The sequence below is a fragment of the Ruegeria sp. THAF33 genome, from assembly GCF_009363615.1.
Classification (GTDB): domain Bacteria; phylum Pseudomonadota; class Alphaproteobacteria; order Rhodobacterales; family Rhodobacteraceae; genus Ruegeria.
Genome location: NZ_CP045384.1, coordinates 1,498,480 through 1,610,412 on the forward strand (window position 1 = coordinate 1,498,480; position 111,933 = coordinate 1,610,412).

108 protein-coding genes and 3 tRNA genes (1 of these 111 only partly in view) are annotated in these 111,933 nt (G+C 57.8%); 45 read left to right on the forward strand and 66 right to left on the reverse strand.

What is annotated here, in order from left to right:
- The 6 genes from pstC to FIU92_RS07555 all read right to left on the reverse strand — a co-directional run.
- Positions 1 to 178: the 5' portion of a phosphate ABC transporter permease subunit PstC gene (gene pstC, locus FIU92_RS07530; protein ID WP_152457982.1), read on the reverse strand. 1,295 nt of this gene lie to the left of the window's left edge; the window shows 178 of its 1,473 coding nt (coding positions 1–178); it begins with the start codon at positions 176 to 178; its stop codon lies off the left edge, out of view.
- A gap of 92 nt (positions 179 to 270) precedes the next feature.
- Positions 271 to 1,311 carry a substrate-binding domain-containing protein gene (locus tag FIU92_RS07535; RefSeq protein ID WP_152457983.1) on the reverse strand — a complete coding sequence of 347 codons (1,041 nt, stop codon included), beginning with the start codon at positions 1,309 to 1,311 and terminating at the stop codon, positions 271 to 273.
- Positions 1,312 to 1,505: 194 nt separating this feature from the next.
- The gene (locus FIU92_RS07540; protein ID WP_152457984.1) at positions 1,506 to 2,546 is read right to left on the reverse strand and encodes a cell wall metabolism sensor histidine kinase WalK; all 1,041 of its coding nucleotides are present in this window, start codon (positions 2,544 to 2,546) and stop codon (positions 1,506 to 1,508) included.
- A gap of 27 nt (positions 2,547 to 2,573) precedes the next feature.
- The gene (locus FIU92_RS07545; protein WP_152457985.1) at positions 2,574 to 3,098 is read right to left on the reverse strand and encodes a gamma carbonic anhydrase family protein; all 525 of its coding nucleotides are present in this window, start codon (positions 3,096 to 3,098) and stop codon (positions 2,574 to 2,576) included.
- A complete protein-coding gene (gmk, locus tag FIU92_RS07550) occupies positions 3,095 to 3,736 on the reverse strand; it encodes a guanylate kinase (RefSeq protein ID WP_152457986.1) in 642 nt (213 codons plus the stop codon). Before gmk ends, FIU92_RS07545 begins: the two co-directional genes overlap by 4 nt.
- A 17-nt stretch (positions 3,737 to 3,753) precedes the next feature.
- Positions 3,754 to 4,644 (reverse strand): YicC/YloC family endoribonuclease, encoded by an 891-nt coding sequence (locus tag FIU92_RS07555; RefSeq protein WP_152457987.1) that lies wholly within the window; start codon positions 4,642 to 4,644, stop codon positions 3,754 to 3,756.
- Positions 4,645 to 4,889: 245 nt separating this feature from the next.
- Here FIU92_RS07555 and FIU92_RS07560 point away from each other — a divergent pair, with 245 nt between their 5' ends.
- The gene (locus FIU92_RS07560) at positions 4,890 to 5,564 is read left to right on the forward strand and encodes a PAS domain-containing protein (RefSeq protein WP_152457988.1); all 675 of its coding nucleotides are present in this window, start codon (positions 4,890 to 4,892) and stop codon (positions 5,562 to 5,564) included.
- A 69-nt stretch (positions 5,565 to 5,633) separates the two neighbouring features.
- Here FIU92_RS07560 and FIU92_RS07565 read toward each other — a convergent pair whose 3' ends face one another.
- The gene (locus tag FIU92_RS07565) at positions 5,634 to 7,004 is read right to left on the reverse strand and encodes a class II 3-deoxy-7-phosphoheptulonate synthase (protein ID WP_152457989.1); all 1,371 of its coding nucleotides are present in this window, start codon (positions 7,002 to 7,004) and stop codon (positions 5,634 to 5,636) included.
- A gap of 169 nt (positions 7,005 to 7,173) precedes the next feature.
- Here FIU92_RS07565 and FIU92_RS07570 point away from each other — a divergent pair, with 169 nt between their 5' ends.
- Positions 7,174 to 8,178 carry a GlxA family transcriptional regulator gene (locus tag FIU92_RS07570; RefSeq protein WP_152457990.1) on the forward strand — a complete coding sequence of 335 codons (1,005 nt, stop codon included), beginning with the start codon at positions 7,174 to 7,176 and terminating at the stop codon, positions 8,176 to 8,178.
- Positions 8,179 to 8,187: 9 nt separating this feature from the next.
- On the opposite strand, the gene FIU92_RS07575 is transcribed toward FIU92_RS07570, so the two are convergent.
- Positions 8,188 to 8,715, reverse strand: a complete 528-nt coding sequence (locus tag FIU92_RS07575; RefSeq protein ID WP_152457991.1) for a GNAT family N-acetyltransferase — start codon at positions 8,713 to 8,715, stop codon at positions 8,188 to 8,190.
- 96 nt (positions 8,716 to 8,811) lie between these two features.
- Positions 8,812 to 9,909, reverse strand: a complete 1,098-nt coding sequence (locus FIU92_RS07580) for a PQQ-dependent sugar dehydrogenase (RefSeq protein ID WP_152457992.1) — start codon at positions 9,907 to 9,909, stop codon at positions 8,812 to 8,814.
- Positions 9,910 to 10,062: 153 nt separating this feature from the next.
- Between FIU92_RS07580 and FIU92_RS07585 the strand changes: the two genes are divergently transcribed.
- From FIU92_RS07585 to FIU92_RS07615, 7 genes are all read left to right on the forward strand, one after another.
- Positions 10,063 to 11,244 (forward strand): ABC transporter substrate-binding protein, encoded by a 1,182-nt coding sequence (locus FIU92_RS07585; RefSeq protein ID WP_152457993.1) that lies wholly within the window; start codon positions 10,063 to 10,065, stop codon positions 11,242 to 11,244.
- Between the two features lie 125 nt (positions 11,245 to 11,369).
- On the forward strand, positions 11,370 to 12,158 hold the full coding sequence (locus FIU92_RS07590; protein ID WP_152457994.1) for an ABC transporter ATP-binding protein: 789 nt from the start codon (positions 11,370 to 11,372) through the stop codon (positions 12,156 to 12,158).
- A complete protein-coding gene (locus FIU92_RS07595; RefSeq protein ID WP_152457995.1) occupies positions 12,155 to 12,985 on the forward strand; it encodes an ABC transporter ATP-binding protein in 831 nt (276 codons plus the stop codon). The genes FIU92_RS07590 and FIU92_RS07595 overlap by 4 nt, the downstream gene beginning before the upstream one ends.
- 328 nt (positions 12,986 to 13,313) lie before the next feature.
- Positions 13,314 to 13,643, forward strand: a complete 330-nt coding sequence (locus FIU92_RS07600; protein ID WP_152457996.1) for a hypothetical protein — start codon at positions 13,314 to 13,316, stop codon at positions 13,641 to 13,643.
- Positions 13,644 to 13,852: 209 nt separating this feature from the next.
- Positions 13,853 to 14,863, forward strand: coding sequence for a branched-chain amino acid ABC transporter permease (locus tag FIU92_RS07605; RefSeq protein WP_152457997.1), 1,011 nt, complete (start codon positions 13,853 to 13,855; stop codon positions 14,861 to 14,863).
- The gene (locus FIU92_RS07610) at positions 14,860 to 16,173 is read left to right on the forward strand and encodes a branched-chain amino acid ABC transporter permease (RefSeq protein ID WP_152457998.1); all 1,314 of its coding nucleotides are present in this window, start codon (positions 14,860 to 14,862) and stop codon (positions 16,171 to 16,173) included. Before FIU92_RS07605 ends, FIU92_RS07610 begins: the two co-directional genes overlap by 4 nt.
- A gap of 181 nt (positions 16,174 to 16,354) precedes the next feature.
- Complete coding sequence (locus FIU92_RS07615) at positions 16,355 to 16,609, forward strand: hypothetical protein (RefSeq protein WP_152457999.1); 255 nt, start codon at positions 16,355 to 16,357, stop codon at positions 16,607 to 16,609.
- A 32-nt stretch (positions 16,610 to 16,641) separates the two neighbouring features.
- On the opposite strand, the gene FIU92_RS07620 is transcribed toward FIU92_RS07615, so the two are convergent.
- The gene (locus FIU92_RS07620; protein WP_152458000.1) at positions 16,642 to 18,189 is read right to left on the reverse strand and encodes a helicase HerA-like domain-containing protein; all 1,548 of its coding nucleotides are present in this window, start codon (positions 18,187 to 18,189) and stop codon (positions 16,642 to 16,644) included.
- Between the two features lie 448 nt (positions 18,190 to 18,637).
- Here FIU92_RS07620 and FIU92_RS07625 point away from each other — a divergent pair, with 448 nt between their 5' ends.
- Complete coding sequence (locus FIU92_RS07625) at positions 18,638 to 19,216, forward strand: invasion associated locus B family protein (protein ID WP_152458001.1); 579 nt, start codon at positions 18,638 to 18,640, stop codon at positions 19,214 to 19,216.
- Between the two features lie 51 nt (positions 19,217 to 19,267).
- On the opposite strand, the gene FIU92_RS07630 is transcribed toward FIU92_RS07625, so the two are convergent.
- Genes FIU92_RS07630 through FIU92_RS07645 form a run of 4 tightly spaced genes read right to left on the reverse strand, consistent with a single transcriptional unit; the run spans position 19,268 to position 23,509 of the window.
- The gene (locus FIU92_RS07630) at positions 19,268 to 20,476 is read right to left on the reverse strand and encodes a beta-ketoacyl synthase (protein ID WP_152458002.1); all 1,209 of its coding nucleotides are present in this window, start codon (positions 20,474 to 20,476) and stop codon (positions 19,268 to 19,270) included.
- A 9-nt stretch (positions 20,477 to 20,485) separates the two neighbouring features.
- Positions 20,486 to 20,743, reverse strand: a complete 258-nt coding sequence (locus FIU92_RS07635) for an acyl carrier protein (RefSeq protein ID WP_152458003.1) — start codon at positions 20,741 to 20,743, stop codon at positions 20,486 to 20,488.
- A 32-nt stretch (positions 20,744 to 20,775) separates the two neighbouring features.
- Positions 20,776 to 21,867: a UDP-3-O-(3-hydroxymyristoyl)glucosamine N-acyltransferase gene (lpxD, locus tag FIU92_RS07640; RefSeq protein WP_152458004.1), complete on the reverse strand. Its 1,092-nt coding sequence runs from the start codon at positions 21,865 to 21,867 to the stop codon at positions 20,776 to 20,778.
- 34 nt (positions 21,868 to 21,901) lie between these two features.
- Complete coding sequence (locus tag FIU92_RS07645) at positions 21,902 to 23,509, reverse strand: murein L,D-transpeptidase (protein WP_152458005.1); 1,608 nt, start codon at positions 23,507 to 23,509, stop codon at positions 21,902 to 21,904.
- Positions 23,510 to 23,859: 350 nt separating this feature from the next.
- Between FIU92_RS07645 and FIU92_RS07650 the strand changes: the two genes are divergently transcribed.
- Positions 23,860 to 24,429: a DUF882 domain-containing protein gene (locus tag FIU92_RS07650; protein ID WP_152458006.1), complete on the forward strand. Its 570-nt coding sequence runs from the start codon at positions 23,860 to 23,862 to the stop codon at positions 24,427 to 24,429.
- Between the two features lie 55 nt (positions 24,430 to 24,484).
- Here FIU92_RS07650 and FIU92_RS07655 read toward each other — a convergent pair whose 3' ends face one another.
- The 11 genes from FIU92_RS07655 to FIU92_RS07705 form a co-directional block, all read right to left on the reverse strand.
- Positions 24,485 to 24,817 (reverse strand): hypothetical protein, encoded by a 333-nt coding sequence (locus FIU92_RS07655; RefSeq protein ID WP_152458007.1) that lies wholly within the window; start codon positions 24,815 to 24,817, stop codon positions 24,485 to 24,487.
- 465 nt (positions 24,818 to 25,282) lie between these two features.
- Positions 25,283 to 25,359 (reverse strand) — tRNA-Arg (locus FIU92_RS07660).
- A gap of 77 nt (positions 25,360 to 25,436) precedes the next feature.
- Positions 25,437 to 26,657 carry a cysteine desulfurase gene (locus FIU92_RS07665; RefSeq protein ID WP_152458008.1) on the reverse strand — a complete coding sequence of 407 codons (1,221 nt, stop codon included), beginning with the start codon at positions 26,655 to 26,657 and terminating at the stop codon, positions 25,437 to 25,439.
- Between the two features lie 12 nt (positions 26,658 to 26,669).
- Positions 26,670 to 27,236, reverse strand: coding sequence for a YIP1 family protein (locus FIU92_RS07670; RefSeq protein ID WP_152458009.1), 567 nt, complete (start codon positions 27,234 to 27,236; stop codon positions 26,670 to 26,672).
- Positions 27,233 to 27,718, reverse strand: a complete 486-nt coding sequence (locus FIU92_RS07675) for a YIP1 family protein (protein WP_152458010.1) — start codon at positions 27,716 to 27,718, stop codon at positions 27,233 to 27,235. Before FIU92_RS07675 ends, FIU92_RS07670 begins: the two co-directional genes overlap by 4 nt.
- Positions 27,718 to 28,998 (reverse strand): SufD family Fe-S cluster assembly protein, encoded by a 1,281-nt coding sequence (locus FIU92_RS07680; protein WP_152458011.1) that lies wholly within the window; start codon positions 28,996 to 28,998, stop codon positions 27,718 to 27,720. The genes FIU92_RS07675 and FIU92_RS07680 overlap by 1 nt, the downstream gene beginning before the upstream one ends.
- On the reverse strand, positions 28,998 to 29,753 hold the full coding sequence (gene sufC / locus FIU92_RS07685; protein ID WP_152458012.1) for a Fe-S cluster assembly ATPase SufC: 756 nt from the start codon (positions 29,751 to 29,753) through the stop codon (positions 28,998 to 29,000). Before sufC ends, FIU92_RS07680 begins: the two co-directional genes overlap by 1 nt.
- 49 nt (positions 29,754 to 29,802) lie before the next feature.
- Positions 29,803 to 30,006: a hypothetical protein gene (locus FIU92_RS07690; protein ID WP_152458013.1), complete on the reverse strand. Its 204-nt coding sequence runs from the start codon at positions 30,004 to 30,006 to the stop codon at positions 29,803 to 29,805.
- Positions 30,006 to 31,526, reverse strand: a complete 1,521-nt coding sequence (gene sufB, locus FIU92_RS07695; protein ID WP_152458014.1) for a Fe-S cluster assembly protein SufB — start codon at positions 31,524 to 31,526, stop codon at positions 30,006 to 30,008. The genes FIU92_RS07690 and sufB overlap by 1 nt, the downstream gene beginning before the upstream one ends.
- An 18-nt stretch (positions 31,527 to 31,544) precedes the next feature.
- Positions 31,545 to 32,588 carry a cysteine desulfurase family protein gene (locus FIU92_RS07700; protein WP_152458015.1) on the reverse strand — a complete coding sequence of 348 codons (1,044 nt, stop codon included), beginning with the start codon at positions 32,586 to 32,588 and terminating at the stop codon, positions 31,545 to 31,547.
- A gap of 50 nt (positions 32,589 to 32,638) precedes the next feature.
- Entirely contained in the window at positions 32,639 to 33,097 is a 459-nt protein-coding gene (locus FIU92_RS07705; RefSeq protein WP_152458016.1) for an Rrf2 family transcriptional regulator, read from the reverse strand.
- 181 nt (positions 33,098 to 33,278) lie between these two features.
- Here FIU92_RS07705 and FIU92_RS07710 point away from each other — a divergent pair, with 181 nt between their 5' ends.
- From FIU92_RS07710 to FIU92_RS22750, 6 genes are all read left to right on the forward strand, one after another.
- Entirely contained in the window at positions 33,279 to 33,932 is a 654-nt protein-coding gene (locus tag FIU92_RS07710) for an alpha/beta hydrolase (protein WP_152458017.1), read from the forward strand.
- Positions 33,932 to 34,177, forward strand: coding sequence for a hypothetical protein (locus FIU92_RS07715; RefSeq protein WP_152458018.1), 246 nt, complete (start codon positions 33,932 to 33,934; stop codon positions 34,175 to 34,177). Before FIU92_RS07710 ends, FIU92_RS07715 begins: the two co-directional genes overlap by 1 nt.
- Positions 34,174 to 35,337, forward strand: a complete 1,164-nt coding sequence (locus FIU92_RS07720) for an HD family hydrolase (RefSeq protein WP_152458019.1) — start codon at positions 34,174 to 34,176, stop codon at positions 35,335 to 35,337. Before FIU92_RS07715 ends, FIU92_RS07720 begins: the two co-directional genes overlap by 4 nt.
- A 379-nt stretch (positions 35,338 to 35,716) precedes the next feature.
- Complete coding sequence (locus FIU92_RS07725) at positions 35,717 to 36,052, forward strand: multidrug efflux SMR transporter (RefSeq protein WP_152458020.1); 336 nt, start codon at positions 35,717 to 35,719, stop codon at positions 36,050 to 36,052.
- Between the two features lie 76 nt (positions 36,053 to 36,128).
- A complete protein-coding gene (gene typA / locus FIU92_RS07730) occupies positions 36,129 to 37,946 on the forward strand; it encodes a translational GTPase TypA (protein WP_152458021.1) in 1,818 nt (605 codons plus the stop codon).
- A gap of 298 nt (positions 37,947 to 38,244) precedes the next feature.
- Positions 38,245 to 38,907: a hypothetical protein gene (locus FIU92_RS22750; protein ID WP_172978436.1), complete on the forward strand. Its 663-nt coding sequence runs from the start codon at positions 38,245 to 38,247 to the stop codon at positions 38,905 to 38,907.
- A gap of 74 nt (positions 38,908 to 38,981) precedes the next feature.
- Here the strand turns inward: FIU92_RS22750 and FIU92_RS07740 are convergent, their stop codons facing one another.
- The 4 genes from FIU92_RS07740 to recA all read right to left on the reverse strand — a co-directional run bounded on the left by FIU92_RS07740 (position 38,982) and on the right by recA (position 44,178).
- On the reverse strand, positions 38,982 to 39,605 hold the full coding sequence (locus tag FIU92_RS07740; protein ID WP_254705365.1) for a transglutaminase-like cysteine peptidase: 624 nt from the start codon (positions 39,603 to 39,605) through the stop codon (positions 38,982 to 38,984).
- 369 nt (positions 39,606 to 39,974) lie between these two features.
- Positions 39,975 to 40,262, reverse strand: coding sequence for a DUF1330 domain-containing protein (locus FIU92_RS07745; RefSeq protein WP_152458023.1), 288 nt, complete (start codon positions 40,260 to 40,262; stop codon positions 39,975 to 39,977).
- A gap of 1 nt (position 40,263) precedes the next feature.
- Positions 40,264 to 42,936: an alanine--tRNA ligase gene (alaS, locus tag FIU92_RS07750; RefSeq protein ID WP_152458024.1), complete on the reverse strand. Its 2,673-nt coding sequence runs from the start codon at positions 42,934 to 42,936 to the stop codon at positions 40,264 to 40,266.
- 174 nt (positions 42,937 to 43,110) lie between these two features.
- The gene (gene recA, locus FIU92_RS07755; protein WP_152458025.1) at positions 43,111 to 44,178 is read right to left on the reverse strand and encodes a recombinase RecA; all 1,068 of its coding nucleotides are present in this window, start codon (positions 44,176 to 44,178) and stop codon (positions 43,111 to 43,113) included.
- A 192-nt stretch (positions 44,179 to 44,370) separates the two neighbouring features.
- Here recA and FIU92_RS07760 point away from each other — a divergent pair, with 192 nt between their 5' ends.
- On the forward strand, positions 44,371 to 44,964 hold the full coding sequence (locus tag FIU92_RS07760) for a sulfotransferase family 2 domain-containing protein (protein ID WP_152458026.1): 594 nt from the start codon (positions 44,371 to 44,373) through the stop codon (positions 44,962 to 44,964).
- A gap of 5 nt (positions 44,965 to 44,969) precedes the next feature.
- Here FIU92_RS07760 and FIU92_RS07765 read toward each other — a convergent pair whose 3' ends face one another.
- The 3 genes from FIU92_RS07765 to guaB form a co-directional block, all read right to left on the reverse strand.
- A complete protein-coding gene (locus tag FIU92_RS07765) occupies positions 44,970 to 47,261 on the reverse strand; it encodes an ATP-binding protein (protein ID WP_152458027.1) in 2,292 nt (763 codons plus the stop codon).
- A gap of 109 nt (positions 47,262 to 47,370) precedes the next feature.
- Positions 47,371 to 48,528 (reverse strand): RsmB/NOP family class I SAM-dependent RNA methyltransferase, encoded by a 1,158-nt coding sequence (locus FIU92_RS07770; protein ID WP_152458028.1) that lies wholly within the window; start codon positions 48,526 to 48,528, stop codon positions 47,371 to 47,373.
- 92 nt (positions 48,529 to 48,620) lie between these two features.
- A complete protein-coding gene (gene guaB / locus FIU92_RS07775; RefSeq protein ID WP_152458029.1) occupies positions 48,621 to 50,069 on the reverse strand; it encodes an IMP dehydrogenase in 1,449 nt (482 codons plus the stop codon).
- A 216-nt stretch (positions 50,070 to 50,285) separates the two neighbouring features.
- On the opposite strand from guaB, the gene FIU92_RS07780 reads away from it, so the two are divergent.
- Positions 50,286 to 52,331, forward strand: coding sequence for an ASKHA domain-containing protein (locus tag FIU92_RS07780; protein WP_152459857.1), 2,046 nt, complete (start codon positions 50,286 to 50,288; stop codon positions 52,329 to 52,331).
- 52 nt (positions 52,332 to 52,383) lie between these two features.
- Here FIU92_RS07780 and FIU92_RS07785 read toward each other — a convergent pair whose 3' ends face one another.
- The 11 genes from FIU92_RS07785 to FIU92_RS07835 all read right to left on the reverse strand — a co-directional run bounded on the left by FIU92_RS07785 (position 52,384) and on the right by FIU92_RS07835 (position 61,400).
- The gene (locus FIU92_RS07785) at positions 52,384 to 53,490 is read right to left on the reverse strand and encodes an alpha-hydroxy acid oxidase (protein ID WP_152458030.1); all 1,107 of its coding nucleotides are present in this window, start codon (positions 53,488 to 53,490) and stop codon (positions 52,384 to 52,386) included.
- Positions 53,490 to 54,044, reverse strand: coding sequence for a sulfopyruvate decarboxylase subunit beta (gene comE / locus FIU92_RS07790; protein ID WP_152458031.1), 555 nt, complete (start codon positions 54,042 to 54,044; stop codon positions 53,490 to 53,492). Before comE ends, FIU92_RS07785 begins: the two co-directional genes overlap by 1 nt.
- On the reverse strand, positions 54,041 to 54,547 hold the full coding sequence (gene comD / locus FIU92_RS07795; RefSeq protein WP_152458032.1) for a sulfopyruvate decarboxylase subunit alpha: 507 nt from the start codon (positions 54,545 to 54,547) through the stop codon (positions 54,041 to 54,043). The genes comE and comD overlap by 4 nt, the downstream gene beginning before the upstream one ends.
- 49 nt (positions 54,548 to 54,596) lie before the next feature.
- Positions 54,597 to 55,007, reverse strand: a complete 411-nt coding sequence (locus FIU92_RS07800) for a universal stress protein (protein ID WP_152458033.1) — start codon at positions 55,005 to 55,007, stop codon at positions 54,597 to 54,599.
- Positions 55,008 to 55,030: 23 nt separating this feature from the next.
- A complete protein-coding gene (locus tag FIU92_RS07805) occupies positions 55,031 to 56,011 on the reverse strand; it encodes a zinc-binding dehydrogenase (RefSeq protein ID WP_152458034.1) in 981 nt (326 codons plus the stop codon).
- Positions 56,008 to 56,769 (reverse strand): SDR family NAD(P)-dependent oxidoreductase, encoded by a 762-nt coding sequence (locus FIU92_RS07810; RefSeq protein ID WP_152458035.1) that lies wholly within the window; start codon positions 56,767 to 56,769, stop codon positions 56,008 to 56,010. Before FIU92_RS07810 ends, FIU92_RS07805 begins: the two co-directional genes overlap by 4 nt.
- Positions 56,762 to 58,069 (reverse strand): histidinol dehydrogenase, encoded by a 1,308-nt coding sequence (gene hisD, locus FIU92_RS07815; RefSeq protein WP_152458036.1) that lies wholly within the window; start codon positions 58,067 to 58,069, stop codon positions 56,762 to 56,764. Before hisD ends, FIU92_RS07810 begins: the two co-directional genes overlap by 8 nt.
- A 12-nt stretch (positions 58,070 to 58,081) precedes the next feature.
- Complete coding sequence (locus FIU92_RS07820) at positions 58,082 to 59,410, reverse strand: TRAP transporter large permease (RefSeq protein ID WP_152458037.1); 1,329 nt, start codon at positions 59,408 to 59,410, stop codon at positions 58,082 to 58,084.
- A gap of 11 nt (positions 59,411 to 59,421) precedes the next feature.
- Complete coding sequence (locus FIU92_RS07825; protein WP_152458038.1) at positions 59,422 to 59,934, reverse strand: TRAP transporter small permease; 513 nt, start codon at positions 59,932 to 59,934, stop codon at positions 59,422 to 59,424.
- A gap of 111 nt (positions 59,935 to 60,045) precedes the next feature.
- Positions 60,046 to 61,191, reverse strand: a complete 1,146-nt coding sequence (locus tag FIU92_RS07830; RefSeq protein WP_152458039.1) for a TRAP transporter substrate-binding protein — start codon at positions 61,189 to 61,191, stop codon at positions 60,046 to 60,048.
- 23 nt (positions 61,192 to 61,214) lie between these two features.
- Positions 61,215 to 61,400, reverse strand: a complete 186-nt coding sequence (locus tag FIU92_RS07835; RefSeq protein ID WP_152458040.1) for a hypothetical protein — start codon at positions 61,398 to 61,400, stop codon at positions 61,215 to 61,217.
- Between the two features lie 134 nt (positions 61,401 to 61,534).
- Between FIU92_RS07835 and FIU92_RS07840 the strand changes: the two genes are divergently transcribed.
- The gene (locus tag FIU92_RS07840) at positions 61,535 to 62,557 is read left to right on the forward strand and encodes a LacI family DNA-binding transcriptional regulator (protein WP_152458041.1); all 1,023 of its coding nucleotides are present in this window, start codon (positions 61,535 to 61,537) and stop codon (positions 62,555 to 62,557) included.
- A gap of 126 nt (positions 62,558 to 62,683) precedes the next feature.
- Here FIU92_RS07840 and FIU92_RS07845 read toward each other — a convergent pair.
- From FIU92_RS07845 to FIU92_RS07870, 6 genes are all read right to left on the reverse strand, one after another.
- Positions 62,684 to 62,757: transfer RNA gene (locus tag FIU92_RS07845), tRNA-Gly, on the reverse strand.
- 70 nt (positions 62,758 to 62,827) lie between these two features.
- Positions 62,828 to 63,655 carry a polyphosphate kinase 2 family protein gene (locus FIU92_RS07850; RefSeq protein ID WP_152458042.1) on the reverse strand — a complete coding sequence of 276 codons (828 nt, stop codon included), beginning with the start codon at positions 63,653 to 63,655 and terminating at the stop codon, positions 62,828 to 62,830.
- A gap of 126 nt (positions 63,656 to 63,781) precedes the next feature.
- Positions 63,782 to 64,843 (reverse strand): methyltetrahydrofolate cobalamin methyltransferase, encoded by a 1,062-nt coding sequence (locus FIU92_RS07855; protein WP_152458043.1) that lies wholly within the window; start codon positions 64,841 to 64,843, stop codon positions 63,782 to 63,784.
- 9 nt (positions 64,844 to 64,852) lie between these two features.
- Positions 64,853 to 65,779: a methylenetetrahydrofolate reductase gene (locus tag FIU92_RS07860; RefSeq protein WP_152458044.1), complete on the reverse strand. Its 927-nt coding sequence runs from the start codon at positions 65,777 to 65,779 to the stop codon at positions 64,853 to 64,855.
- Between the two features lie 25 nt (positions 65,780 to 65,804).
- Complete coding sequence (locus tag FIU92_RS07865) at positions 65,805 to 66,101, reverse strand: virulence factor (RefSeq protein ID WP_117868895.1); 297 nt, start codon at positions 66,099 to 66,101, stop codon at positions 65,805 to 65,807.
- A gap of 247 nt (positions 66,102 to 66,348) precedes the next feature.
- A complete protein-coding gene (locus FIU92_RS07870) occupies positions 66,349 to 68,235 on the reverse strand; it encodes a PhoX family phosphatase (RefSeq protein ID WP_152458045.1) in 1,887 nt (628 codons plus the stop codon).
- A gap of 180 nt (positions 68,236 to 68,415) precedes the next feature.
- Here FIU92_RS07870 and FIU92_RS07875 point away from each other — a divergent pair, with 180 nt between their 5' ends.
- Both FIU92_RS07875 and FIU92_RS07880 read left to right on the forward strand, forming a co-directional pair.
- On the forward strand, positions 68,416 to 69,528 hold the full coding sequence (locus tag FIU92_RS07875) for a Ppx/GppA phosphatase family protein (RefSeq protein WP_152458046.1): 1,113 nt from the start codon (positions 68,416 to 68,418) through the stop codon (positions 69,526 to 69,528).
- The gene (locus tag FIU92_RS07880) at positions 69,528 to 70,250 is read left to right on the forward strand and encodes an RlmE family RNA methyltransferase (RefSeq protein ID WP_152458047.1); all 723 of its coding nucleotides are present in this window, start codon (positions 69,528 to 69,530) and stop codon (positions 70,248 to 70,250) included. Before FIU92_RS07875 ends, FIU92_RS07880 begins: the two co-directional genes overlap by 1 nt.
- Here FIU92_RS07880 and FIU92_RS07885 read toward each other — a convergent pair.
- The 3 genes from FIU92_RS07885 to FIU92_RS07895 form a co-directional block, all read right to left on the reverse strand.
- Entirely contained in the window at positions 70,247 to 70,438 is a 192-nt protein-coding gene (locus tag FIU92_RS07885) for a hypothetical protein (protein WP_152458048.1), read from the reverse strand. The genes FIU92_RS07880 and FIU92_RS07885 overlap by 4 nt on opposite strands.
- A gap of 87 nt (positions 70,439 to 70,525) precedes the next feature.
- Entirely contained in the window at positions 70,526 to 72,427 is a 1,902-nt protein-coding gene (locus tag FIU92_RS07890) for a multiheme c-type cytochrome (RefSeq protein ID WP_152458049.1), read from the reverse strand.
- Positions 72,424 to 73,290, reverse strand: coding sequence for a YihY/virulence factor BrkB family protein (locus FIU92_RS07895; RefSeq protein WP_152458050.1), 867 nt, complete (start codon positions 73,288 to 73,290; stop codon positions 72,424 to 72,426). Before FIU92_RS07895 ends, FIU92_RS07890 begins: the two co-directional genes overlap by 4 nt.
- A gap of 170 nt (positions 73,291 to 73,460) precedes the next feature.
- Here FIU92_RS07895 and FIU92_RS07900 point away from each other — a divergent pair, with 170 nt between their 5' ends.
- The 8 genes from FIU92_RS07900 to FIU92_RS07935 all read left to right on the forward strand — a co-directional run bounded on the left by FIU92_RS07900 (position 73,461) and on the right by FIU92_RS07935 (position 81,899).
- Positions 73,461 to 74,546 carry an AI-2E family transporter gene (locus FIU92_RS07900; RefSeq protein ID WP_152458051.1) on the forward strand — a complete coding sequence of 362 codons (1,086 nt, stop codon included), beginning with the start codon at positions 73,461 to 73,463 and terminating at the stop codon, positions 74,544 to 74,546.
- A 3-nt stretch (positions 74,547 to 74,549) separates the two neighbouring features.
- Positions 74,550 to 75,662, forward strand: a complete 1,113-nt coding sequence (locus tag FIU92_RS07905) for an acetoin utilization protein AcuC (protein ID WP_152458052.1) — start codon at positions 74,550 to 74,552, stop codon at positions 75,660 to 75,662.
- Between the two features lie 116 nt (positions 75,663 to 75,778).
- Positions 75,779 to 76,756 carry a MoxR family ATPase gene (locus tag FIU92_RS07910; RefSeq protein ID WP_152458053.1) on the forward strand — a complete coding sequence of 326 codons (978 nt, stop codon included), beginning with the start codon at positions 75,779 to 75,781 and terminating at the stop codon, positions 76,754 to 76,756.
- Between the two features lie 17 nt (positions 76,757 to 76,773).
- Complete coding sequence (locus FIU92_RS07915) at positions 76,774 to 77,721, forward strand: DUF58 domain-containing protein (protein WP_152458054.1); 948 nt, start codon at positions 76,774 to 76,776, stop codon at positions 77,719 to 77,721.
- On the forward strand, positions 77,718 to 78,191 hold the full coding sequence (locus tag FIU92_RS07920) for a DUF4381 domain-containing protein (RefSeq protein WP_152458055.1): 474 nt from the start codon (positions 77,718 to 77,720) through the stop codon (positions 78,189 to 78,191). Before FIU92_RS07915 ends, FIU92_RS07920 begins: the two co-directional genes overlap by 4 nt.
- Positions 78,191 to 79,174, forward strand: a complete 984-nt coding sequence (locus FIU92_RS07925) for a VWA domain-containing protein (protein ID WP_152458056.1) — start codon at positions 78,191 to 78,193, stop codon at positions 79,172 to 79,174. Before FIU92_RS07920 ends, FIU92_RS07925 begins: the two co-directional genes overlap by 1 nt.
- A 2-nt stretch (positions 79,175 to 79,176) precedes the next feature.
- A complete protein-coding gene (locus FIU92_RS07930; protein WP_152458057.1) occupies positions 79,177 to 80,673 on the forward strand; it encodes a VWA domain-containing protein in 1,497 nt (498 codons plus the stop codon).
- On the forward strand, positions 80,670 to 81,899 hold the full coding sequence (locus tag FIU92_RS07935; RefSeq protein WP_152458058.1) for a BatD family protein: 1,230 nt from the start codon (positions 80,670 to 80,672) through the stop codon (positions 81,897 to 81,899). The genes FIU92_RS07930 and FIU92_RS07935 overlap by 4 nt, the downstream gene beginning before the upstream one ends.
- 3 nt (positions 81,900 to 81,902) lie before the next feature.
- Here FIU92_RS07935 and FIU92_RS07940 read toward each other — a convergent pair whose 3' ends face one another.
- Complete coding sequence (locus FIU92_RS07940) at positions 81,903 to 82,583, reverse strand: Crp/Fnr family transcriptional regulator (RefSeq protein ID WP_152458059.1); 681 nt, start codon at positions 82,581 to 82,583, stop codon at positions 81,903 to 81,905.
- A gap of 198 nt (positions 82,584 to 82,781) precedes the next feature.
- Here FIU92_RS07940 and FIU92_RS07945 point away from each other — a divergent pair, with 198 nt between their 5' ends.
- From FIU92_RS07945 to cls, 3 genes are all read left to right on the forward strand, one after another.
- The gene (locus tag FIU92_RS07945; RefSeq protein ID WP_152458060.1) at positions 82,782 to 84,392 is read left to right on the forward strand and encodes an arylsulfatase; all 1,611 of its coding nucleotides are present in this window, start codon (positions 82,782 to 82,784) and stop codon (positions 84,390 to 84,392) included.
- A gap of 74 nt (positions 84,393 to 84,466) precedes the next feature.
- A complete protein-coding gene (locus FIU92_RS07950; RefSeq protein WP_152458061.1) occupies positions 84,467 to 85,441 on the forward strand; it encodes an HAD family phosphatase in 975 nt (324 codons plus the stop codon).
- Positions 85,442 to 85,464: 23 nt separating this feature from the next.
- Complete coding sequence (gene cls, locus FIU92_RS07955) at positions 85,465 to 86,877, forward strand: cardiolipin synthase (RefSeq protein WP_152458062.1); 1,413 nt, start codon at positions 85,465 to 85,467, stop codon at positions 86,875 to 86,877.
- On the opposite strand, the gene FIU92_RS07960 is transcribed toward cls, so the two are convergent.
- Positions 86,874 to 87,308 carry an ion channel gene (locus FIU92_RS07960; RefSeq protein ID WP_152458063.1) on the reverse strand — a complete coding sequence of 145 codons (435 nt, stop codon included), beginning with the start codon at positions 87,306 to 87,308 and terminating at the stop codon, positions 86,874 to 86,876. The two genes, cls and FIU92_RS07960, sit on opposite strands and share 4 nt — an antisense overlap.
- 173 nt (positions 87,309 to 87,481) lie before the next feature.
- Here FIU92_RS07960 and FIU92_RS07965 point away from each other — a divergent pair, with 173 nt between their 5' ends.
- From FIU92_RS07965 to FIU92_RS07975, 3 genes are read left to right on the forward strand one after another with little or no spacing between them, the layout of a single operon-like run.
- Positions 87,482 to 88,129 (forward strand): ABC transporter ATP-binding protein, encoded by a 648-nt coding sequence (locus FIU92_RS07965; RefSeq protein ID WP_152458064.1) that lies wholly within the window; start codon positions 87,482 to 87,484, stop codon positions 88,127 to 88,129.
- Positions 88,126 to 90,540 carry an FtsX-like permease family protein gene (locus tag FIU92_RS07970; protein ID WP_152458065.1) on the forward strand — a complete coding sequence of 805 codons (2,415 nt, stop codon included), beginning with the start codon at positions 88,126 to 88,128 and terminating at the stop codon, positions 90,538 to 90,540. The genes FIU92_RS07965 and FIU92_RS07970 overlap by 4 nt, the downstream gene beginning before the upstream one ends.
- Positions 90,530 to 91,570, forward strand: a complete 1,041-nt coding sequence (locus FIU92_RS07975; protein WP_152458066.1) for a lipocalin-like domain-containing protein — start codon at positions 90,530 to 90,532, stop codon at positions 91,568 to 91,570. The genes FIU92_RS07970 and FIU92_RS07975 overlap by 11 nt, the downstream gene beginning before the upstream one ends.
- A 78-nt stretch (positions 91,571 to 91,648) precedes the next feature.
- Here FIU92_RS07975 and FIU92_RS07980 read toward each other — a convergent pair whose 3' ends face one another.
- The 3 genes from FIU92_RS07980 to FIU92_RS07990 all read right to left on the reverse strand — a co-directional run bounded on the left by FIU92_RS07980 (position 91,649) and on the right by FIU92_RS07990 (position 95,754).
- Positions 91,649 to 92,080 (reverse strand): universal stress protein, encoded by a 432-nt coding sequence (locus tag FIU92_RS07980; protein ID WP_152458067.1) that lies wholly within the window; start codon positions 92,078 to 92,080, stop codon positions 91,649 to 91,651.
- Positions 92,077 to 94,686, reverse strand: a complete 2,610-nt coding sequence (locus FIU92_RS07985; RefSeq protein ID WP_152458068.1) for a TRAP transporter permease — start codon at positions 94,684 to 94,686, stop codon at positions 92,077 to 92,079. Before FIU92_RS07985 ends, FIU92_RS07980 begins: the two co-directional genes overlap by 4 nt.
- Positions 94,687 to 94,785: 99 nt before the next feature.
- The gene (locus FIU92_RS07990) at positions 94,786 to 95,754 is read right to left on the reverse strand and encodes a TAXI family TRAP transporter solute-binding subunit (protein ID WP_152458069.1); all 969 of its coding nucleotides are present in this window, start codon (positions 95,752 to 95,754) and stop codon (positions 94,786 to 94,788) included.
- A gap of 426 nt (positions 95,755 to 96,180) precedes the next feature.
- Between FIU92_RS07990 and FIU92_RS07995 the strand changes: the two genes are divergently transcribed.
- Positions 96,181 to 96,798: a hypothetical protein gene (locus FIU92_RS07995; RefSeq protein ID WP_152458070.1), complete on the forward strand. Its 618-nt coding sequence runs from the start codon at positions 96,181 to 96,183 to the stop codon at positions 96,796 to 96,798.
- A gap of 586 nt (positions 96,799 to 97,384) precedes the next feature.
- Here FIU92_RS07995 and FIU92_RS08000 read toward each other — a convergent pair.
- A tRNA-Leu gene (locus FIU92_RS08000) sits at positions 97,385 to 97,470 on the reverse strand.
- Positions 97,471 to 97,617: 147 nt separating this feature from the next.
- Here FIU92_RS08000 and FIU92_RS08005 point away from each other — a divergent pair.
- Both FIU92_RS08005 and FIU92_RS08010 read left to right on the forward strand, forming a co-directional pair.
- Positions 97,618 to 98,196 carry a YqaA family protein gene (locus FIU92_RS08005; protein ID WP_152458071.1) on the forward strand — a complete coding sequence of 193 codons (579 nt, stop codon included), beginning with the start codon at positions 97,618 to 97,620 and terminating at the stop codon, positions 98,194 to 98,196.
- Complete coding sequence (locus FIU92_RS08010) at positions 98,193 to 98,663, forward strand: disulfide bond formation protein B (protein ID WP_152458072.1); 471 nt, start codon at positions 98,193 to 98,195, stop codon at positions 98,661 to 98,663. The genes FIU92_RS08005 and FIU92_RS08010 overlap by 4 nt, the downstream gene beginning before the upstream one ends.
- Here FIU92_RS08010 and FIU92_RS08015 read toward each other — a convergent pair.
- Positions 98,660 to 99,247, reverse strand: coding sequence for an HNH endonuclease (locus tag FIU92_RS08015; protein ID WP_152458073.1), 588 nt, complete (start codon positions 99,245 to 99,247; stop codon positions 98,660 to 98,662). The two genes, FIU92_RS08010 and FIU92_RS08015, sit on opposite strands and share 4 nt — an antisense overlap.
- 213 nt (positions 99,248 to 99,460) lie before the next feature.
- Between FIU92_RS08015 and FIU92_RS08020 the strand changes: the two genes are divergently transcribed.
- Together FIU92_RS08020 and FIU92_RS08025 are read left to right on the forward strand one after the other, a co-directional pair.
- Positions 99,461 to 100,066, forward strand: a complete 606-nt coding sequence (locus FIU92_RS08020; protein WP_152458074.1) for an rRNA large subunit pseudouridine synthase E — start codon at positions 99,461 to 99,463, stop codon at positions 100,064 to 100,066.
- Positions 100,067 to 100,098: 32 nt separating this feature from the next.
- Positions 100,099 to 100,524, forward strand: coding sequence for a VOC family protein (locus tag FIU92_RS08025; RefSeq protein ID WP_152458075.1), 426 nt, complete (start codon positions 100,099 to 100,101; stop codon positions 100,522 to 100,524).
- Between the two features lie 45 nt (positions 100,525 to 100,569).
- Here FIU92_RS08025 and FIU92_RS08030 read toward each other — a convergent pair whose 3' ends face one another.
- Positions 100,570 to 101,235 carry an alpha/beta hydrolase gene (locus tag FIU92_RS08030; protein WP_152458076.1) on the reverse strand — a complete coding sequence of 222 codons (666 nt, stop codon included), beginning with the start codon at positions 101,233 to 101,235 and terminating at the stop codon, positions 100,570 to 100,572.
- The gene (locus tag FIU92_RS08035) at positions 101,232 to 101,864 is read right to left on the reverse strand and encodes a DNA-3-methyladenine glycosylase (RefSeq protein WP_152458077.1); all 633 of its coding nucleotides are present in this window, start codon (positions 101,862 to 101,864) and stop codon (positions 101,232 to 101,234) included. Before FIU92_RS08035 ends, FIU92_RS08030 begins: the two co-directional genes overlap by 4 nt.
- A 97-nt stretch (positions 101,865 to 101,961) precedes the next feature.
- On the opposite strand from FIU92_RS08035, the gene FIU92_RS08040 reads away from it, so the two are divergent.
- Positions 101,962 to 103,188 (forward strand): MFS transporter, encoded by a 1,227-nt coding sequence (locus FIU92_RS08040; RefSeq protein ID WP_152458078.1) that lies wholly within the window; start codon positions 101,962 to 101,964, stop codon positions 103,186 to 103,188.
- On the opposite strand, the gene FIU92_RS08045 is transcribed toward FIU92_RS08040, so the two are convergent.
- The 3 genes from FIU92_RS08045 to cysS are packed head-to-tail and all read right to left on the reverse strand — an operon-like array spanning position 103,189 to position 106,999.
- Entirely contained in the window at positions 103,189 to 103,965 is a 777-nt protein-coding gene (locus tag FIU92_RS08045; protein ID WP_152459858.1) for a squalene/phytoene synthase family protein, read from the reverse strand.
- A gap of 2 nt (positions 103,966 to 103,967) precedes the next feature.
- Positions 103,968 to 105,602 (reverse strand): citramalate synthase, encoded by a 1,635-nt coding sequence (gene cimA, locus FIU92_RS08050; protein ID WP_152458079.1) that lies wholly within the window; start codon positions 105,600 to 105,602, stop codon positions 103,968 to 103,970.
- Positions 105,602 to 106,999, reverse strand: coding sequence for a cysteine--tRNA ligase (cysS, locus tag FIU92_RS08055; protein ID WP_152458080.1), 1,398 nt, complete (start codon positions 106,997 to 106,999; stop codon positions 105,602 to 105,604). The genes cimA and cysS overlap by 1 nt, the downstream gene beginning before the upstream one ends.
- Positions 107,000 to 107,217: 218 nt before the next feature.
- Here cysS and FIU92_RS08060 point away from each other — a divergent pair, with 218 nt between their 5' ends.
- A complete protein-coding gene (locus FIU92_RS08060; protein ID WP_152458081.1) occupies positions 107,218 to 107,562 on the forward strand; it encodes an MmcQ/YjbR family DNA-binding protein in 345 nt (114 codons plus the stop codon).
- Between the two features lie 56 nt (positions 107,563 to 107,618).
- Entirely contained in the window at positions 107,619 to 108,806 is a 1,188-nt protein-coding gene (locus FIU92_RS08065; protein WP_152458082.1) for a pyridoxal phosphate-dependent aminotransferase, read from the forward strand.
- Between the two features lie 8 nt (positions 108,807 to 108,814).
- Here FIU92_RS08065 and FIU92_RS08070 read toward each other — a convergent pair whose 3' ends face one another.
- Complete coding sequence (locus FIU92_RS08070) at positions 108,815 to 109,345, reverse strand: outer membrane protein (RefSeq protein ID WP_254705366.1); 531 nt, start codon at positions 109,343 to 109,345, stop codon at positions 108,815 to 108,817.
- Positions 109,346 to 109,746: 401 nt separating this feature from the next.
- On the opposite strand from FIU92_RS08070, the gene FIU92_RS08075 reads away from it, so the two are divergent.
- Positions 109,747 to 111,291 carry a trimethylamine methyltransferase family protein gene (locus tag FIU92_RS08075; RefSeq protein ID WP_152458083.1) on the forward strand — a complete coding sequence of 515 codons (1,545 nt, stop codon included), beginning with the start codon at positions 109,747 to 109,749 and terminating at the stop codon, positions 111,289 to 111,291.
- A gap of 46 nt (positions 111,292 to 111,337) precedes the next feature.
- On the opposite strand, the gene FIU92_RS08080 is transcribed toward FIU92_RS08075, so the two are convergent.
- On the reverse strand, positions 111,338 to 111,583 hold the full coding sequence (locus FIU92_RS08080; protein ID WP_117868858.1) for a hypothetical protein: 246 nt from the start codon (positions 111,581 to 111,583) through the stop codon (positions 111,338 to 111,340).
- Positions 111,584 to 111,933: the final 350 nt, after the last annotated feature.

Here is a 111,933-nt window from a genome sequence, read left to right on the forward strand (position 1 = left end):
TCAAGAGACCGAAGGCCGGCACAAGTGTCTTCAGTGCAACGTTTGCACCGTAAAAAGATGGCAGGGAATGCAGGTTCCGACTGTCACCCCCTGCGTTTTGCAGTGCGCGCGTACGTCCCAACAGATAGCCGACAGCCGCGATCGCCGAAACGATCAGAAAGAGCCAAAGTATCGGCATGACACCCCCATTGCCTTCGATTGCGAGTAGTAAAAAGACAGTGAAGGGGCGACTGATCCGTCGCCCCCATTTGCGTTAAACTGACGTCAGGCTCAGCTGCCCGAACCCATGGTGACTTCGTTGGCGATTGCGTCCTGAGTTTTTGCCAGCTCAGGATCGGCGACCAGGCCATAGTTGGCAAGCGGGCCCGACGGACCGGCGATTTCGTCATGGGTGAAGAACTGCGCGTATTCCTTCAGGCCCGGGATCACGCCGATATGAGCTTTCTTCACGTAGAAGAACAGCGGGCGAGAAACCGGATATTCGCCGGTCGAGATGGTTTCGGTCGACGGTGCGACGCCCGACATGGTGGCAACCTTCAACTTGTCGGTGTTGTTCTCGTAGAACGCCAGACCAAACACGCCGATACCGTTGGGGTTGGTGTCGATACGCGCCAGGGTTTCGGTGTAGTCACCGTCGATATCAACCGATTTGCCATCGGTGCGAACCGCCAGACAGGCATCTTCAGCGTCGTCTTCGCTCATGCCGCCCGCGATCATGGCTTCCATGGCGCCGGTTTCTTCACAACCGATCAGCAGAACTTTTTCTTCGAACACTTCGCGGGTGCCGTGCTTGGTGCCTGGGATGAAGCTTGCGATTTCAACATCGGGCAGTTCTGGGTTGAACTCGGCCCAGGTGTTGTACGGGTTGTCAACGATCTCACCGTCTTTCAGAACTTTTGCACCCAGAGCATTGAAAATGTCGGACGGTTCGAACGCGGTGAAGGCAGGCCCGGTCTGCTGGCTAGCGAATACGATGCCGTCATAACCGATGCGGACTTCCATGATGTCGGTCACACCGTTTTCGGCGCAGGCTTTGATCTCTTTTTCACGGATCGCGCGCGACGCGTTTGCAACGTCGATGGTGTTTTCGCCAACGCCTTCGCAGAAACGCTTCAGACCAGCCGACGAACCGCCGGATTCAACAACCGGAGTTGGAAAGTCTGTGTTTTCACCGAACAGTTCGGCTACGATCGAGGCATAAGGCAGAACGGTCGACGAACCGGCGATCTGAACGTTGTCACGCGCCGCAGCAGTGGTCGCCGAGACGGCAGCGATAGCCAGCGCAGATGCCGACAGTTTTACAAAGGACATTTCAGTCTCCCTGAAAAGGTGTACTTGATCACCACCATGATGATCCTGCGGGGACCCCTATGGCGCGTGCGTAAGCCTTTTGTGACACATGCGTAACGGTTTTATGACAGCAGGGCATTTTTCTGCGTTTGACTCCTGGAACAGCCAATGCCCCAAAGGGTCAGGATAAAAGCAGACTTGCATTCCAGGCTGTTTCAACTGGGCAAAATGACCGTAAAAACAGAACCTTTTCCCAATTCGCTTTCGACACGAAGTCTTCCACGATGGCGATTGACGATATGCTTCACGATCGCAAGGCCAAGCCCGGTTCCGCCCAGTTGCCGCGACCTGTGGCTGTCGGCGCGATAGAATCGCTCTGTCAGGCGCGGCAGGTGAACGGCATCTATGCCGGGGCCTTTGTCTATGAACTGGATTCGGACTGCCGGGCCGCGCATCGCCGGATCCCTGTCCGCTGGCAGGACACGTACCGTGACACTGCCGCCACTGGCGCCATACTTGATCCCGTTCTCGATCAGATTGGTGAAAACCTGCCGCAACTGGTCGCCGTCACCGGTGACTGAAAGCGGGCCGTTTTTCACGTCCAGCGACAGAACCACGCCAGCATCCTCCGCAAGGGGCCGCAGCGAGTTTATCGTGGATTGAAGTAGACCGGTAAGTTCCAGCTGTTGCTTGGGTCGAACACGTTCTTCGCTTTCGACCCGGTTCAACGACAACAGATCCCCGACCAGACGGTTCATCCGGTTGGCCTCATCGGCCATGATCTTGAGGAACCGGTCACGCGCGGCGGGATCGTCCCGTGCCGGACCGCGCAGGGTTTCGATAAACCCCATCAAGGCGGTCAACGGCGTGCGCAATTCATGGCTGACATTGGCCACGAAATCCCGTCGCATCTGGCTGGCGTGCTCCAGATGGGTGGTATCCTGAAACGTGACCATGACGGCCCCTTCGGAAGCGACCCCGTTCATGTATCTGCATTCAACTGTGTATGTTGTGTCCTGCGCACCGTCATTGGACAGATGACGTGCTTTCTTTGCGCTTCTGCTTGTCAGGCTTTGCTCAATCGCGTCCAGAACCTGCGGCTGTCGCAATATGGTCGCAAAATGACGTCCAACGATATTCTGGCCCAGAAGAGACGTTGCATCCGTGTTCGCGGCAATGATCCGTTCGGTCTGATCCACCATCAGCGCCGGCAGCGGGATCGCAAGAACAATGTCCTCAAGAACGTCTTCGGTCATGCGTCAAAACCCACTCATTCCGTGGCGTCAAAGCGCAGGTTTCAGGGTTTCGCGGAAATTGCGCATGTTTTCCTGATAGTGCAGCGCACTGAACGTGATCCTTTGGGCTGCGGCCTCATCCAGCTGGCGTACGACCTTGCCCGGCGATCCCATGACAAGCGAATTGTCGGGGATTTCCTTGCCCTCGGTGATCAAGGTCCCTGCTCCGATCAGACAGTTCCGGCCGATCTTTGCGCCGTTCAAAACGATTGCGCCCATTCCGACCAACGTGTTTTCGCCTATGGTGCAGCCATGCAGCATCACCTTGTGCCCAATGGTGCAATTTCGACCAATCGTCAGGGGAAACCCGGCGTCGATATGCATCACGCAGTTTTCCTGAACGTTGCTGCCCTCGCCGATCCGGATTTCTTCGTGATCCGCGCGAATCGTGCAGCCGAACCAGACCGAGGCCCCCTGCTCCAGCACAACCTTGCCAATCAGATTGGCATCGGGCGCGACCCAGGTGTCCTCGTGAATGTGCGGAGCGTGCTCGCCCAAAGCGTAAATGGTCATGACAGTCCCTCGAATTCTCTCTGCAACTTGCGGACGTGCTGTTGCAACCTGGGTTGCTGAATGCGACGCATCCGTTCCGCGCTGACGATGGTTTTCAGCTTTTCTTCGGTTGCCTCGAGGTCATCGTTGATCAGGACGTAGTCGTAATAGCCCCAGTGGCTGATTTCATCCCAGCTTTTGAGCATTCGACGGGCGATGACGTCATCACTGTCCTGCCCGCGTGTTTCCAGCCGGCGGCGCAGCTCGGGGATGGACGGCGGCAAAATGAAGATCGACAACGCGTGTTTCCCCAGATCCGAATTTCGGATCTGCACTTCACCCTGCCAGTCGACGTCGAACAATACGTCCTTACCGGCATTGATCGAATTTTTGACCGGCTCGGCAGGCGAACCATAGAAGTTTCCGAATACATGGGCGTGTTCCAGCATCTGCCCATCAGCGACCTGCTGTTTGAACTCGTCCTCGGACAGAAAGAAATACTCGCGCCCATGCTCTTCTCCGGGGCGCGGGGCACGGGTCGTCGCCGAGATCGAGAATTCCAGATCCGTATCCCAGGCCATCAGCCGTCTGGCCAGGGTCGATTTGCCCGCTCCGGACGGAGAAGACAGGATGATTAGTAGGCCTCGGCGGTCCGCCATGTCAGTCGTTCCCATTCTTATTCCACATTCTGCACTTGCTCGCGCATCTGATCGATCACCGCTTTCAGTTCCAGCCCGACCGATGTCAGGTCCGAGCTTTGCGCCTTGGAACACAGCGTGTTGGCTTCGCGATTGAACTCTTGCATCAGGAAGTCCAGCTTGCGGCCCACGGCCCCGTCCTGTGCCAACAACTCACGAGCGGCCGCCACATGCGCGGTCAGGCGGTCGATTTCTTCGGTGATATCCGCCTTGACCGCGATCATCGCAAGCTCTTGCGCGACACGATCGGGATCCGCGCCCTGCGTATTCTCCAGCACCCGCGCGAGATTCTCGCGCAGCCCCTCGGTCATCTTGTCCTTGCGTTGCTCGGCAATCTCTGCGGCCTGCGCCGTCAGCTCCGCGACCTGATCCAGTTGCGTGTTCAAGACAGCGGCCAAAGCTGCCCCTTCGGCTTTGCGCATATCTATGAACGCCGCCAGAAGATCTTTGAATTCGGACGTTAGATGAGCAACAAGCGGAGCCGGATCGTCGGCCTCGGTTCCTGCATCCATCATCCCCTTGAGCGCCAAAAGATCTGACGCACGCGACGGCGCCAGCGTGATGCCGCGCGCAGTCGCCAGCGCTTCCGTTCGCTCGAGAGCTGTCAGGGCCGCAGCCATCGCGGTTTCGTTCAAGGCCAGTTCCGGGGCAGAATCCTCGCGGTTCAAGCGCATCGACAGGGTCACGTTTCCCCGGCTCAGGGATTTGGACAGGGACGCCCGTAACGCGACTTCGAGGCCGGTCAACCAGTCGGGCACGCGCAGACGCATGTCCAGCCCCTTGCCATTTACGCTGCGAAGTTCCCACGACCAACTGTGCGGGCCGAAAGTTCCCTTCCCCGAGGCAAACCCGGTCATGGATCTGATCATGATGGCCCTTTCCTGTTCCCCTGCTGTTTCGAGCATGTGCCGCACCTAATGCCATTGACTGGTGCAGAGCAAGAGTTTGCTGACGACGCAATTGTTTGGCGCAAGTTAACCATTCGTTAAAGAATTGCTCCAAAATTGAAATAACCCGAGTCAAAATGCCCATAGCAATGGTTTGCGGGCCGCAGATGCTTCCAATGTGTTGCATTTTATGAAAAAGGCGGACAATTGACGGTAGGGTGATGAAAATGAAAACCTTTTTCGGGATAGGTTCCGGGTCAGAATTTGGAAAGATCGTCGCAATGGATCGCTTTGACAGTGGGCGCAGCCTATCGCCGATCCGCCAGGCCGAGGCGTATTGGACCGCATTGTTGAGCGGCGACAGCGTGCCCATGCGGTCTCAAATCGACCCGCGCGGTCTTGAGAATGTTCTTGAATATACGTTCATCCTGGAACGCATCGCACCCGGCCTGGCCCGATTTCGTCTGGCAGGCAGCCATCTGAACGCGCTTGCAGGGATGGAAGTGCGAGGGATGCCGTTGACCGCGTTCTTTCAACCGGATGCCCGTGCGCAAACCAAGGATGTTCTGGAACAGGTATTTGCATCCCCCGCTGTTGCCGAATTGAGTCTGAACTCGGGCGGGGTGTTGGGACGTACCCGGATGCAGGCCCGGATGATCCTTTTGCCACTGAAAAGCGACCTTGGGGATGTCAGTCGTGTTTTGGGGGTCATGATCGCCGATGGCGCAATCGGCAAGACACCGCGCCGGTTTTCACTGGCCGATACGCGGATCAAACCGGTTTCTGAAATTAAGGTGCCCGCGCCCACTCTGCGCCGTCCTGTGGAAGGTTTTGCCGAGGAACAACGCGAATTCAAACGCTCTGCCGGCCATCTTCATCTGGTGGTGTCACGCGACGATTGAAACACGCAAGATAGCCGTGATCAGAAACAGCGGGCCGATGGCCCGCTGTTGTCTGTGTTACAGATGCGCTCAGCTTACCGCGCGTTTCGAACCGTTGCGGCGCAGGTTGGTCAACTCTTCCGCCACCAGGAACGCAAGTTCCAGCGACTGCGACGCGTTCAAGCGCGGATCGCAAGCGGTGTGGTAGCGGTCCGACAGGTCCTCTTCGGTCACGGCACGTACACCGCCGGTGCATTCGGTCACATCCAGCCCGGTCATTTCGAAATGCACGCCACCGGGGATGGTTCCCTCGGCCTGATGCACTCCGAAAAAGTCACGCACCTCGCGCAGAACAGAATCGAACGGGCGGGTTTTATAGCCCGTGGCCGATTTGATCGTGTTTCCGTGCATCGGGTCGCAGACCCAAGTGACCTTGGCACCCTCTTCCTTGACCGCCTTGATCAGACGCGGCAGATGCTCGCCCGCCTTGCCCGCACCGAAGCGCGCGATCAGGGTCAGACGCCCCTCTTCGTTGTCGGGGTTCAGCTTGGACATCAGAACTTTGAGGTCCTCGGCCGTGGTGGTCGGGCCGCATTTCAGACCGATCGGATTCAGAACCCCGCGGCAGAACTCGACATGCGCGCCGTCGGGCTGACGGGTGCGGTCGCCGATCCAGATCATGTGACCAGAGCCAGCCAGCCAGTTGCCCGAGGTGGAATCCAGACGCGTTAGTGCCTCTTCGTATTCAAGCAGCAGCCCTTCGTGGCTGGTGTAGAATTCGACGGTCGAGAATTCATGGGTTGTTTCCGCAGTGATTCCAGCGGCTTCCATGAAGTCGATGGTGTCCTGAATGCGATCGGCAACCTCGGAATATTTCTGAACGTCCTGTTCATCCGCGAAACCCAAAGTCCAGGCATGAACGCGGCTCATATCCGCGAATCCACCGGTCGAGAATGCGCGCAGCAAGTTCAGTGTCGCCGCCGCTTGCGTATAGGCCTGCAACATCTTGTTGGGATTCGGAATCCTGGCTTCGGGTGTGAAGGCCAATTCGTTGATGATGTCGCCGCGGTAGCTGGGCAGTTCCACACCATCCACAACTTCGGTCGGGGCACTGCGTGGCTTGGCAAATTGTCCGGCCATACGACCGACTTTGACCACCGGCACCTTGGCGCCATAAGTCAGAACCATCGCCATTTGCAGCATCACCTTGAACGTGTCACGGATCGCATCAGCGCTGAATTGTTCAAAGCTTTCAGCGCAATCCCCGCCTTGCAGAAGGAAGGCCTCGCCGCGACCGGCGGCACCCAGATGCTGTTTGAGACGCCGCGCCTCGCCGGCAAAGACCAGCGGGGGATACTTTGAAAGCTGAGCCTCGACCTTGGCCAGCGCGGCCGCGTCGGTATAATCTGGCATCTGAACCCGGGGCTTGTTGCGCCAGTTCGATTTTTGCCATTCGGTCATAGCTTTGGTCTCCGCTGAAGTTTTCAGGTGGTCTCTATACAAAATGCAATGAAGAGTGACCATATCCCATTTGCGCCTCTTGACGACGTAAACAAGCTTTGATCATGGTGGCTGTCAAATCTGCCGCTGGATAATAAACTGACCAGCAGCGAAGCAAGGACATCTCGCCATGCAAGAGCAACGCCAAGTTGTCACGGTGGAAGACACTGCGGCCCCACCCCGGAATTTCGTTTTTGTCCTTTTGGACAAATTCTCGCTTCTGTCCTTTGCTTCGGCGCTTGACAGTCTGCGCATCGCCAACCGCATGGCGAACAGACAGCTTTACACCTGGAATCTGATGGGAGAAGGCGGGGAAACGGTAACCTGCTCGGCCGGGACCGAGTTCAAGCTGGACAGTGATCTGGTAGAGCTACAGCGCGACGACGTCGTTTTGATCTGCGGTGGTGTGGACGTTCAGGCGGCCACCAGCAAGCGCGTGCTGAACTGGCTGCGGCGCGAAGCCCGAAGGGGCTTGCGGATCGGTGGCCTCTGCACTGCGGCCTATACTCTGGCAAAGGCCGGGTTGCTGGACAACAAGAAGGCGACGATCCATTGGGAGAACTCTGACAGCTTCATCGAGGAATTCGATGAGGTCGAACTGACCAAAGCCGTCTTTCAGATCGATGGCAGCCGCATGACGACTGCGGGCGGCACCTCGTCGATTGACCTGATGCTCAAGCTGATTGCAGATGACTATGGCGAGGATCTGGCCAACGCGGTGGCGGATCAGATGATCTATTCCTCGATTCGAACCGACCAGGACACGCAGCGCCTGTCAACTCCGACCCGAATCGGTGTGCGGCATCCGAAGTTGAGCCAGGTTATCCTGATGATGGAAAAAAACATCGAAGAGCCGATCTCGCCATCGATCCTTGCCAAGGACGTGGGTATGTCGACCCGCCAGTTGGAGCGTCTGTTCCGCCGGTATCTCAGCCGTTCCCCCAAGCGCTATTACATGGAACTGCGCCTGCACAAGGCCCGCAACCTGCTGATGCAGACAGACATGAGCGTCATCAACGTGGCGCTGGCCTGTGGTTTCGCCTCGCCCAGCCATTTCTCGAAATGCTACCGGGCGCATTACAACACCACGCCCTATCGCGAACGTGGTGCGCAAAGTGGAAGATTGTCAGTCTAAGGTCCAGCGTCAAAGCTCTTTGACGAAATAGTGCAAGTGCGGTCGGAGCATGGGCTGATCTTTGTAGGTTGTTGTCTCGATCGGAGAGGCCAGTTCCACAAACCCGAGCTTGGGATACAAAGACCTCATTTCCACATTTGGGGTGAGTGTATCTGCGATCAATCGCTTCAGCCCCATAGCTCTGGCGGCTTGTTCTCGTGCTTCAATCAATGCGCGCCCGACTCCGGTACCCCGAGCGTCTTCGGTTACAAATACACGTTTCAACTCGCCGGTAGACTGATCAAACCGTTTCATCATTCCACACCCCACGATTTTGCCACCTCGGTTTCTTACGACGATTAGGCATCCGTTCGGAGGCATGTAGTCATCCGTGTTCGCCCAGAATTCCTCAAGTGCGCTTTGCGGTGCGGAAGGATCCAATACAAACCCCATACCCTGCATTCTTTGAGCGATAAGAGCATAATATTGCTCCAAAATAATATTCAGCTCGGTTCTTGGCGGGATACTTGTGCACAATTCAATGTCGAAATCACTCATTGATATCCCCTTAACCGTGTAACCTGTTGGACAGAGTGACTGCGACGATGGAAACGCGCAAATAGAATTGTAAAGTCTGCCGGCACGCTTCGTATGTCACTGTTTGACAGACATCCTGTAAACCGCGCCCTGCCCGACTGAAATGAACCAGATCGCCCCATCCGGGGCCTGCACGATGTCACGGACCCGTTCGGTCTCGGGGCCCTTGATCTGCTCGACCTCGCGCAGCGGGTCTCCGGACAGGCGCGCGATATAGTCGAATTTCAGCGAGCCGACGAATATGTCGCCCCGCCATTCTGGAAACATGTCGCCGGAATAGACCATCAACCCCGACGGCGCGATCGACGGGTCCCAGTACAGGCGCGGCTGTTCCATACCGGGCTTGCTGGTGCCCTCGCCGATCTTCTCTCCGGAATAATGCGTGCCGTACGAGATGACCGGCCAGCCGTAATTGGCGCCGGGTTTGACAAGGTTCACCTCGTCGCCGCCGCGCGCCCCGTGTTCCGACACCCACAATCGGCCGCGCGCATCCAGATCGGCCCCCTGTGGGTTGCGGTGCCCATAGGTCCAGATTTCAGGTCGGATATCTGCCTGCCCGATGAAAGGATTGTCCGACGGTACCGAGCCATCGCGGTTGATACGGATCACGGAACCCAGGGCGTTCGAGCGATCCTGCGCCTGCGGCGCATCCCCTCGATCTCCGATGGTTACAAAAAGCGTGCCGTCATTGGCTTCTACAACACGTGAGCCGAAATGCCGCCCGCCTGATCCGCCGGGGTAAGCCTCGAAAATGACCCGCAGATTCGTCAGACGCGTGCCGTTCTTAGACAGGCGCGCCACCGCGACAGCCGTGCCTGCGCCACCCTTTTGCGGTTTTGAAAAGGTTAGAAAGACCTCGCGGCTTTGATTGAAATCGCGCGAGACCGTAACGTCCAGCAATCCGCCCTGCCCCGAAGCTGCAACCTTGGGAACACCGGATATGGCTTTCGCCTCTCCGTCCTTGACATACAGCAGGTTTCCGTCCCGTTCGGTGACAAGAAAACTGCCGTCAGGCAGGATGCCGACGGCCCAAGGCGTATCCAGCCCGCCTGCCATTTCGATAAGTTCAATTTTCCCGACCGAGGTCGACAACGCCTGTGCCAAGGCGCTTTGAGTGCAAAAAGTGAAGAACAGAATCGCGGCAGCTCTGAGCATGTTGACCCTTCTCCGGACAATCTTAGGCAAACCCTAACAAAACAGATAGATTTCCGATCGATAAAGGCACGATTGCGTTAGGACTTTTCTTTTCCGGGCAGCTTGCCTAGGTTCGTGGCCAGAACGAATACGTTCACAATAGGGAGTAACCATATGAAAAAGCTGCTTACAGCAACTGCAGCATCCGCTTTGCTGGCCGGACCTGCGCTGGCCGAAGACATTACGCTTGGTGTTTTGTTCGGATTCACCGGCCCAATTGAATCGCTGGCACCCGCAATGGGTTCGGGCGCTGAATTGGCGATGGCGGAAGTCACCGAATCCGGAAAACTGCTGGATGGGTCCAAAGTGACCGCATCGCGCGCCGACACCGGCTGCATTGATAACGGTTTGGCCACTTCGAACGGCGAACGCATGATTGCGGACGGTGTTGCCGGAATCATCGGCGGCGATTGCTCGGGCGTGACCGGTGCGATCCTTCAGAACGTCGCGATTCCGAATGGCATGGTCATGATCTCGCCCTCGGCGACCTCGCCGGGCCTGTCGACCATGGAAGACAACGGCCTGTTCTTCCGCACCGCGCCGTCAGATGCGCGCGAAGGCCAGGTGATGGCGGATATCCTGAAGGATCGCGGCATCAACTCGATCGCTCTGACCTATACCAACAACGACTACGGCAAGGGTCTGGCGGACGCGATCCAAACCTCTTTCGAGGCAGCAGGTGGTGAAGTGACCATCGTTGCAGCGCATGAGGATGGCAAGGCCGACTATTCGGCCGAAGTTGGTGCTCTGGCGTCGGCAGGTGGCGACATTCTGGTTGTTGCGGGCTATCTGGATCAGGGCGGTCTGGGCATCATCCAGTCGGCGCTGGACAGCGGTGCGTTTGACACCTTTGGCCTGCCCGGCGGCATGATCGGTGACTCGCTGCCGGCCAATGTCGGCCCCGACCTGAACGGTTCGTTCGGTCAGATCGCCGGTTCGGGCGGTGAAGGCGCCGAGAAGTATTTTGCCATGGCCGAGGCAGCAGGCTTCGACGGTTCGTCGCCCTATTCGCCCGAATCCTATGACGCTGCGGCTTTGTTCATGCTGGCCATGCAGGCTGCTGGATCGACTAATCCGGCCGACTATGGCGGCAAGATCATGGACGTTGCCAACGCTCCGGGCGAAAAGATCTATCCCGGCGAACTGGCCAAGGGTCTGGAATTGCTGGCAAACGGTCAGGACATCGACTATGTCGGTGCGTCCGGTGTTGAGCTGATCGGCCCCGGCGAAAGCGCGGGTTCCTATCGTGAGATCGAAGTGACCGACGGTGAAAACAAGACTGTCAACTTCCGTTGATTGATCGCCAAAGGCTATGAATGAAAGCAGCCCGGGCCTTGTGTCCGGGCTGTTTCAATGAAAAAAGACCGCACCCGGCAAACGGGGTCGAGACAACAGCGCCGGACAGGCGGCAAGGGGAAAAGATGATCGTCGTCGAGGACGTGCACAAGCATTTCGGCGGATTTCATGCGGTGGACGGGGCATCGCTGGAAATCCAGAAAGGGTCGATCACCGGCCTGATCGGGCCCAACGGGGCAGGAAAAACCACTCTGTTCAATGTGATCGCAGGTGTTCTGCCGCCGACCAGCGGCAAGGTGGTGATGGACGGCGAGGATATCACCGGTCTGCCCCCGCATGAATTGTTCCACAAGGGTCTGTTGCGCACGTTTCAGATTGCACATGAATTCCCGTCGATGACCTGCCGCGAAAACCTGATGATGGTGCCCGGCGCGCAATCAGGCGAGTCGCTGTGGAACACGTGGTTTGGCCGCAAGCGCATCGCTGATGAAGAACGCGCGCTGAAGGCCAAGGCCGATGAGGTGCTGGAGTTTCTGACGATTGAACATCTGGCCGATCACAAGGCGGGTCAGGTCTCGGGTGGTCAGAAAAAGCTGCTGGAGCTGGGCCGCACGATGATGGTGGATGCCAAGATCGTGTTTCTGGACGAGGTCGGCGCGGGTGTGAACCGCACCCTGTTGATGACCATCGCCGACACGATCCTGCGGCTGAACAAGGAACGCGGCTATACCTTCGTTGTCATCGAACATGACATGGATTTCATCGGCAAGATCTGTGATCCGGTCATCTGCATGGCTGAAGGCAAGGTTCTGGCCGAGGGTACCTTGGACGAGATCAAGGCGAACGAGCACGTGATCGAAGCCTATCTGGGCACCGGCCTGAAGAACAAAGACAAACTGGAGGCAGGCGCGTGAGCGACAACCCCTATCAGGATGACAAGGGCAACAAGGACGCCTCGATCACCAATCCGCACGGTGTCGGCACCATGACTCCGGCCCATAGAAAAAGTGGTGCAACGCATAAGGTCGGGGGCGGCCCGTTCCTGATCGGCGACACCATGACGGGTGGCTACGGCAAAGGGCCCGACATCCTGCATGATTGCACCATCGCGGTGGACAAGGGTGAAATCGCAGTCATCGTCGGCCCCAACGGTGCGGGAAAGTCTACGGCGATGAAAGCCGTGTTCGGGATGCTGGATGTCCGTTCAGGGTCTGTGCGTCTGGATGGCGAGGATATTACAAACCTCACCCCGCAGGATCGGGTCATGCGTGGCATGGGCTTTGTGCCGCAGACACAGAACATCTTTACCTCGATGACGGTGGAGGAAAACCTGGAAATGGGCGCCTTCATCCGTCGCGACGACATCAGCCAGACGATGGAGCAGGTCTATGACCTGTTCCCCATCCTCCGCGACAAGCGCAATCAGGCCGCCGGAGAACTGTCGGGCGGACAACGCCAACAGGTCGCCGTGGGCCGCGCCCTGATGACCCAGCCCAAGGTGCTGATGCTCGACGAGCCTACGGCAGGTGTTTCGCCGATCGTGATGGATGAGTTGTTCGACCGGATCATCGAAGTGTCCCGCACCGGCCTGCCGATCCTGATGGTCGAGCAAAACGCCCGCCAGGCCTTGGAGATTGCCGACAAGGGATACGTTCTGGTTCAGGGGCGCAACGCCTATACCGGAACGGGCAAGGAACTGCTGGCCGACCCCGAGGTGCGAAAGTCGTTTTTGGGCGGCTGATCGGCGCTTTTCAATGGCAGATTTTCATGTGGGGCCAGTCGAGAAACTCGGCTGGTCCTTTTGCTTGATCGCAATGCGCAAAATTGAAGGCCAGAACATGGCAACCGGTGCTTCAAACCGAGGCTCAGGACATGAGAGCCTTTATTAGGTATCTGAAAAATATCAATTAATCTCCTGCGGGCCGTTGCGGAAAAAAGACTTTGAAAACGCGCCGAATGCCAATCTGCTGCTTTAATCAGGCCCAATTTCAAAAATATCGCTGCGCACGAACACCTAAACCAATCCCCGAAACGCGCCCCGGTTGGGGACACAAGAATTGGAAGTCAAAATGAAAAAATGGATGATCGCCGCCCTGGTCGCACAACTGGCAACCGGTGCCGTCGCTCAGCAGCGCGAATTTGTGTGTACATCGGAAATTGATGGAACCGAGTATCGGCTGACACGGTTCGAAGGTGCGCAAAAGGGATCGGTCAAATTCGGTGACACGACCGGGGACGCGCAGGTGTTTCCGGGGCTGAACAACTTGACGTTCATTCTGACGACCGAGCAGCATGTCATGACGTTCTTCGTCAAAAGCCCGGATCTGTCCTACAACCTGTCTATCCGCCGCCCGGTTCTGCAAAATGATCGCGGCCAATGCACGGAAACCGGTGCCTAGACCCGCGATCTTTCATGATTTCGGACCGCGCCCCTCAGTGTGGCGCGGTCTTTTTCTTTGGGGAAGAACCAAGGGGCCTCTGCCAACGTGTCCGAAGCCTGCCAAGCGGCATAAAAACATGCATCAAGCCCTAAAAATCATGTTCCAAATTGTTGTGTCTTTCGTCGGCGTCGTGCCATAAAGCCGCACCCGGACAGTGAGAAGAAATAATGGATCTACTCAACGCGCTTGTTGCGCTTGCGAATTTTGTGTTGGTGCCAGCGGTCGCTTATGGCAGCCAACTGGCATTGGGCGCGCTTGGCGTGACCCTGATCTACGGCATCCTGCGGTTTTCGAACTTTGCCCATGGTGACACCATGGCCTTTGGCGCGATGGTCGCTGTACTGGTCACATGGGGGTTGCAGGCCGCCGGAATCAGCTTTGGACCGTTGCCAACCGCCCTGCTCGCCCTGCCCTTTGCCATCCTGGGCTGTATCGTGCTGGTGCTGATCACCGACAGGCTGGTCTACAAATTCTACCGTGAACAAAAGGCAAAGCCCGTTATTCTGGTGATCGTCTCCATGGGCGTGATGTTCATCATGAACGGCCTTGTCCGGTTTATCATCGGGCCGGATGACCAACGGTTCTCGGATGGGGCTCGGTTCATTGTTTCGGCACGCGATTTCAAGGCGATGACCGGTCTGCGTGAGGGTCTGGCCATCAAGACGTCGCAAGGCATCACGGTGATCGTGGCCGTTGTTGCCGTGGCGCTGCTGTTCTGGTTTCTGAACAAGACGCGCACGGGCAAGTCGATGCGGGCCTATTCGGACAATGAGGATCTGGCGCTGCTGTCAGGCATCAACCCGGAACGTGTGGTGATGATCACATGGATCATCGTTGCGGCGCTGGCCACAACTGCTGGCGTACTTTACGGGCTGGACAAAAGCTTCAAACCCTTCGTCTACTTCCAGCTTCTGCTGCCGATCTTTGCCTCGGCCATCGTGGGTGGTTTGGGCAATCCTCTGGGCGCCATCGCAGGCGGGTTTATCATCGCGTTTTCCGAAGTGACGATAACATACGCTTGGAAGAAGGTGCTGACCTATGTGTCGCCTGAAAGTCTGGCGCCGTCAGGTTTGGTGCAACTTCTCTCGACCGATTACAAATTCGCGGTCAGCTTTGTCATCCTGCTGATCGTGCTTCTGTTCAAGCCCACGGGACTTTTCAAGGGAAAGGCCGTATGACCGACTCTGTCAAAAACACGCTGCTGTTCACAATTGTCGGCGGCCTGATCCTGTTGACCGGTTTCACGCAAAGCTGGAACACCGCGATCCTGATCCTGAATATGGGGCTGATTTCCGCCATCATGGCGATCGGAGTAAACCTGCAATGGGGTTTTGCCGGTCTGTTCAATGTGGGCGTGATGGGCTTTGTCGCACTGGGCGGTCTGGCCGTCGTACTGGTTTCAACGCCGCCCACGCCCGGTGCTTGGGCCGCCGGAGGTTATGGCATCGTTCTGTCTTTGCTGCTGGGCGCCGTGACAGTGGTTGCCGCCGTTCTGGTGGCAACAAAGCTGCCGAAGGGCCGTGTGCAAACCCTGACGATCATCGCCGTTCTTGTCGTGGGCTTTTTTGTCTATCGCGCGGTGTTCGATCCCAGCATTGCGGCGGTCGAGGCCATCGACCCGGCAATTGCCGGCAATATCGGAGGTTTGAATCTGCCGGTTCTGCTGGCCTGGCCGGCGGGTGGTTTGCTGGCGGCGGGTGCTGCGTGGCTGATCGGTAAAACGGCGCTGGGCCTTCGTTCGGATTATCTGGCGATTGCCACATTGGGTATCGCCGAAATCATCATTGCAGTCATGAAAAACGAAGACTGGCTGGCCCGGGGCGTCAAGAACGTCTACGGCATTCCACGCCCGTCCCCTGTTGTGGGCTACGAAGTGGATTTGCAGAACGACCCGGCCTTTCTGGCGCGGGCTGAATGGTTGGGATTGGATCCCGTCACCGCGTCCACCCTTTCGGTCAAACTCGGTTATTCGCTGCTGTTCATGATAGTGCTTCTGGTTCTGCTCTGGATGGCACAGATGGCGCTGAAAAGCCCGTGGGGCCGGATGATGCGCGCAATCCGTGACAATGAAGTGGCGGCTGAGGCCATGGGCAAGGATGTCACCCGTCGTCATCTGCAAATATTCGTACTGGGTTCGGCCGTTTGCGGTATCGCGGGTGCGATGATGACAACGCTGGACGGCCAGTTGACGCCAAGCGCGTATCAACCGCTGCGCTTTACCTTTCTGGTCTGGGTGATGGTGATCGTGGGTGGTTCGGGCAACAACTTCGGGGCCGTTCTGGGCGCATTCCTGATCTGGTTCCTGTGGGTTCAGGTTGAACCGATCGGCTTGTGGCTGATGAATGTCATTACCGCCGGCTTGCCGGACGGAAGTGCATTGAAAGCCCACCTGCTGGACAGCGCCGCACATATGCGCCTGTTCACGATGGGTCTGATCTTGTTGATTGTTCTCAGATTCAGCCCAAGAGGGCTGATCCCAGAGAAATAGATCACTTCCACCTTCAATAAGCGAAACCGCGCCTCTTATCCGGCGCGGTTTCTTGATTCTTAACGATTTTTTGAATAAACGGACACACCGCAGTGTTTTCTTTTTGCGGTATGTCGCCGGCACTCACATCCGTCTACGCCGATCTGTAACGATCATTTACACGTTTTGAAAAGAGTCAAAAATGAAAGCACCACGGTTCAAGACACTGCTTCTGTTGCCGGTTGTTGCCATCGTAACAACCGCCTGCATTCCCACTCCGGAAGAACTTGAAACAACTCCCGTCAAGGTTCAAACGCCCAAAGGTGTCGTAACCTGTCAGCTATACCGTCACGACCGGGTGACCTGGGACCGGGCGATTGACTTCCCGGCTTCGAAAATGTCCGTGCCGGAGGCTGACGCCTACTGCCGTCAGGAAGGCCAGCGTCGTTTGAAGTAAACATTGCGGCGCCCGTGATGGGCGCCGTTCCGTCATCTGTTGCGGAACAATCCACCCAGAATACCACGAACGATCCGGCGTCCGGTCGTTCCTTTCAGTTCTTTGATAACCGCGTCGGTCATCGCCGATGCAAACGTGTCTTTCCTCCGTTGCACCCGGGACGAGGATCTGCCAACCCGGCTTCCTGAATATCTGCGAGCTGAAGAATACTCTCGTTCCATCGGTGATTGTGCCTCCAGCACTGCATCGGCCTCTGCCTGTTCAGCGGCCTTGGCGGCGGCCTCAGCCCGAGCCTGGAGGATTTCAAAGGCCGATTTTCGATCAATTTCATGATCATATTTCGACGCCATTGGCGAGGCATCGAGAATGGTCCGCCGCTGGGCATCAGAAATGGGCCCCAACTGGGAACCCGGCGGACGAACCAATGTGCGCTCGACAATTCCGGGAACACCTTTTTTCTGCAGCATCGACGTGACAGCCTCACCAACGCCCACCTCACGAATTGCGGCTTCGGTGTCGAAGGCGGGGTTTTCGCGATAGGTTTCCGCCGCCAGACGCAGGTTCTTTCGGTCACGCGCCGTGAAGGCTCGCAAAGCGTGCTGGACGCGATTGCCCAACTGCCCCAGAATATCCTCGGGAATATCGGCGGGATTCTGGGTGATGAAATAGACTCCCACGCCTTTGGACCGGATCAGGCGCGCAACCTGTTCGACCTTGTCCACCAGCACTTTCGGAGCACCGTCAAACAACAGATGCGCTTCGTCGAAGAAGAACACCAACTTGGGTTTGTCAGGATCACCGACTTCGGGAAGTTCCTCAAACAATTCGCTCAGCAGCCACAGCAGGAATGTCGCATAAAGCCGTGGCGCGGCCATCAGTTTGTCCGAAGCAAGGATGTTCACCATCCCCTGCCCGTTTTCATCGGTGCACATCAAATCGGACAGATCCAGCGCGGGTTCGCCAAACAGCTTTGTTCCACCCTGGTTTTCCAATACCAGCAATCGCCGCTGGATCGCACCGATCGAAGATGTCGATACATTGCCATATCGCAATGAAAGCTGGGCCCGGTTCTCGCCGATCCAGACCAGCAGCGCCTGAAGGTCCTTGAGATCCAGAAGAGGCATTCCCTCTTCATCGGCCACGCGGAACGCGATGTTCAGGATGCCTTCCTGCGCTTCGCTCAGTTCCATCAACCGGGACAGCAGCAAAGGGCCCATTTCAGTGACCGTCGTCCGCACCGGATGGCCTTGTTCGCCAAAAAGATCCCAGAACGTAACCGGGCAGGCGGAATAGGCAAAATCGTCGAACCCAATGCGTTTGGCACGATCCATAAATGCCTGATGCAGTTTATGCGCGTCGCTTCCGGGCAAAGCCAGGCCCGACAGATCGCCTTTGACATCGGACAAAAACACCGGAACTCCGGCTTGGGAAAAGCCTTCCGCGAGGATTTGCAACGTTACGGTCTTACCGGTCCCGGTGGCGCCGGCAATCAGCCCATGACGGTTCGCATATCTAAGCGCCAGTTCCTGCGGCTGGCCATAGCCTTCGCCTCCGCCACCCAAAAATATATTCTTGCCCATTAACATTGCCTTATGTTTCACCGATCCGTGACCAGCATACAAAGTTAACCTTTGACTGCGATAGTCAATTTGCCCCGCGTTTGCTTCCTTCACGTGGGGCAGAGTTCCTCCCTGTCGACTGGCCGTGCCTTCGGGCACGGCTTTTTTGCAGGCTCGAATTTGGTTTCAAAGTTCTGACCGTAATATTAAAATTTGAGGATAGCTGTTGACCCGTCTGCGCCCCTTTCGTAGGGTTTGCGCATAAATAAGTCGGCCAGTCCGACGGGGAGAACCTTTTGGAAAAGAGAGCTGGCTTATACAGCTCTCTTTTTCTGTCTCAGGGCAGTTGGTTTCTGGTGTTCTGGCAAGAATCCGTTCACGTTCAGACATGGCGTTCTGTTAGTGCCTGACACCAGTTCAGAAGAGTGTTAAACGAAGCAAAAAGCTCAAGCATCAAGTCGAGGCATTCATGATCAAGAAAATCCTCTCGCTAAGTACAGTGGCGGCAATTCTTCTATGTGGCGCAGCTTATGCGCAGGATACAACGACATCCGAACCGGACAACGGTCTCGATTTGGGTCAGGAAGGCCCGCGCCCCGGAGAACAGTTCGTCAAGGAAAAGTTCGGCGACTGGGACTTGTCCTGCATCAAGGCGCAGCAAGGCGAAGACCCGTGCGCCATCGTCCAGATTCTGAAGGGCAACCAGGGTGATCCGATAGCTGAGGTGTCGATTGGAAGACTGCCCGAGGGCGGCGCGGCAGTTGCATGGGCGAATGTGATCGTTCCTTTGGAAACACTGCTGCAAGCTCAGCTCGCCCTGTCCGTCGATGGTGCGCCCCGCAAGTTGTACAACTATCATCATTGCCTGCCTGTTGGCTGCGTCGCGCAGCTGGGCCTGAGCCAGGGCGATATCGATGCAATGAAAGCTGGCACCAAGGCGATCTTCTCGCTGGTTCCGGCCCGCTTCCCTGATCAGGTACTGGAGATGGAGATGTCGTTGTCCGGCTTTACGTCCGGCTATGACACTCTGACCGTCAACGCGAACTGAGGGTGCGTTTACGATTGCGCCGCCGCACCGACTGCGGCGGCGCTTCGCGGATTAAATCCGCTTTAAAGCAAGAACCGCATTCAGCCCGCCGAAAGCAAACGCATTGCTGAGCGCGACGTCAACTTTGGCTTCCCGAGCCTCGTTTGGCACAACATCAAGCGCGCATTCCGGATCGGGTTCCTCGTATCCGATGGTGGGTGCAATCACACCGTCCCGCAGCGCCATGATACATGCCAAGAGTTCCACCGCACCGGTTCCACCAATCAGGTGACCATGCATGGATTTGGTCGACGATATCATCAGGTCGTCAGCATGGGGCCCAAAAACATCCGCAACGGCGGCGCATTCGGTTTTGTCATTCGCGGCCGTCCCGGTGCCGTGTGCGTTGATATAGCCCACATCGCTTGCATTCAATCTGGCGTCGGCCAAGGCACCTGACATGGCCCTTGAAGCCCCTTGCTTGCTGGGCATCACGATATCGGCCGCATCCGACGACATGGCAAAACCAACGACTTCGCACATGATCTCGGCGCCACGGGCGCGGGCGTGCTCGTATTCCTCGAAAACAAAGATACCGGCCCCTTCGCCCTGTACCATTCCGTTTCGGTTGGCGCTGAACGGTCGACACGCATCCTTGGACATGACGCGCAACCCTTCCCAGGCCTTGACGCCTCCAAAGCACAACATGGATTCGGATCCGCCAGTGATCATGACCGGGGCCATACCGCTTCGGACCATCTGAAAGGCCTGAGCCATGGCATGGTTCGACGACGCGCAGGCGGTCGACACGGTGAAGCTGGGGCCTTTGAGATTGTGTTCCATAGAAACATGGCTGGCCGCCGCATTGTTCATGAGTTTGGGAACAACAAACGGGTGTACCCGGTTCTTTCCGTCCTCATAAACCGAGCGATAATTGTCATCCCAGGTCGATACGCCACCGCCGGCGGTCCCCAAAACAACACCTGATTTTGCGGCCAACTCTCCGTGAAACTCGATGCCGGACTGATCGATGGCCTCTTTGGCGGCGGTCAAAGTGAACTGAGTGAACCGGTCATACAACGACATCTGCTGACGGTTGAACCTACCTTCAGCCTCAAAGCCGCGAACCTGCCCGCCGATTTTGATGGCCAACCGATCAACATCCCGAAATTCCAGTTCCGAGATGCCGCAACGGCCTTCGCGCATGGCTTCCAGGGTGTCAGGAACCGAATGGCCCAGTGAATTGATCGTACCTGCGCCGGTAATGACAACACGTTTCATGAGCGTCAGTCAGACCTTTTCCGACACGAGCTTTTCGATCCCGGCAATGATCGCAGCGACATTGGATATGTCAAAATCGTTGGCCTCGGGTTCGTTGGCGTTGAACGGAATTGAAATGTCGAACTCTTCCTCGATGGCGAAAATACTTTCGACCAGACCAAGGCTGTCGATTCCCAGATCTTCCAGCGTGCTTTCGGGCGTCACATCCGATGGCTCCAGCACGGCCTGCTCTGCAATGATTGCGATGACGCGGTCGCTGATGCTCATGTCGATCCCCTGATTTTCAGTTTGACGATGATTTAATCGCTTGGGGTCTGTTTGAAAACAGCCTTTTTTAATGCCTCAACGTCGCGCGCCATTCGGGGCAGTCGCCGCTGCGCCTTGTAGACATCGGTATGGGTCTCCATTTTGATGCCCGGATACCCCATGATGACGCGCCCGGCGGGCACATTTGACAGAATCTTCGTGCCCCCACCCGAAATGACGCCGTCCCCTATGAAAATATTGTCGACCACTCCGGTCTGGCCACCCAGAACAACGTTGTTGCCGATCTCGACCGAGCCGGACACACCCGTCTGACCGCACAGCAGACAATCCCGCCCGACGCGGGTGTTGTGTCCGACATGGACAAGATTATCCAGCTTGGTGCCGTTACCGATCCGCGTGTTGCGGATGGTTCCATTGTCGACGGTGCAATTGGCGCCAACCTCGACATCGTCACCGATCTCAACCGCGCCCAAAGAATGAATACGAAGCCAGCTTTGGGCCTTGGCGTCCCCCTGATCACCCAACGTTTCGCGGGCGCGCTCAGCGCCAGAGACCTCGGGCGTTACGAAACTGAACCCGTCGGCGCCAATCCTTGCACCGGGTTGCGCGATGAACCGATCCCCGATTTGTGCGCGCGCGCCAATACTAACCATTTCGCGCAACAGGGCCTGTTCGCCAAGAATGGCGTCCATTCCCACCACGCAGTGTGCACCGATGACCGAGCCCGAACCTATTCGCGCCCGAGCACCCACAACGGTCAGAGGTCCTATCGCCACATCTGGTCCAATTTCGGCCGTTGGATCGATCACTGCGGAAGGGTGAATGCCCGGTTCAATCCCTTGCCCGCGATCCAGCATTGCGGTGATCCCCGCCATCGCCATGCGCGGACGCTTCACGAAAATGGCCGCTCGCAACCCCATTGCCTGCCAATCCGCGCCTTCCCACAGAACGGCGGCGCGAGCTTCCCCTTTCGAAAGCGCTTCGGCGTATTTCGGGGACATGGCCATGGCCAGATCTGTTGGTCCGGCATCGCCCGGCTCGGCCGCCCGCACGATCGTCAGTCCACCATCGCCTTGGCATTCGGCACCCAAAGCGTCGGCGATTTGCTGAATGGTAAACTGCATCTCGGGCTTCCTTTTGGCAGGATTTGCCCTGTGCTTAACCCTGAACGTCCGGCAGGGCCACCCCTGCCTTTTGCAGGGCTTCCCAAATCTTGCGGTCCCGGCCATAGACATCGCGGCGATACTGCACCTCGCCTTTTGGACCGACATATGCCGTTCGATAAATCAGGTGGACCGGAACTTTTTGTTCCAAATCAACCTTGGTTTCCTTTCCCGTGTTCAGAACACGATGAAAGAATGCCTTGGGGTCCTCTTCCTGTTTGGCCAACAATGCATAGGCAAATTCGAAAGGCTGTGCCAGTCGGATGCAGCCGTGCGAGAACGCCCGAACCTCACGCGCGAACAGGCTTTTCTGAGGCGTATCATGCAGATAGATATTGTACTTGTTGGGGAACATGAACTTGACCAGCCCCAAAGCATTGCTTTTGCTGGGCGGCTGGCGCATCGCAAAAGGAAAGCTTCGCGCGGAGAACTGATTGAAATCAACCGCCCCGCGATTGACCTGCCGCCCCCTGCTGTCCGTGATCTGGATATGACTGACCGCGTTGGGGTTCGCTTTCAACTTTGGCAGGTATTCCTTGGTGATGATCGAGCGCGGAACATACCAACTGGGGTTTATCACCATATGTTCCATCACATCCGAGAACTCTGGGCTGCGGCGATCATGCGTGTTTTTGCCGATCACCGCACGGGTCTCGAACGTGACTTGCCCGTCATCCACGATCTTTGCCGAAAAATCTGTCTGGTTGACAAGAATATGACGCGCGCCGCGTTCCCGAGGCAACCAGCGTTCCCGTTCCAGAGCGACATAAACAGCCTTGAGCCGGTCCACGGCCGGGCGATTCAACTCGGCAATCGTGCCCTTACCTGCAACGCCATCGGGTTCCAATCCATGCGCGATTTGAAAGGCCCTGACACCTTCCAGCAGCGCGGCGTCGAAAGACGGGCTGGCCGATGGTTTCATGTAGCCCATCAACGCCAGCCGATTGCGAAGCTTCACGACATTGGGCCCGGTATCACCGTATTCCAGCTTGGTTTCCGGGACAGTCGCCCCCCAACCGCCTTGATCTACCAAATCCTGTAGCGCCAGTTTCTGCTTCATCAGAGCCCGGTACTGACGGGTTTGAGGAGCCAATTGCGCAAGATACGCGGCGCCATGTGTGTTCAGGACGTTCAGATGCTCGGCCGCGCTGCGACGATCCACCGACCGAACAAGTCCGTCGTCGATGTTTCCGGGCCGAAGAAAACCCGAGTACAATGCGTCGGCAAACTCTACGAAAACCCGGCTCAGTTCCGCTTCAACGGCGCCAAGGTCGCGTGTCGAGCGTGCATCCTGCATTTTCTGCATCAAGGATGAAACTGTCGCATCGGCCCGCGGCAGACCGTGCAGATGCGCATGTGACAGTGCCTGGATCAATGCGGCCCGGCGTTGCATATGCTCATCGGATTCACCCACCCAAATCGGCGAAAACCCGTTTGTCCGGTAAAACTCTGCGATCTGCGATTCCCGTGGGGTATGTTCTGCAACGGCCATCTGAAACGCCGTGTTGTGCGCAGGTTCAGAAGTGGTGTTTGCCATACTCGCGGTGGCCGCAAAACAGGCGGCAAGCAGGATACTGGTACGGGTTCGGAAAACAGAAAGCATTGGATGGCCTTGGAATCAATGGCTTGGTTGGTGATACGTGCGTCGAACAACTATGAGTTTGACTGCGCAGACTTGTCTATTCACAAATTCCTTACCGAATTGCTTCTATTGTCGCCTGATGCGCGTTTGCATCGGCCCGGTGATGCGCAGCCCACACTTGCAAATATTCTGCGCTCGGCTGTGACATTTGCGCAAAAATCTGCCGAAAATTCCCCCTTGAAAAGGTGACTATGAAACACTTCTTGGCCGTCGAATCCGATTGTGTCATAAATTCCGCATCTGGGATGGGAAAAATTAAGACAGCGCGCGTAACATCGTGCGCAGGCAGGAACAGTACGGGACGAACAAAAATGACCAAGAGCAGTTCCTCGGGCTTGACCCGACGTGCCCTATTGGGTGCGTTTGCAGCAACAGCAGTCGCAGCAGCACCCACCTACTCCAAAGCAGCAGGCTTTTTGCGCGGCGGCGGCGATATCCGTCGCATTCGCATGTATTCCGGTCGCACGGGCGAACGGTTGGACATGATTTATTGGGTCGATGGTAAATATATCAAGGACGCTGTCAAAGAAGTGAACCATTTCATGCGCGATTGGCGCACGGATCACGTAAAATCCATCGATTTACGTACGATTGATATCATGGCGGCATCACACAACCTTCTGGATGTCAACGAACCTTACATGTTGCTGTCGGGCTATCGCTCCCCCCAGACCAACGCCATGCTCCGCGCCCGCTCTCGCGGCGTCGCCCGGAAGTCGCTTCATATGAAGGGACAAGCGGCAGACCTGCGCCTGTCTTCCCGCTCCGTCTCGCAGATGGCTAAGGCTGCTATGTCATGCCGGGCCGGCGGTGTCGGTCAATATTACGGATCCAATTTCGTGCATATGGACTGCGGTGTCGTCCGCACCTGGCGCGGCTAAGACAGCGACTTTACGATCTCGGCTTATATGACAGGGGTTTGACTGGGGCGGCCAGTTACATCCCCGCGTCTCCCCCTCCGCCGCCGGCATCACCGCCTCCGGTGTCATTGCTGGATGCTGTCGCCGTAGTGGAATTGCTGGTCTCACGAGACTTTTCATCACCGACGTCAGTGGGAACACTGGAACCGGAAGCATTGTCGCTTTCTGAATCATCATCGCTTTCGGGTTCTTCATCATCGGACAGCTTTCCAAGGATAAACGCCAGAATTACGGCGACCACGATCCATCCTAAAACGCTTGAAGCTGAAACCCCGGTAATCGCGCTACCCAATAGTGCTACAATCACGACAACGATTATCAGCTTCTTATTTGAAGAGATGACTTTCACATTCCTTCCTCCATTTGAGCTGACGCGCGCCAGCCTCGTTCGGAAAGTGTACATCAAAAAAACCACTGCTTGAGGGGTTAAGCCTCAAAATGATTGTCAGGATTAATAGGGTGGTGGCAAGCGGGCGAAAAACGGAGGCGTGCAGACACTATCCATGGCCCGAAGGGGTATTCGCGTTGAAAATTTCCCGAGAGGGGATCAGCCAGGACACCTTTCGTAGTTTCAACAGCAGATGCGGGTTGGAACTGTCGGAAGCCAAGATGCTTCGGGCGCTGGAAACCGAAAACGCGAAAGCAAAAGAATTCCTGGCCGGTCAGATGTTGAATGACGCTATTCTGCGGCATATCCTCGGACCAGCGCAGGACGCTTGTCCTTCATTAGCGACGGCCATGTGGCCCGCGAACTTCTGCCAATTCGGCGCAGAAGTTCCTGTTTTGCCAAAAAGCCTTAGAAATTTGGCGATGGTGGCGCACCTGAGAGGATTCGAACCTCTGGCCTCTGCCTTCGGAGGGCAGCGCTCTATCCAGCTGAGCTACAGGTGCCTTGGCCGTTAGCTAACCTTGTTCCAATCCGGGTGCAACTGAAAATCGTGATTGTTGCACCCTCTTTGAAACCAAAATCAGGCGAAAAGATCATGCGCCAATTCAAGCGCTTCGATCAGTGTGTCGACCTCATCCGTCGTGTTATATAGACCAAAGCTGGCACGGCAGGTCGCCGTGACGCCCAGGTGATCCATAAGCGGGCCCGCACAGTGATGCCCGGCGCGGACGGCAACCCCCTTTTTGTCCAGAATCGTGGATACATCATGGGCATGGCCGGCCCCGTCCAGCGTAAAGCTGAAGATGGCAGCCTTGTCTGGCCGCGTGCCCTGAACCTGAAGCCAGTTGAGACCGTTCAGGCGCTGCATGGCATAGTCCCGCAGGCCGGATTCATGGGCGGCAATGTTGTCCATTCCCAAATCCATCATGTATTCCAGCGCAACGCCCAGGCCGATGGTTTGGACAATGCCGGGTGTTCCGGCCTCGAACTTCATCGGCGGGTCGTTGTAGATCACCTGATCCTTGCTGACCTCTTTGATCATGTCACCGCCACCGACAAAGGGGCGCATCTCGGCCATGCGTTCGGACTTGATGTAGATCGCACCCGACCCCGACGGACCATACAGCTTGTGGCCGGTGATGGCGTAAAAGTCGCAACCGATGTCCTGCACGTTCACCGGCATATGCACCGCGCCCTGACTGCCATCGACCAGCACCGGGACGCCCCTTGCATGTGCACCTTCGGTGATGGCTTTGACATCCACGACGGTGCCCAGAACATTGGAACATTGCGTCACGGCCACAAGTTTGGTTTTCGGGCCGATCGCATCGATCACCGCCTGCGGATCCAGCCCTCCGTCGGCGTCCACATCCACCCACTTCAGAACAACGCCCTGCCGTTCCCGCAGGAAATGCCAGGGCACGATGTTGGCGTGATGCTCCATGACGCTCAGGACGATCTCATCCCCGGCTTCCAGGCGCGGCATGGCCCAGCCATAGGCAACAAGATTGATCCCTTCGGTCGTTCCGGAATTCAGAACGATCTCATCCTCGTTCGATGCCCCCAGAAAACGGGCGATGATGCCGCGGACAGCTTCGTATTTCTCGGTCGACAGATTGGACAGATAGTGCAATCCACGGTGAACATTCGAATACTCTTCGGAATAGGCACGGGTCACCGCATCGATGACGACCTGAGGCTTTTGAGCAGACGCACCGTTGTCCAGATAGGTCAACGGCTTGCCATTCACCTGACGTGACAGGATCGGAAAGTCAGAGCGAATTTTCTGCACATCATACATGATACGGTTTTCCTAGACAGGCGCGGCCGGTGTTAAATACAGGACGAAGGGAACCGCAATCAGGGCTGACAACAGAATTACGGCGAAAGACTTCCAAAGGGATCCGAATTGATGCGCTTCGTTCAGGAAATGAAGCGTGATGTAAAGGCTCAGGATCGCCGTTGCGAACAGCATCATCATCATCAGAAACGGCATCGTCAGGCTTAGAACAAGGGTCATGACCAGGGCGACGATTTGCAGGAACTGCAACCACACCGTCAGGACCATCAGATCTTCAAAGCTTGCTTTGCCGCCTATCGCTTTTCCAACGACGAAGAACGCGAGGATGCTCAGCAGCATTGCTCCGGCGGAACGCAGCAAAACAACGGGGATGCTTTCGGGAGGCGGTGCGATTTGACCTTGCGGCACGGGCACCGACAAATCGATTCCCAACTGCACGAGACAGTTCAAAACCACTGCCAGCGCAAAGGCCAGCCACAACCCTTCCCGCCCCGGTTTCAGGGACAACAGCTGGCGGGCGGCTTGGTCGGGGCTTCTGATCGTCAGAACCGCCAGAGCGCCGAGGGAATTGATAGTCATGCAGCGGACCTTTGTACTTGTCTCAGACCGGATAACCAGAACCAGACAAAAACAGCAACCCAAGCGACACCCACAATTGTCAAAGCGGGCCCGGGCCCGATGAACCCGGCAACCAGACCATTCAGCAAGACCAGGGGGGCAGATGCCAACAACGCCCAGAACAGGGCAAGTCGTGCGCCATAAGCAGTGCCCTGCCCGCCCGTCATCCGCGCCGCCCAATACGAAATCAGCGCCAGCGTGTAGAAAAACAACGGCAGTATGAACAGCGACCCCAGCAAAGCGCCGCCCAAAAGCATGTTCAGCTCGACGCCTTCAAGATGCGCTTTGCGGGCAAGGCTGGGCATTTGCGCGACAAAAGCCACCAAGCAAAACGCCATGACAAACACCAGCGCCCTGTCTTCCCGCTGACCCATTTCAAGAAGCCGGCGCACCACGCGCCCCGGCCCTCGGTATGTGGCCAATATGTCAGACGAGACGGCCATCAGCTACGACGCGCCAGCCACCCTTCCAGACGGCTTACGATCTCTTCCGCCAGGGCGCTGTCTTCGATCTCATCCACCGCTTCGGCAAGAAAGGCCAAAGTCAGCATGTTGGTTGCGTCCTTGACCGGCACGCCACGGGACCGCAGATAGAACAGAGCGGTTTCGTCGATCGCACCCGAGGTCGAGCCGTGCGAACACGCCACGTCATCGGCATAGATCTCAAGCTCGGGCTTGGCGAGGAATTGGCTGTCATCATCCAGAAGCAGCGATTGGCTTATTTGGTAACCGTCGGTCTTTTGGGCGCCTTCCTTCACGAGGATCTTGCCCTGAAACACGCCCGTCGCCCCGTTGCGCAGCACTTTCTTGAACACCTGACGGCTTTCGCAGTTTACCGCATCATGGGTGATAAAAACCGTGTCGTCATGATGGAAGTCGCCATCGCCAACACAGGCTCCGGCCACATGGGCGACCGCGTCATCGCCCGTCAACTCGACGACCTGCTCATTGCGGGTCAGCACGCCATTCACGGTCAAAGTGAAGGATTTATAGACCGATTCCGTGCCCAGACGGGTGAACATATGGGTCGCGGCCCGGCGTTCATGGTCCCTGCCCTGGGCGCGCACATGGTGCAGCGTGCCCTTGTCGGCGATGTCAATCTCCATGCATTTGTTGAAGCGTGACGCAGCCGGACCGGTTTCCAGAATGGTGGCCTCGGCCCCGCTTTCGACGCGAATAACGTGGTGCAGGATCGCATCCGAGGTCGGCGACGCATGACGATAGATCAGGTTGATCGGTTTGGACGGTTTGCCGGTGACATGAATGGCCACACCATCCGACGCAAAAGCCGTGTTCAGCGCCGCCAGCGGGCGCTGGACCGGAGACTGACCGCGCGTCTCAAGCACGCCATACAGGTCTTTCGCCCAATGAATGTCCTTGCAGCAGATATCCTCGAGCCGGTCGATGGTCACGCCTTCCAGCGTCAGGTCGTCCGACTCTTCGGCGCTGAATTCACCGTCCACGAAGACGATGTTCAGCCGGTCGAGTCCGCTGAACATCAACGGCTCATCATCGGCAAACACCGCAGCCGGAGGCGCGTCTGGCGAGACCAGAGTGTCCGGTTGAGTGTATTTCCAATATTCGTCACGCCGTCCGGGCAGACCGGTTTCCAGAACACGGGCCAGCGCGTCTTCGCGCGCGGCGCGGGTGCATCCCGCGTCGGGCATGGTCAAGGCAGACAGCCGGGCCTCGGTCGCGGTTTGTTTGACTTCGGGCAAGGCCATCAGTTCACCTCGGCAAGAATGTCGGCATAACCGTTGTTTTCAACCTCAAGCGCCAGATCTGGGCCTCCGGTTTTGACAATGCGGCCATCGGCCATGATATGCACGACGTCGGGTTTGATGTGATCCAGCAGACGCTGGTAATGGGTGATGACCAGGAACCCGCGACCTTCATCGCGCAGCGCATTCACACCTTCGGCGACCAGCTTCATCGCATCCACATCCAGACCCGAGTCGGTTTCGTCCATGATGCACATCTTGGGTTCCAGCATGGCCATTTGCAGGATCTCATTGCGCTTTTTCTCACCGCCCGAGAAGCCCACATTGACCGGACGCTTGAGCATATCCGCGTCGATCTTCAGCGTCTTTGCCTTGGCACGCACTTCCTTGAGGAAATCCGCGGCGGACAGCTCGTCCTCACCCCGCGCCTTGCGCTGTGCATTCACGGCGGTGCGCAGGAAGGTCATGTTGCCCACGCCCGGAATTTCGACCGGGTATTGGAAGGCCAGAAACACGCCGGCAGCGGCGCGCTCTTCCGGTTCCATCTCCAGCAGATCCTCGCCATCCAGCGTGGCGGACCCCTCGGTCACTTCGTACCCGTCGCGGCCCGACAGCACGTAGCTGAGTGTTGACTTGCCTGACCCGTTCGGCCCCATGATCGCGTGTACCTTGCCGGCTTCAACCGTCAGGTCCACACCCTTTAGGATCTGCTTGTCTTCTTCTTCAAGCTTCACGTGCAGATTCTTGATTTCCAGCATTTTTTATCCTTTTGCGTATCGCAGGGGGCACCGTGGCCCCGAAACCTTCTTATCCCAGCAACTTGCGGATCAGACGCGCGACGATCCAGCCCAGGATCGCCCCTCCGCCAACCGCCCAAACCGGGTTGATGAATTCCATGTGGTTGATGTTGACGTAAGCCATACCCAGCAGACCGCCAAGAACCGGCAACGCGTAACCCAGCCAGGTCAGCACGTCTTCTTTCCGGATGCCGCTTCGTGACGCCCGCGTCATCAGCCAACCGACCCTTCCAGCGAGATTGCCACCAGTTGCTGCGCTTCCATGGCGAACTCCATCGGCAGTGCTTGCAGAACGTCCTTGCAGAACCCGTTGACCACCAAAGCCACGGCCTCTTCTTCATCCATGCCGCGCTGACGGCAATAGAACAGCTGATCGTCATCCACCTTGGATGTCGTCGCCTCATGCTCAACGCGGGACGAGTTGTTCTTGACCTCGATATACGGAACCGTATGCGCGCCGCATTTGTCGCCGATCAGCAAGCTGTCGCACTGGGTATAGTTGCGGCTGTCCTTGGCCTTCGGGTGCATCGAGACCAGACCGCGATAGGTGTTCTGCGCCTTGCCCGCACTGATGCCCTTGGACACGATGCGCGACTTGGTGTTCTTGCCCAGATGAACCATCTTGGTGCCGGTATCGGCCTGCTGATAGTTGTTGGCAATCGCGATCGAATAGAACTCACCCTGACTTTCGTTGCCGCGCAGGATGCAGGACGGGTATTTCCACGTCACGGCCGAGCCGGTTTCGACCTGCGTCCACATCACCTTGGACCGGTCGCCCCGGCAATCGGCGCGCTTGGTCACGAAGTTGTAGATCCCGCCCTTGCCGTTCTCATCGCCCGGGAACCAGTTCTGAACGGTCGAGTATTTCACTTCGGCGTCTTCTTCGACAATGATCTCGACCACGGCCGCGTGCAGCTGCGCGGTGTCGCGCTGGGGCGCGGTGCAGCCTTCCAGATAGGACACGTACGAGCCTTTGTCAGCGATGATCAGAGTGCGCTCGAACTGGCCCGTGTTTTCGGCGTTGATTCGGAAATAGGTGCTCAGCTCCATCGGGCAGCGGACACCGGGCGGAATGTAGACGAAGGACCCATCCGAAAACACCGCCGAGTTCAATGTCGCGTAAAAGTTGTCCGACACCGGAACCACAGTGCCCAGATACTTTTTGACCAGCTCAGGGTGTTCCTTGATCGCTTCGGAAATCGAACAGAAAATCACACCGGCCTTTTTCAGCTCGGCCTGAAAGGTCGTGCCGACGGACACCGAGTCAAACACCGCGTCCACAGCAACCTTGCGACCCTCGGCCGGAGCATCCTCAGCACCTTCGACGCCGGCCAGAATCATCTGTTCTTTCAGAGGGATACCAAGCTTTTCGTAAGTGGCCAGCAGCTTGGGGTCGACATCGTCCAGCGATTTGGGTTTCTCTTCCATCGATTTCGGACGCGCATAGTAATACTGGTCCTGAAAATCGATCTCGGGATACGTGACCATGGCCCATTTCGGTTCTTCCATCTTGGTCCAGCGCTCAAACGCGGCCAGACGCCACTCGGTCATCCATTCTGGTTCTTCATTCTTTTCCGAGATCAGACGAACGATGTCCGGGTTCACACCTTTCGGCGCGTACTCCATTTCGATGTCCGTGTCCCAGCCGTATTTATAGGTTCCGACCTCACGCACCGCATCCACGGTTTCCTGATCGACACCCTCTTTCACCTGGGTCTGGTCCAAAGCGGCCATAACTTACCCTCCGTCAGATCACGCGGCGCGCGCGCGATGCTTTTTCTCTTTCTCAAGCCACGTTTCGGCGAAACGCAGCACATCTTCTTCCGTTGTCCGAGGTCCCAGCGATACGCGGATTGCGCTGCTGGCCGTTTCCTCGTCAAATCCCATGGCGGTAAGCACCGCGCTGGAACGAACCTTGCCGCTGGAACAGGCAGAGCCCGCACTGACCGCAAATCCCGACAGGTCCATTTGCATGACCTGGGTTTCGCCCTTCCACCCGGGCGCAGCAAAACACAGGGTGTTCGGCAGGCGTTGCCGCCCTTTCCCGACAAAAATAGGTGATTTTACAGCGGCCTCAAGAGCGTTTTCTAGAATATTTCTAAATTCTTCAATCTGTTCCCAAACGCCATTGGCCAGATCCCGCATCGCAGCTTCAGCCGCGGCCCCGAACCCCGCGATACCAATGACATTTTCGGTTCCTGACCTGCGGCCCATTTCCTGGCCGCCCCCCTTGATCTGCGCCGCCAGATCGGTTCCGCGTTGCATCACAACGGCACCGACACCTTTTGGACCGCCCAGTTTATGCGCCGAGACCAAGGCCATCTGTGCATTCATCCAGTTGAACGCGACGGGCAGCTTGCCAAAAGCCTGTGTGGCGTCTGTCACGGCCAGGCCGGACGGCAGTGTTTGAACAACCCCCGTCTCTGAGTTTGCCAGTTGCAATGTCGACATTTCAGGCGCGGTTACCTGCACGTCTCCGGCCTCGGAAGCCGTAAGATCCTCTTTGATCCAGGCTCTTACCGCGTCATGTTCAATCGCCGCGCCGTGCAATTGGCGCCCCGACAATGCCAGCGCGGCACCTTCGGTTGACCCAGATGTAAAGACGATATCCGCCCCATCCGCCCCAAAGGCCGATGCAACCTGGGCCCGGGCGCGCTCGATCAGAGCTTTGGCGGCCCGACCTTCCGCATGAACCGACGAGGGATTGCCGCAGATATCCATCGCCGCAATCATCGCGTCCCTCGCTTCGGGGCGCAGCGTCGTTGTTGCATTGTGATCCAGGTAAACACGTCTCATGGATACATCTTTTTGCCGACAGACTTCATTTCATATCCCGCCCGTTAAGATCATTCATCTACAACGGAAAACAGGCTCGGAACGGCCGGGCACGGGGCGAGGTCGTTCTTGATCACATCTGACAAACGGGTTTGATGCAGGAACACATAGACATGCGCGCTGAGACTTTCCCAAAGCCGATTGGTCAATGATTGAGCGCGGCTGCCGGACGAGGCCCCGGACGCTCCGGCCCCTTTTTGCAGCGCATCAACGGTTTCGTCCACGGCCGCCAGAATTTCGACGACACGAATTTCGGATGCCGGGCGTGCCAGTCGATACCCGCCGCCGGGCCCCCGCACGGAAGACACCAAGTCCGCCCGGCGGAGTTTGACGAAGAGCTGCTCGAGATATGGCAACGAAATGTCCTGCCTCTCGGAGATTTCCCCAAGCGTCACCAGTCGTTCCGTCGGCTGGAGCGCAATATCCGCCAGGGCGACCATTGCGTAACGCCCTTTGGTCGACAGCTTCATTCCATGTCCCCTTTCAGCAGGATTTGCGCGAAATCATTGACGCCGACGTTGCCAGTGCGTATCTCCGACTGACAGCGCTGGTATGCGCCAAGCAACATAATTAGAATCGTTCTAAGGTGCCCGACGATTATCGTCAAGTATGTCCGGGCATCGGCACGAAAAAGACAGGACCAAAGCACACATGCCCGAGGTGATTTTTCCCGGACCCGAAGGCCGCCTGGAAGGCCGCTACCACCCGCAAAAGGAAAAAGACGCACCGATCGCCATCGTGCTTCACCCGCACCCTCAGTTCGGCGGGACCATGAACAACAAGGTGGTCTACAATCTGCACTATGCCTTCTACAACATGGGGTTCACCGTGTTGCGTTTTAACTTCCGCGGCGTCGGTCGCAGCCAGGGCGAGTATGATCAGGGCGTGGGCGAGCTGAGCGATGCGGCGTCGGCGCTGGACTACCTGCAATCGATGAACAACAATTCGAAACACTGCTGGGTCGCAGGTTTCTCGTTCGGTGCGTGGATCGGTATGCAATTGCTGATGCGCCGCCCTGAAATCACGGGGTTCATCAGTGTATCGCCCCCTGCAAACATGTATGACTTTTCGTTCCTTGCTCCCTGCCCGTCTTCCGGCCTGATCATCAACGGCACGGCTGACAGGGTGGCGCCACCGGCTGACACGACTTCGCTGGTGAACAAGCTGCACGAGCAGAAAGGAATCACCATCACGCACACCGAAGTGGAAGGTGCAGATCACTTCTTTCAGGATCGTCACATGGACACGCTGATCACCAATGTCAGCGACTATGTGAAACGCCGCCTGACCGAGAACACCCGCTGATGTCCGACACCATCACATCTCTTGCCGCCAAACTGGCCGAAGATACGATGAAGGTTATGGATGAGACAGGCGAAGACAGGTTCTTTGTCGAAGTTGGTGAAGTGCTCGGGGCCGCGTCTCAGTCTCTGGAAGAGGCGTTTCTGACGGAAATTCGTGTTCGGTTGGCTGAACGGAAAGCCAGGCAGTTCGTGATCAAACGCTTGTCTGCGCATCGTGCAAAGCAGAAGGCGATCGAAAAGCAATGACCGACCGTATGTCGGCGCAAATCGCGTTTCTGAAACGGGCCGACGAACTGAAAATGGTCGAGCGGGCAAATGTCCTGCTTGACCGGTCCAGACCCGAAAATTCGGCAGAACACAGCTGGCATCTGGCCTTGTGGGCCCTTGTCATGGCCCCGTTGGCAGGGCCGGATGTCTCGATTGATCGGGTCATACGCATGCTGTTGCTGCATGACCTGGTTGAAATCGTTGTCGGCGACCATCCAATCCACCTTGAGACTGACTGGAACTTGGTTGCCAAAGCTGAGCAAGCTGCAGCAAAAGAACTGTTTGGGCTTTTGCCAAAGGATCAGGCCGATGCGTTTCACGCTGTCTGGCGTGAATTTGAAGAGGATCAGACCGCCGACGCCCGGTTTGCAAAGGTTCTGGATCGTTGTCAGCCACTGTTTCAGGTTCTGTGTGCCCCGAACCCCGATCCGGATCACGTGGGCATAGCGCGTTCAAACCTCGAAGGCGGTCGCGCCGCCTATCTGGAAAAGGTTTTTCCACTGGCCTACGAGCACGCCGCCAACCTGCTGGCTGGCGCAGATACGCAGGCCAACGCGTTTACGACACGGCTGGCGTTTCTGACCGAAGCTGACCAGCTGAAGTCCGTTCTCCGCGCTTCACGGCTGATGGCGGGTGATCGTTTCGAAAACTCGGCAGAACACTCGTGGCACATCATGCTCTACGCTTGGGTCCTGGCTGAAAATGCGCCCACAGGAATCAGTGTTGATCGGGTCCTTCAAATGCTGTTGCTGCACGATATCGTTGAAATCGACGCTGGCGACAATCCGATCCACGGGCAGGTCGATCACGCAGCGCAAGCAGCCAAGGAACAAGCGGCGGCCAAGCGCTTGTTCGGGTTGCTGCCCGACACGCAATGCAACACCTTCACGACATTGTGGCACGAGTTTGAAGCGGCAGACAGCCCCGACGCCAGGTTCGCCAAAGCTGTTGATCGTTTTCAGACACCTATCGCGAATTTGGAAACCGGTGGCGGATCGTGGGTCGATTACAAGGTAACATATGCCCAGCTTGAGGCGCGCGTTCAGCCTGCGATTGCAGCAGGTTCTCCTGGCCTGTGGGATTGGCTGCAACCGCAACTGGCAGCACACTTCCAAAGCGTCGAGGCTGTACACCACTAGGCAGAAAAGAAAAAAGGAGCCCGACGGCTCCTTTTTCCCTGCTAAGCTCTACGTGGCGCTTAAAAAACACTACTACCATCAAACTGTTGAACCATGTTGGCTGCTTCAACTTCGACGGACCCCCCGTCAGCAAGCCACCCAATCGCCACTATCAGACCCGCAGCAAATATTACGGATTTCGAAAATGTCGTCATAACTCAAAACTCAATAACAAATCATAAAATACGTTGAGAAGACTACACCAATTCGATTCTCTGAATAGTCAGGTATACCTGACCTCAGACGGTATTCTCATATCCTCAGACCCAAAAAATCGCCTTGCCCACCCCTTCGGTTTCATGCTCAACGCGAGGGTATCTTTCCTGTTTCGAGGATCAAAATGCCCCAAGCGTATCTGTATCTAATGCTGGCTGTTGTTGCGGAAACCATTGGCACCACGGCCTTGCAGGCCAGTCAACAATTCACCCGGTTCTGGCCGTCCGTCCTTGTGGTCGTGGGGTACGGACTCGCATTTTACCTCATGGCGCTGACGCTGAAATACATGCCTGTCGGTATCGTTTATGCGATCTGGTCCGGTCTGGGCATCTTTCTGATCGCCGTGATCGGATTCATCGTGTTCGGCCAAAGGCTGGATTGGCCTGCGATCCTGGGGTTGACGTTGATCTTGTCCGGAATCCTGATCATTCACCTCTTTTCCAAGACTGCCGGTCACTGATCATCGGTTAGGGCTGGTATATTTTGTCGCGCCGCGCTATGCGCGCGGCAACTTCCCGTTCAAAGGCTGACCTCTCATGGACCTGCGCAACATCGCAATCATCGCTCACGTGGACCACGGCAAGACGACCCTGGTGGATGAGCTGCTCAAACAATCCGGCGCGTTCCGGGAAAACCAGGCCGTGGCGGAACGCGCCATGGACAGCAACGATCTGGAGCGCGAGCGTGGCATCACCATTCTGGCCAAGGCAACTTCGGTCGAATGGAAAGACACACGCATCAACATCGTCGACACCCCCGGCCACGCCGATTTCGGTGGTGAGGTAGAGCGTATCCTCAGCATGGTCGATGGCGTTGTCCTGCTGGTTGACGCCGCCGAAGGCCCGATGCCGCAGACCAAATTCGTGACGTCGAAAGCGTTGGCGCTGGGCCTGCGCCCGATCGTGGTTCTAAACAAGGTCGACAAACCGGATGCGGAACCTGATCGCGCACTGGACGAATGCTTTGACCTGTTCGCAAACCTCGGTGCCGATGATGATCAGTTGGACTTCCCGGCCATGTATGCCTCAGGCCGTTCCGGCTGGGCGGATATGGAGCTGGACGGCCCGCGCAAGGACCTGAGCGCACTGTTTGATCTGATCGTCGATCACGTTCCTGCCCCGAAACAGATCGCGCATAAGGGCGAGCCGTTCCGGATGCTGGCCACCACTTTGGGCAGCGATCCATTCATCGGCCGCATTCTGACGGGTCGTGTGGAAAGCGGCACATTGAAAGCTGGCGACAGCCTGAAAGCCCTGAGCCGTGACGGATCGTTGATCGAAAACTTTCGCGCCTCAAAAATATTGGCATTCCGCGGGCTGGCTCAGCAACCTATCGATGTGGCCGAAGCCGGTGACATCGTCACCATCGCCGGCATGAGCAAAGCCACCGTGGCGGATTCTCTGGTTGCTCCGCAGGTCGAAGAAGCCCTGCCTGCACAGCCCATCGACCCGCCGACGATTACCGTAACTTTTGGCATCAATGATTCTCCGTTGGCCGGTCGTGACGGCAAGAAAGTTCAGTCGCGCGTCATCCGTGATCGCCTGATGAAAGAAGCCGAATCCAATGTCGCGATTCGCGTCACCGACACACCCGGCGGCGAGGCTTTCGAGGTCGCGGGCCGCGGCGAGTTGCAGATGGGTGTTCTGATCGAGAACATGCGCCGTGAAGGGTTCGAACTCAGCATCTCGCGCCCTCAGGTTCTGTTCCGTGAAGAAAACGGCCAGCGGCTGGAACCGATCGAGGAAGTCACCATTGACGTTGACGATGAATACTCGGGCGCCGTGATCGAAAAGATCACCGGGGCCCGCAAAGGTGAGTTGGTCGAGATGCGCCCCGCAGGTGCCGGCAAGACCCGCATCATTGCCCATGTACCGTCCCGTGGCCTGATCGGCTATCACGGCGAATTCCTGACCGACACCCGCGGCACAGGCGTTCTGAACCGCGTGTTCCATGGCTGGGCGCCGCACAAAGGCCCGATCCCGGGCCGCCGAGCGGGTGTTCTGATCTCGATGGAGAATGGCCAAGCCGTGGCCTATGCCCTGTGGAACCTGGAAGAGCGTGGCCGGATGTTTGTCGGTCCTCAAACGGATGTCTATCAAGGCATGGTGATTGGCGAGCATTCTCGTGACAATGATCTGGAAGTGAACCCGCTGAAAGGCAAGAAGCTGACAAACGTACGCGCCAGTGGCTCGGACGATGCGGTTCGTCTAACGCCGCATATTCAGTTCTCGTTGGAAGAGGCAATTGCCTATATTGACGACGATGAACTGGTCGAAGTCACCCCGAATGCGGTGCGCTTGCGCAAGCGTTATCTTGACCCGCACGAGCGCAAGCGGATGGCCAAGTCGGCCTGATTTACCCGGCGGACCGCTGCCGCAATCGGAAACAATTGCCCAAGTGTGGCAATTTTGCGTCCAAACGGACAAAAGATAAAAAACGGACAACCGGGCACTACGCCCGGTTTTTAATTGAAAAGAGAAGCTTTTCTTCTTTGGGTTGCACTAATTCTCTATCACTCACCCAATCCACATATTGTGATTGAGACCCGTTTAAGGTGAAAATGTGCCAGTTGTGTGACGTCGTTCATAAACACACTCGCTTCGGTGGTTCATATGAACACGTAGTAAAGTATCGAGTTTCGAGGAGTTCCAAATGGGTATCCGGTCCCGCAATATCCCGCTGTATTTTGTTGCTACGACGTTTTTGTTTTCGCCCGCGGGCGAAGCCTTCGCAGCCGGAACATGTACCGTTCAAACAGCCAGACAATCCGCAGCATCCGCACAGGTGTTATGTGAGTGTGACGCTGTGACATCGGGTATGATCCGATACATTCAACGCCGGCACGATTTCGATCAAATTCTGGCGCGTGTAGGTGCTGAATGTGCGCCACTTGCAGACTTGCTTTCAGATTTGCCGACGGCGTCGATCGGCCCAAGCGATCAGCGGTCAGGAGATGGTCCGTCCGATGAGACTGTCGATAGTAGCCCGGATTTCGGAGGAGGCGGCGGTTCAAGCGGCGGATCTGGCGGCACAAGCGGTGAAAACGGCGGCACCGGCGGCGGTGGCACTAGCCGAGGGGGCGAAGGCAGCGGCTCTGGCGGCGGTGAAAACGAAGGTGGCGGAGAAAACGAAGGCGGCGGCGAAAACGAAGGTGGCGGCGAAAACGAAGGTGGCGGTGAAAACGAAGGCGGCGGCGAAAACGAAGGCGGCGGCGAAAACGAAGGTGGCGGTGAAAACGAAGGCGGCGGTGAAAACGAAGGCGGCGGTGAAAACGAAGGCGGCGGTGAAAACGAAGGCGGCGGCGAAACGTTCTAATTCGGAAGCAAAAATACCGGTGCAAGATACGATTGCACCGGTATTCAGTTTCTCAAAAAGACTTTCAGGTTTCCTCAGCTATGGCCGTACACACCAACCCAACGTCCGGGGCGGTTAGGGTCTTGCATACGAAGAAACAGATACCGCGTTGCTGTCCAGGGCTTGATACGGTTTGTGAGGTTGTCCAAAACCAAATCACCGTTTGAAGAGCGGTACACCAGCACCGCGTGAGGCACCCGACGCGTGTCCAGAACCGTAGCGATCAACAGTTTACTTGGATCGACGCCTGCATGGATCAAATCCCTTTTCTTCAACAGCGCGAAGTCTTCGCAATCGCCACCCCTGGCTGTCGGAAGCGCCCAACGTTCAGTCATCTTGTACTGAGATTGATCAGTGACTTCTCGTGTCGATCTGTTCACGCGCCGATTTACCTGTTCGACAACCTTCAGTTCTTGCTGGCTGGACATGGATACGGATCGTTTTCCTGCGCAGGCCCATTTGTACTGAGCACACAGGTTGATGGCTCCTGACGGTGGCGGCGAGGACGCGACACTTGGGATAAACCCGTTCCCGGACGCATGTGCGACAGGGGCCATGGCGATGGTGCAAACGCCCAAAAAACTAATGCTGAAAGCCCGCACTGAAACCGGCAGAAGTCTTGCACCAAACCGCTTGGCCAGATTTGTGAAGTGTTTCATGCCTGTACCCCAATCCGATGTTCTTCGCACGATTGCACGTCAAACAGGGTCGCATTCCGATTCGTGAAACTATCCGCGAACAACCCCGCCCAGGCAATCACCTAAAATGTTGAAGGGGAAAAAGGGCGGAAATTCGTCCGTCAATCTGACCTTTTTGCGCAAGAATTTGGGTGAAGCAGCCACAATTCAGGCGCTAAACGCGCAAATCCGCGACGGCGTGGCCTGACAAGTAATTGAAATAATGAAAAAATAAACTCAGCCCATATTTGCGAGCTGAGTTTCCAAGGTCGATCGTGGCATAAGCCAATGATTGCCTATTGGCTGCCCGTTTACCGGGCAAACCGCGCTACACTTCGTGAACGCAGACGTTCACTCCGTGATTTCAACCACAACCAATTCACGTTCACTGGCGTCGCGCGCATGACTCAATGCTTCTTGATAGTCATCCGAGTTGTAGCATTCCACAGCCGCTTCAAGCGACGGGAAACGGGCAACAACGTTGCGTGGCCGTTCCTTGCCTTCCAACTGAACGTAACGCGCCGCACGGGCGATGAAAGTGCCCCCGTGCTTGGCAATGGCCGGCCCGGCCAATTCGGCATATTTTCCATACGCCTCGGCATCGGTCACCGTCACATGTGCAATCCAGAGTGCGGCCATCTTACCCTCCCAAAACCTGTTCTGCGGCCTTGATCGCCGAATCCGCGTTTGACGCATCCCGTCCACCGCCCTGGGCCATATCCGGGCGGCCGCCGCCGCCCTTGCCGCCCAATTCCACCACGGCGGCCTTGACCAGATCGACCGCCGAAACGGTTCCTGTCAGGTCTTCGGTGACGCCAGCCGCAACCGCGGCCTTGCCGCCCGTATCCGCGATGAGCAACACCGCCCCCGATCCAAGACGCGCCTTGTGTTCGTCGATCAATGCCGGAAGATCCTTGCCGGACACCCCGCTGAGGGCCTGCGCTATGAACTTCACGCCGTTCACATCACGCGCTTCGGCACCACCGCCCTGCCCGTTCCCGCCGGCCATCGCCAGATCTCGACGCAGTTGCGCCACTTCGTTCTGCAATGACTTGCGTTCCTCCAGCAGGCTTTTCACGCGGGCCACCACATCATCCGGCTGCGCCTTTAGCTCCGACGCCACCTGCGCAAGGCGATGATCCTGTGCCGAAAGGTAACGGAACGCTTCATCCCCGGTCAGTGCCTCGATGCGGCGCACGCCGGCACTGCTTGCGCTGTCGCCCAGGATGACAAAGGTGCCGATGTCACCCGTCTGACGCACATGGGTGCCGCCGCACAGTTCGATCGACCAGGTTTCGCCATCATGGCCCTTGCCCGTAGGTGCCTTGCCCATCGAAACAACACGCACCTCGTCACCGTATTTCTCGCCGAACAATGCCTGCGCGCCCAGTTTGCGTGCGTTATCCGGTGTCATGATCCGTGTCTCGACAGCCGAGTTCTGGCGGATGAAACCGTTCACCTCACGTTCGATCTTCTGGATTTCCTCCAGGCTCAGCGCTTTGGAATGGCTGAAGTCGAACCGCAGACGATCCGCCGCATTCAGCGAGCCGCGCTGCGCCACATGGTCGCCCAGCGTTTCCCGCAGCGCTTCATGCAGCAAGTGCGTGGCCGAATGGTTGGCCCGGATTGCCGTGCGGCGCGCATGATCGACTTCCAGCTCGACAGAATCGCCTTTTGACACGGCACCGCTGAAGACCGTCACCTTATGTGCATAGACCTTCCCATCGGCGAATTTTCTGGTGTCCTCCACCCGGCTGAGGTGATCGCGATCTTCAAGACGCCGCAACTCGCCGGTGTCGCCCACCTGACCACCAGCTTCGCCATAGAACGGCGTCTGGTTCACCACGACCCAGCCGCTGTCGCCCGCTTCGATCTTTTCAACCAAAGCACCGTCGACAACCAATGCCGCAACCTGAGCTTCGGCTTTCTCGGTGTCATAGCCAAGGAAGTCGGTCGCCCCGGCGCTGTCCAGAACATCGAACCATACCGCCTGATCCGCGGCTTCACCTGACCCGGCCCAGGCAGCCCGCGCCTTGGCCTTTTGTTCGGCCATCGCTGTTTCAAAGCCTTCGGTGTCAACTGTCCGGCCTTTTTCACGCAGCGCATCCTGTGTCAGATCCAGTGGGAAACCGTAGGTGTCATACAGTTTGAATGCCGCTTCACCGGACAAAGGCGCCCCCTCGGAAAGGCCGGACACCTCATCGTCCAGCAGCCTCAACCCCCGGTCCAGCGTCTGCTTGAAACGCGTTTCTTCAAGCAACAAGGTCTCTTCGATCAATGGCTGTGCCTGGGTCAACTCGGCATAGTGACCGCCCATCTGTTGTACCAATGACGGGACGAGCCGGTGCATGACCGGATCCTTGGCACCCAACAGATGCGCATGACGCATGGCACGACGCATGATGCGGCGAAGAACATAGCCGCGGCCATCATTGCTGGGCATCACGCCATCAGCAATCAGGAACGAAGTCGAACGCAGGTGGTCCGCGATCACGCGGTGGTGCACGTTCTGATCCCCGTAAGGATCCACGCCAGTTGCATCGGCCGATGCCTCGATCAGTGCCTTGAACAGATCGGTGTCATAATTGTCATGGCTGCCCTGCAACAATGCACCGATCCGCTCGAGCCCCATGCCCGTATCAATCGACTGCATGTCGAGCTCGACCATCGAGCCGTCTTCGAACTGCTCGTTTTGCATGAAGACGACGTTCCAGATTTCAATGAACCGATCGCCGTCCTCTTCGGCAGAGCCCGGAGGACCACCCCAGATGTGGTCTCCGTGGTCGTAGAAGATCTCGGTACACGGGCCGCAGGGGCCGGTCGGGCCCATCTGCCAGAAATTGTCGCTGGTGGCGATGCGGATGATCCGGTCTTCGGGTACACCGACCTTTTTCCAGATTTCAAACGCTTCGTCATCGGTATGATAGACCGTTGTCAGCAGGCGGTTCTTGTCGATCCCAAATTCCTTGGTGATCAGCTCCCACGCGAATGGGATCGCTTCGTGTTTGAAGTAATCACCAAACGAGAAGTTCCCCAACATCTCGAAGAATGTATGGTGGCGCGCCGTGTAACCCACATTGTCGAGATCGTTGTGCTTGCCGCCGGCACGCACGCATTTCTGCGCCGTGGTGGCGCGCTTGTAGTCACGTGTTTCCAATCCGGTGAACAGGTTCTTGAACTGCACCATGCCCGAATTGACGAACATCAGCGTCGGGTCGTTGCGCGGCACCAGCGGGCTGGACGCCACGACCTCATGCCCCTGTTTTTCAAAGTAGTTCAGAAAGGTCGATCGGATGTCGTTCAGGGTTGGCATAGGGCTCTCTCGGCGCACAAAAAATTGGTCCCCGCAGGTTTATCCCCCTGTCAAACGAGTGTCCACAGCAGAGGCGCGTCCGAACGAAACAAGGCGGCCCGGGGACCGCCTTGTTCATGGTATTTTCAACATAACATGTTGGGTCGGGAACGTACCGAGCCCCGTCAGCGATCGTCAGGCTTCAAGGATGTCATCATCCTCGGCTGCGCCCGGAGGCATGTCGAAATCCAGCCCGTGAGCCGCCCGAATCTTGTCTTCGATCTCAAAGGCAATACGGCTGTTGTCGCGCAGATATTGTTTGGCATTCTCACGCCCCTGCCCGATCCGTTCGTCGCCATAGCTGAACCATGACCCTGACTTTTCGACCACACCGGCTTTGACACCCAGATCCAGCAGCTCGCCCATCTTGCTGATGCCTTCGCCGTACATGATGTCGAATTCTACCTGCTTGAAGGGGGGTGCAACCTTGTTCTTGACGACCTTGACGCGCGTCTGGTTGCCGACAACTTCGTCCCGGTCCTTGATCGCGCCGATGCGGCGGATATCCAGACGGACCGAGCTGTAGAATTTCAGTGCATTGCCGCCGGTGGTGGTTTCGGGGCTGCCGAACATCACGCCGATTTTCATCCTGATCTGGTTGATGAAGATCACCATACAGTTCGAACGGCTGATCGAGCCCGTCAGTTTCCGCATCGCCTGGCTCATCAGTCGGGCCTGAACGCCGACATTGCTATCACCCATGTCGCCTTCCAGTTCGGATTTCGGCGTCAGCGCCGCAACCGAATCGACCACGACCATGTTGACCGCGCCCGAGCGCACCAGCGTATCGGTGATCTCCAGCGCCTGCTCTCCGGTATCGGGCTGCGAGATCAGAAGCTCATCCAGATCAACGCCCAGCTTTCGCGCATATTGCGGGTCCAGCGCGTGCTCGGCGTCAACAAAGGCGCAGACGCCGCCGCGTTTCTGCTGTTCTGCAATGCAATGCAGCGTCAGCGTCGTCTTCCCCGAGCTTTCGGGGCCGTAAATCTCAACAATGCGCCCCATGGGCAGACCGCCGATTCCCAACGCAATATCCAGCCCGAGCGAGCCTGTCGAACTTGCGTCGATGTCCTGTTTGGCGCCTTCGCCAAGCTTCATGATGGAGCCTTTGCCGAACTGCCGTTCGATCTGGGCCAGCGCGCTGTCGAGCGCCTTTTGCTTGTCTGCGTTTTTCTTGTCGCTCATTGTCAGAAGATCCGCCATTGTCCTGTCGCCTTCCCTTTTGTCACACCCTTGATCGGGCGGCAATCGCTGCTTTGTTCGCCTCTTGTTCCTTATGGGACCAAAAGAAGAACATTTCAATAAAAACTTACGGGATTTAGTCTTCAGCAATTGTATTAAGAAGTCCTTTACGACAATCTGCGCGCATAGCCGGATGACAATTGGAGCAATTAAATGCTTGTTTTCTATGAGGAACGCCTTGCCTTCCTTGCCGTTCCGAAAACCGGCAGCACGGCTTATCACATGGCGTTGCGGGATCGCGCTGATATCGTTGTCACTCATCCGCCCGAGCTCAAACATGCTCCGGTGCGCAGGTATGATCGGTTTTTCCAGAACGTTTTTCGGAAGATGTACGATACCGAGATGGAGATCCTGGCAATTGTTCGCGAACCCGTTGACTGGCTGGGCAGCTGGTATCGATTTCGCAGCCGCGCCGATCTGGTCGGCCACGTACATTCGACCCGAGACATGAGTTTCGACACGTTTGTGCAGGCCTATATGACAAACCCGCGCCCGGATTTTGCCGATGTTGGCAGCCAAAGCCAGTTTTTCCGTACCCGCAGCAATGGTCGCGGCGCCACGCATATCTTCAAATACGAAAACCAGGGCAAAATTCTCGACTTCCTGGAAGCGCGACTGAATATGCAGATCGACCTGCCGCAAGAGAATGTATCACCACCGGGTGATCTGACGCTGACGCCCGAGACACGGCAGAAATTTTGCAAAAGACACGCAGAGGAATTCGCGCTCCACGATGCAGCCTTGTAGGGTGCTCAGTTCAGTTGTTGGAAAACCGCCTCGGTCAACTGGGTGAGTGAAAACGGCTTGGGCAGGAAGGTCGAATTGGCGATTTCGGGCTCTGAATCGCCAAAGGCACCTTCCGTGTAACCCGATACGAAGACCACGCGGGCGTCCGGGCGTGTTTCCCGAGCTTTGCGCACCCACGTCGGCCCATCCATGCCGGGCATGACCACATCCGTTACGAATACGTCCACGTTCAAAGACGGATCCTCCAGAAGCCGCAGGGCTTCCTCGGCCGAATCCGCTTCCAGCACGGTATAGCCCTTGAGCCGCAGGGCCCGGGTTGCAAAGGCGCGGACCGGCGCTTCGTCTTCAACCAAAAGCACGACGCCCTCTCCTTGCCGGGCGCTTTGGGCTTCGGGCTGGGCCGGAGTGTCCTGTTCAGCCTCTGCCACCGTGGCGCAAACCGGTAGAAAGACGGTGAATTCGGTGCCTCGACCCACCGTACTGTCGACAAAGATGAAACCGCCCGTCTGCTTGACGATACCATACGCTGTTGAAAGCCCAAGCCCTGTCCCCTCGCCCGTACGCTTTGTCGTATAGAACGGCTCGAAGACCTTTTGCAGTTTGTCGGCAGGTATTCCCACGCCGCTGTCCATGACCCTGACCGTAACGTATTCGCCGGGCTGGACGGTCGCCCTGTCCCTGCTGAGCGGTTGCGACAGGTTCAATACCTCGGTCTCGATGCGGATCTCGCCCCCGTCTGGCATGGCATCGCGCGCGTTGACGACCAGATTCATCAACACCTGTTCCAACTGCCGTTTGTCCGCGCGAACCGGCTTTAACACCGGATCATGGCTGAGGGTCAGCAGAACTTTCTCGCCCACCAACCGGTTCAACAAGTGAATGAGGTCCGAGATCGTGTCGCGCAAATCCAGAACTTCGGGCCTGAGAGTCTGTTTGCGCGAGAATGCCAGAAGCTGGCTGACCAGCGCAGCTGCCCGGTTGGCGTTCTGATTGATCTGAACCAGATCCCCATAATCCGGGTCATTCTGATCGTGACGCAACAACAGCAGATCGCAGTGCCCGGAAATGGCCGTCAGCAGGTTGTTGAAATCATGTGCGACCCCGCCGGCCAATTGACCCACAGCCTGCATTTTCTGCCCTTGGACGAATTGAGCCTCCAAAGTCTTCAACTCGGTCGCGTCATTCAGAACCGCGATCAGACAGATCTTGCCATCGACAACGACACGGCTCAGCGTGACCTGAACGAAGACTTCCTTGTCTTTTCGGGTCAACTGAAGAAACTCGGATCGTTGCGCGTCTTCTTGCGCGGCCGTCCGCGCCAGCCAATCCAGAATGGGGTGCCCCATACCCCGCATGATGTCGGCTATGTTCGCGCCTTCCAGGTTTTCATTTCCCAGCAGCTTATTCGCCAGCCTGTTGGCATTCAGAATGGCCCCCGCCGGAGACAGGGTGAGGACCGGAACTGGAAGATCTGCAAAAGACGTGCTGGCCCCGGGCGCCGGAGTTTCAATGAGCGGCACCAAACCAAGGCTTCGTTCCTTGCTGGATCGGGAAAGTTCCGTCACAGCGACCGAAATCATTCCGTCCTGTGACTTGATGATGTTTGAGGCTCCGATCCGGGGGTCAGCATCACCGAAGATGTCGCGAACCCGACCAGAACGCGGCCCAAGCAACTTTTTCGCCGCCGGATTCGGGCGCACCACGTCATCCGCGCATCCGATGGTCAGAACCGGCAGGTTGAGAGACTGCCAGCTTTCCTGTTCTGACTGTTGAAACCGCCAGCAAAAAATGTCGGGAGCCAATAGAAACACGGTTACACTGCTTGTGTTTCCCCTGATCACACAGTCTTCCCGGGCCCGACCGAATGATCGGGCCTGAGATTGCAACCTCAACAAAACCACCTGAGGGGTCGAGAACGTCGAACTGAGGCAGTTTTCAAGGCTGGCTCCTTTCGCCGCGCCGAACTGTTCCCGCGCTGGTGCGTTGGACGCCAGAATGTCGCCATAGGCATTTGCGATCAGGAAAGGTGACTCTTCCTGTTCTGCAAACGCGGCCATGACAGCAGTGGTTTGCTGCGCATGTCTGGCGTCGACCTGGCCTTTGATCACGACGCATAGTGCCACGATCAAAAGCGAAGTTCCCGCGACCATCATGCCCATGGTCCAATCCGGTGGCAGCAACCCGACCATGGGGGCAATGCTGATCAACAATGCCACCGCCACCAACGACCATAGACGAGATGCCGAAGGCGTGTGGACAAGAGATGGGTCGCTGAAAAATTCTGCTGTGTCAGACATAAACGGCTCGGGCGCAAAGTTATCGGCTATAACGGCCAAAATTGGTTAATTCCCGCTTAACGGCGTTCGGAAAGCAGCGATCTACCCAAGGTTGTTATTTGCCAAAAGCTCAGCGCGTCAAGTGCGACGTAAAGAACCCGTCAGATTCGTGTGTAACGTGCCACGTTTTCCGGAAGGTTTCCCGCCACTGGGAAAAATGATCCAGAAAATCGTCTATGATCGCGCCGTTTTCATCGTTCAGAACCGAACAGGTTGCGTAAGCCAGCAGGCCGCCCGGATGCACCAAAGGCACAATGTCAGATAGAATACGGGCCTGAATGGTGGTGAGGTCCCGCAAGCGATCCTCGGACAAGGCCCATTTCCCGGCCGGCGCCCTTCGCCACGATCCGCTGCCAGAGCACGGCGCATCAACCAAAACCACATCAAACGGATCAACACCTGTAAGGTCATCGGAGTTGAGGATGGTTATCTTTGCACCTGCTCGTTCCGCCCGGGTCGGAATATCCTTCATGCGACCGGCATTCACATCATGTGCAAACACTTCGACGCCCTCGTGCGCTGCAAGCGCCAGCGCCTTGCCGCCACCACCCGCGCAATAATCCAGAACGCGCATCCCCGGCCGCAGATCCAGCGCGGCCACGACCGCCTGGCTTGCAGCGTCCTGAAGCTCGACCAGACCCTGGGCATAGGCCCGGCTCTGGGCAATGCGCCGGGCCCCCTCTGTCACCTCGAGCGCGGTTTGGCATACCTGAACCGGATGGGCGATCACGCCCTCGGACTTCAAGGCGTCGATGGCCCCGCCCAGATCGGTTTTTCGCAAGTTGACCCGCAGGTGAACGGGCGCCCGGTTCTGCAATGACATCGCGCAAGGAACCAAGGCATCCTTCAGAGAGTCAACGAACCGAGGCCACAGCCACTCCGGAATGTCATATCTTTCGGCCTCGGACGCGAATTCCCGCGCCGTTTCCGTTTCCTCAACCGGCGGCGGAGCGTGACGGTCGCCGGTGAACAGGTCGGCCAGATCCCAGCCTGACGCACGGGTCGCACCGATCATCAAACCGCGCCCGGTGTCGGACCCTCCCAACACCGCATACGAGCGCTTGCGTCGCAGCGCGTCGAATACGTGATCGCGAATGGCTGCCCGATCCTTGGATCCGGCGAAGCGACTGCGCCGCGCCCAGCCGGTGAGGGCTTTTTCGACCGGCGCGCCAGCCAGAATATCATCCAGAATTTCGATCGAGGCCTGAACACGGGCGGCGGGTGTCATTGTGGAATACCTCGGCGGAAATGGGCCCGGCTGGCCGATCCAAGTGGCAAATAGGCACCCGTTCCCGGGTGCCTTGTGTCTTGCTGGATGGCTTACATGACCCGGTAGTTCGGGCTTTCGCGAGTGATTTGAACATCGTGGACGTGGCTTTCCTTCAAACCGGCGCCCGTAATTTTCACGAAATTGCAGTTCTTGCGCATCTCTTCGATGGTGGCGCAGCCGGTATACCCCATCGCCGCACGCAAGCCGCCAACCAACTGGTGGATCACGGCACTGGCCGAGCCTTTGTAGGGTACCTGCCCTTCGATGCCTTCGGGCACCAGTTTGTCATTGGCTGCGTCTTTCTGGAAATAGCGGTCGGCTGATCCGCGCGCCATTGCACCCAAGCTGCCCATACCGCGATAGGATTTGAACGAACGGCCCTGATACAGGATCACCTCGCCCGGGCTTTCGTCGGTGCCCGCAATCATCGACCCGACCATGGCACAGGATGCCCCGGCCGCGATCGCCTTTGCAAAGTCACCCGAGAACTTGATGCCCCCATCCGCGATGACCGGAACGTCGCCCGCTGCCGCCGCACAATCGCTGATCGCGGTCAACTGAGGCACACCAACCCCCGCTACCATCCGTGTGGTACAGATCGATCCCGGGCCGATGCCCACCTTGATCGCGTCGGCACCAGCATCGATCAGGGCTTTGGTCGCTTCTCCTGTTGCAACATTTCCGGCAATGATCTGAACCTCGTTCGACAGGGTCTTGACCCGCTTTACAGCGTCCAGCACGCCCTGCGAATGACCATGCGCCGTATCGACGACGATGATGTCGACACCCGAATCCACCAATTGCTCGGACCGTTCGAACCCGGCATCCCCGACCGACGTCGCCGCAGCGACCCGCAGGCGACCCAGGCGGTCCTTGCAAGCGGTTGGGTTCAAAACGGCCTGCTCTGTATCCTTCAGCGTCAGAAGACCGGTCAGCTTGCCTTCACCATCCACGACCAGCAGCTTTTCGATACGGCGCGCCCGCATCAGGCTTTTGGCTTCTTCCAGATCGGCCGGTTCCTTAAGCATCGCCAGGTTGTCCGAAGTCATCATCGCGTGTACCGGCGTATCGTCCGAGTTCGCAAAGCGCATGTCGCGGTTGGTCAGGATACCCACCACGCGGCCCTGCTCGTCGACGACCGGAAAACCGGTGAAGTTGTAGCGCTGTACCAGCGCATTGGCGTCGGCCAATGTCTGATCCACCCGCAATGTCACCGGGTTATAGACAATACCGGATTCAAACCGCTTGACCCGGCGGACTTCGCGGGCCTGTTCTTCCACCGAAAGGTTCTTGTGAACCACACCGATGCCGCCCGCCTGAGCCATGGCAATGGCCATGCGCGCCTCGGTCACGGTGTCCATGGCCGAACTCAACAATGGGATGTTCATGGTGATTTCGCGCGTCACACGCGTGGTCGTATCCGCCGTTGCCGGCAGCACGGAAGATGCGCCCGGAACCAGGAGAACGTCGTCAAAGGTAAGTGCCTCACGAATCTGCATCTGAATACCCCATGCAAAAGCCCGTTTGGCGGTGACCCTATTACATGGATTGAACCAAAGGAAAAGCCCTTGGGGGCAACTCTTTGGCTCTGGTTGTCGATGCAGTGGAAGAAAACGACGCTCGTTGTGCAGATCGTGCCGCTGATGGCCTTTCCCTTTTCGCGCAAACCCATATCTTGCCCGGCATACGCGCGAATATGAAAAGGTATGTCACTGATGACCACCGACCCTCTTGTCGTCTTTACCCCGTCCGGCAAACGCGGGCACTTCCCCGTCGGCACCCCAATTCTGACGGCGGCCCGTCAATTGGGAGTGGATCTGGATTCTGTCTGCGGGGGCCGCGGCATCTGTTCAAAGTGCCAGATCACACCCAGCTATGGCGAATTTCCCAAGCACGGCGTCACGGTGTCAGAGGACGCGTTGAGCGAATGGAACGCCGTCGAACAGCGTTATCACGACAAGCGCGGTCTGAAACCGGGCCGCCGTCTGGGCTGTCAGGCCTCGGTTCAGGGCGATGTCGTGATCGACGTACCGCCCGAAAGCCAGGTGCACCGGCAGGTCGTGCGCAAGGCGGCAGCCGCGCGTGCCATCACGATGGACCCGGCCACGCGCCTTTATTTCGTTGTGGTGGAAGAACCCGACATGCATTCGCCCACCGGTGATCTGGAACGGCTCGAGCGCGCGTTGCGCGAACAGTGGGACATCGAAGCCGTCACGGCGGACCTGACGCTGATGTCCAAACTTCAACCGGTTCTGCGCAAGGGTAAATGGGAAGTCACCGTGGCGGTCCACAAAGGTCACAAGGACAGCGTGGCGCGTATCGTCGAAATCTGGCCCGGCCTGCATGAAGGCGGGCTGTATGGTCTGGCCATCGACCTCGGCTCGACCACCATCGCCGCGCATCTGACCGATCTGGAAACCGGCGAGGTCAAGGCATCCTCTGGCCTCATGAATCCCCAGATCCGGTTCGGCGAAGACCTTATGAGCCGTGTTTCGTATTCCATGATGAACCCCGGCGGCGATCAGGAGATGACCAAGGCAGTGCGCGAGGCAATCAATGACCTGGCCACGTCGATTGCCGAAGAGGCAGGCATCGATGTCTCTCTGATCGTGGAAACTGTGTTCGTCTGCAACCCGGTCATGCATCACTTGCTGCTGGGGCTGGACCCGGTGGAACTGGGTCAGGCCCCGTTTGCGCTGGCAACGTCGGAAAGCATGTCCCTGCCCGCCCGCGACATGGATCTGACAACCATGAACCCACGCGCGCAGGTCTATATCCTGCCCTGTATCGCAGGCCATGTGGGCGCGGACTGCGCGGCGGTGGCCCTGTCCGAAGAACCCGGAAAGTCGCAGGATCTGGTTCTGATCGTCGACGTGGGCACCAACGCTGAAATCCTGCTTGGCAATACCAGCCGCGTGCTCGCCTGCTCCTCGCCCACCGGGCCTGCCTTTGAAGGCGCTCAAATCAGTTCCGGCCAGCGCGCCGCACCCGGGGCGATCGAGAGAATCGAGATTGACCCTGTTACCAAGGAACCCCGGTTCCGCGTCATCGGGTCCGATAAATGGTCCGACGAAGACGGCTTTGATCAGGAGATTGCTACGACTGGGATCACAGGCATCTGCGGATCCGGTATCATCGAGGCAGTGGCCGAGATGCGTATCGCAGGCCTGCTGGACGAAGGCGGCCTGATCGGATCGGCGGAACAGACCGGCACTGCCCGCTGCGTGCCCGAAGGTCGCACACATGCCTATCTGATCCACGATGCCAGCGCCGAGGGTGGCCCCCGCATCACGGTCACGCAGGGTGACATCCGTGCCATCCAGCTTGCGAAATCAGCATTGTACGCAGGTGCACGCCTGCTGATGGACGAAATGAATGTCGAAAAGGTGGATCGCGTGGTTCTGGCCGGTGCGTTCGGCGCGCATATCTCGACCAAACACGCCATGGTGCTGGGAATGATACCCGACGCGCCACTGGAGAAAGTCTCCAGCGCGGGCAACGCCGCAGGCACCGGCGCACGTATCGCGCTGTGCAATATCGGATCGCGCGCCGAGATCGAGCGCGTCGTGCGCGAGATCACCAAGATCGAAACCGCCATTGAGCCGAAGTTTCAGGATCACTTCGTGGCCGCCAATGCGATCCCGCACAAGACGGATCCGTTCCCGGAACTGGCCCAGGTTGTCACTTTGCCCAACCCAAGCTTCAACACCGGCGGCGAAACCGAAGCAGGTGGCGGACGTCGTCGCAGGCGCCGCGGTTAAACCGACAGTTCAGTGACCCGTGGGAAACCCCGGGTCATTGTCCTCACCCATATCAGGCGTTGCGTCGGACCTCGTCCAGCGACGTGACGCCTAGTTGGGCCATGGCGATGCTGATTTCTTCGCTGAGTACCGACCATAGCTGCGCCAGACCCTTTTCGCCTTCGGCCGCTATTGCAAATTGAAGGATGCGACCGAAAAAGGCAAAGTCCGCCCCGTTCGCAAGTGCCTTGAGGACGTCTTCACCAGAACGCAGCCCGCTGTCGTAGAAAAGCGGAAAATCCGGACCGACGGCCTTGCGTATCTCGGGCAGCACCGTGATTGGCGCGGGCGCACTTTCCAACTGGCGTGCACCATGGCTTGAGACCTGAATTGCGTCCACGCCCGCTGACTTGAGCCTTTGCGCGTCGTCTGCGTCCAATACGCCTTTGACCACCAGATTTCCGGCCCACTGGTCGCGCAGACGGGCCAATGTCTCCCACGTGGCCTTGGCGCGGCTTTCGGTGCGGTCGAAATCGTAGCCATCCATCCGGAAATTCGCCATTTCCGGCTTGCCTTTCAGCAGGACCGGCAAGGACCACCGGGGGTGCAGGGCAAAATCCATCACCTGCTTTGGCCCCATTTTGAAGGGCATTTTGAACCCATGACGCAACTCGCGCGGGCGTCGGCCAACCTCGGGCACATCCACGGTCAGCACCAGTGTCTCGTACCCCGCTGCCTTGGCGCGATCGACCAGCTTGAATGTGCCGCTGCCGTCGCCGCTGAAATACAGCTGGAACCAGGCATAGCCTTCCGCTTCGACGATCAGATCCTCCATCGCGGTCGAGGCCACAGTCGAAACCCCAAGCGGCACCTCGTGGCGTGCCGCGATGCGGGCCAGCATCAAGTCGGCCCCCGGCGCGGACAAATTGCACATGCCCATCGGCGCGATACCAAACGGGCGTTTCGCGGGCCGGTCGAACAGCGAACTTGCCAGAGACCTTTCACTGACGTCGCGCAGGATACGCGGGCGCAAGGTCATTGCATCCAAAGCGGACCGATTGCGACCGGCACCCCTCTCGGCCCCGGCTGCACCATCAATATAGTCGAACACCATCCACGGAAGACGCCGCCGCGCCAGGCGGCGGGCGTCCTCGGCGCTGTGGATGGCGCTTGCGCCCATCAGGCCTGAACGGCCTTCATGAAGCGGTCGCGAATGACGACCGGATCCATCGTGATCGGCGGCATCTTGGCATTGCCGCTTTCGCATTTGCTGACGATGATGGTCATCTGTTTGGCATCCAGTGCCTCTTGCAGTACGCGCCCGGTGTCTTCGGCGGCACATTCGATCACGCGCTCACACCCGGCGGCCTCGGCCATTTTGGCCAGCGAGGTCTTTTGCCCCGCATAGGTCGGCTGATCGCCGGTCGAGCCGTACGAGCCATTGTCCACGATCAGCAGGATGTAATTGTCCGCCACATTGTTGGCGATCGTTGGCAGGGTGCCCAGATTGGTAAGGATCGAGCCGTCGCCGTCGATGACGATCACCGGCTTCGGCTGTGACAGCGCCAGCCCCAGACCGATCGAGGACGCAAGCCCCATGGTGCCAAGCATGTAGAAGTTGGTGGGCTGGTCGTCGATGGCATGCAGCTCCTGGCTAGGAATGCCGATGTTGCAGACAACCAGTTGATTACGCAGGATCGGGGCGATTTCCTTCAGAATTTCAGAACGGATCATTGGTCGCCATAGCCTCCCCAGAAATTGGCGTCGGTCAGGATGGCGACCGGCTTGTTGCACATGAATGTGTATTTCAGGATCGCGTCGAGCTCTTCGACGTCGGCCTGATGGTGGAAGTGGTAGGTGGGGATGTTCAGCTGAGCCAGCAGCGCCTTGGTGTGAACCGCCATTTCAACCTGGCAGGCAATGGGTTCGCGCAATTCCCCCCGGTACGATATCAGCATCGGCAGCGGCATCCGGTAATACTGGATCAGCGTCGCCAGCGTATTGATCGTCACGCCAATGGCCGTGTTCTGCATGATGATCGCGGGTCGCTTGCCGCCCATCCACGCCCCTGCACACAGGCCCATTCCTTCGTCTTCCTTGTTGGACGGGATGTGATAGATGCCTTCGCGCTCGTCGATTTCCGCGATGACACCTGCCAATTGCTTGCACGGGACAGTGGTGACAAACGAGATATCGTTGGCCACCAGATCGTCGGTGATCTTTTTGTCTATGTTCATGATCCAGCTTTTGGTCCTGTTTGGGGCGCTAGATGCGCGATTGAGGAATTCAGGCCCTTCGGTGCACGTGCACGGCACAGGGGGCATGGCGGACGACGCGCGAAGCGGTCGATCCAAGGAAGTAGTCGCTCAGGTCCGGCTTGTGCGAGCCGATAACGATACAGTCGACATTCTTGCTGCTGGCATAGTCGATGATGGACCGCGCGGTATGGCCTTTGACGATTTCGGCCGTCACCCCTTCAAGCCCTTCGACTTTTTGCAACAGTTGCAAACGGGCCCGTTCAAACCCTTCGGCGACAACCGATTTGTCCAGATAGGCGCTGACCGATCCCTGAGGCATCTCGTAAACATGCAGCGCAATTATTTCTGCGCCCTCTCCTGACAAGGCCCGTGCGATTTCCAGCGTGTGTTGCGATATGCCGTGATCCAAAGCTAACGGGACCAGTATTTTTGTGTACATGAAGGTCTCCAGTTCTGTCAGTTCTATCCCCAGGGTCTCAGGATAATCTTCGGTGCGGCCACGGCGCCAGACCGGATATCGCAAAACGCTTGCGCGCCGTCGGCCAGAGTGCGTTCTTCTATCCAGTCCAGAGCCCCCAGCCGCCCGTCAAAGATCGCCTGAGCCGTCTGGCGAAAGTCTTTGGCGGTGTATGTGTAAGTCCCTATGAATGTGATTTCCTGCAAGGTCATCCGGCGAACATCCAGACCACCGGTATCCTCACCCAAACCCACATGCGCGATCACGCCGCCCGGTTCGGCCATGGCCGAGGCAACCGACCGCGTCGCAGCGTACCCCACGGCATCTATGACCAACGGGTAAGCCCCTTTGGCTGACTCCACCAGCGCAAAGCTTTCGATTTTCGCCAGGTAGTTCCGACGCAGCTCATTTGGTTCCGCGATGGTCACATCGTCGACGCCCATTGCCCGCAAAGCCAATGCCGCTGCAAGGCCGATGGCCCCGCCGCCGATCACCAATGCGCGACGGTCCATCGCAGGATGCAGAGCCTCGATCCCCAACCGGACCGTATGCCAGCTGACGGCCAGCGGTTCCGCCAGCGCGGCTTTGGCAAACGAAACATCCTCAGGTACTTCAACAAGATTGCTGGCAGGCATGGTGACGTATTGAGCAAACGCCCCTTCGCGCGGAGGCATCGAGATGATCTGGCGATCCGGGCACAGGTTTTCCCGGCCGGCAAGGCAGGCCGCGCATTGACCGCAGCTTACCAGCGGATTGATCGTGACACGATCACCGGCTCGTATCCCGTCAACAATCACACCGGCCGCTTCGTGCCCCAGGATCAGCGGAGCCGGACGGCGGGCATCATGGCCCAGATAGGCGTGCATGTCCGACCCGCAGATGCCAACCGCCTCGATCCGGATCAAATGCTCGTACGGACCGGCCTCGGCATCCGGCACATCACCGAACACCATCTGTTCCACACCTTGGTAAACCAGTGCCTTCATTTGGCTGTGAACCCTCCATCAACCATAAGAACCTGCCCCGTGACATAGCCGGACGCGTTCGAGCACAAAAACAGGATCGGCCCGTCGATATCCTGCATCCGCCCATTGCGCCCTATGCAGGTTTGAGCGGCGTTGCGTTCCGCGCGCTGGGGGTCGTCAAACACGGCCTGAGTCAGCTCGGTGGGAAAGAACCCCGGACCGATTGCGTTGGCGGTAATGCCAAAGGGCGACCAGGCTTCGGCCATGGCACGGGTCAATTGCGCGATCCCGGCCTTGGTGGCCCCATAGGCAATTCCGCCCGGAAAGGCCCGCGTCGTTTGCAGAGAGGCGAAATTGACGATGCGCCCCCACCCCTTTTTTTTCATTTCGGGCACCATCGCCTGACTCAGGAAAAACGGCGCGCTGAGGTTCAGGGCAAGCGTGGCATCCCAGCCATCAGGTGTCACCTCGTCGGCGGCCTCACGCGTGTTGACCCCGGCCGCGTGCACCAGAATATCCGGTGCGCCGAACTTGGAATTGATCACCTGCACCAGCCCGCCGATTCCGGCACGATCCGCAACATCCGCAACGACGGCTTCTGCGCGTTCGCCGATTTCGGCCTGCATCTGCGCCAACGCGTCGCCGCGCCGTGCCACGCCGACAACGCGCGCGCCGGCTGCGGCAAGCGTTCGCGCCACCTGCCGCCCCAGCCCCGAACTGGCGCCGGTGATACAGGCCACCCGGCCCGTCAGGTCAAACAATGTGCGCGGGTCATCCATCAGCGGTCAGATCGAATTGCTCATCCGGGAAATACTTGGCCAGACGCACATCGGCTGCACGGGCGTGACCTTCCATACCTTCCAGTCGGGAAATCCGCGCGGTGGCTTCGGCGATCGATTTCGATCCTTCACGTGTCGCACGCTGCCAGGTGACGATCTTCATGTATTTGTGAACACTCAAACCACCAGTGTAACTGGCCGCACCTGACGTCGGCAGAACATGGTTCGTTCCGGTTGCCTTGTCCCCGTAGGACACGGTGGTTTCCTCACCCAGGAACAGCGAACCATAGCAGGTCAAGCGATCCAGCCACCAATCCAGATCCTCGGCCTGAACCGTCAGGTGCTCGGGCGCATATTCATCGGAACAGGCGGCCATCTCTTCGCGGTCGGAACAGACAATGACTTCGGCATAGTCGCGCCACGCGGCCGAGGCGTTTTCCCGGTTCAGCTCTGGCAGATCGTCGATCAAAACCGGAACCAGCTCCATGACTTTCTGCGCAAGGTCGCGATCATCCGTAACCAGCCAGACGGGCGAATTGTACCCGTGCTCGGCCTGACTGACCAGATCGGTTGCCACCACGTGGGCGTCCGCGGAACTGTCGGCAAGGATCAGGCTGTCGGTCGGGCCCGCGATCATGTCGATACCAACCTTGCCGTACAGGATGCGTTTGGCCTCGGCCACGAACTGGTTGCCCGGCCCCACAAGGATATTGGCGCGCGGCAAACCGAACAAACCATAGGTCATGGCGGCCACGCCTTGCACACCGCCCATGGCCAGAATGCTGTCGGCTCCGCAGATATGCGCGGCATAGACAATCGCTGGCGCCACGCCCTCGCCCGGACGGGGCGGAGAACAGGCCGTGATATGACGGCACCCGGCGACCTTGGCCGTTGTCACCGTCATGATCGCGCTGGCGATATGGCTGTAGCGCCCACCGGGAACATAGCATCCTGCCGCATCCACCGGGATCGCCTTTTGCCCCGCAACAAAACCGGGAACGATCTCCATCTGTACGTCCGACACGGTGGCCTTCTGCGTCTCGGCAAAGCGACGGACGTTGTCATGGGCAAAGCGGATATCGGCCTTCAGTTTTTCCGGCACCCGTGCGATGGCCGCATCAATCTCGTCCTGCGTCATCAGGACATTTCCTTCGAACTTGTCGAACTTGAGGGCATATTCCAGCGCCTTGTCGTCGCCACCTGCCTCGATGTCGGCAAGGATTGTCTTGACCGTATCATGCACCTCAGAGGCATGCGATTGAGCGGTGAGAGTCGCCTTTTTCAAATATTCACGAGGCATGTTCAGCAGGTCCTATTGGTAGATTTCAGGAAGCAGGGTGGTCGATACAGCAGGCACGTAGGCGATCAGGATCACCACGATAAGCATGGTCAGTACGAAAGGAACGGCCCGGGCGGCAATCTTCAGAATGGACTCACCGGTAATGCCAGATACGACGAACAGGTTCAGTCCCAGCGGCGGCGTGATAAAGCCCACACCCAACGCTGTGATCATCATGATGCAGAATTGAATCTCGTTCATGCCGATATTGTCGGCCAGCGGTTTCAGGATTGGTGCCAGGATTACGATGTTCGGCGTTGTCTCCATCACGCAGCCCGCTGCGATCAGGATGCCGATCATCAGCAAGATCAACAGATAGGGATCATCGGTCAGCGACGTGACCGAGGCCACGAACCCCTGCGGGACCCCCATGATCGCCAGTGCTTCGGCCAAGGGTGCCGAGAATGCGATGATCGGCAGGATAACTCCGTTCACCTTGGCCGAGCTGACCAACATCGATGGAAAGTCTGCCAGCGTCAGTGTGCGCAGGATGAAACCCATGATTATGGTGACGACAACGGCCGTTGCGCCGGCTTCGGTCGGGGTCAGGCGACCTGAGAAGATGCCGTAGAAGATGATCCCCGGCACAATGAACGCGTACCAGCCCGATTTCAGCGCCTTGCCCAGATTGGCCAGCCATTCCCCCATGGTCATCATGCCGCCACCCTCATAGGCATAAAGGCGGTTCATGATGATGTTTGTGATCAGGATCGACACCAGGATGGCCAGACCCGGGATCAAGGCTGCAAGAAACAGGGTCGAGGCGGAAATACCCAGCACGAGGCCGATGATGATATAGGCGATCGAGGGCGGGATCAGGATGCCGGTACAGGCACCAGCCGCAACCAGAGCACAGGCATAGGGGCGCGGATAGCCGCTTTCCACCAGGCGGTTGATAGTCATGCGACCCACCGCAGCCGCCCCGGCGGCATCCGAACCTGAAATCGCGGCAAACATGCCGCAGACCAGAACCGTGGCCGACCCGAACCCGCCCTTGGCAAAGCATGTCAGCGCCTCGGCTACGTCCAGGAATTTGCGCGACAGACCGGTCCGCACCAGAACGTCTCCGGTCAGAATGAACAACGGAACAGCGGTCAGGGCAAATGCGTCGATACCTGTGAACAGGCTTTCTCCGACCAGGCTGAGTGGCAGATCACCGGACATGATCAGCATCACGATCGCCGCTGTGCCAATGGCGGCCCAAACGGGCACGGCCAAGGCGATCAGGCCTACGAACAGGATCACCGGCAGGTAAAAATCCCAGCCCAGTTCAACGGTTTGATTGAGGGAATTCCAAAGCATCCGTGTTCTCCTCAGTCAAACAGCTTGTCGCCTTCGAAGACGGGGGTGCCGTCACGAAGTGATTTCACGTCACGCAGGAAGGATTGGATCAGCCGCCATATCATCAGGGCGAATCCTGCGGGCACCGCCATAAGAAACCAGACTTTCGAGACCCGAAGCCCATCCGTGACCGAGCCGAACTTGGCCGAGACATGAACCGCCTCATACGACCAGTAGAGCGCGATGATCGCCACGCCGAACATCACGAGATCGCCGAAAATATAAAGCACCGCCTTGGGGCGTGGTCCGATGTAATGCATGATCACATCGATCCGGATATGGGCCCGTTCTTTCACCGCAGCCGCGGCACCAATCCACGCGAGGTAGATGAAGGAATACCGAACGATTTCCTCGCCCCAGATCGACGAATAGGCAAAAATCTCGCGCCGCAGCACCTCGATGGCCATAGTGATAACCAGCATCACGTAGAACACCAGCAGCAACCAGCGCTCTGCGTTTCGGTTTATGTTTTGAAGAATGGTCATCTGATCCTCCGGCGCAGGGACAGCCTGACCCGCGCCTGATGTGGCGGGTTGTTGTCGGGCTGACTGAAAGTAAGGTTCGTGGACGCCCGTCAGGCGTCCACGGCTTGGGCCTTAGGCGTCGTGGACGTAATATTTGCCCTGAGTACCGGCGGCTTCGACCAGCTTTTCGAAGTTTTCCATCGATCCAGCCAGTTCCGTCTTGAACGGATCCCAATCGGCGTTCTGATACCCGCCGGCATCCTGCCACTCCGCCAGTTGGTCGTCACTGAGCGAGTGGAACTGCACCCCGGCCTTGTTCAGCTCGGCCATGGCATAGGCGCGGGCCGACGGAACCTTGGACAGGTTCTGATGGCTGGTCATTTCCGACCCCCACATGATGCCTTCCTGCACATCAGCCGGCATCGAGTTGAACCATTCCAGATTACAGGAATACACTTGGCTGTCCGGCACCGCCTGCGTGAAGGTCACATGGCTGAGGATGTCCTTGAAACCGAAGACATAGAGCGCGCCAACCGAAGGATCGAGCGCATCCGCAACGCCCTGCTTGATGGCCGAGGGGGTCTCGCCCCAGGCAACGGGCGTCGGGTTGGCGCCGACCATCCGGTAGTATTGTTGCAGCATCTTGGATCCCGGCACGCGGAACTTGATCCCGCTCATATCACCGGGTGTGAGCACGGCATTGCCGCCCTGACGAACTGCAACGACGCGCGGGTCGATGTTCACATAGAACAAAGCCTTGAACCCTGCCGCTTCGACCTTGGGGTGAACCTCACTTTTCCATGTGTCCGAATTGACGAGGTTGGTGAAACGCTGGTTCGAGCCGCACAGGTACGGCATGTTGATCAGGTCGACTGTCGACGCGAACGGCGCGAAATTCGACAGCGAATGCTGCGCGGCCTGAATGGTGCCGCCCTGCACTTTCTGCACCAGCGCGCCGCCTGCACCAAGCTGACCGCCAGGAGCCAGTTTGACATAGACCTTGCCGTTGGTGGCGTTCTGAATGTTTTCTTTCAGGTCCAGCTGCATGATCGGATAGCTGCGCGACGCGCCAAGCACATAGGCCGTGGCCACGGTCATCACGTGATCTGCGGCCTTTTCACGCTCGCTTTCTTCCTTCGCGGTCTGCGCAGCGGCCTCGGAAGACCACAAAACGCCCCCTGCCCCAGCGACCAATGCGGCCGTAAACGCGCCACTGGCGCTCAGTTTCAGAAAATTGCGGCGCTCGGCCGATGCCAGTTCGGTCTTGTCGGTTTTCATCAATTGCCCTCCCAAGCAAAAGTTCAGCTGCCGTCTTGTGCGTCCCGGTCAGCTTCCTTTTTCAGAATTGCGACCACGAACAGGATCGAAGCCGCGAACAGAACCAACATCTCTCCAACGTCACCAAGAAACGCGCTGCTCGCAAAAGCACCCAAAGCGACATTTGCGAAATAGATCACAAAAACGATGACTGATGCAGCGAGATACATTTCCGGGACTCCCTTCAGAATCGGCTCAAATACCTTTGTAAGCGCTTACATCATAAATGCAAGCGCTTACATAAACGCTTTCATCCTTGGAAAAATGCGACTAACTTAGGCGAACCGGAATTGAGAGTTCGAGAATGTCAAAACATCGGTCCGCACCGACGCTGGATGACGTTGCCAAGGCAGCAGGCGTTTCAACTGCCACCGTGTCACGGTGCCTGAACACCCCGCAACAGGTGGTCGAGTCAACGCGGAAACGTGTTCTGTCTGCCGTAGACACTCTTGGCTACACGCCGAACTTTGCAGCCCGAGTGATGGCTGCACGGCGTTCTTTCACGATAGGCGCGATAATTCCGACGATGGAAAATGCAATCTTTGCAAGGGGGTTGCAGGCGTTCCAAGAAGCGATCCACAAACAGGGCTACACCTTGCTGGTCTCCAGCTCGGCCTATCAACCGGCCGCAGAAGAAGAACAGATCCGAACGCTGGTTGCGCGGGGCGCCGACGGGCTGTTGCTGATCGGGCATGACCGTGACGCGCAAATCTACGACTATCTCGAAAGGCGTAAAGTGCCGGCCCTTGTCGCGTGGTCCTTCCTGCCAGACGAACCAATACCGTCCGTCGGGTTTGACAACAGACGGGCGATGGAGGCTTTGACAAGCAAGATCATCGAATTGGGCCACACGCGGTTGGCAACGATTTCAGGCATCAGCAAGGGCAACGACCGTGCGCGTCTGAGGATCCAGGGGATAAAAGACGCGATGTCCCGACATGGACTGTCGCAAGACGACCTTTCGGTGATCGAAACCTCGTACGAGATTGAAAACGGCGCCGATGCGTTCAAACATCTCATGTCGAGTGACAACCCGCCGACCGCGGTGTTGTGCGGCAACGACGTTCTGGCCGTCGGTGCGGTAAGGCAAGCTCAGCAGATGGGACTGCGGGTGCCCGAAGATGTATCGATCACCGGCTTTGATGATATCGAGCTTGCGCGCATAGTCGCCCCTGCGCTGACAACTGTCCATGTTCCTCATCGTGACATGGGACGCAAGGCTGCTCAGGCGTTGATTCAGATGATCGAATCCAACGCACCGGGCAAATCTGTTGAACTGCCGACGCACATCGTTGGCAGAGAGTCCTTGCTTGGCCTCAACAGCTAGAACCGGCTTTCCAAGCCCGTTGAGCAGATCCGTGGAAACACGTGCCAGTCAGGCCCGTGAAGGTGGTGGCAAAGCCACGCAGCGCCACCTTTTTTGATGAAATAACAGCGCCTTACAGTCCGTTTTTGGAGCGGGTAGCGGGAATCGAACCCGCGCGTTCAGCTTGGGAAGCTGACAGGCTACCATTACATCATACCCGCCTTGTCAGATGAAATAACACCAGAACATCCAGACGTTCAACCCGGATCGCAACCAACCTTTTTCGGGTTCTTACTCGGTTCGGGCTCGCAGGCTGTCGATCAGGGACTGGTCGACTGCCAAGGTCTTGCCTGCCGCTTCCAAAGTACGGCGATCCAGATGCTGGGGGTTCAGATCAACCCCTTCCGAAAACGCCTCGACAATGGCCTTCATGGCCGTGATCCTCGCATATTTCTTGTTGTTGGACGGGATCACGTGCCAAGGGGCAACTTCTGTAGACGTCCGTGCCAGCATTTCATCCACGGCCACCTCTGCGACATCCCATTTTTCGCGGTTTCTGAAATCTTCATAAGTCAGCTTCCAGCGTTTCATCGGGTTGGTCAGCCGCTCAGTAAATCGGCGCATCTGCTCTTCCTGTGAAATGTGGAAGAACAGTTTCACGATTCGAGTCCCGTCATCGACCAGCATTCGTTCGAAATCATTGATTTCCTGATACGCGGCCCGCCAGCGTGTTTCCGGGGTCAGCTTTTCGATCCGCTCAACCAAAACCCGGCCGTACCAGCTGCGGTCGAAGGCGGAGATCGCACCCGAAGGCGGCAGGCGTTCCCAGAAACGCAACAGATAATGCCGGTTGAGATAGTAGTTCCGGGGCGCACCGATCGGCCAGACCTTGAAGCTGCGCGGGTCCAGGGCCTGACTGATCCGGCGAATGGTCCCCCCTTTTCCGGCAGCGTCCCACCCTTCGAAAACCAACACGCCCTTGAGCCCGTGAAACAGATAAGCTTGCTGAATTCTGGCCAATCGTGTCTGCAATTCGATCAGCTGATCGAAGTAGACCTTTTTGTTCAGTTTCCTGGTCAGATCCGCATCCGAGAGTTTTGGGGGGTGATGTTTACTCATGCTGCCACCTGATCAATGCATCCTGGATCAGGGTATTCTGAAACCTTCTGCAAATTCGACATTGATCAGGGTCAAATGCAAAAGGCCGGGCGCTGAGCCCGGCCTTTGCAGTATGTGTCGTTCAGATCAGGCGCGGCGCCGACGGCCACCACCGCGACGTCCACCTACGGGTCCTGCGGCACCCGCTTCGTCCGGTGCTTTGTTGAACCGGATCCACTCACCGCCATGTGGGTCGTTGTTGGTAAGCAGGTTTGCCGCGCGGATGGCTTCCATTTCCTTGCCGGCGCGCGGCTTCGTCGATCCCAGACCGAACATCTGCACGAAGGTTTCATCGTCCATGCCTTCAGGCAGGATGATACCGGCTGCCGCCACGGCCTCTTTTTTCTCGGCGATCTTCTTCTGCGTCACGGGCAACGCCACCGGGTTCATGATGGCCGAGGTCATGCCCGCACCCATCGCCATCGGCAGGAACGCGTTGTTGATGCCGTGACGGTTCGGCAGACCGAACGAGATGTTGGACGCACCGCAGGTGGTGTTCACACCCAGTTCTTCGCGCAGACGACGGACCAGCGCGAACACTTGCTGACCGGCGGTCGCCATCGCACCGATGGGCATGACCAGCGGGTCAACCACGATGTCATGTGCAGGGATGCCGAAATCGGCAGCGCGCTCGACGATCTTCTTGGCGACGTCAAAGCGCACATCGGGGTCTTCCGAAATGCCAGTGTCATCGTTCGAGATAGCCACGACCGGTACGTTGTACTTTTTGACCAGCGGCAGAACCAGTTCCAGACGTTCTTCTTCGCCGGTGACCGAGTTCAGCAGTGGGCGGCCTTCTGCGGCCTCAAGGCCGGCTTCCAGCGCGCCCGGAACCGACGAGTCGATACACAGCGGCACGTCAACCAGACCCTGCACCAGCTCGACGATCTTTCGCATCAGCGGTGGTTCGGTCTCGTTCGGGTTGGGGTTCGAGTTGTAGACAACGCCCGCATTGATATCCAGAACGGTCGCGCCAGCCGCCACCTGAGCCAAGGCGTCCTTTTCAACGGTCGAAAAGTCGCCCGCTTCCAGCTCGGCGGCCAGTTTCTTACGGCCGGTCGGGTTGATCCGCTCACCGATCACGCAGAACGGTTCGTCAAAGCCCAGGACGGCTGTTTTTGTTTTTGATTCTACGACTGTTCGGGTCATGTCCGTTCCTTAGGAGTTTGCAGGCTTTGCCGAAGCGCCGCCGTTATTGATCGCCCAGTTGGCGTTGGTCTTGATCCCGCCCAGCGGGAAGAAGTGCACGTTGGTGATGTTGAAATCCGGGTTGGCCGCCTTGTGGTTGGCCAGTTCGGTCACGACATCGGTCGGCTCGTAGGGCAGCAACAGCTTGGAGACATCCATGGCGCGCTTTTGCAGAACCTTCAGAGACGGCCCAACGCCACACGCGATGGCGAATTTGATCAGGGTTTGCAGCTTGGCCGGACCCGCGATTCCGATATGGATCGGCAGATCGATGCCCGCTTCCTTCAGGCTGTCGGCCCAGGCGATGATCGGCTTGGCGTCAAAGGCGAACTGTGTTGCCAGCGCCATTTCGGCATCCGTGGTCTCGTTGAACTTCTGCTTCCAGCGCAACGCGTCATCGACGTTCTTGGTCGAACCGTCGGGGTCGATGTCCTTGTTGCCTTCGGGGTGGCCCGCCACGTGCAGGCGCTTGAAGCCCGCCTTGTCAAACAGACCGGTTTCGAGCAACTGCATCGAGCTGTCGAACTCGCCGTGCGGGTTGGCGACACCGCCCGCCAGCAACAACGCCTGTTCAACACCCGCTTCGCCCTGATACATGGAAATCCAGTTTTCCAACGTCGCCGCATCCTTGATGATGCGTGCCGGAAAATGCGGCATGACAGGGTAACCTTCCGCCGTAATTCGCTTGGCCGTCTTGACCATGTCTTCGATGGGCGTGCCCTCGATATGGGCGATGTAAACGCGTGTCCCCTCGGGCAGCAGCGCGCGGAAATCGTCGACCTTTTCGGCGGTACGCGGCATGACCTCGATCGAATAGCCTTGCAAAAAGGCTTCGACGGTCGGATTTACTGGGCCACTTTCGACCGCATCACGTTTCTTGAAGTTCAGCAAAGCCATTTCGGCCTCCCATAAAGTCTGGGGCTCATGCCCAACCGTCATTTGCGATCAGCGCTTTGACGCGGTCCTGATCGTATTCCGTTTCCAGACGCACAGCCTCGGCTTCGGCAATCTCGGCAGGATCGCCTTCGACCGCGAAAGGTTCGGCTTTGCGCCATTCGGCCAGATAGGCATCACTGTCCTTGGCGTTCACCTTCATTGCGGCACGGTCGATTGCTTGTTCAAACCGTTCTTCCAACTGCCGCTTTGCGCCACGACGGCCTTTGCCGACGATGACCTGAGCGGGAATGTCGCGCCAATACACGATGGTGACGTCAGGCATTGCTGTGATTCCTCCTAACCCGATGGGCCGGTTCTAAACTTCAATGTAGGCCTGGGTCGGTCGATTTTCGACACACGACGCTTTCCAAACGACGTTTTGCGCCCACTGCCGTGTAGTGGCTTTTACCCAGTTTCCGGGAAAACGCGCATATCAAAATTCTCATTGTCTCTATGAAAGCGCTGCATGAAAAAGAAAAACCCCGGACGGGAAAAACCGTCCGAGGCAAGAATTGATGGGGCAAATGGCCTTAGCCGACCAAACCGCCATCTTCGCGCGTAATGGCGATAATGGCCGAGCGTGGCACCGAGTCCCCGCCTTCAGGCCAATGGCTGTTGCCATCTTCGCCCGGGTGCTGAATGCCGACAAACATCGTACGACGGTCCGGCGACCAGCTGAGACCGGTGACCTCGCATTCGTTGGGGCCAACCAGAAAACGGCGGATTTCGCCGGTGACAGGGTCGCCTGCCAGCATCTGGTTGTTGCCCTGCCCGGCGAAGTCACCTTCGTTGCCATAATTGCCATCGGTCTGGATCCACAGCAAGCCGTTGCTGTCGAACTTCAATCCATCGGGTGAGTTGAACATATTGTCGGCGTTCACGTTCTCGGATCCGGCATAGGCGTCTTGGTGGACAGTGGGATTGCCTGCCAGAACGTACAGATCCCAGCCAAAGCCAGCCGCAGCATGATCGCCGCCATCCGGGCGCCAGCGAACGATCTGACCGTAGTTGTTCTTGTCCCTCGGGTTCGGGCCGTTGGCCGAGGTATCGTCGCCCCCTGCATTCGGCTTCACGCCACGGTTCTTGTTGTTGGTCAAGCAACAGTAAACCTCGGGCGCGTTTGGATTAGCCGCAACCCACTCGGGACGATCCATGGTGGTTGCTCCAACCGCCGAACCAGCCTGACGGGTGTGGATGCAAACCTCGGCCTGCGATGCAAGCCCGGTGGTTTCAGGTGTCAGATCGAGCCACTCACCGGTTCCGTCGTCGTTGAACTTGGCAACCGAAAGTGTGCCTTTCTCCAACAGCGCGTTGGTATCCACACCAGCGGCATAAACCCCTTCCGAGACAAAGCGGTAAAGAAACTCGCCGCGTTCATCATCGCCCATGTAAACGATGACACGACCGTCGTTGTTCACTATGACTTCGGCGTTTTCGTGCTTGAAGCGTCCCAGTGCTGTCAGCTTGCGCGGTGTCGATGCCGGATCGGTCGGATCGATCTCGACGACATAACCGGCACGGTTCGGTTCGTTTGGGTTTTTCGAGACGTCGAAACGGTCGTCGATCTTGGCCCAGCCATAGCCCCAATCGCTGGCCGATACGCCATAACGTTTCAGATCAGCATTGACCTCGTGATTTTCGTCTTCGGCCGAGAAGTAGCCATTGAAGTTTTCTTCACAAGCCAGGTAAGTGCCCCACGGCGTCACGCCATTTCCGCAATTGTTCCATGTTCCCTTGCACGTCGTTCCGGACGGATCGGCGGCCGTTTTCATCAAGTCATGACCGGCGGCCGGACCCGTAATGGACATTTCGGTCTGCGGTGTAACGCGGCGGTTATAGGGGCTGTCCTTCACGATGCCCCACTTGCCATCGGTGCTCGCGATTTCCACGATCGTGACACCATGCGCCATCATGCCCTTTGCGATGTCGTCATCGGATGCTGGCTTGGCGTCCGGATTGTTGCCCCACAGGATGTCACGATTGGTATATTCGTTGTTTACAACCAGCAGAACGTGACCGTCATGTAAGAAAATGTCCTGACCATCGGTATTGTCACCAAAGGCGCGTTCCTGGCTGGCAGCCGTACCACGGGTCGCGTGATCGAACTCTGGCGCGTCCGACCAAAGCGGATCGCCCCAGCGCACCATAACATCCGCCTTGTATCCAGCCGGAACAATGACCTCGTCCGCAGTCGACACGGGAATCGCCTCAAACGCGAAGCGGTTGGAAACCGCGTGAGCCCCTGAAGGAATCAGCGAACCACCAACAGCTGTGAAACTACCCATCGCCAAAACGCCGCCCAGAAAACCGCGTCGGGACAATGCGCGTTCGACAACGCGATCAAATTCACATTCTTCTGGGCGCGGATTTACGACTTCATCGAATTCGTCGAAGGAAAGGATGCGCTCATCTTTCATTGCGGTCTCCGTATCTGGCTGAGAGCTAATAGATAAACCCGAACGTGGGTTCGCCCATGGAGATCGCATCATTTTGTGAACGGCATGTGACACGCGCGTTAATTTCAAAATTGAAATCACTTGCACGTCAGCAATCCCCCGCCTAGGGTCGGGGTAACTCGAAAATCGGAGGGCGTAAAGATGGCGCCCAAGCGTCCCAAAGGTGCGGGCGCGTTCCCGAAAGCGGTCGAAAGCCCCGCGCCGGCAAGACCCGATCCGGATGCTCTTTATGCGGCACTGGATCTGGGGACAAATAGTTGCCGCATGTTGATAGCCCAGCCCAAGGGAAGTGGGTTCCATGTGGTCGACAGTTTCTCCAAATCCGTGCAGTTGGGCGCGGGTCTGGAACGCACCGGACGACTGTCGCGGGCGTCGATGTCGCGTACCGTTCAGGCATTGCGAATCTGTCAGCAAAAGCTGAAACGCAACAAGGTCAAACGGATGCGTCTGATCGCGACCGAGGCGTGCCGCCGCGCCAAGAACTCGCGCGATTTCATCCGGCAGGTGAAGCGCGAAACCGGCCTTACGCTCGAGATCATTCAGCCCGAGGAAGAAGCCCGTCTGGCGGTGATTTCCTGTGCCCCGCTGGTTTCGACCAAGACCGAGCAGTTGCTGGTCGTCGATATCGGAGGCGGCTCGACCGAATTGGTCTGGATCGACATCTCGTCCGTTCCACGGCGCGACCGACCCGCGGCCATCATGCGGCTGCATCACGGGTTTCACACTGTCGACAGCCCTTTTCCAGCGGCCAAGGTGGTTGACTGGATCAGCGTGCCGCTGGGCGTCGCAACGCTGCGGGACCAATTCAATGATGTCGAGGATGACGCGGCCCGTTTTGCGTTGATGAGTTGGTTTTTCGAGGAAAACCTTGCCGATTTTGCCCCCTACAAGGACGAACAGGCGCGCGAAGGGTTTCAGATCGTCGGCACCAGCGGCACGGTCACCACTGTTGCGGCCTCGCACCTGGGCCTCAAGCGCTATGACCGGACCAAAGTGGACGGGCTGCGCATGACCAGCGATCAGATTGACAAAGTCATACGCGGGTATTTAGAACTCGGCCCTCATGGGCGGCGCCGGGACCCTCGCATTGGTGAAGACCGGCAAGCCCTCATCATGTCCGGCTCGGCCATATTGCAGGCATTGCTCCGTTGCTGGCCCACTGACCGCCTTTCGGTGGCGGACCGGGGGCTGCGCGAAGGTCTGCTTTACGCACAGATGAGCGCGGACGGTGTATTGGAAGACGGACCGTTCTGATGGCGAAGACACCAAGTGGAAAAAACAATTCGGGCCGCGGGCAGCGCGACCTGAAGGTCAAGGTCAAGACAGCACGCGGGCGCAAGCTCAGCTCGACCCGCTGGCTCGAGCGGCAACTGAACGATCCCTATGTCAAGCGTGCGCAATCCGAAGGCTATCGGGGGCGCGCAGCTTACAAGATTTTGGAACTGGACGACAAATTCCGCTTTCTCGTGCCCGGGGCGCGGGTTGTGGATCTGGGCTGTGCGCCCGGCGGCTGGTGTCAGGTGGCGGTCAAACGCGTGAACGCGCTGGGCGAAAAGTCAGGCAAACGGATCGGAACCGTGCTGGGCATCGACCTGCAAGAGGTCGAACCAATTGCCGGAGCCGAAATCCACGTACTGGATTTCATGGAAGATGACGCCGATCAGAAGGTCAAAAGCTGGCTGGGCGGCAAGGCAGACGTCGTGATGTCGGATATGGCGGCGGCATCTTCGGGGCACAAGCAGACCGATCACCTGCGCATCATGGCACTGTGCGAAACTGCCGCCTATTTCGCCTTTGACGTTCTGGAAGAAGGCGGCACTTTTGTTGCCAAGGTTCTGGCTGGGGGGGCTGAGGGCGATCTGCAAAAGTTGCTCAAGCAGAAATTCCAGAAAGTCGCCAATGTCAAACCGCCGGCGTCTCGCTCGGACAGTTCGGAAAAATTCGTTGTGGCAACCGGGTTTCGAGGCGGCTCTTAATCATCTAGCCGGATAAGATTTCCGCTCAGACGCTGTTCACGCAAGGACGTGGCAGCCATTCCCTGCAACATCAGCGTATCTCCGTGCGTCACGTATGATGGTTCCCGGTTACGCAGGTCTTCGATCCGCTGGGCTAGTGAAACCGAGCTTGAACCCGGCATCTTCCGCATTGTTGCTTCGTTGGACATGGCTCACCTCGGATCAGCACTTTGTTCTTGGCTGTAACAAGGAATTCTGCCGTCAAAATGAAAGAATTCGGGCACGGATGTGCCGGATCAACGCCCGAACTGTTGCGACAATTGCAGCAGGTTCGGATCATCAGGCAACCTGTCCAGCGCCTCTTGCAGCACTACGCGCGCAGCTTCCGGGCCACGATTGATCTGCGCCAATTGCACCAGCATCGGCCACGCCTCTGCCCTCTGCGGGTCCAGCGTCACGACCTCTCTGAACGCCTGTTCCGCCGCCTGCGCGTTGCGAAGCGTCAAAGCCATGCCCCCCAGAACAAGATGGGTTTCCGGGGCGTCCAACCTGTTCGAAATGACCTGCTGCCATTCCGACATGCCCTGCCCAAGCTTGGCCCGCTGCTCAGCCGTCAAGCCCTGCGGCGGTATGCTCAGGAACTCTTTGGCGGCGGCGATGCGCACGTTTCGCAGAGGATCAGATAACAACGGCTCGAGCCTGCGCACCTGATCTGCCGGGCTGGCCTGACGTTGCAGCGCCGCTGCATTTGCTCGTATCAGCGGGTCAACGTCCTGCAAAAGCGGCGCTGTGTCAGCGGCGATCTGTGGCGACCCAAACGGTTGCAACAGATACGCGGCGGTCGCTCTGACGATGCCCGGCTGCGACGCATCCATTGCGACCGCAAGCAAACCTTCGGGCGTGTCGAGCTGCCCTTCGGCCGCGGCTTTGAAAACTGTCCCATAATGCGGGCGTCGATTTGGCGATCCCGGAAACCAGCCCTCTATCTGGCTTGCGGCCCAGGCCTGATCCTGGTCTTGATGGCAGTCCGTGCAGGCATCAACGCCCAGCCCAAGATCCGGTCGCGGTATGCGAAAACTGTGATCGCGTCGACCGTCGACACCCATGTAGGTCCGCTCGATCATGTGGCAGCTTTTGCACTGGGCGCCTTCGCTGTCTTCCGGGTGATTGTGATGCGCAGGCGTGTCATAGTCCTTTGCGGAAAGGGTCGCGAAATCCGGATTTCCGGCAGGCGAGTGGCACTGTGTGCAAACCCCGTTTCCGTCGGCTTTCAAGTCTGCGCTGTGTGGTTCGTGGCAGTTCATGCATCCGACGCCCTGCGCGTACATCCGGGATTGCAGGAACGAGCCGTAGACGTAGACCTCATCCAGAATTTGCCCGTCGGGATGATAGGAACCGGGGCGCAGCACGGCCAGATTATAAGCATCATGATACGGGGTTCCCGGAGCCGGGTTTCCGTTGCCATGCGCCTCGCGCCGGGAATGACATCCGGCGCATTGCTGTATTTCTTCTTCGGTCCGCCCCTTGCCCCAACTCAACAGAAAGCCGGCATTGGCCAGGCCATCTGAAGAACGCTTTTCCCGGACCCAGTCGATGTGTGCGGACCCCGGCCCATGGCAGGCCTCGCACCCGACCCCAATTTCGACCTGCTGTGACGTGTAGCTTCTGGTTTGAGGGTCGTAGTTCTTCTCAAAACCCGTGGCATGACATTCGGCGCAGCGCGCGTTCCAGTTTTTGTAAGGGCCGGTCCAATGCAACCCGTCATCGGGCGGCAGGTCCTGATCAGGGTACAGGTGATACCAGCGCTTTTGTTCTGTGTCCCAAACAACGTCGAAACTTTGCAACCGTCCCGGTTCGGTCTCGAAAAGGTATTGCTGCAAGGGTTCGATTCCAACGACGGAATGTACGTCATATTCCGTCGTTGCACCGTCTTTTTCCGTTACGCGGGCGGTGAACCTACCCGCCTCATTTTTGAATTGGACGGACATGCCGTCATGATCGAACCGGGTACCGTTGAAATCCGCCACAACAGCGCCGTCAGCGGGGTCTGTCCAGGCCAGCGCATGGTGTGACGCGGCCCAGGCTTCGGCTTCTTGCTGATGACAGTCGGTACACTGGTCTGAACCCACATACTCTGCCGTCTGCGCCTGAACTTCACCAGCAATTGCAAGGCAGGCCAGTATCAGGGCAAATCTCATGCCGTATCTCCTTGGGCGGCTTTTTGCAGATCAATCAATGCACCGTTGTATTCGGCGCCCAAGATCAGGATCGCCGAATAGAGATACAGGAAAATCAATGCCGCCATGGCCCCCGCCAATCCAGCATAGGTAGCGCTGTAGGTGGCGAACTGGCTGATATAAATTGAAAACGCCCACCCACCAGCCGCCCACAAGACCAAAGTCAACAAGACGCCAGGCAAAATCTGCATCAGGCTGTGCCTGCGAGTCGGCAGCACAAGATGCGCCAGAAGAACGGTGCCCGCAGGAACCGCCACGGTGAACGTCCAGCGCAGGCGATCCACGGAAAACCAGTTGGCCACGGCAACTTCCGTGTGTTCAGCCACCAGTTTCGTATAGACCGGCAAAACCACCTCGACCGCTGCAATGATCAGAATGGCCGACCCGCCCAGAATGACCAGCACCAGACAAAGCAGTCGGGTTTTCCAGAAAGGCCAACTGTCTTCGTCGTGGTAGGCCTGGTTCATGGCTGCACGTACGGCAGCCACGCCGTTGGAGGCAAAGTAAATCGCCAGCAGCCCCCCCAAGGTGATGACACCCGAGCCGGATCCGGCCAGAACGGCCCGCAGTTCGGCCACGATCGGATCTGCGACGTCCTTGGGCCACGCTCCGAAAATCAGGTCAATTAACTCATCGGTGACATAGCCTTGAGATAACGCCCCTGCCAGCGCCACGGTGAACAGCACAAAGGGAAACAGCGCCATCATCAGCGACATGGCCACGTGGCTGCTCATGACGAAACCGTTCTTTCTGCTGAACCGGCGGATCGACAGCCAAAGTGCCTGAACAGGTCGGCCAAACAGGGGATTCGCGGCATTGGACATGCTGCAACCCTAACCTGCCGAAATAGAACACAGAACCCGTCGTGGAAATCTATTTGTAGATTGAGGGCCAACAAACGCCTGAACGCATTGCATAAACAAGACCTCGCGTGCAGGATTGGGTCACGCAGGATGGGAAATGGGCACTGCTTGTGCCGGACACAGGATACCGAATGACCCCGGATCAAAAAGACATCACGGTTAGACCCAAGCTTCGATTGTCCGTTGTCCGGGATACATGCATCATCGCGACCCTGATCGTACTGGGTCTCTATGCCGGTGCGAACTTCCTGATCCCGCTGGCCATGGCGCTGCTGGTCAATGTTCTGATCATCGCACTGAGCGATCGCGTCGTAGCCCTGACCCGCGCTCCGGTCTGGCTGGCAAATATTGCCGGTGTGACCGTCGTTCTGGCGGGTTTGTTCATGATCATGTACGTGCTGGGCAGTCAGGCGACGCAGTTTGCACGCTCCATCAGCACCTATGAAAACCAGTTTGACGGTGCGGTCGAGCGTGTAACGGGGCTGGTCGGCAACGACGTGACCACCTTCATTCGTGACAATCTGGTCAGTATCGACATGTCCTATGTCGCACGCGTGTTGCTGGGCAGCGCCACTTCATTGTTGAACCAGTTCTTCCTGATCAGCCTTTATGTCGCCTTTCTGATGGCCGAACGGCTTGCCTTTCGGAAAAAGATCCAACTGGCCGCCGGAAATCCTGTCGCCGCAGCGGAGTTTTCCACCATGCTCGATGCGATTTCGGTCAGCTTGCAGCGCTATGTCGGCGTCAAAACCCTGATCAGCCTGATAACGGCAACCATCAGCTATACGGTTTTCCGCTCGCTTGGTCTGGAATACGCGGAAACCTGGGCCGTATTGACCTTTGCCCTGAATTTCATCCCCTCGATCGGTTCGATCATAGCGGTGTTTTTTCCGGCGATGATCGCGCTTGTTCAATTCGAAACGATCCTTCCCTTCCTGGTGATCGTGCTGGGATGTGGAACGATCCAATTCCTGATCGGCAATTTCCTGGATCCGGCCATGCTTGGCCGATCCCTGAACATGTCGACCTTTCTTGTCATTCTGGCCCTGACCTTCTGGACAACGGTCTGGGGTCTGATCGGCGCGTTTCTGAGCGTTCCTCTGACCGTATGCATCCTGATCGTGTTCAGCCACATCCCGGCCCTTCGACCGGTCGCCATACTGATGTCATTGGATGGCAGGTTGGGCGAGGATAACAGTCAGGCCGCAGCAAGCTAGGTCATGAAGCGCCCCCTGTTCATCGGATCCGATATCTACCGCAACTCGACCTACGGTTCAAAACACCCGCTGGCCATCCCGCGGGTTTCAACCGTCATCGATCTGTGTCGCGAACTGGGTTGGTTGACACCCGAGAACTACCGCGTCAGCCCCTGCGCAAAACCCGGTGTATTGGAAGGGTTTCATACGCCGGACTATATCGCCGCCCTGCAAAAGGCAGAAGCGGATCAGCATGTCACGGACGAAACACGGGATAAATACGGTTTGGGGACTCTGTCGAACCCGGTCTTCGCCGAGATGTACCGCCGGCCGGCAACCGCCGCCGGTGGTTCCATGCTGGCCGCCGAGCTGATCCGGGATGGAGGGATCGTTTTCAACCCTGCGGGCGGCACCCACCATGGCCTTGCGGACCGGGCGAACGGGTTTTGTTATCTGAACGATCCGGTTCTGGCGATACAAACCCTTTTGAACGCCGGCCTGGATCGCGTGGTCTATGTCGACATCGACGCCCATCATTGCGACGGGGTTGAACTTGCGTTTCACGGGTCGGACAAAGTTCGGATGATCTCGGTCCATGAAGCGCGGCGATGGCCATTTACGGGCCAACTTGAGGAAGACGCCGGTGGCGCGGCCTTCAACCTGCCTGTTCCAAGGCATCTGAACGACGACGAATTCACCGCCATTCTGGATCAATTGATCCTGCCAGCGACCGAGGCGTTCAAACCGCAAGCGATTGTCCTGCAATGCGGGGCAGACGCCGTGGCCGAGGACCCGCTTTCGCGTTTGACCCTGTCCAACAACGCGCATTGGCGAACAGTCGCGGCGCTGAAGCCTCTTTCGCCTCGTTTTCTGGTTCTGGGTGGCGGCGGATACAATCCCTGGTCCGTAGGGCGCTTGTGGAGCGGCGTCTGGGCCACCCTGAATGATTTCGAAATTCCTGACACACTTGACGTCGGTGCCCAGAAAATCCTGCGGGATCTGACTTGGAGCAGGGCCGAAGGACAGGCGCCTCACCCTCACTGGCTGGACAGTTTGCGCGACGCGCCAAACACTGGGCCCATACGACAGGAACTGAGGAACGATTTACGCCACCTCACCGCCAGGCATTCACGGTAGATCGGTCCGCCAAAGCCTGTTAGCATTCCGATATTTCGGGATATTCCTGACCGGCTTACCCCCTGTTCCGTTATCAATTCGTTTCTTCCAGCTTGGCACCGATTGGACCACCACCCATGAATGCACTTAATCAGATACTTGATCTCAAAACCCGCATGGGCCAGTCCATCATCGGGCAAACCGAGGTCATCGACCGACTGCTGATCGGCATGCTGGCCAACGGAAACCTTCTGATCGAAGGTCTGCCCGGATTGGCCAAAACACGTGCAGTCAAGGCGATGGCGCGCAATCTGGATGCAGAGTTCAGCCGGATCCAGTTCACGCCTGATCTGCTGCCTTCAGACGTGACGGGAACCGAGGTGTTTCAACAAACTGACGAAGGCGGCACCTTTCGGTTCGAACCCGGTCCGATCTTTGCCAATATCGTCCTCGCTGACGAAATCAACAGGGCACCGGCCAAGGTTCAGGCCGCTTTGCTGGAGGCGATGGAAGAACGCCAGGTCACGGTTTCCGGGACCACCCACAAGATGGAACCGCTGTTCATCGTGATGGCAACCCAGAACCCCATTGAACAAGAAGGCACCTATCCCCTGCCCGAAGCGCAGATGGACCGGTTCCTGATGCATGTTCAGATCACCTATCCGCCGGTCGAGGACGAGGTTGAAGTGATCCGGCTGGTTCGGGGCGAAGAGATCGCCGCCGGGAAACGCGCGTCAAGCGAGCAACCACCGACAATCCCGCAGGACGCCGTTTTTGCAGCGCGTTCGGAAATCGGGCAGATCCATGTTTCGGACGCAATGGATCGCTATATGGCCGATCTGGTTCAGGCGACCCGGACGCCTGCGGCGCTCAGCGAAGAACTGGCCAGCTGGATCGAAATCGGCGCCAGCCCGCGTGCCTCATTGGCATTGGACAAATGCGGTCGGGCGCATGCGTGGATGAACCAGCGTGACTATGTGGACCCTGCGGATATTCGAGCCATTGCACATGACGTGTTCCGTCACCGCATCACGCTGAGCTTCGAGGCGCAGGGTAACGCCAAAACGGCAGATGACGTGATCGCGGAAATCCTGCGTCTCGTCGCGCTGCCCTGACGGTTCGGGTTGGCCGGGTGCAGCGATCCTCAGCATATCCCGATGATCCCCGCATTCACGTCGATGCGGATCACCTGTTGCGTCTGGAACTGCATTCCCGTGCCCTGAGCTTTTTACCACGTCAGCCTGCCCGCTCGATCCTGAATGGCAGACACGCATCACGCCTGCGCGGACGCGGCCTGAATTTCGAGGAATTGCGCAACTACCAACCGGGCGACGACATCCGAACAATTGACTGGAAAGTCACGGCGCGAACCGGTGAGCCCTATGTTAGGGTCTATACCGAGGAACGAGACCGCCCTGCCCTGTTGCTGGTCGATCAGCGCGTTTCGATGTTTTTCGGAACCGAAGTCTACATGAAATCGGTCATCGCAGCCGAAGCTGCCGCAATCACCGCGCATCGCGTTCTTGGTCAGGGCGATCGTGTCGGTGGTCTGGTATTCAACGACACAAGCGTTGCTGAACACAGGCCGCAGCGCCGCGCGGCGGCGCTCATGCGGTTTCTGTCTTCCATCGGGGCTGCCAATTCGGCCTTGCATGCTGCCTTGAACCCGCAACCAACCGTGACTTTGAATGACATGTTGTCGGAAGCCGCGCGTATGCCCCAAACCAACGGGCTGGTTTGCCTGTTTTCCGACTGCGACGGGCTTGACGAAAAATCGGAATCCGTGCTGCGCCGCATTGCGGTCTCAAACGATCTGATCGTGTTCAATATTGCTGACAAGACAGCCAAGGTGCTGGCGCCCGATCTGAAACTCACGGTCTCGGACGGGCGCGACCAGATCGAAATCGACAGCGCCGACCCCAAATTGTCCGGCAAAATTCGCAAATCCATGGAAGACAGGTTGGACCACCTGCACACATGGTCCCGTCGATACGGTTTTCCGGTTGTTCCATTGACGACCGCGGAACCTGCCCTGGATCAGTTGCTGTATCTGTTCGGACATCGCAGGGGGCAGAAATGAGCATCGACACGACAGGGAAATCTCTGGTTGATCTGCTGAATATGCTCGAGCCGGCACCGGAACCCACGCCTGTTTCGATGTTTCCGCAGACATGGGGGTTGCTGGCGCTGGCCGTCATACTGCTTGGTCTTGTCGTACTGGTCAGTGTTCTTTTGGTCCGGCGAAGGCGGGAGAACGCGTATCGCCGCCATGCGCTGGCCGAGCTGGCAGACCCGGATATAGCGTCGGCAAAAGTTGCCGAAATCCTTCGCCGCACCGCGTTGGTCGCATATCCGCGCAGGCAGGTTGCAGGGATTCACGGGGATGACTGGTTGAATTTCCTTTCGCAAACCTCTGATGAAAATCCCTTTTTATCAGAGGCCGGGCAAACACTGATCGACGCGCCGTACAAGGACCTGCCGCCAAACCGCGCCTTGACCCAGCTTGCGCGGCATTGGGTCAAGTCCCACAAACGGTATCGGGGAACGTGATGTTTTCCTTCTCTGCACCCTGGGTGTTTCTGCTTTTGCCGCTGCCGCTGCTGGTTTACGCCATTGCTCCGCCGCGGCGGGAAACAACCGTGTCCATTCGCATTCCGTTTTTTCGCCGCGTGGCCCAGGCGGCGGGCGTCGAGCCGCAATCCGGGTCAATGATCCGAACCCGAGCCCGGCTGCAAACGGCCAGCGCCGCCTTGATCTGGGTGCTTCTGGTTCTGGCGCTGGCGCGTCCGGAACGTCTGGGCGACCCCGTCGTGATGGAAAAATCTGCCCGCGATGTGGTTTTGGCGCTGGATATCTCTGGCTCGATGGATCAGCGCGACTTCCAGACCGGATCCGGTGCCCCGATGCAAAGGTTGGAGGCGGTCAAGGAGGTTCTCAGGCAGTTCATCTCTGAAAGAGATGGTGACAGGATGGCGCTGATCATCTTTGGAACACGCGCGTTCATTCAAGCGCCCTTCACGGAAGATCTGAACAGTTTGAATGGGTTCCTGGACCAAACTCAAGTTGGCATGGCGGGTCCGAACACGGCTTTGGGCGATGCGATCGGGCTTGGCATTCGAACTTTTGAATCCAGCGAGGTTGACCAGCGCATGATGATTGTTCTCAGCGATGGCGCCGATACGTCCAGTCGCATGACACCCGTCAATGCCTCGGCCATTGCTGCGGAAAAGAACGTGGTTGTGTATACGATTGGTGTCGGAGACCCGAATGCCACGGGCGAAGACCGTGTCGATCTTCAGGCACTGAAGGACATAGCCGATCGCACGGGCGGAGAATATTTCTTTGCCGACGATGCAACGGCCCTTGAACAGACCTATGCACGCATTGATTCACTGAACCCCAGAATGGTGGAAACGCAAAGCTATCGCCCCAAGCAAAGCCTTGCCCATATTCCGTTACTCATCGCGTTGATCGTCATTTTGGTCAGCATGACCTGGTTCCATTTTTCACAGCGACACCAGGGGGCCGTCTGACAATGGATCTGGCTGATTTCCATTTTATCCGAGGCTATTACCTGCTGCTTCTCATACCCATCCTTGTGTTGTGGTGGCGGATCAGACCCAGACCGATGGCAGACACCAAACTGCCATCAGGGATCGCCCCGCACCTTGCAGAGGCCTTGCTGCTGGGCAAGGAAGAAAACAGGCGCATCCAGCCCATTGATGTTGCGCTGATCATTGCGGCGCTTGTCACATTGGCGGCCTCGGGTCCGACATGGTCGCGCGCGCCCAACCCGTTGATCGCGGACACGGCCCCGTTGGTGATCGCTCTCAAAGTCACCGACAGTATGGAAAGCTCGGATCTTGCGCCATCGCGGCTGGATCGGGCTCGGTTCAAGATTTCCGACCTGATCACAGAACGTGCCGGCGCACGAACCGCTTTGATCGCCTATGCAGGAACGCCGCACCGGGTTGCGCCTTTGACCGAAGATGCGAACATACTTCGTCCGTTGCTTGAGGGGTTGACGCCTGCGGTGATGCCGAAGGATGGCGATGCGGCAGCCGATGCGCTTGCGTTGGCTCAGTCCATACTGGAAGACAGCGACAGCCCTGGGGCGGTGCTGTTTGTATTGGACGACCTTGATCCATCTCAGGTAACGGGGCTAAGCTTCTCTTCTTCTGATATTTTCTTTCTCACCATGTTGCCGGATGGTGGTCGTATCGCGCAGCTGGACAACATCCCCAACGCCTCAGTGGTCACGTTTTCGGACGACGATCGGGACATCAATCAACTGATGCGCCGCATTCAATCGGCCTATAGTGCTGCGCTGGATGACGATGATCGTCTGGACTGGCAGGACAAGGGCTGGATCCTGGCTTGGCCTGCTGCGGTGTTGTCTCTGCTGTGGTTCCGCAAGGGCTGGGTAATTCGTTGGGCGTTTCTGGCTTTGATTGCGTTGCCTTCATCCGGCGCGCGGGCAGAAGGATGGCGAGACTGGTTTTTCACCCCCGACCAACAAGGCCAGATCGCGTTGAACCAAAAACGATTTGGCGACGCGGCCGAGATGTTCGAAGACCCATATCACAAGGGATATGCCTATCTCAGGGATGGTCAATATGAAAAGGCGTCGTCCGTGTTTTCCACACTGGACACACCGGAAGCTGCGTTTGCCGAAGGTATGGCCCGCATAAAAAACCGCGAGTATCGCCCAGCCATATCGGCGTTCGAGACCGCCTTGGAACGTCGCCCCGACTGGCCCGAAGCCCAGCATAATCTCGACCTGTCCAAGGCCATCCTGGACTATGTCGAAACGACGCGTGAACAGTCTGACACAGGGGAAGAGGCTGGCATCGGCGCAGATGATACGGTGTTTGACAACGATGCAGCACGTGGCAGTGACACCACGGTTCTAGCCCCCAAGGACGGGCCACAGTCACTGTCCGCCGACCAGTGGATTAGTATGATCGACACCGACATGCAGGATTTTCTGAGAAACCGTTTCCTTTTGGAAATTCAGGTGCAAACAGAATGAGATACCTTGCCGTCTTCATCCTGTTGTTGCCGCTATCCGTGTCCGCACAGGAAAACTCAGCCTATCAACCTCGGGTGTCAGTGGACGTCCCGAACGAGGCCGTCATCGTCGGCCAACCCGCCATCGTCCGCATCAAGGTTCTGGTACCGACCTTCATGCCGCAGCCGCCCGTATTCCCATCATTGGAGCAACAAAATGTCCTTGTTCGCCTGCCTGAGAGGGCTTCTGGCCCGATAAGCGAAACGGTAGACGGAGAAACGTGGTCCGGAGTACAGCGCAGTTATCGCCTGTATCCGCTGACATCAGGGCCGGTCGCGTATGATGCGCAAGAGGTTGTCGTGACATTTGCCGATCCGCAGTCCAATGACCCGGTTCAGGTTTCGGTGGCGCTTCCTTCCATACAGCTGAACGCTGAGATCCCCGAGGGCGCTCAAGGTCTTGACCCGCTGATCATCGCAAGTGGTTTCTCTCTTGATCAGAAGCTGGACGGTCCGACCGATATGCAGGCCGGTGATTCCATCACGCGCGAGATAAGCGCGCAAATCTCTGGCACCACGGCCCTGACAATCCCGGCGCTGACGCCGCAGGATCAAAGCCAACTGCTTCGCGCCTATCCCAAGGAACCCCGCTTTTCGGAAACAGAGAACCGGGGCATCCTGTCCGGGCAGCGGGTCGAAGAAACCGTGTACATCGCCCAAGATGGTGGCGAAACACAGTTGTCGGCCGTTTCCATCGACTGGTTCAATCTGGACACCGGTCAGATCGAAACGGCATCACTTCCCTCGACCAAGCTGACACTGGCACCACCCAGGCGACAGCCGCCTGACGCGCAAACCATCATCAAATCAGTTCTTTACCTTGTCATTGTTGTATTCGCATTGTGGACATTGGGAAGATTTCTGCGCCCGCGCTATGCAACCTGGAAAACGGAACGGCGCCGCAGATATCTGGCATCGGAGAAGTATGCCGTCGATGCCTTGCGATCCGCTTTAATATCACGGGATTTGCCTGCGGTTTATCAGGCATTGGATCTTTGGAAATCACGCAGCGCGCATCCCAAGCGTTCTTTGGATCTTGAGAGAAGTCTGATGAAGATCAGTGCGGCGCGGTATTCAGCGACGGCTGGCAACGGCCAGGAAAACTGGGAAGCGACCATGCAACACCTAGACGCACTGAAAAGCGCAACAGAACGAAAGAGCGGGTCTTTGCCCCCGCTCAACCCTTAGACTTCAACTTTGACAGTTGCTGATCAGCTTGCGCCGGTCGATCAACCGCAGCCGGCCATACCCCAATTCCACAAGCCCCAGATCTGCCAGATGATGCAGATGCCGATGCAAGGTAGGCTGAGATACCGCAACCATTTCAGCAAGTTCTTCCTGAGACACAACAATCCATCCGTCCGAACTCAAAGCACCTTCGTCAAGATGCAACAGGCGCAACACAAGGCGCTTTTCAGACCCCGTAACCGCAAGATTGGCCATGATGCGCAGTGCAGTCTTCATGTTTTCATGCGTCAACGCATAGAAATCACGGATGTATTCCGGGTTCTTCTGAACCAGCCTTTCCACCCGCGAGCCGGGAAAATACAAGGTGCGGGTCTTTTGCGTTGCCACGACGCTGACCAGGCGTTTGGCTTCGGCAAACAGCGCAAGATCCCCGATCCAGAATCCTGATCCATCCTGATGCAATACGAATTCCTGTCCATCATCGGCAGGTGCCGTGATCTGAAGCGCGCCTGCGAGCACCGCATGAATACCGTTGGCGCGGTCGCCGTGGCGGTACAGGGTTTCTCCGGAATCGAAGGTTCTTTGAATTGCGCACGTCATAAGATCGCTCTGAAACTTTGAATCGCGCGTGCCAAACCAGTCGGTCTTGGCCAGAATCCGCATATCGTCATCAGAATCAAACATTTGTATCTTTCAAAGTGATCATATGATAAGTTTTCGATACGTTTCATCGCATAAAATAGCTGTGTTCACTGCCCGAACAAGAAATTGTTTTTATTCGGGCAATCAAGAACTTGCTTGCAGCTTCAAGTTATAAGCTAGCGGCTTCAATTAAATTTCAATTTTCCGGGTCATTAAGGCTCGACTGATCAGGAGCACTTCATGTCTTCTCCACGAATGATTGCAGATAATTGGCGTAGAACACTGCGCCGGTTCGCAGTGGCGACCGTAACTGTCGCCCTTGCCGTGCCCGCCTGGGCGCAGGATCAAAAGCCCAATATTCTTGTGATATGGGGCGACGATATCGGTCAATCCAACATCTCGGCCTATACCATGGGTCTGATGGGATATCAGACGCCCAATATCGACAGGGTTGCCAAAGAAGGCATGATCTTTACCGATTATTACGGTGAACAATCCTGTACCGCCGGCCGTTCGTCATACATCATGGGGCAATCCGTGTTCCGCACCGGTCTTTCCAAAGTCGGCCTGCCTGGGGCAGATCTCGGAATGCAGGTTGAAGACCCAACTATCCCGGGGCTTCTTAAAGACCACGGCTATGTGACCGGTCAATTCGGCAAAAACCACCTTGGTGACAAAGACGAACATCTTCCGACAAACCACGGTTTTGATGAGTTTTTTGGCAATCTTTACCACCTGAATGCCGAAGAAGAGCCGGAAAACGAAGACTATCCGGGTGATCGCGTTCTGGCGGATGGGCGTACCTTCCGCGAGGCCTATGGCCCGCGCGGCGTCATCAAATCCAAAGCGGATGGCACGATCGAAGACACCGGACCGTTGACCCGCAAGCGCATGGAAACGGTAGATGACGAAACCGTGGCCGCAGCCATCGACTTCATCAAGCGGGCGCATGAGCAAGGTCAGCCCTTCTATGTCTGGTGGAACGGCACCCGCATGCACTTCCGCACCCACGTCAAAGACGAGATGCGCGCCAAGGCCAATGAGTTGTCGGGGCGGGTCGCTGATGAATACACCGCCGGTATGATCGAACACGACATGCATGTAGGTCAGCTGCTGGATCTGCTGGACGAGCTTGGCATCGCCGACAACACGATCGTCCACTATTCCACTGACAATGGTCCCCACATGAACACCTGGCCGGATGCGGCTGCCACGCCGTTCTGGGGCGAGAAGAATACCAACTGGGAAGGTGGTTGGCGTGTTCCGTCGATGGTACGCTGGCCGGGCAAGATCGAGGCCGGATCAGTCACCAACGAGATCGTGCATCACATGGACTGGCTGCCCACTTACCTCGCCGTGGCCGGCGATCCGGACATCAAGGAAAAGCTGAAGGCTGGCTACAGCTCATCGGGCATGGGTCGCGACTATAAGGTGCACCTTGATGGCTACAATATTCTGCCGCTGCTGACTGGTGAGACTGCGGCAAGCCCCCGGAAAGAAATCTTCTATTTCTCGGATGATGGTGACCTCACGGCGCTGCGCTTCGAAGACTGGAAGCTCATCTTCCTGGAGCAGAAAGCCTGGGCCACGTTGCGTGCCTGGATCGAGCCATGGACCGAACTGCGCATCCCGCTGATCGTCAACCTGCGCCGCGATCCGTATGAACGCGCGTACCGCACGTCCAACACCTATTACGATTGGCTGTTGGACCGGGCCTATTTCCTTGTGCCCGCCCAGCAATACGTTGGCAATTTCCTCAGCACGTTCCAGGAGTTCCCGCCACGTCAGAAAGCAGCCAGCTTCAACCTAGATCAGGTCATGGAGAAGCTTACAACGCCGACCAACAACTAGGCCCGGCGGCCCCACGCTGTAGGCCGCCCTGCGCAGGGCGGCCTTTCTTCAATACAACAGATATCGAGAGCTTCATGAAACACGTTCTTTTGGGTGCCTTTCTGACCTGTGTTCCCGTATCCCTGCTCGCTGATCCGCTGCCCAGTTGGAACGCCACAGCGGCAAAAGAGGCGATCCTTGAATTCGTGTCCAGTGTTACCGACGCGGAAGGACCTGACTATGTGACGCCTTCAGATCGGATCGCGGTATTTGACAATGACGGCACACTCTGGGCCGAACAGCCGGTTTATTTCCAGTTAATCTTTGCCATGGATCGGCTTTCTGAACTGGCTGAACAAGATCCTTCGATCCTGACCACACCCGCTTTGAAAGCCGCTGCCGAAGGTGATCTTGCGACGGTTCTTCAAGGGGGCCACGATGCGTTGATCGAAGTTGTCAACGCGTCACATTCCGGAACGACTGTCGAGGCGTTTCAGGCCCAAGTCGCGGAATGGCTGGCCGAGGCCCGACACCCGGACACCGGATTGCCCTATGACCAGATGACCTATCAGCCCATGGTCGAGCTGTTGCGCTATCTTCGGGACGAAGGGTTCAAGACCTATATTGTCTCGGGCGGCGGCATTCACTTCATGCGGGTCTTCGCGGAACAGGCCTATGGCATTCCGCCGGAACAGGTTCTGGGCACATATGGAAACTCGACATTCGAAGATGTCGATGGCGTTCCGACTGTCATCAAGGCCCCCGGGATTGCCTTCATCGACGACAAGGAAGGCAAACCCATCAACATCGAACGCACGATCGGCAAACGCCCCATTCTGGCCGGAGGAAACTCAGACGGCGATTTCGCCATGCTGGATTGGACAACCTCGGGTAGCGGACCACGGCTGGGTGTTCTGATCCACCATACGGATGCCGAACGTGAATGGGCCTATGATCGGGAAAGTCCGATTGGGCGGTTGGTTGACGGTCTGGATCAGGGGCCGGACAAAGGCTGGATCATCGTCGATATGGCGAAAGACTGGTCGCGGGTCTACACTGGAGGAAACTGAACGACCCGAAAGACTTAACGCCCATGTGGACATTGCTTGTATCCATCTTCGTTTTTGCGTTGTACGCAACTGCAGTTGTGTTTTCGGTGCGCGCGGCACAAACCGCGCGCACACCGCAAGGAGCCGTTGGCTGGGTGGTCTTTTTGGTATCGGCGCCAATCTTTGCGGTTCCGATGTACCTGTTTCTGGGGCATCACAGGTTTCGCGGCTACCGCATCTCGCGCCAACAAAGCGAACGGGTCGTCGAAGGCATCAAGACCTTTGCTGACTACTCCAGACCTGACCCATCCACGATGTCGGTCAATCCACGACCATTCGAATTTCTGGCTCATCTTCCGGTATCCAGTGGCAATGGCGCTCAGCTTCTGATCGATGGCCAGGCAACGTTTGACGCCATTTTTCAGGCGATAGACGAGGCCAGGAACTACATCCTGATCCAATTCTATATCGTCAGAGACGATGCGTTGGGCCGACAGCTTCAGACCAAGCTGATCGAGGCTGCGAAACGCGGGGTGCATGTCCGTTTCATGACCGATGCCGTCGGCAGCTATGGATTGGCAAACACCTATCTGGACACAATGCGCGACGCCGGAATTGACGTGGCCGACCCGCGCGAACAACGCGGGCCGAATTTCAGGTTTCAGCTGAATTACCGGAACCATCGCAAAACCGTCATCATCGACGGTGAAACAGGCTTTATCGGCGGTCACAACGTGGGTGTTGAATATCTGGGCGAAGACCCGCATTTCGGCCATTGGCGCGACACACATATCAAGATGACCGGCCACATCGTCCGGCAATTGCAGCTCATCTTCACCGAAGACTGGCACTGGGCCCGCGATGAAGACCTGATTGACGACCTCGACTGGGCAGGCAGCGAGGCCGAGCAAGACATGAATGCCCTGTTGGTGGCCACCGGACCCGGAGACGAAACCGAAACCGGCGCCATGATGTTCTTTTCGGCCATCGCTGAGGCGAAAGAAAGATTGTGGATTGCCTCGCCCTATTTTGTGCCCGACATCGACGTCATGACCGCATTGCAACATGCAGCGATGCGCGGTGTGGACGTGCGCATCCTTGTCCCGGATATGATTGATCATCGGCTGCCGTGGCTGGCTGCTTTTGCCTATTTCGACGAAATCCGAGATTGCGGCGTACGCGTGTTCCGATACACGGACGGTTTCATGCACCAGAAGGTTTTCGTGGTAGACGACACGCTGGCTGCGGTCGGCACGACCAATCTGGACAACCGGTCCTTCCGGCTGAACTTCGAGGCGATGGCCCTGTTTTTCGATGCCCGCGCAGCCCTGGCTGTTGATCACATGCTGCGCGCGGATTTCGAGGCAAGCTATGAATTGACGCGCAGTCTGGCCCAGCAACCCGCGCATATCCGGTTTGGCGCCCCATTGGCGCGGTTGTTTGCGCCTATCCTCTAGGTAAAGAACTTCTCTTGAAAGACGCGCGTCATCATCGCCACCAGATAAGCGGTCGACAGACCAAAGGCCAGAAGACCAGCAACCGCGGCAAAAGACCCAAAGATGCGCAACCCTTCGCCCAAAACGATATCGCCATATCCCAGGGTCGTGAACGTCACCAATGAGAAATAGATGGCCGAGTTCCAATCCGGCAGAACCTCAAGCAACACCCAGACGATGGCCCAAATCCAGACCTGAATAGTGTGCGTCGCGACAATAAAGGCCAAAGATACCGCGATTGGTGTTGCCGTTCCAAAGAACACCCCCTTGGCCGACCATTTTTCATCCCACTTGATGATCGTGACGGTACACCAGGTCAACAAAAGAATCTCGACCAAGAAGCAGAGCGCCAGAAATGTACTGCCCCAAACGATCTGATGCAGCAACGTCATGTTTTTCATCCCGATTTACGACAGTGTACCGTCCGAGCAGAATGACCCGTTGAGGTGCAGGGCACAACCCCGGCGATCGTGAAGAACGCCTGCGGCGAATGGAACCGAGTGCGGGTCCGCACTGGACAGTTTGGAATTCCGTCGCACATCCTTGGAAGAAAAAAGGCCAGATCATGCTGTTGACCATCGACCGTGTTCAGAAAACCTATCCCGGCGGGCGCCCGGTTCTGCGCGACGTGTCGCTGACGTTGGATGAAGGGCGGACACTGGCCCTGACCGGCGAAAGCGGCAGTGGCAAAAGCACTCTGCTGAACCTTGCCGCGGCGCTTGATTGTTTCGACAGCGGTGAAATCATCTTGAACCGAACGCCTCTGTCCCATCTGGACGATGCCGGGCGGGCTGAATTGCGGCGCAGTCAGCTTTCGTTGGTGTTTCAGCAGTTCAATCTGATCCCTTCGCTGACCGTTGCGCAGAACCTTTCCTTTCACGCCCGCCTTGCCGGCTCCGAGGATGCCGATTGGACCGCGCATCTGACCGAACGCTTGGGCCTGTCCGATCTTTTGGACCGATATCCCGAAAACCTGTCCGGCGGGCAACAGCAGCGGGTCGCGATTGGTCGTGCCATGGCTGCGCGTCCGAAACTGCTGCTGGCGGATGAGCCCACGGGCAATCTGGATGAAACCGCCAGCGCAAGGGTTCTGGATCTGATGTTGGCCTTGGTGGCTGATACCGGCGCAGCGCTTCTGTTGGTCACGCATTCCCAACAGATTGCGGCCCGCCTGGATCGAACCGTCCAGCTCTGCGGTGGTCGTATCCAATGACACGCGCCGTCATTCAGGCTTTGACGTCACACTGGCGGGTGCACTGGTTGCAACTGGCGACGCTTTTGACCGGCATCGCATTGGCCACCGGTCTCTGGTCCGCGGTTCAGGCCATCAATGCCGAAGCGCGCGCCAGCTATGCCCGGGCCAACGCGCAGCTTGCCCTTGGGCAGTTCGACGAGCTGCGCGATCCTTCCGGTCTGATCCCGGTTTCTCGTTACGTCGATCTGCGTCGTGCTGGTTGGCAGGTGGCGGCCGTCCTGGAGGGCCCCTATCGAATCCAGGGCCGCACATTGCGCCTGATGGGTGTGGACATGGTCGCCTACCCGGCCCTGCCAGCCGTCACCGAAGCCGGCCAAAGCGCCGCGCCGACTGAGCCGGCGGACATGCTGACCGCTCCGGGGCGACTTCTGGTCGCGGCAGAGCTGGAGCCGCTGTTGCGCGACCAGAACAACCTTCCGCCGGTTTCGTTCACCACGGCGCTGCCACCAGACGTAATTCTGACGGATATCGGCACAGCCGAAGCCCTGCTGAACCAAACCGGTTTCATCTCGCGCCTCATTGTGTTGCCAGATCAGCCGCGTGATCGGCCACCTTTGGCCGAAGTCGCGCCCGAACTGGAGCGCGCCAGCCCATCCTCGCAAGTCGATACTGCTCGGCTGACTGACAGTTTTCACCTGAACCTGTCGGCTTTTGGCCTGTTGTCCTTTGCCGTTGGCCTGTTCATCGTGAACGGCACCGTCGGGCTGGCTTTTGCCCAACGCCGAGGCATGATCCGCACCCTGCGTGCACTGGGCGTTTCGATGCGGCGGCTGGTCTTCCTGATCCTGACCGAACTGACGGGGCTGGCCCTGATCGGTGGAACCTTGGGTCTGCTTCTTGGGTTCTTTCTGGCCGGAGCGTTGTTGCCCGATGTCGCAGCAACCCTTCGCGGCCTGTATGGTGCGCCCGTGACCGGACAGCTGACACTGCACCCCCATTGGGTGTTTGCCGGGATGGCGATGGCTGTCTGCGGCACCTTGTTTGCCAGTGGCCATGCGCTGTGGCGATTGTCTCGTATGCCCCTTCTGGCGGGGCCCGGTGTGCAAGCCTGGCAGGGCAATGCCGGCACACGTCTTGTGACAGGTTTGCTCGGCTTGTCCCTGATCGTCGGCGGTGTCATCGCCTATCTCGGCATCGGTGGTCTGGTTGCCGGTTTCGTGCTGTTGGCCGGATTGCTGACGGGTGCCGCGCTTTTGTTGCCGGCGCTTCTGACCTTTGCGCTTTCCGTCTTTGGCAACAGGTCCCGTGGCGCCATCGCGCAGTGGGTCTGGGCCGACATGCGCGCCCAATTGCCCGGGCTGTCGCTTGCCCTGATGGCCCTGTTGCTTGCGCTCGCGGCAAATATCGGTGTGGGCACAATGGTTTCAAGTTTCCGGCTGACCTTTGTCGGCTGGCTCGACCAGCGTCTGACCTCAGAGCTGTATCTGACCGTCCGTGACGAAGAACAGGGACGCGAGATCACGGATTGGCTGCGGCCACAGGTCGACGCCATCCTTCCAATTCGCAACATGGAACTGTCGCACGAAACCGGCCCCCTGTTTCTATACGGGGTCATTGACGATCCGGTCTATCGGCAGCACTGGCCCTTGATATCGGCAAACTCGACCGTATGGGACGACGTCATGGCCGGAGACGCGGTTCTGATCAACGAACAACTGGCACGGCGCGCGAACCTCTGGCCCGGAGATACGCTGACACTGTCCCCAGATCACACGCTGACCATCGCCGGGGTTTATTCGGATTATGGAAACCCAACCGGGCAAGCCATTGTGTCGATGAGCCAACTTGACCGGATCGCACCAGGTGCTGAAACGCGACGGTTTGGCATCCGTTTGAACCCCGAACAGGCGACTGAAATGGCGCAAGCCTTGCGCGAGCGGTTTGCCCTGCCGCGTCAGGCCGTGGTCCAGCAGGCCGCCATGAAGGCGCAATCATTGGCAATCTTCGAAAAGACCTTTGTCGTGACCTCGGCGCTCAATGTTCTGACCCTCGGCGTGGCGGGATTTGCCATACTCACCAGCCTGCTGACCCTGTGGACCCAGCGCTTGCCTCAGATTGCTCCGGTATGGGCGCTGGGACTGAACCGGGCGCAACTGGCGCGGCTGGAGCTTTTGCGCAGCGTGCTGCTCGCGGCTCTGACCGCGTGTCTGGCGTTGCCGCTTGGTCTGATCCTCGCCTGGGTTCTGTTGGCAGTGATCAATGTGCAGGCCTTTGGCTGGCGGTTGCCGATGTTCGTATTTCCCTGGGATTGGTTGTGGCTGTTCCTGCTGACCCTGCTGGCCGCCCTGGTTGCAGCGGCCCTGCCCGCGCTGCGCATGTTGCATCTGCCCCCTGCCGATTTGCTGAAGGTGTTCGCCAATGAACGTTAATGCCCTTTGGGCCGCTCTCGTGTTTTTGTGCCCATCGCCTCTTTGGGCGCAGGGCTATGCAGGTCTTGGAGGGTCGGCGGAAGGTTTCGAGGTTCCGCAGGCGGGGATTGAATTCGACTTTCCCAAAGACCACGGACCTCATCCCGCCTATCGGATCGAATGGTGGTATCTGACGGCCAACCTCAAAGGCGAGGACGGGCGTGATTATGGCATCCAATGGACCCTTTTCCGGTCGGCCCTGAAACCGTTTGAAACAGATGGATGGCACAGCCCGCAGATCTGGATGGGCCATGCGGCTGTCACCACGCCTGACACCCACTATTTTGCCGAACGCCTGTCGCGGGGGGGGATTGGGCAGGCAGGTGTTGCGGTGCAACCGTTCGAGGCCTGGATCGACGAATGGCGCATGGCCGGACCGGATATGGATACCCTGACCCTGACGGCAAACGGGGCTGATTTTGGGTACGATCTTGCGCTGAGCGCACAAGGCCCGTTGGTGTTTCATGGCCAAGCGGGCTATTCTGTCAAATCCGCCGACGGGCAAGCCAGCTATTACTATTCGCAACCCTTCTATTCAGTCGAAGGCGTACTGCACCTGCCGGATGGCGATATGCGCGTCACCGGTCAGGGCTGGCTGGACCGGGAATGGTCTTCGCAACCCCTGGCCGAGGATCAAACCGGCTGGGATTGGTTTTCGCTCAGCTTCGAGGGCGGGGACAAGCTGATGGCCTTTCGCCTGCGCGGTGGTCGCGGCGATTTCACTTCGGCCACATGGATCAATTCAGACGGCAGCACCGATGCCATCCCCGACGGATCCGTCAGGCTTGAGCCGCTTGCGACCGATCAGGTGGCAGGGCGCGACGTCCTGACGCAATGGCGCGTCGTGCTTGCGGACCGAGGCATCGACGTCAAGGTATCCGCCCTGACGCCGGACGCCTGGATGGGGACACGTTTTGAATATTGGGAAGGTCCGGTCACGGTCACCGGCAGCCACGAGGGCGTTGGGTATCTCGAGATGACGGGGTACTGACCTGGCTGCGGGAGCCCGAACGGCGGCAGGCGACCGTCGGGGCTTGGGCACCTCTGTGCACGGCATCTGCTTTTCGCGTCAGCGCACCACGTAAACCGAGACGTTGGAATGTCGCACCACGCGTGCCGCATTCGGGCCCAGCAGGTAATCCTTGAAATCCGGCTTGTGGGCTCCGATTACGATCAAATCAGAGCCGGCATTTTCGGCCGTCTTCAAAATCTCCTGATAAGCTGTTCCTGTCGCAACCACATGGCGGATGGTTTCGTTGCGCTCGGCCCCCAGGGCCGATACGCAAAGCGCCGTCAGTTTGGCCTGCGCTTCCTCCAACGCCTTGTCGTGAAAATCGGATTCGAAAAACCCCGACACCCAGCTTTCCCCGAAATCGGGGAGCACTGTCACCACGTCAAGTTGCGCCCCTTCCATATCCGCCAGTGCGGCTGCTTTTTGCAGCACCGGTGCATCAATCTCGCCATTGCTGATATCAACGGCACACAGAACGGAACGTGTCATACGAGCACCTCTTGTCTGGCGGCCCGGCCGCGTTGCAGGAAAGCGATCAGACCCAGAAGGATCAGCGCCGGGATATAGACCAATTGCTTCGGAGGCTGGCTGGACGGCAGGCTGACCGAGCTCAGACGCACGGCCTCGTCACCGTAATAGTCAAAGTTGGCCAGATCTTCGGCAACCGGTGATCCAAACATCGGCTCGTCAAGTTTGACAAGGCCATCCTCTTCCAGCAACAGCAGCCCCATGGCATCGACGCGCGCTTCACCGCCCTCTTCGGATCCGACTGGCACCACAATCGTGGTGTCCACCATCTTGCCGGTATCAAAATCCGGCCCGCTGATCACCATGCGAACCTCGGTTCCCGGTGGTGTCTGGCCAATGGTTTCGACAAACGCCGCAGGCTCGACCGAAGTGTATGGAGGCGCGATGCGATCCATGAAGAAATCCGGCCTGAACAGGGCGAAGGCCACGGCGATCAGCGCGATACTTTCGTAGATGCGGCTGTGGGTCAGGAAATACCCCATGGTGCCTGCCGTAAAGACAAGGATCGCTATCGTCGCAAAAATCGCCACTATGATCCCTTCGACCCATGTCACATCGATCAGCAGAAGATCGGTGTTGAAAATGAACACGAAGGGCAGCGCCACGGTACGCAGGCTGTAGAAGAACGCCGTGAAACCGGTTTTGATCGCATCACCGCCCGACACAGCCGCAGCAGCAAAACTGGCCAGCCCGACCGGAGGTGTCACGTCGGCCATGATCCCGAAATAGAACACGAACAGGTGGACAGCGATCAAAGGAACGATCAGCCCGCTTTGTGCGCCCAACTCAACAACCACCCCGGCCATCAACGAGCTGACAACGATATAGTTCGCGGTTGTTGGCAGACCCATGCCCAGGATCAGGCTGAGCAGCCCGACCATGACCAGCATCAGGATCAGATTGCCGCCCGACAGGAACTCGACCAGATCGGCCATCACCTGACCAACACCCGTCAACGTGACGGTTCCCACGATCACGCCCGCGGTCGCCGTGGCAAGCGCGATGCCGATCATGTTGCGTGCCCCGTCGATCAGACCTTGCCACAGGTCGGCAACACCGTCGATGAAAGTGTTGTACAGGTTGCTCTGCCCCCGGAACATCGCTTTCAGCGGCTTCTGCGTCAGCAGGATGACAAACAGCAGCGATGTGGCCCAGAAGGCGGAAAGGCCCGGTGATTTTTGTTCGATCATCAGGAAATAGACCAGAACGATGATCGGCAGCAGGTAATGCAGGCCAGCTTTGTAGATATCGGCGATGACCGGAAGCGTAACCTCTTTTGCGTTAGGGTCGTCGGGTTCCAGATCCGGAACCTGTGCCGCCAGATAGAGCAGTGCGACATAAACCGCGCAGATAATCAGGCTGAGCACGATCCCAGCGGCCGACGGCACCCAGCTTGTCACGGCATCCACCGGGAATTGTGAGCCATAGCAAAGACCTGCAAACACTAGGAAGAAGCCCAGCATCCCCACCACGGTCCGCGCCAGATGCACATCGCGGTCGCCCAGCGTGGGCATGTTCCGCTTCACGGCCTCGAGGTGCACGATGTAAACCAGTGCGATGTAGGAAATCGCAGCCGGCAGGAAGGCATGGGTGATCACCTCGACATATGAGATGCCCACATATTCCACCATCAGGAATGCAGCGGCCCCCATCACCGGCGGCATGATCTGCCCGTTGACCGAACTGGCAACCTCGACCGAGCCCGCTTGTTCACTGCTGAACCCGACGCGCTTCATCAGCGGGATGGTGAAAGTACCGGTGGTGACAACATTGGCAATCGACGAGCCCGAGATCAGGCCGGTCGCAGCCGAGCCCACAACCGCCGCCTTGGCCGGACCACCGCGCAGGTGGCCCAGGGCCCCAAAGGCCATCTTGATAAAGTAGTTCCCTGCCCCGGCTTTATCCAGCAATGCGCCAAACAGAACGAACAGGAAAACGAATTTCGTAGAAACACCCAGAGCGATACCAAACACGCCCTCGGACGTGATCCACATGTGGCTCATCGCCTTTTTCAGGCTCGCGCCCTTCCAGCGGATAACTTCGGGCACCCATTCCGAGGCACCGAAGAAGACATAGGCCAAAAATATGGTCGCGATAATTGCCATGGCCGGGCCAAGCGCGCGGCGCGCGGCCTCGAACAACAGCACCAGGCCAAGCAACGCAACCCATTTGTCGGTGTCGTCGGCCAAACCGCCCGCATTGACGATCTTGTCATAGAAGAAATAGCCATACAGCGCGACGAACGCGCCCACCAGTCCCATGATCCAATCCTGAACCGGAATATAGTTCCGGGGGCTGGATTTGAGCGCCGGATAAGCGGCAAAGGCCAGAAACAAAGCAAAAGCCAGATGGAATTGCCGTGCATTGTTCACAACGCTTCCGGGCAAGACATAATTCGCCAGGGGCGAGGCCAGAACAACTTGAAATATCGACCAGATCGCGGCCACGACCGCAAGGAAAACGCCCACGTTCCCGACCGGATTGCGCCCTCCTGCGTCAGAAGATGCAACCAGATCCTGAAGCTCTTCTTCGGAAAGCGGACGATTGGATTGAGTGTCGGAATTCATCAAATGTCTCCCCGTCGCGGCCATTGTTCGGCCTTCTGAAATCCCGTTTCACACGGGTTTTGTGCAGGGCGCCCTTGGGCACCCTGCGTCAGGTCTGGTTTACTGAATCCAGCCTTTTTCTTTGTAGTACTTCTCGGCACCCGGATGCAGCGGAGCCGACAGGCCATCCGCAATCATCTCTTCTGGCTTCAGGTTCGCAAACGCCGGGTGCAGCTTTTTGAAGTCATCGAAGTTTTCAAAGACCGAGCTGACGACCGCGTAAACCGCATCTTCCGATACATCGGCCGAGGTCACGAAGGTCGCGCCCACACCAAAGGTCGAGGTGTCTTCGTCAGATCCACGGTACATGCCACCGGGAATGGTTGCCTTGCGGTAGAACGAGTTTTCGTTGACCAGCTTGTCCACGGCCTCACCGCTGACGTTCACCAGAACCGAGTCACACGCGGTGGTGGCTTCCTGAATCGAACCCGAGGGGTGGCCAACGGTGTACACCATCGCGTCGATCTGGTTGTCGCACAAGGCTGCCGACTGTTCAGCCGCTTTCAGCTCGGTCGCCAGTTCGAAATCATCTGTGGTCCAGCCCATTTCGCCCAGCAGGACTTCCATGGTGCCGCGCTGACCGGAACCGGGGTTGCCGATGTTGACGCGCTTGCCCTTCAGGTCTTCAAAGTTGGTGATGCCGGAATCGGCGCGGGCCACAACGGTGAAGGGTTCGGGGTGCACCGAGAACACGGCGCGCAGGCCTTCGAACGGGCCGGCTTCTTCGAATTTCGAGGTGCCGTTATAGGCGTGGTACTGCCAGTCGGACTGGGCCACACCAAACTCCAGCTCGCCTTCGCGGATGGTGTTGATGTTGTAGACTGAACCACCGGTCGATTCGACCGAGCAGCGCACGCCGTGCTCTTTCCGGCCTTTGTTGACCAGACGACAGATCGCGCCGCCGGTCGGATAGTAAACGCCGGTTACACCGCCGGTACCGATCGTAATGAACTCTTCGGCATATGCCGCCGGAGCCAGAAGGGCTGCGGTGACGAAGGCGCCGACGCTCAGTTTGCTGCTGTTTTTCATCTGTTAACTCCCACTTTTTTTGTCTGGCAGTTGGAAATCAAGTTTGATCACCTGCTCAGGGAAGCGTGCCGATAATACAAACCGGCCCGCATCGCAACGGCTACAAATCTTTGAATTTCCCAATTTCTCCCAACCCTTTCGAGGTTTCATTCAGATACCCACAATGTCAAGGCCGGCACCGGTCTGACCTGCGCCAATTCGCATATATGAGCATAAATCCCGAACTTTCCCCATCAGTTCACAGCGAGCCGTCTGGGTTCATGCAGTCACTCCAAATCCAAAACTCGGTTTCAGTGTCAGCAAAATGAACTGCCACTAGACGCCGCGAAACAGCACGAACCGCCACTCAAATGAGAAGCGCGTATTCGGATCGAAAAAACAACTGGGGGGTTTCTTGACCGAATCCACAAATTTTGAAAAAATATTATGTTAATATTTATTGCCTTTTATCGACATTTTTGGGAGGGGGAAATGAGGTTCTTTGTTGCGGTACTGTCACTGTTGGGCGGCTTATTAATCGCTAATCCAAGTTCTGCCATCACGATTAGTCCAAGTCAGGCCTTGGCAATAAATGCCAGCGCTGGTTCCGGGTTCGGCGGAATAAATCCCTTCTTTTCTACCAGCACCGATGTGCAAGCAAATCAGCTAAGGTTAGATGTTTATTCCGGACACAATTTAACAGGCTCACTGATTGGAACGACCATCCTTCCATTCGGGTTTTCTGCGACGGGTGGGGGTGGCGCATTTATCTATGCGCCCGATGCAGATGGTGACGTAACAGTAGTTGCGAGCGCGCAATTCGGAACTATCGACCTATCGTTCAACAACAATTTTCAGACTCTTGCTTGCACGGGTTCGCAAGCAAGCACCTGTTCGCCTGTGTTTAATTTCGGCAATCCCTCTGCGGTTCAATATACTGTTGCAAATCCCCTAGCCCCAGTCCCACTTCCGCCTGCCGGATTCTTACTTCTGGTTGCACTTGGGTCGTTAGGACTAATTGCTCAAAGAATGGCTCATGGACGCCGTGACTACGAGCCCGTCTAAGGAACGATTTTAGTCAGGAAAAATGTCCCCTTTTGGCATTCCTAAATTCAGCAAGGAAAAGACGCTTTCCCGAAGGCGGTCTGGGGTGCACAAGAGTTTGCACCCACGTCCCCTGCTGTGAGGGACGTCCAGCACTTATAACCCGCCATGACCAAAAATCGTTGTCCCACCGTCATACAACAGGTTTTTCTTACACTTACCCGTTTACGCTAACGTACTAGCCATACGGCGGTTCAGGGATTCTTGCGCTTTAGGCAGGTGCCAACAGGATAGTTGGACTTGAGGCATCATTTGAATTCGGCTGCGCAGCCGCACTTGCATTCGGGCAAATGTTTCACCGAAAGCAGCGATACAACGCCGCAGCATTTGGTTGATTGTTTTGCACCTAGACCACTTCCCAGCGGGAAATACCGGCGAAGCTCTGCAACCGGCAGACCACTTTGTTGTGGTGAGAAACCGCGCTGCGCGCGGAATCGCCAACGGCACAAAATCAGCTGGCGTCAACGAAATCTCGGGCGAATAGATTCGGGGATGACGAAGAGCAGTTCCGAAAAGCAACTAATTATCAATGCCATGCCAAAAAATGTGGTGCCCAAGGAGAGACTCGAACTCTCACGCCCGTGAAGGCGGGGGATTTTGAATCCCCTGCGTCTACCATTCCGCCACTTGGGCCACGAACACTGGATTAGCGCCCATCCGAGCGAAGGTCCAGAGGCAAAAACCATCCAATATTCCATTTGTTTCGCCCTCGACTGTTGACGGTCCGTCAGGCGCATGGTTTGGCTGGGCTTCAGACCGAAAACGGGATTTGAGTGCTTTATGTTACGATCGCTTTATGACTGGACCATTCGTCTGGCCGAACACCCTCACGCGCTGTGGGCGCTGGCCATCGTGGCTTTCATCGAAAGTTCGTTCTTCCCGATTCCGCCAGATGTGTTGATGATTCCGATGATTCTGGCCCGCCCGTCCCGGGCGTGGCTGATCGCAACCGTGGCACTGGTGGCTTCGGTTCTGGGGGGCATGCTGGGCTATGCGATTGGTGCGTTTTTCTATGAAAGCATCGGGCAGCCCATTCTGGAATCCATGGGGAAAGCCCATGCCATGGAAGAGTTCAATACCCGTTTCAACGACTTCGGATTCTGGGCCGTTCTGGCCGCTGGTGTGACCCCCTTCCCTTACAAGGTCATCACCATTATGTCCGGCTGGACCGGCATGCCGCTTGGAACCTTCATTGCCACCTCGATTCTGGCTCGCGCCTTGAGGTTCTTCCTGGTGGCAGGCCTGCTCTGGGGATTCGGTGAGCCGATCCGCGACTTCATCGAAAAGCGCCTGGGGCTAATGTTCACTTTGTTCATCATCCTCCTGTTTGGCGGATTCCTGGTGGTGAAATACTTATGACGAGACGTTCGCAACTTGTCGCGGTGGCAAGTCTAGGATCACTGGCGCTTCTTATGGCCGCTTTTGGCTTTCAGCATCTCGGCGGGCTTGCGCCATGCAAGATGTGCATCTGGCAGCGCTATCCACATGCAGTGGCAATCGCGATCGGCGCCGTGGCTCTGGCTTTACCGAGGCTGACCTTTCTTCCTTTGCTGGGCGCAGCGGCGGCCGCGACGACATCGGCGGTGGGTGCATTTCACGCCGGCGTTGAACAAGGCTGGTGGGAAGGCCCAAGCAGCTGCACATCCGGCAGCATCAGCGGTCTGTCCGCAGACGATCTGTTCGATCAAATCATGTCCGCGCCTTTGGTGCGGTGCGATGATATCCCCTGGGAGATGTTTGGCATCTCGATGGCTGGCTGGAACGCTATTGCTTCTGCTGTGCTGGTCCTGATCTGGCTGGCCGCGTGGAAAACCCGCGCGGCTTAAAACTCGTCCAGCTCTGCATCCCAGTACAGGAAATCGATCCAGCTTTCATGCAGGTGGTTCGGTGGGAATTTCCGTCCGATATTGCGCAACGCTTCGGCATCGGGCTGACGAGGCGGCTTGCGCAAGGTCATCCGAGCCTGGCGCAGCGATTTCGACCCTTTGCGCAGATTGCACGGGCTGCACGCCGCCACCACGTTCTGCCAACTGGTCACACCACCGGCGGCCCGTGGCACCACATGGTCAAAGGTCAGGTTGTCCCGGCTGCCGCAGTACTGGCAGCGGAATTCATCCCGCAAAAATAAATTAAAGCGCGTGAAGGCCACGCGCTTTCTGGGTTTTACATAGTCTTTCAAAACAACGACCGAGGGTATTCGTATCTCGGTGCTCGGGCTGCGGACGACCTCGTCATATTCAGCCACGATATCGACCCGATCCAGCCAGGCCGCCTTGATCGCTTCTTGCCAGGGCCACAGTGACAGCGGGTAATAGGACAAGGGGCGATAATCGGCGTTCAAAACCAGGGCCGGGTGTTGTTTGAGCGCACCCGGCTCCCTTACAAATTCGGTCCTGAAGTCTCCGTCCATCACAGAATCGCTCCTCGCTCTCAGCTGCCCGCTTGTGACACCAGAGCGGGGAGCACCCGCCCCGGTCTTTTTATAACTATATATCGTGTTAAAACTCTGACAAGCCCTGATTTTCCACAATATGTCGCAGACGGGGTAACGCGAATCCGTAACAGGCACATGACAGTTATCCACAGCTTGCACCGGGGGTAATCTTCAGGCTATGCGCAGATCATGTCCTGGTTCATTCGCTTCAACAAACCTTATGATGTTCTGCCGCAGTTCACCGACCGCGCCAATTCGGACAGCCCGCGCAGCACGCTGTCCGATTTCATCGATCTGCCGGGCGTCTATCCGGCGGGCAGGCTGGACCGTGACAGTGAAGGTTTGATGCTGCTGACGGATCATGGAAAGCTGCAATCCCAGATCTCTGACCCAAAGCACAAGATGGCCAAAACCTATTGGGTTCAGGTTGAGGGCACCCCCGACGAGGCTGCCCTGAAAACGCTTCGCAACGGGGTCGAATTGAAGGACGGTCTGACCCGTCCTGCCAAAGCCCGCCGGATCGACGAGCCCGAAATGCTCTGGCCGCGCACCCCGCCGATCCGTGAACGCAAGACGGTACCGGACAGCTGGCTTGAACTGACCATACGTGAGGGCAAAAACCGACAGGTGCGTCGGATGACTGCTGCCGTGGGCCTGCCGACGCTGCGCCTGATCCGGTACCGCATCGGAGACTGGACCCTGAATGATCTTGAGCCCGGGCAGTGGGACAGTCTGCCAATGCCGACACTGAACGCGGCCCCCCAACGCAAGCGCGACCGTCGCGCACGCCGGTGACAGACCCTGCCCCGATCTGCTAAACTGGGGGAATGAAGAAAACGCCTGACATCCCTGCCCCTTCGGCCATTCTGGAAGCGGCGCTCTATGTTGATGATCTGGACGCGGCAGAACAGTTTTACGGCGAAGTTCTTGGGCTCGAACGCATACAACGTGTCGCCGACCGCCATCTTTTCTATCGCATCGGCGGATCGGTCCTGCTGGTTTTCAATCCCGATCAGACCGAACAACCGCCGCTCGACCCCGGCATGCCGGTTCCGCCCCACGGCGCGCGCGGCCCCGGACATGTGTGTCTTGTGCTGTCACGAGATGAAATCGCAGTGATGCGCAAACACCTTCTGGACTGGAATATTCCGGTAGATGCCGAGTTTGACTGGCCCGGCGGCGTACGGTCCCTGTATGTGCGCGACCCGGCCGGAAACTCGGTCGAGTTCGCCGAAGGCCACTTGTGGGCTTGATCCGGTGCGGAACGCATGGGCGCTCCGCTGATCAAGTTCCAAAGACTAAAGGCTCAGCTTGTCGCGCATGAAGGCCAGCGCAACGCTCAGCCCATCCGGGGCGATACCGTGCCCGGTGCCTTTCATGACATGGGCATAGACCTCTTTGAAACCCGCAGCCTGCAAGGCTTCGGCCGCTTCCGGTAGGGACTGTGGGGGAACGACGTCATCAGCGTCGCCATGCACCAGCAAGACAGGCATCCGGCTGACGGTTTCATCCACCAGCAGATCGGGTTCCAGCAAACGGCCTGAAAAGGCTACGATCCCGGCCACGGGGTCTTCCCGTCGCGGCGCAACGTGCAGGCTCATCATGGTGCCCTGGCTGAAGCCAAACAGCACAACCTGTTCGGGCAGAACATCTTCGTCCACCATCAGCGCGTCCAAAAAGGCGTTGAAGTCCTCGACAGCCATCTCCATGCCCCGGCGGGCTTCTTCTTCGGAAGATCCATCGATCCACGGAATCGGAAACCACTGATACCCGTTGGGCATTCCGGGGATCTGCTCGGGGGCGTCGGGGGCCACGAACAACGTGTCAGGCAGGTGTTCACCCAGCGGATCGGCCAATCCCAGCAGATCGGCACCGTTTGCGCCATAGCCATGCACGAACACCACGACCGAGCGCGTGTCGCCCGAAACAGGCTCTTTCCGGAGCGCATTCAAAACCCGTGTCATCTGATCCCTTCTCTTTGTTTTGCAACCCGGTAATAGGCCCACAGCACCCGTGCCGCAACCGAACGCCAAGGCGACCAGGCCTCGGCCATTTTGCGCAGCTCCTTGTCCGTTGGACGTTCAGGCAAGTCATAGAGGATGCGCGCCGCCTCTTGCAGGGCCAGATCACCGGGCGCGATGACATCTGCGCGACCCAGTGAGAACATGGCATAGATTTCGGCTGTCCAGACACCGATACCCGGAACTTGCGTCAATATGGCGACGACATCTGCGTCAGTTGCATCGCGCAGTGCCTTGTAGTCGATACGTGCCTCGGCCAGTGCCCGCGCATATCGGATCTTCTGTCGGCTCAGCCCAACTGCCCGCAGATCATCATCCGTTGCCCACAGGATCTTGCGCGGGCCGGTCAACCTTGCATCCTGAAGCCGTTTCCAGATCGCATTGGCCGAAGCCACACTGACTTGCTGACTGACAATTGCACTCAATAATTGCGCAAACCCATCGGGGCGGCGGCGCAGCGGCAAGGGGCCGGTCTGACCCATCGCATACGCCATGCGCGGACAGGTTTTGGCCAGCCACTCGGCCCCTTCGGCCACACAGTCCGATGTTTCGATGATGCGGCCCGCGGGCATGCGGCCTCCCTGCTCTTTTGTTTCGGGCAGGTTAGGCGCATGTGACGCAGATGCAACCCGCTTGTGCCGCAAACACTTAGCCGATAACCATTCGCCCATGACGATGATTTCAACCCTTCCGGACGACCGGCAGGCCAAACGCAATGTGGCCGTACTGGTGGCTGCCCAAGCCATTCTGGGCGCGCAGATGCCGATGATGTTCATCGTCGGCGGGCTTGCAGGTCAGTCGCTGGCCTCGAACCCCTGCCTAGCGACGCTGCCGATATCCCTGATCGTTCTGGGATCGATGCTGGCAGCCACGCCGATCTCGGCCATCATGCAAAAATGGGGCCGTCGCGTGGGGTTCCTTGTCGGGGCAACGGCCGGTGCACTGGGCGGATTGATCGGAGCTTATGGCCTGTTCCTTGGTTCATTCCCCATCTTTCTTGTCGGCAGCCTGCTGACCGGCATCTATATGAGCGCACACGGGTTCTATCGCTTTGCAGCAGCAGACACCGCGTCAGACGATTACCGCCCAAAGGCGATTTCATACGTGATGGCCGGCGGGCTGGCAGCCGCCATCATCGGGCCTCAGATCGTGAAGCTTACGTCTGAAGCATACGTCATCCCTTTTCTGGGAACATATATGGCCGTAATCGGCATCAACGTTCTGGGCTCGGCGCTGTTCTTCTTTCTCGACATTCCGACACCTGCGAAACCTGCGGCCGATGAACCCAAGGGGCGATCACGGATCGAGTTGCTGAAAACACCCCGCATCGCCGTCGCGATCATCTGTGCCATGGTGTCTTATGCGTTGATGAATCTAGTCATGACCTCGACGCCGCTTGCCGTTGTCGGATGTGGATTTTCTGCCAATGACGCGGCGGATATCGTGACAAGTCACGTGCTGGCAATGTATGTCCCCAGCTTCTTCACCGGGCACCTGATCGCCCGGTTTGGCGTTGAAAAGATCGTCGCTCTGGGCTTGGCCATACTTGCCGCATCAGGGGTGGTTGCGCTGCAAGGCGTTGAATTGGGGAACTTTTTTGTCGCCCTTGTTCTTCTGGGCATTGGTTGGAATTTCGGCTTCATCGGCGCGACCACGATGCTGGCCGCGTCGCATGAACCGCAAGAGCGCGGGCGGATGCAGGGCCTCAATGACCTGTTGGTGTTTGGCGGTGTGACATTGGCATCTCTGGCCTCGGGCGGGTTGATGAACTGCTCGGGCGGATCCGCGATCGAGGGGTGGAACGCCGTCAACCTGGCCATGATCCCCTTGCTGACACTGGCAGGTGGCGCATTGCTGTGGCTGGTTCTGCGCCCGGCCGATCCCGAAAGGGTCTGATCACCAGCGCCCGCTGCCGACGGTCCACATCAGCGACAGTCGCTGACGCATTTCGCCTGGTTCAAGCGTTCCGGCCGCCACCCGCTCGGGTTGGGCGATGGCCTGCTTCAGCACTCGTTCCGCCAACCAACCTGCATACAGCGCGGGGCGCGCCTCTGGTGCGATGTCGCCCCGGTTTGATCGCGCCTTGCGCAATCGGTCCAAAGCGGATTGGGCCAGTTTCTGAACGCCGCCCGTCGTACCATCAAGCAAAGGTATGCGCCCCCGCTTTTCCAGTTCGGGAATGGCGCGGAACCAATTTGCCACACCGACCCCGTACCCGAAATCGCGCAACACGCTTTCATCCGCCACAGCCAGCGCCTGTGCAGAGGCGACGAAAAGAGATCCGGAACTGTGGTTGATATAGGCGTCAAAGTGCTCCTGATCCTCGAACGGATCCCGGTATATATCCCAACGTCTTACGGCAACAAATTCATCCAGTACGCCTGCCAGATGCGGAGACAGGACCCGCGACAGAGGCGTCACCACCTCGTGCCGCCGAACAGCGGCCCCTTCTGCAATCTCCTGCAACGCGTCGCGCCACCATTGCAGCCGCATTTCGGCAATCATGGCCTCTTGCGTCACCCATGGCGCGCGGGCGACTTCGACATTCAACGCATAGATCGGAAACAAAACCACGCGAGCCGCGACCGGAGCAGCCATCGTCGCGCGGAACCGGTCAGGATCCGCTCGCTGAACCAGCGCGGCGCAGGCTTTGACATCATCGTCGAAGGTCACACTCACTCGGCTGCTGCCTTTTGCGGATCGCAATCACGGACCAGTTTCCACTGGATCGCATCCAGCAGCGCCTCAAAGGACGCATCAACTATGTTCGCACTGACACCCACCGTCGACCAGCGCCGCCCCTGGCCGTCTTCGCTGTCGATGATGACGCGGGTCACCGCTTCGGTCCCGCCCTGGGTGATACGGACCTTGAAATCGACAAGTCGCATATCTGACAAAACCTGCGAATACTGGCCCAAATCCTTCGCCAGAGCCTTGGCCAGCGCGTTCACAGGCCCCCTGTCGTTTCCGGAGTCGTCCATGGACTCGCTAACCGACAATTTCTTTTCACCGTCCACTTTGACCACGACGACAGCTTCGGACAGGCTGACCATCTTGTTGTATTTGTTCTTCCGACGCTCAACAGTGACCTTGTAGCGCTTGACCTCGAAGAACTCAGGCAATTGCCCCATTTCATCCCGCGCCAACAGTTCGAAGCTGGCCTGCGCGGTGTCGTAGGAATACCCAACCGCTTCACGATCCTTGATCCGCTCTAGGATGCGGCCCAATGCGGGATCACCGGCTTTGACGCTCAGCCCCGCCTCGGTCAGGCGTTTGCGCAGGTTCGACTGACCTGCCTGGTTCGACATCGGAATGATACGTTCATTGCCTATGCTCGCCGGGTCCACATGTTCGTAAGTCGATGGGTCCTTCAGGATCGCGCTGGCGTGCAACCCCGCCTTATGCGCAAAAGCCGACGCGCCCACATACGCCGCCTGCTTGCTGGGAACCCGGTTCAAAACATCGTCCAACATGCGGCTGATGCGGGTCAGCCCGGCCAGCGCATCAAGGCTGACGCCGGTTTCGAACTGCGAGGCGTAGGGTTCTTTCAGCAGTAATGTCGGGATCAGCGCCGTCAGGTTTGCGTTTCCGCAGCGTTCCCCCAGACCATTCAGCGTTCCCTGAATTTGCCGTGCACCTGCTTCGACCGCCGCCAGAGAACAGGCCACCGCGTTCTCGGTATCGTTATGGGTGTGAATACCCAACCGTTCACCCGGCAGACCGGCCGAGATCACTTCGGACACGATCCGTCCGACCTCGGACGGCAACGCGCCACCATTGGTATCACACAGCACAACCCATCGCGCGCCCGCTTCCAGCGCGGCCCGGCAAACTTGTGTCGCGTATTCCGGGTTGTCCTTGTACCCGTCAAAGAAGTGTTCGGCATCGAACAGCGCCTCGCGCCCTTGCGCCACGATATGCGCGACCGAAGCACGAACGTTTTCCGTGTTCTCTTCAAGCGAAATGCCAAGCGCATGGGTCACGTGATAATCATGCGACTTGCCAACCAGACAAACGGCCTGCGTTCCCGCATTCATCACCGCAGCCAGCACATCGTCATTCTCGGCCGAGCGCCCCGCCCGCTTGGTCATGCCAAAGGCCGTCAACCGGGCCGAAGTCTTTGGCGCCGCCTCGAAAAACGCGCTATCGGTCGGGTTCGCTCCGGGCCAGCCGCCTTCGATGTAATCCACCCCCAATGCGTCCAGCGCCTGTGCGATCTGCACTTTTTCAGCGGTCGAAAACTGCACGCCTTGGGTTTGCTGCCCGTCACGCAGGGTCGTGTCATAAAGATAGAGGCGTTCTCTGGTCATCAGACCTCCTCCAGCTTGGCGGCATCAAAACCGGCGCCCGGCACCAGTTCAACACCTTCCTTGCTCATTCGAACCTCAAGCCCTGCCGCAATATACGCCGCCTTGAGGCGGTCGACCTCCGAGAAATCTTTGTTTTCCATTGCAGATACGCGCGCCTTTGCCAAGCGATCTGCATGGGCACTCAGGTCTATGGACGCCGTGTCCGCCCAGCCCCCCATCTGGGGCAGCAGCAAACCCAGCATTTGTGCGCTTGCCAGCAATCCCGCAGCGTTTCCATCTGACGCCAGACGGTAAAGCTCGGCCATGGCACCTGCTGTGTTCAGATCGTCACTCAGCGCTGCGATCACTTCAGGTGCCGCGCTGGCAGCGGGTTCTATGCCCGATGTCAGCGCCCGCCATTTGCGCAGCGTCGCCTCCGCCTCACGGGCTTTCTTCTCGGTCCAGTCCATCGGCTTGCGATAATGCGTCTGCAAAAAGACAAAGCGGATCACTTCGCCCGGAACGCCCTGTTCCAACAGATCATGCACGGTAAAGAAATTGCCCAGCGATTTGGACATCTTCTTGCCTTCGACCTGCAACATCTCGTTATGCAGCCAGACCCGCGCGAATTCACCCTGCGGGTGCGCGCATTTGCTCTGGGCGATCTCGTTCTCGTGGTGCGGGAACATCAGATCGTTGCCGCCACCATGGATATCAAAACTCTCGCCCAGCAACTCATAGCTCATGGCCGAGCACTCGATGTGCCAGCCCGGACGTCCCCGCCCCCATGGGCTGTCCCAGCCCGGCAGTTCATCGGTCGAGGGTTTCCACAGAACGAAATCCATCGGGTTCTTCTTGTAGGGTGCCACCTCGACCCGCGCGCCGGCGATCATGTCATCCACCGAGCGCCCCGACAGCTTGCCGTAGCTTTCTTTCCAGCTATCCACCGCGAACAGAACATGGCCTTCGGCGGCATAGGCATGACCCTTGGCGATCAGGTCTTCGATCATCGCGATCATCTGCGCGATGAACTGGGTCGCGCGCGGCATCTCGTTCGGCTCCAACGTGCCCAAAGCGCCCATATCATGCAGGTACCAGCCGATGGTCTCATCAGATCGTTCCTGCACCAATTGCTCCAGCGTGCCTTCCGCGCCCGCCTGTTTGCGGGCCAGCGCCGTGGCGTTGATCTTGTCGTCCACGTCGGTGAAATTGCGCACATAGGTCACGTGCTCTGCGCCATAGACATGGCGCAACAGACGATAAAGAACGTCGAACACGACCACCGGGCGGGCATTGCCCAGATGGGCGCGGTCATAGACAGTCGGACCACAGACATACATCCGCACGTTGTCAGGGTCGATCGGTACGAAATCTTCCTTCGTCCGCGTCCGCGTGTTGTGCAGCTTGATCGTCGTCATCGGTCGGGCTCCTAGAAAACAGCAAAGGCTTGCGCGTTGGCGCGGGCTTAGCAACTTGTCTCAGGGATGAAAACGAAAGAAACCGGCCCGCTTGATAAATCAGCAGGTAATGCAGCAGATAATGATGCAGGTCACCGGGTTCATGCCCCTCGGTTAGCACGGGAACCCCGCCAAGCCAAGCGTTGAGTTTGATCACCCGGTCCGGCAGAGTGCCCGTCATGGATCGAGACGTCATCAATTCCATCTGCAAGGAATTTCCCGGTGCAGAACTGTCAGACCCATGGGGCGGCGGTCATGACGCGTGGAAAGTTGGCGGCAAGATGTTTGCCTGTATCGGAATTGTAAATGACGGTGTTTCCGTCAAAACACCCGATGCGGAGACGGCTCAGATGCTGATTGATGCCGGTGTCGCGGTGAAAGCCCCTTATTTTCACCGCAGCTGGGTCCGCCTGCCGTTTGATGCCGAGACCGAGGAGCTACGCCATCGTTTGACGGTTTCCTATGACCTCGTACGCGCATCGCTGACAAAAAAGCTTCAGGCAACGCTGGCGCCGCGAAGCTGATTGACAAACGGCCACTGCTCTGCCCCATTCAGCGCAAAGCAACCAGGGGCGATTTCATGAGATTGTCTGAACGCATCACGCAGATCACCGGCGGCGGCAGCGATGGCTGGGACGTGTTCTATCGCGCGCGCCGGATGTTGAGTGAAGGACAAGCCGTAACCGAACTGACGATCGGTGAACATGACACCCGAACCGACCCTTCGATTCTTCGGGCGATGGAACTGTCGGCCCGCAACGGTCATACAGGTTACGCGATGGTGCCCGGCACGGACCTGCTGCGCGACACGGTCGCCGCACGGGTTCAGACCCGCACTGGCGTTCCGACCTCTCGGAACAACGTCCTGATCACCCCCGGCGGGCAAGCCGCCCTGTTCGCCGCACATATGGCTGTTTGCGATCCCGGTGATGTCGGATTGTACCTCGACCCGTACTACGCCACCTATCCCGGCACGATTCGGGGTGTTGGCGCCGTGGCCCGTGCGGTTCAAACCCCGGCCGATGACGCTTTCCAACCCCAGGCCGAGCGGATCGATGCCGCTGCTGAAGGCGCGGTTTCGCTGTTGATCAACACGCCGAACAATCCGACCGGCGTGGTCTATTCCCGTCAATCGCTCGAGGCGGTCGCTGACGTGTGCAGGCGGCGCGATCTCTGGCTGATCTCGGATGAGGTATACGACACGCAGGTCTGGGACGGTGAACATCTTTCTCCGCGTGCACTGCCCGGCATGGCAGAGCGAACGCTTGTGGTTGGATCCATGTCCAAGTCCCACGCCATGACCGGGTCGCGATGTGGATGGGTCGTCGGCCCACAGGAGGTCATCGCCCATCTGATCAATCTGGCGACCCACACCACCTACGGCGTTCCCGGGTTCGTACAGGACGCGTCGAGTTTTGCGCTGACCGCGGGTGTAGAACTTGAAGAAAAAATCGCCGCTCCGTTCCGCCGCCGCCGTGCCTTGGCCATGGATATTCTGGCCTCGCAAAACATCGTCGGCCTCGTCCCTGCGCAGGGCGCCATGTATCTGATGCTGGATATCCGCGCGACCGGGATGTCGGGGGACGCGTTTGCCAACGCGCTGCTGGACGCACACAAAATTGCCGTCATGCCCGGCGAAAGCTTCGGCAAGGCCGCTGCCGGGCACATACGGGTGGCCATGACCGTGGCCGATGAACGCTTTGCGGTTGCGCTGAAAACGCTGTGCGAATTCGCGTCGCATCTTGCGAGGAAGCACGCAGCTGAATAAGCCTGTTGTCAGAAACGAAACGTTGTACGCAGGTTGAAGACGTTGGAATCCAGACCACCGGTGGATCGGGTGACATCATCGAAGTCTTGCCGCAGCGCCTCACCGCTGATGACAAAATTCTCGCCAATCGGATAAGCGATGCCGATCCCGTAAACAGCGGCGGTATCGCTGTCGACGGATGTTTCGGCCCGTGCCGCACCAACGACGACATACCCCAGCGCGCTGCCGAAATCGTACCCGCCACGCAGTTTCAATCGGGTCATGCTGTCCAGACTGCCCTGAGACTGGCTGAGATTCAGGGAAAGGCGGTTGTATTCAAGTTCACCGCCCAGAACGAAAGCCCCGAAATCCTGATCATAGCCTACATGCGCACCAAAGGCGGTGTCGTCCCCGCTTGATCCACCCGGTCCATCCGCATCCGCGTACCCAAAGCTGAGCCCAACGTAACCGCCTGTCCAATCCTCTGCCAAAACCTGGCCGGCGCTGGCCGTCAGAGCCACGACAATCAGGACAGAAAAAAGTTCAAAAGTCTGTTTCAACGCGATTTCACTCGGGCTTCAGATCATGTGTTAACTTATAATTCAACTGGGATCGCTTTTGTCAGAGTTCAATTCCTTGCACGCAAAGCTCAAGAGTAAGTGAATGCAGTATAACAGATTTCTGTCCTCGGGGGAGAAAATCTGCCTTAGAATTCCGTCAGAGGTTTGTTGGGCAGATATTTGCTGAAGTAAATTCCGTTGAGGTCGCAAACAGAACAGATTGCGTCGCCGTGTTTTGGAATTGTTGCGCCAAACGTATAGAGGCGGAATGACTGACCACGACTGGAAAATCAGCCTGATCAGCCGCACCATTGGTGCGGACCGGGGGCGTGCAGCGAGAGGGCGGCCGTAAGCGGCCACTTGCCAGTTCCCCAAACATCTCTCACAGATCGGAAAAAGAAATGAACGACCAATCCCGCAACACATCGCGCAGCGGCGGTCGCGCTGCGCGTCGCGCTGCCCGTGCAACCGCATTGCCTGAACATCTGCGCCCCGTGCGCCCCGGTATGGAAGGCGGTGTCCTGAATGTCCTGACCCAGGCACAGATCGAACTTATCCACGAGGCCGCCCTGATCGCATTGGAAACCATTGGTCTGGCGGACGCGCCGCAAAGCGGGATCGACTATCTGGTTGGTGCAGGCTGCATTTTGGGCGACGATGGCCGCATCCGCTTTCCCCGTGCGCTTGTCGAAGACACGATCGCAAAGGCGAACCGCAATGTCACTTTGTACAGCCGTGACGGAAAAACCGATCTGGACCTGACAGGTACAAAAGTACATTACGGCACGGCTGGTGCAGCCGTTTCCATGGTCGACGTGCATGGTCGCGAGTATCGCGATTCAACCGTTCAGGATTTGCACGATGCCGCACGTATCTGCCAACAGCTTGACAATATTCATTTTGTTCAGCGCCCCATGGTCTGTCGCGACATCGCGGACAACCTGGAAATGGACCTGAACACGATCTACGCCAGCTGTTCAGGAACATTCAAACACGTCGGCACATCCTTCACGGAACCCAGCCATGTCGCCCCAGCGATGGAGATGATCTACATGATCGCGGGCGGCGAAGACAAATATCGCGAGCGACCATTCGTGTCGAACTCGAACTGCTTCGTCGTCCCGCCGATGAAATTCGCCACTGAAAGCTGCGAAGTGATGGAGGAATGCATCAAGGCCGGAATGCCGGTTCTGTTGCTGTCAGCCGGAATGGCCGGCGCCACCGCGCCATCAACCATCGCCGGAGCAATCACCCAGGCCACGGCGGAATGCCTTGCGGGATTGGTTTATGTAAACGCCGTAAGTCCCGGCGCGCCCGCAGTTTTTGGCACCTGGCCCTTTGGTCTTGATCTGCGGACCGGCGCAATGTCCATCGGTTCCGGTGAACAAGCCCTGCTGACGGCAGGCTGCGCCCAGATGCACCGCTTCTACGATTTGCCGGGGGGCGCGGCGGCCGGTGCATCAGATTCGAAGCTGCCCGACATGCAGGCCGGGTGGGAACAGATGTGCTCGAACGTGATGGCGGGGCTGTCCGGTCTGAACATGGTTTATGAAGCCGCTGGCATGCACGCCTCGCTGCTGGGGTTCTGCTTTGAAAGTCTCATCCTCAGCGACGACCTGATCGGTCAGGCTCAGCGTTGCGTGCGCGGGATCGAAGTGACCGATGAAACCCTGGCACTGGATCAGATCGCATCCGTGTGCATGGGCGGCCCCGGTCATTATCTGGGCACCGATGCGACCCTCAGCCGGATGCAGGCCGACTATGTCTATCCGACCTTTGGTGACCGCTCGTCCCCAAAGGAATGGGTGGAGCTTGGCAAGCCGGATCTGGTTGAAAAGGCAGTGGCCCGAAAGAATGAGATCCTGTCCACCCCGTCGGCGGCCCGGTTCGACCCGGTTCTGGATGCCGAAATTCGGGAAAAATTCAACATTCACTTGTCGTTATAGCATCTGAAGAAAGCGGCCCGATGCGTGTCGGGCCGCCCTTTCTTGTTTACCCGTTGCTGGGTGGAAGCAAACCTGCCTCTTGCGCAACGGCCACTTCATCAGCATCCAGCGCCCCGTCGCCATTTGCGTCCATCGCCGAAAATGTATCGGCGTCAACGTCGGGCAATACGGCCTGAATTTCTTCGATGGTCAGAACGCCATCGCCATTGGCGTCGGTTGAGGACTGCGCCGAGAGCACTCCCGGCAAGGTCAGTGCAGCAATGGAAATCCCAATCAAGTACTGCGGTTTCATTTTCGTGCCTCCTGGATAAGTTGATTTTGTCTTCGTCCGGACAGGCCCCAGAAACACCGGAACAGCCGCAGGCGTCACCCGTTTTGCGTGATTTCCGGGAAGTCGCGCCAATCTTTGCGTGTTTGCCCGAGTCGGCATTGCGACACACCGCCGGGCAAAACCTTGCCAGACCCGTTTCGGCAGAACTTGCCCGACAGGTATGGCCCGATCCGGCAAGACCGCGCTTATCCGGGCAATCAGGCGCAAAAAAGAAAGGGGGCCGAAGCCCCCTGTCAGTTTCGCCATCCAGGCTCATTTCGTTGACCGCCCGGTGTTTTTTTGCCTGCGGCCTGGACGTCGCATGGAACGAG

What these genes read in the sequence shown, in the direction of transcription:
- FIU92_RS07720 (WP_152458019.1), top strand. Translation starts at nt 34,174, where the DNA reads ATGACCGACCGTATGTCGGCGCAAATCGCGTTTCTGAAACGGGCCGAC.
- FIU92_RS07535 (WP_152457983.1), bottom strand. Translation starts at nt 1,311, where the DNA reads ATGTCCTTTGTAAAACTGTCGGCATCTGCGCTGGCTATCGCTGCCGTC.
- FIU92_RS07700 (WP_152458015.1), bottom strand. Translation starts at nt 32,588, where the DNA reads ATGAGACGTGTTTACCTGGATCACAATGCAACAACGACGCTGCGCCCC.
- FIU92_RS07620 (WP_152458000.1), bottom strand. Translation starts at nt 18,189, where the DNA reads ATGGGCAAGAATATATTTTTGGGTGGCGGAGGCGAAGGCTATGGCCAG.
- FIU92_RS07670 (WP_152458009.1), bottom strand. Translation starts at nt 27,236, where the DNA reads ATGACTATCAATTCCCTCGGCGCTCTGGCGGTTCTGACGATCAGAAGC.
- hisD (WP_152458036.1), bottom strand. Translation starts at nt 58,069, where the DNA reads ATGCCTCGTGAATATTTGAAAAAGGCGACTCTCACCGCTCAATCGCAT.
- FIU92_RS07725 (WP_152458020.1), top strand. Translation starts at nt 35,717, where the DNA reads ATGCCCCAAGCGTATCTGTATCTAATGCTGGCTGTTGTTGCGGAAACC.
- FIU92_RS07555 (WP_152457987.1), bottom strand. Translation starts at nt 4,644, where the DNA reads ATGATCAGATCCATGACCGGGTTTGCCTCGGGGAAGGGAACTTTCGGC.
- FIU92_RS07810 (WP_152458035.1), bottom strand. Translation starts at nt 56,769, where the DNA reads ATGGATGACCCGCGCACATTGTTTGACCTGACGGGCCGGGTGGCCTGT.
- FIU92_RS07650 (WP_152458006.1), top strand. Translation starts at nt 23,860, where the DNA reads ATGACCAAGAGCAGTTCCTCGGGCTTGACCCGACGTGCCCTATTGGGT.
- FIU92_RS07765 (WP_152458027.1), bottom strand. Translation starts at nt 47,261, where the DNA reads ATGTCTGACACAGCAGAATTTTTCAGCGACCCATCTCTTGTCCACACG.
- FIU92_RS07950 (WP_152458061.1), top strand. Translation starts at nt 84,467, where the DNA reads ATGAAACACGTTCTTTTGGGTGCCTTTCTGACCTGTGTTCCCGTATCC.
- FIU92_RS07920 (WP_152458055.1), top strand. Translation starts at nt 77,718, where the DNA reads ATGAGCATCGACACGACAGGGAAATCTCTGGTTGATCTGCTGAATATG.
- FIU92_RS07630 (WP_152458002.1), bottom strand. Translation starts at nt 20,476, where the DNA reads ATGAAACGTGTTGTCATTACCGGCGCAGGTACGATCAATTCACTGGGC.
- FIU92_RS08015 (WP_152458073.1), bottom strand. Translation starts at nt 99,247, where the DNA reads ATGGACGGAGACTTCAGGACCGAATTTGTAAGGGAGCCGGGTGCGCTC.
- FIU92_RS07600 (WP_152457996.1), top strand. Translation starts at nt 13,314, where the DNA reads ATGAAAAAATGGATGATCGCCGCCCTGGTCGCACAACTGGCAACCGGT.
- FIU92_RS07965 (WP_152458064.1), top strand. Translation starts at nt 87,482, where the DNA reads ATGCTGTTGACCATCGACCGTGTTCAGAAAACCTATCCCGGCGGGCGC.
- FIU92_RS07935 (WP_152458058.1), top strand. Translation starts at nt 80,670, where the DNA reads ATGAGATACCTTGCCGTCTTCATCCTGTTGTTGCCGCTATCCGTGTCC.
- FIU92_RS07770 (WP_152458028.1), bottom strand. Translation starts at nt 48,528, where the DNA reads ATGACACCCGCCGCCCGTGTTCAGGCCTCGATCGAAATTCTGGATGAT.
- FIU92_RS08035 (WP_152458077.1), bottom strand. Translation starts at nt 101,864, where the DNA reads ATGCCCGCGGGCCGCATCATCGAAACATCGGACTGTGTGGCCGAAGGG.
- FIU92_RS07975 (WP_152458066.1), top strand. Translation starts at nt 90,530, where the DNA reads ATGAACGTTAATGCCCTTTGGGCCGCTCTCGTGTTTTTGTGCCCATCG.
- FIU92_RS08040 (WP_152458078.1), top strand. Translation starts at nt 101,962, where the DNA reads ATGACGATGATTTCAACCCTTCCGGACGACCGGCAGGCCAAACGCAAT.
- FIU92_RS07805 (WP_152458034.1), bottom strand. Translation starts at nt 56,011, where the DNA reads ATGAAGGCACTGGTTTACCAAGGTGTGGAACAGATGGTGTTCGGTGAT.
- FIU92_RS07850 (WP_152458042.1), bottom strand. Translation starts at nt 63,655, where the DNA reads ATGAGTAAACATCACCCCCCAAAACTCTCGGATGCGGATCTGACCAGG.
- FIU92_RS07605 (WP_152457997.1), top strand. Translation starts at nt 13,853, where the DNA reads ATGGATCTACTCAACGCGCTTGTTGCGCTTGCGAATTTTGTGTTGGTG.
- FIU92_RS07675 (WP_152458010.1), bottom strand. Translation starts at nt 27,718, where the DNA reads ATGGCCGTCTCGTCTGACATATTGGCCACATACCGAGGGCCGGGGCGC.
- FIU92_RS07745 (WP_152458023.1), bottom strand. Translation starts at nt 40,262, where the DNA reads ATGGCCGCACTCTGGATTGCACATGTGACGGTGACCGATGCCGAGGCG.
- FIU92_RS07625 (WP_152458001.1), top strand. Translation starts at nt 18,638, where the DNA reads ATGATCAAGAAAATCCTCTCGCTAAGTACAGTGGCGGCAATTCTTCTA.
- FIU92_RS07825 (WP_152458038.1), bottom strand. Translation starts at nt 59,934, where the DNA reads ATGACCATTCTTCAAAACATAAACCGAAACGCAGAGCGCTGGTTGCTG.
- comE (WP_152458031.1), bottom strand. Translation starts at nt 54,044, where the DNA reads ATGATCCGTTCTGAAATTCTGAAGGAAATCGCCCCGATCCTGCGTAAT.
- FIU92_RS07645 (WP_152458005.1), bottom strand. Translation starts at nt 23,509, where the DNA reads ATGCTTTCTGTTTTCCGAACCCGTACCAGTATCCTGCTTGCCGCCTGT.
- FIU92_RS08010 (WP_152458072.1), top strand. Translation starts at nt 98,193, where the DNA reads ATGACGAGACGTTCGCAACTTGTCGCGGTGGCAAGTCTAGGATCACTG.
- FIU92_RS07970 (WP_152458065.1), top strand. Translation starts at nt 88,126, where the DNA reads ATGACACGCGCCGTCATTCAGGCTTTGACGTCACACTGGCGGGTGCAC.
- FIU92_RS08080 (WP_117868858.1), bottom strand. Translation starts at nt 111,583, where the DNA reads ATGAAACCGCAGTACTTGATTGGGATTTCCATTGCTGCACTGACCTTG.
- gmk (WP_152457986.1), bottom strand. Translation starts at nt 3,736, where the DNA reads ATGGCGGACCGCCGAGGCCTACTAATCATCCTGTCTTCTCCGTCCGGA.
- FIU92_RS07840 (WP_152458041.1), top strand. Translation starts at nt 61,535, where the DNA reads ATGTCAAAACATCGGTCCGCACCGACGCTGGATGACGTTGCCAAGGCA.
- FIU92_RS07590 (WP_152457994.1), top strand. Translation starts at nt 11,370, where the DNA reads ATGATCGTCGTCGAGGACGTGCACAAGCATTTCGGCGGATTTCATGCG.
- FIU92_RS07575 (WP_152457991.1), bottom strand. Translation starts at nt 8,715, where the DNA reads ATGAGTGATTTCGACATTGAATTGTGCACAAGTATCCCGCCAAGAACC.
- FIU92_RS07940 (WP_152458059.1), bottom strand. Translation starts at nt 82,583, where the DNA reads ATGTTTGATTCTGATGACGATATGCGGATTCTGGCCAAGACCGACTGG.
- FIU92_RS07560 (WP_152457988.1), top strand. Translation starts at nt 4,890, where the DNA reads ATGAAAACCTTTTTCGGGATAGGTTCCGGGTCAGAATTTGGAAAGATC.
- FIU92_RS07710 (WP_152458017.1), top strand. Translation starts at nt 33,279, where the DNA reads ATGCCCGAGGTGATTTTTCCCGGACCCGAAGGCCGCCTGGAAGGCCGC.
- cls (WP_152458062.1), top strand. Translation starts at nt 85,465, where the DNA reads ATGTGGACATTGCTTGTATCCATCTTCGTTTTTGCGTTGTACGCAACT.
- cysS (WP_152458080.1), bottom strand. Translation starts at nt 106,999, where the DNA reads ATGACGACGATCAAGCTGCACAACACGCGGACGCGGACGAAGGAAGAT.
- FIU92_RS07545 (WP_152457985.1), bottom strand. Translation starts at nt 3,098, where the DNA reads ATGACCATTTACGCTTTGGGCGAGCACGCTCCGCACATTCACGAGGAC.
- FIU92_RS07910 (WP_152458053.1), top strand. Translation starts at nt 75,779, where the DNA reads ATGAATGCACTTAATCAGATACTTGATCTCAAAACCCGCATGGGCCAG.
- FIU92_RS08025 (WP_152458075.1), top strand. Translation starts at nt 100,099, where the DNA reads ATGAAGAAAACGCCTGACATCCCTGCCCCTTCGGCCATTCTGGAAGCG.
- typA (WP_152458021.1), top strand. Translation starts at nt 36,129, where the DNA reads ATGGACCTGCGCAACATCGCAATCATCGCTCACGTGGACCACGGCAAG.
- FIU92_RS07885 (WP_152458048.1), bottom strand. Translation starts at nt 70,438, where the DNA reads ATGTCCAACGAAGCAACAATGCGGAAGATGCCGGGTTCAAGCTCGGTT.
- FIU92_RS07835 (WP_152458040.1), bottom strand. Translation starts at nt 61,400, where the DNA reads ATGTATCTCGCTGCATCAGTCATCGTTTTTGTGATCTATTTCGCAAAT.
- FIU92_RS07990 (WP_152458069.1), bottom strand. Translation starts at nt 95,754, where the DNA reads ATGAAAAACAGCAGCAAACTGAGCGTCGGCGCCTTCGTCACCGCAGCC.
- FIU92_RS07615 (WP_152457999.1), top strand. Translation starts at nt 16,355, where the DNA reads ATGAAAGCACCACGGTTCAAGACACTGCTTCTGTTGCCGGTTGTTGCC.
- FIU92_RS07580 (WP_152457992.1), bottom strand. Translation starts at nt 9,909, where the DNA reads ATGCTCAGAGCTGCCGCGATTCTGTTCTTCACTTTTTGCACTCAAAGC.
- comD (WP_152458032.1), bottom strand. Translation starts at nt 54,547, where the DNA reads ATGAACATAGACAAAAAGATCACCGACGATCTGGTGGCCAACGATATC.
- FIU92_RS07715 (WP_152458018.1), top strand. Translation starts at nt 33,932, where the DNA reads ATGTCCGACACCATCACATCTCTTGCCGCCAAACTGGCCGAAGATACG.
- FIU92_RS07980 (WP_152458067.1), bottom strand. Translation starts at nt 92,080, where the DNA reads ATGACACGTTCCGTTCTGTGTGCCGTTGATATCAGCAATGGCGAGATT.
- alaS (WP_152458024.1), bottom strand. Translation starts at nt 42,936, where the DNA reads ATGCCAACCCTGAACGACATCCGATCGACCTTTCTGAACTACTTTGAA.
- FIU92_RS07760 (WP_152458026.1), top strand. Translation starts at nt 44,371, where the DNA reads ATGCTTGTTTTCTATGAGGAACGCCTTGCCTTCCTTGCCGTTCCGAAA.
- guaB (WP_152458029.1), bottom strand. Translation starts at nt 50,069, where the DNA reads ATGCAGATTCGTGAGGCACTTACCTTTGACGACGTTCTCCTGGTTCCG.
- FIU92_RS07780 (WP_152459857.1), top strand. Translation starts at nt 50,286, where the DNA reads ATGACCACCGACCCTCTTGTCGTCTTTACCCCGTCCGGCAAACGCGGG.
- FIU92_RS07690 (WP_152458013.1), bottom strand. Translation starts at nt 30,006, where the DNA reads ATGACGCGGGCGTCACGAAGCGGCATCCGGAAAGAAGACGTGCTGACC.
- FIU92_RS07895 (WP_152458050.1), bottom strand. Translation starts at nt 73,290, where the DNA reads ATGTCCAATGCCGCGAATCCCCTGTTTGGCCGACCTGTTCAGGCACTT.
- cimA (WP_152458079.1), bottom strand. Translation starts at nt 105,602, where the DNA reads ATGACCAGAGAACGCCTCTATCTTTATGACACGACCCTGCGTGACGGG.
- FIU92_RS07820 (WP_152458037.1), bottom strand. Translation starts at nt 59,410, where the DNA reads ATGCTTTGGAATTCCCTCAATCAAACCGTTGAACTGGGCTGGGATTTT.
- FIU92_RS07635 (WP_152458003.1), bottom strand. Translation starts at nt 20,743, where the DNA reads ATGAGCATCAGCGACCGCGTCATCGCAATCATTGCAGAGCAGGCCGTG.
- FIU92_RS07665 (WP_152458008.1), bottom strand. Translation starts at nt 26,657, where the DNA reads ATGTATGATGTGCAGAAAATTCGCTCTGACTTTCCGATCCTGTCACGT.
- FIU92_RS07565 (WP_152457989.1), bottom strand. Translation starts at nt 7,004, where the DNA reads ATGACCGAATGGCAAAAATCGAACTGGCGCAACAAGCCCCGGGTTCAG.
- FIU92_RS08020 (WP_152458074.1), top strand. Translation starts at nt 99,461, where the DNA reads ATGTCCTGGTTCATTCGCTTCAACAAACCTTATGATGTTCTGCCGCAG.
- FIU92_RS08005 (WP_152458071.1), top strand. Translation starts at nt 97,618, where the DNA reads ATGTTACGATCGCTTTATGACTGGACCATTCGTCTGGCCGAACACCCT.
- FIU92_RS07880 (WP_152458047.1), top strand. Translation starts at nt 69,528, where the DNA reads ATGGCGAAGACACCAAGTGGAAAAAACAATTCGGGCCGCGGGCAGCGC.
- FIU92_RS07785 (WP_152458030.1), bottom strand. Translation starts at nt 53,490, where the DNA reads ATGGGCGCAAGCGCCATCCACAGCGCCGAGGACGCCCGCCGCCTGGCG.
- FIU92_RS07860 (WP_152458044.1), bottom strand. Translation starts at nt 65,779, where the DNA reads ATGGCTTTGCTGAACTTCAAGAAACGTGATGCGGTCGAAAGTGGCCCA.
- FIU92_RS07945 (WP_152458060.1), top strand. Translation starts at nt 82,782, where the DNA reads ATGTCTTCTCCACGAATGATTGCAGATAATTGGCGTAGAACACTGCGC.
- recA (WP_152458025.1), bottom strand. Translation starts at nt 44,178, where the DNA reads ATGGCGGATCTTCTGACAATGAGCGACAAGAAAAACGCAGACAAGCAA.
- FIU92_RS07870 (WP_152458045.1), bottom strand. Translation starts at nt 68,235, where the DNA reads ATGAAAGATGAGCGCATCCTTTCCTTCGACGAATTCGATGAAGTCGTA.
- FIU92_RS08030 (WP_152458076.1), bottom strand. Translation starts at nt 101,235, where the DNA reads ATGACACGGGTTTTGAATGCGCTCCGGAAAGAGCCTGTTTCGGGCGAC.
- FIU92_RS07905 (WP_152458052.1), top strand. Translation starts at nt 74,550, where the DNA reads ATGAAGCGCCCCCTGTTCATCGGATCCGATATCTACCGCAACTCGACC.
- sufB (WP_152458014.1), bottom strand. Translation starts at nt 31,526, where the DNA reads ATGGCCGCTTTGGACCAGACCCAGGTGAAAGAGGGTGTCGATCAGGAA.
- FIU92_RS07855 (WP_152458043.1), bottom strand. Translation starts at nt 64,843, where the DNA reads ATGACCCGAACAGTCGTAGAATCAAAAACAAAAACAGCCGTCCTGGGC.
- FIU92_RS07570 (WP_152457990.1), top strand. Translation starts at nt 7,174, where the DNA reads ATGCAAGAGCAACGCCAAGTTGTCACGGTGGAAGACACTGCGGCCCCA.
- FIU92_RS07540 (WP_152457984.1), bottom strand. Translation starts at nt 2,546, where the DNA reads ATGACCGAAGACGTTCTTGAGGACATTGTTCTTGCGATCCCGCTGCCG.
- FIU92_RS08065 (WP_152458082.1), top strand. Translation starts at nt 107,619, where the DNA reads ATGAGATTGTCTGAACGCATCACGCAGATCACCGGCGGCGGCAGCGAT.
- sufC (WP_152458012.1), bottom strand. Translation starts at nt 29,753, where the DNA reads ATGCTGGAAATCAAGAATCTGCACGTGAAGCTTGAAGAAGAAGACAAG.
- FIU92_RS07610 (WP_152457998.1), top strand. Translation starts at nt 14,860, where the DNA reads ATGACCGACTCTGTCAAAAACACGCTGCTGTTCACAATTGTCGGCGGC.
- FIU92_RS07925 (WP_152458056.1), top strand. Translation starts at nt 78,191, where the DNA reads ATGTTTTCCTTCTCTGCACCCTGGGTGTTTCTGCTTTTGCCGCTGCCG.
- lpxD (WP_152458004.1), bottom strand. Translation starts at nt 21,867, where the DNA reads ATGCAGTTTACCATTCAGCAAATCGCCGACGCTTTGGGTGCCGAATGC.
- FIU92_RS07680 (WP_152458011.1), bottom strand. Translation starts at nt 28,998, where the DNA reads ATGGCCTTGCCCGAAGTCAAACAAACCGCGACCGAGGCCCGGCTGTCT.
- FIU92_RS07830 (WP_152458039.1), bottom strand. Translation starts at nt 61,191, where the DNA reads ATGAAAACCGACAAGACCGAACTGGCATCGGCCGAGCGCCGCAATTTT.
- FIU92_RS07900 (WP_152458051.1), top strand. Translation starts at nt 73,461, where the DNA reads ATGACCCCGGATCAAAAAGACATCACGGTTAGACCCAAGCTTCGATTG.
- FIU92_RS07705 (WP_152458016.1), bottom strand. Translation starts at nt 33,097, where the DNA reads ATGAAGCTGTCGACCAAAGGGCGTTACGCAATGGTCGCCCTGGCGGAT.
- FIU92_RS08060 (WP_152458081.1), top strand. Translation starts at nt 107,218, where the DNA reads ATGGATCGAGACGTCATCAATTCCATCTGCAAGGAATTTCCCGGTGCA.
- FIU92_RS07585 (WP_152457993.1), top strand. Translation starts at nt 10,063, where the DNA reads ATGAAAAAGCTGCTTACAGCAACTGCAGCATCCGCTTTGCTGGCCGGA.
- FIU92_RS22750 (WP_172978436.1), top strand. Translation starts at nt 38,245, where the DNA reads ATGGGTATCCGGTCCCGCAATATCCCGCTGTATTTTGTTGCTACGACG.
- FIU92_RS07865 (WP_117868895.1), bottom strand. Translation starts at nt 66,101, where the DNA reads ATGCCTGACGTCACCATCGTGTATTGGCGCGACATTCCCGCTCAGGTC.
- FIU92_RS07930 (WP_152458057.1), top strand. Translation starts at nt 79,177, where the DNA reads ATGGATCTGGCTGATTTCCATTTTATCCGAGGCTATTACCTGCTGCTT.
- FIU92_RS07995 (WP_152458070.1), top strand. Translation starts at nt 96,181, where the DNA reads ATGTTAATATTTATTGCCTTTTATCGACATTTTTGGGAGGGGGAAATG.
- FIU92_RS07875 (WP_152458046.1), top strand. Translation starts at nt 68,416, where the DNA reads ATGGCGCCCAAGCGTCCCAAAGGTGCGGGCGCGTTCCCGAAAGCGGTC.
- FIU92_RS07985 (WP_152458068.1), bottom strand. Translation starts at nt 94,686, where the DNA reads ATGAATTCCGACACTCAATCCAATCGTCCGCTTTCCGAAGAAGAGCTT.
- FIU92_RS08075 (WP_152458083.1), top strand. Translation starts at nt 109,747, where the DNA reads ATGAACGACCAATCCCGCAACACATCGCGCAGCGGCGGTCGCGCTGCG.
- FIU92_RS07800 (WP_152458033.1), bottom strand. Translation starts at nt 55,007, where the DNA reads ATGTACACAAAAATACTGGTCCCGTTAGCTTTGGATCACGGCATATCG.
- FIU92_RS07740 (WP_254705365.1), bottom strand. Translation starts at nt 39,605, where the DNA reads ATGAAACACTTCACAAATCTGGCCAAGCGGTTTGGTGCAAGACTTCTG.
- FIU92_RS07960 (WP_152458063.1), bottom strand. Translation starts at nt 87,308, where the DNA reads ATGACGTTGCTGCATCAGATCGTTTGGGGCAGTACATTTCTGGCGCTC.
- FIU92_RS07890 (WP_152458049.1), bottom strand. Translation starts at nt 72,427, where the DNA reads ATGAGATTTGCCCTGATACTGGCCTGCCTTGCAATTGCTGGTGAAGTT.